Below are 113,163 nucleotides of genomic sequence, written 5' to 3'. Positions count from 1 at the left end.
GCGCCACCATGCCGACGAGCGGCTGACCGATCCGCTCGACGATCCGGAAAGCTATTACCAGGCGCTGTGGCAGCACGACGATTTGCCGGCGACGATGAAGTTCCTGCTCAAGATCAATAACACCATGGCCGGCCGTTTCTTTCTTGGCCCCTGGCTGTCCTGCATCGGCTTCTTCATCGACGATTTCAAGCAGATGATGGCCGGCGACATGGCGATCCGCAAGGCTTGGCTGCTGCATGCGATCGGCCTCGCCATCGTGGCGCCGATCGTGCAGTTCGGCTTCGGCATTCCGCTATGGCTCTATATTCTTGCGCCGGTCTGGCTCGGCCAGTCGCTGATCGCGATCCGCACCTTTGCCGAGCATCAGTGGTCCGAGCATCCGGAAGGCCGCACGGTGATCATCGAGCGCTCGCCGTTGTCGTTCCTGTTCCTCAACAACAATCTGCACTTCGTTCATCACAAGACGCCGACTGTGGCCTGGTACAGGCTGCCGAAACTGTTTCGCGAACGTCGTGACGAGTGGCTGCGGATGAACAATGGCTATGCCTATCCGAACTATTTCGCGCTGATCAAAGCCTATGCTTTCAAGGCGAAGGAGCCGATCGTGCATCCGGTGCTGCGACGTGCGCCTGAGCACGGCCGGGCGTTCAAGCCACGCATCCGGGCGCGCAACATCAATGGGCTCGGCACCGCGCCGGTGCCAGCCGAGCCGCCCAAGGAATAATTCGGGGCATCCCTCGGGTTCCGTGTCGGCCAGTTCTGATTGGACGCCGCGTTTTTGCGATACTTCTTCCAGACGTGATGATTTGATATCGGCATGAGCGAACTGATTGCGGCATTGCCCATGTATGACTGGCCCGAAGTGCGCGGCGAGGTTGACGCGCAATGGGTACGGTTGCGGGACGCCTTCGGGCAAAAGGGCATCGACGCGCCGCAGACCATGGTGCGCCGCAATGGCGACCTGCCGCCGGTGCCGGGCGGCATCCACGACGCCGGGGGAGCCTTGATCGCGCCGGATCCGGCGACGTTGCCGCCGGATGAACTCGATTATCACCGGCTCTGGCTGCACCCGGCGCTGCTGTTCGCGCAGACCTGCTGGGGACCGATGGAACTCGGCCTTGCGAGCCATGTGCAAGTGGTCGGTCAGCCAAGCTACGACGCTTACGAAGGCGGACAGGGCGAGCTTTATTCGAGCGCGCTGGTGATGCGGACGGGCGAGGGGCCGGCGGTTCGCTCGCCGGCGGACGGCAAGGCCTTGCTGCCGCTCGACCTTATCCGTGGCAAGCGGTTCACCTTCAACAGCCTGGATTCGATGTCGGGCACGATCGGCTTGACGCGCGATCTACAGGCGGTCGGCGAAACCCTTGAGCTCTTTTCCTCGCGCAGCGAAAGCGGCGGTCATCGCGCCTCGATCGTTGCTGTTGCCGAGGGCAGGGCAGATGTCGCCGCGATAGACTGCGAAAGCTGGGCGCTGGCGCAGCGTTTCGAACCGGCGGCGGGCAAGGTCGTGATCGTCGGCTGGACGGCGCGGCGCAAGGGCCTGCCCTTCATTACCGCCAGGACGACGCCTGAAAAAACAGTCCGGGCAATGCGCGAGGCCCTTGCCAGCCTAGCCGAGCAGCCTCGCATCCAACGGGTAGGTTGAAAGCTGCTCGTTGCCGGTCTCGGTGATCAGGATCTGCTCCTCGATCTTCACGCCTTCGCGGCCGCCAAGCCTGCCGATATAGCTTTCCACGCACAGCACCATGCCGGGTTCGAGCACGCCGTCAGGCGTGTCCGGCGTCCAGTCTCCGGCATGCGGCAAAGTCGGGTATTCGTCGGCCAGGCCGACACCGTGGTAGAGCACGCCGTAGCGGGTCGGGAAGCAATCTTCCGGCGGTACGGCCGAGCGTTCGACAAGGTCGCGGAACGAGATACCGGGTCGCATCAACTGTGTGTTGTGCTCGATCTGTTCGGCGGCAACGCGGAACAGGTCGCGCTGTTCATTGGTCGGCTTGGCGTCGCCGCAAAGCCACGTGCGCGAAAGGTCGGCGCAAAAGCCGTAGGGGCCGATCAGGTCGGTATCGAAGGCGACGAGATCGCCGGCCTCGATCATGCGCGACGAGCATTCCTGGAACCAGGGATTGGTGCGGGGGCCTGACGCCAGCAGCCGCGTCTCGATCCATTCGCCGCCCCGCGCAATGTTGCCGCGATGAAGTTCAGCCCACAATTCGTTCTCGGAGATACCAGGCTTCAGGGCCTGTTCCATCTCTCCCATCGCCGCCTCGCAAGCGACGATGGCGCGGCGCATGGCGAGGATTTCCTCCGGCGATTTGATCAACCGCGCATTCTCCATAACAGCTTCGCCATTGCCGATGGAGATGCCGAGGCGCGCCAGTTCCTCGACGCCTTCCGGATTAATGTGGTCGACCGCTATGCGGCTGTTGCCGTCGCCATGTTCCCTGACCAGATCGGCAATGCCGGCGGCCCAGCGGCGGACTTTCTGCTCGGTCAGTTCACCGCCATAGAGATACATCCACGATACGGCCGGGCGCACCTCGTCGACGACGCCGGAATGATCGGACAGATGCTCGCAGGAGAAATAATCGAACAGCACAACCGGGCCTTCGGTGGCGACGAAGCAATGCCGTGTCGGGTTGTGCGCCACCCACAGCTGCATGTTGGTCGAGTCGGTGGCGTAGCGGATGTTGACGGGGTCGTAGAGCAGGGCGCCGGCATAGCCGCGCCGCTTCAGCTCGGCGCGGATGCGCTCCAGCCGGTATTTGCGCATCGCCGGAAGATCGGGGGCGGCAACGCCCGCCGCCGCCCATTCCGCTTCAGCCTGGACGCCATAGCCCAACACATGCTGGTTGAGCGAAGCCGCCTTCTGGCGGGAGGCTTCGCGCAGCGCCTCGATCGAGCCGGGCTCGAACGGCATGATCTTGCGATGGCGACCGAAGCTGCCCTTTGGCGCCGCGCTGTCCATGGCTGAACCTCAGGTCCGCATCTTCTCGCCACTCGGGTCGAAAGGCGCCTCGACATTGATGCGCGCCGGGCGACGGTGGCCGAGGATCTCGATCTCGAACAGGCCGGCACTTTCGTCTTCGGCAAGGGCTGCAGGAACGTAGCCCTGCGCCATCGACTTCTGGACGTAGTGGGCATAGCCGCCCGACGTCACCCAGCCGACCACGCGCCACTCGCCATCGACGATGCCGCGCACGGCGGACGCGCCTTCGGCGGCCTTGGAGCCGCGCACTTCCTTGCCCTTGTCGTCGAAGCGCGGCGCGCCATAACCATGCGGTTTTTCGACCGTGCCAAAATCCTTGCTGACCTTGGCCCAGATCGGCTCGTCACCCATGACGTCGGCGTCCGCCGCGTCGACGATGAAGGAGACGCGGCGCAGTTTTGGTCCTTCGGCCTGTTCCTTGGCGGCGGCCTCACGGCCGATGAAGTCGTTCTTCTCGAGCTTGATGAAGCGGTCCATCGAGCCTTCGAACGGTCCGTAGATCGGCCGCAACTCGCGAAACCAGGTCGGGAAATTCTTTTCCAGACGCATCGACAACAAAGCACGCATGCCGAAATCGACCAGGCCGAACTCCTCGCCGGCATCCTTGATCGCCTTGTACACCAGGCGCTGGTAGGCCGGCGCCATCCAGATCTCGTAGCCGAGATCGCCGGTATAGGTGATGCGGTTGACCATGCAGGGCGCGCCGCCGACCGCCATCTCGCGGAAATCCATGAAGCGGAAGGCCTTGGTCGAGATGTCGACGTCGACCAGCTTCTGCAAGAGATCACGCGACTTTGGTCCGGCGATCGACAGGCCGACCAGCGTCTGGTCGAAGCGGTGGATGCGCACCGAACCGTCTTTCGGCAGGTGCTTCTCGAACCAGCGCATGTGGTATTTCTGCGCGGCCGATGAGCCCCAGATCATGAAGCGGTCTTCACCGGCCTTGGCGATGGTGAAGTCGCCGATCAGCTTGCCGAATTCGTTGATCATCGGGGTGAGCACGATGCGGCCGGTCTTCGGCATGCGATTGGTCATCAGCCGGTTGAGGAACTCTTCCGAGCCCGGTCCCGACACTTCGTATTTGGCGAAGTTGGCGATTTCGGTGACGCCGACGCGCTCACGCGTGGCGCGCACTTCCTCGCCGATCGGGCCGAAATCGTTGGAGCGGTGGAAGGAGACGACGTCTTTCGGCTCCTTGCCCTTCGGCGCGAACCACAGCGGGGTTTCCAGACCCCAGCTATCGCCCATGACGGCGTTGTTGGCCAGCATGGTGTCGTAGAGAGGCGTCGTCTGCGCCGGGCGTGCGGCCGGCAGTTCCTCGTTGGGGAAACGGATGGAGAAGCGGCGCGAATAGTTTTCGCGCACCTTGGCGTTGGTGTAGCGCAGGCCGGCCCATTCGCCGAAGCGGGCGACATCCATGCCCCAGACGTCGAAGCCGGGATCGCCATGCACCATCCAGTTCGACAGAGCGAGGCCGACGCCGCCGCCCTGGCTGAAGCCGGCCATGACGGCGCAGGCGCACCAGAAATTGGTCAGGCCCTGCACCGGACCGACCAGCGGGTTGCCGTCGAGCGCGAAGGTGAAGGGGCCGTTGATGATCTGCTTGATGCCGGCCTTTTCGATGCCGGGGAAATGCTTGAAGCCGATTTCCAGCGACGGCGCGATGCGGTCGAGATCCGGCGGCAGCAGTTCATGGCCGAAATCCCAGGGGGTGTTGACTGGAGACCACGGCTTGCAGGCCTTTTCATAGGTGCCGAGCAGGATGCCGTTGCGCTCCTGGCGGGTGTAGATCTCGCCCTTGAAGTCGAGCACGCCGATCATCTCGCGGCCGGTCGACTTGTTGAATTCCTCGACCTCCGGCATCGGCTCGGTGAGGAGGTACATGTGCTCCATGGCCAGCACCGGCAGCTCGACGCCGACCATGCGGCCGATCTCGCGCGCCCACAGGCCGCCGCAATTGACGACATGCTCGGCGTGGACCGTGCCCTGTTCGGTGACGACGTTCCAGGTGCCGTCCGGCTGCTGCGTCAGGTCAACGACGCGGTTGCGCAGCACGATCTCGGCGCCGAGTTTCTTGGCCGCCTTGGAGTAGGCGATCGTGGTGCCGGACGGGTCGAGATGGCCTTCGACCGGATCCCACATGGCGCCGACGAAGTTCTTCTCGTCCATCAACGGGAACATCGCCTTGGCTTCGGACGGCGTGATCAGCTCGGTGTCCATGCCGAGATAGCGCCCCTTGGCGTGGGCCAGGCGCAGGAAGTCCATGCGCTCGGGCGTATCGGCCATCATCACGCCGCCGGTCAGGTGCAGCGAACAGGACTGGCCCGAGATTTCCTCGATCTCCTTGTAGAGCTGCACGGTGTAGGCCTGCAGCTTGGCGACGTTGGGGTCGCCGTTCAGCGTGTGGAAGCCGCCCGCCGCATGCCAGGACGAGCCGGAGGTCAGCTCCGAGCGCTCGATCAGCATGATGTCGGTCCAGCCGGCCTTGGCCAGGTGATAAAGCACCGAGCAGCCGACGACGCCGCCGCCGATGACAACCGCTTTTACATGGGATTTCATGAAGATAGGTCCGTTTTTGCGTAAATTGAATCAGAGGTTTCGATCGCTGGCGCCACGACGGCCGCCAAGCACGATCAAAAATCGGTCGGCGCGCCGCCTTCGGCCGTGCGCTTCTGTACGAAGTCGTTGAGCTCCTCGCGGATCGCCGGGTCCATGTAGGGGTCTTCGTAGGACGCCAGCCGTTCCTTCCAGACCTTGTTGGCCTTCTCCATCGCCGTCGGCGAGCCAGCTTCCGCCCAGGTCTCGAAATTGCGCCAGTCGGAAATGATGGGCGAATAGAAGGCGGTCTTGTAGCGGTCCTGGGTGTGCTGGGTGCCGAAGAAATGGCCGCCGGGACCGACCGACTGGATGGCGTCGAAACCGAGCGCCTCTTCCGACAGGTCGAGCGGGGTCAGGAATTCGGCCACCATCTGCAAAAGATCGATGTCGAGAATGGTCTTTTCATAGGAGCAGCGCAGGCCGCCCTCGAGCCAGCCGGCGCCGTGCATCATCAGATTGCCGCCGCCCTGGATGGCGCCCCACAGCGAGAACACGCTCTCATAGGCCGCCTGCGCGTCGACGGTGTTGGCGGCGCAGGTGTTGGAGGTGCGGTAGGGGATGTTGTAGCGGCGGGCAAGCTGGCCGCCGACCAGCTGCGCCTTCATATATTCGGGCGTGCCGAAGGCTGGTGACCCGGACTTCATGTCGACATTGGAGGTGAAGCCACCATAACCGACAGGCGCGCCCTTGCGCACCATCTGGGCGAAAGCGATGCCGGACAGCGCCTCGGCATTCTGCTGCACCAGCGCGCCGGCGATGGTGACCGGCGCCATCGCGCCGGACAGGGTGAAGGGCGTGACGACGACGACCTGGCCCTTGCTCGACATCTGGATGATGCCCTCCATCATCGGCACGTCGAGCTTGAGCGGCGAATTGGTGTTGATGATGGTGAAGACGGACGGCTCTTCCAGCAACTGCTCGTGGCTGACGCCGCGCGCGATCCTGGCGATCTCGATGCCGTCGACATTGCGCTCCTTGCCGAGCGAATAGATGTGGAACACCTTGTCGGTCAGCGTGGCGAGATCGCGGATGCATTCGAGGTGGCGGACCGACGGATGGATGTCGGTCGGTTCGACCGGATAGCCGCCGGTGCAGTTCAGGATGTTGTGCATCTGCGCCAGGCGCAGGAAGTTGCGATAGTCCGCCTGGTTGCCGGGTCGGCGGCCGCGATCGATGTCGGAGCAGTTCGGCGCCGACGCCATCATCGACAGGATGACATTGTTGCCGCCGAAGCGGACATTGTGCGCCGGATTGCGGGCATGCAGCGTGAATTCCGACGGGCAGTGCGAGATGAGTTCGAGGATCATGTCGCTGTCGAAGCGCACGCGCTCCGAGCCCTCGCGCACGTCGGCGCCATGCGCCTTCATGATGCGGCGGGCTTCGTCGTGCAGGACGTCGACGCCGATTTCCCTGAGCACGCGCAAGGAGGCGAGGTGGATCGATTCCAGCTCGTCGTCCGACACCAGCCTGGTCGGCGCCAGCGGGTTCTTCAACTGGCGGAAGGCCGGCTGCTCGAAGGCGGCCGAGCCTCCGGCGCGCTTTCCGGCGCGGCCGCCGCGGCGGGCACGGTCGGGTGCCAGAGCCGGTTCTAGGGGATGCAGGACGGCGGTCATGATGGTCCTCGTAGGATGCGAATAGCGGGCGGCATAATGGACCGGCGGCCCGCCAGCCATTGCGGAGGCGGCGACCACTAGGGCGAGGGAAGCGACATGCCGGAACGGCAGCCGCGTGGCCGCGACATTCACCTTATCACCATGCCGTTGGCGCAAGCGGATTTCCCTTGCCGGTCCTTTCTTTCCCCGGATTGAAGCAGTAGCCATTGTTGCTTGCCGGCCGCGAGGTCTGCCGGCACCTCACCTGGATGATGGAATGGTCGCGACCGGCTCGAGCGAAGGCGAAGCGGGAACGCAGTGGGCAGCGCTCGCCGGCGTCACCGCGGCACTTGCCATGTTCGGTGCGGCGCAAGGGCTGAGCTCGCCGCTGTTCACGCTTCTGATGCAGAAGCAAGGCATGTCGCCCGGACTGATCGGCCTGTCGGCGGCGATGATGCCGCTCGGGCTGATCCTGTCGGCCTCCTTCGTGCCGGCGGCGGTGCGGCTGGTCGGTGCGCGCAACCTGGCGGTCGGCTGCTCGCTGATCGGCGCGCTGTGCTTCCTCGGCATCGGTTATCTGCAGAACTGGGTGGCCTGGTACGTCATCCGCTTCATCGTCGGCGTCGTCATCAATCCGCTCTACATCCTTGGCGAGGTCTGGGCGCTGTCGCTGGCGCCGCCTTCGCGTCGCGGCCGGGTGATGGGCGTGTTCAACACGCTGATGGGCGCCGGCTATGCGGCCGGACCCTTCACCTTGACCTTTATCGGCACATCGGGCTGGGCGCCCTTCAGTGTCGGCATCGGCGGCTTCATGCTTTGCGCGGTCATTCTGCGCCTTGTCTCCTCGAAGCTTGCCGGGTTCGAGGATGACGGTCAGCCTGCCGATAACTTCATCGGCTTTGCCCGGCTGGCGCCGGCGCTGCTGCTGGCCGTGCTGGTCTCGGCCGCCGTGCAGCAAAGCACCTATGCGCTGGTCCCGGTCTTCGGCGCCGGCTATGGCCTGCCGGAAGCCGTGCTCGCCGCGCTGGTTATGGCACTGTCGCTCGGCAACATCCTGCTGCAGATCCCGCTCGGCCTGCTGGCGGAGCGGTTTGGCGGCCGTCCGATGATCGTAGCCTGCGCGATGGCGACGGCAATCTGCGCGGCGCTGCTGCCGCTGCTGATCACCACATCGGTGATCTGGGGCGTGCTGCTGGTGATGGGCGCGGTCGGCTACGGTGTCTACACGATGGCGCTGGTCGAACTCGGCAGCCGCTTCAAGGGCTCGCTGCTCGTCACCGGCAATGCGGCCTTTGCTTTGTTGTGGGGCGTTGGCGGCATTGTCGGTCCGCCGGGTGCCGGCCTGCTGATGCAAGGCATCGGCCCGCTCGGCCTGCCAGTGGTGATCGCAGGTCTCGATGCGGTTCTGGTCGTCTTCGCGCTCTATCGTTCGTCCGTGCGCCGGGTTGGCAAGACATGATCGCGGCTGGTTTTTGTCGGCGCCGGGAAAGCCCGAATCCTCTGGCCAAGTGCCGCAGCTATTGAATATCGGACGCGGCATGTCGATGTTGGATGCCGACGCATTGCCCATCGGAGATTCCATGAACAAGCCCATCACAAAGCCGGAAGCCAGCACCGAAGATCCGTTTCTCTGGCTGGAGGACAGGACCAGCAAACAGTCGCTCGACTGGGTGCATGGCCAGAACGAGATCGCGGTTGGCGAATTGCAGGGCGATCCTTCCTATCAGGCGTCGTTCCAGACGGCGCTCGACCTGATGACGGCCGAGGACAATATCGCCGTCGGCGCGGCAATCGCCGGCCATGTCTACAATTTCTGGCAGGACAAGACCAATGCGCTCGGCCTGTGGCGCCGCACGACGGTCGCTTCCTACAAGACCGAGAAGCCGGTCTGGGAAACGATCATCGACTTCGATCAGCTTGCGGCGAAGGAGGGGATAAAATGGGTGTTCAGCGGCGCCAGCCGGCTCTATCCGGATTTCAGCCGCTGCCTGCTGTCGATGTCGCCGGACGGCGGCGACGCCAGCGAAATGCGCGAATTCGACATCGAAACCAGATCGTTCATCGAGGGCGGGTTCCGTGCGCCGGCTTCCAAGTCGAGTTTCAGCTGGTTGGACAAGGACACGGTCATCGTCTCGGCGGCCTTCGAGGAAGCCGACAAGACCGAGTCCGGCTATCCGCGCGTGATCAAGCTCTGGAAGCGCGGCACGGCGCTGGAAGAGGCGAAGCCGATCTTCGAGGCACAAAAAGACGATCTCGCCGCCGGCGCGGGCGTCGAGTTCGACGGTGACAAGCGTCACGTGTTTCTGGCGCGGGCGATCAATTTCTTCGCGTCGCACAGTTTCCTGCATCTCCCGTCTGGCGAAAACCGGCGCATTCCGCTGCCCGACGACGCCACCGACACATCGCTTTTCAAGGACCAGCTGGTGTTCGGGGTGCGCACGCCATGGACGGCGCCGGACGGCACGGTGTGCCAGCCGGACGGGCTCTATTCGCTCGATTTCGCCCACTGGATCGAAACCGGCAGCTTCGGCGCCATCGAAACCTTGCTGGCGCCGGCGCATCGCGTGTCCATCGCCGGGCTCGCCAGAACGCAGGACCGGCTGTTCATCGGCCTGATGGACAATGTGCGTGGCAAGGTCCTCGTCTGCGAGCGCAGGGATGGCACCTGGTCGATGAAGCCGGTCGCACTGCCTGAGAACGGCACTGTCGGCATCAGCCATGCCGAGCACTTCGGTTCCAGCGTGTCCTTCTCCTTTACCGATTTCCTGACACCGAGCTCGATCATCTGGTCGGATGACGATGGCGAGACGCTGGAGACGGTGAAATCGCAGCCGGCGCGCTTCGATGCCTCGCTGCTGATCTCGGAGCAGTTCGAGGCACGCTCGAAGGACGGCACGATGATCCCATACTTCGTCGTCCGGCGGCGCGACCAGAAGGGGCCGGTGCCGACGCTGCTCTACGGCTATGGCGGCTTCGAAGTGCCGCTCTTGCCCGGCTATGCCGGTGTGCGCGGCAGGTTGTGGCTGGAGAAGGGCAATGCCTATGTGCAGGCCTGTATCCGTGGCGGTGGCGAGTTCGGGCCGGCCTGGCATCAGGCGGCGCTGAAAGGCAATCGCCAGAACGGTTTTGACGACTTCGCCGCGGTGGCCGAGGATGTCGTCAGGCGCGGCATCGCGACGCCAAGCTCGCTCGGCATCCAGGGCGGCTCGAATGGCGGCCTGCTGACCGGCGTTTCGCTGACGCAGCGCCCGGAGCTGTTCGGCGCCGTCATCATCGAGGTGCCGCTGCTCGACATGCTGCGCTACACCGAATTGCCGCCCGGCGCCTCATGGATGGCCGAGTATGGCGATCCGTCGAAGCCGGAAGACGCCAAGTGGCTATCCGCCTATTCGCCCTACCAGCACGTCAAGGCCAATGCTGCCTATCCGCCGGTGCTTCTGACCACCTCGACCGCCGATGACCGCGTCCATCCCGGCCATGCGCGCAAGATGGCGGCACGCCTGCAGGAGGCCGGCCACGACAGGACATTGTTCTTCGAGGAGACCGAAGGCGGGCATGGCGGACGGGGCGACCGACGGCCGCAGGCGGCGCAGACGGCGATGAAATATGTCTTCCTGCAGAGGGCACTCGGCGCCAAGGCATGAAGCGCGTCGCGCTGCGCTTCATGCCTTTGTTTTATGCATGTCGTTCTCCTAAGACCGGGACCACCTTTAGGCGACATGCATAGAAGTATTCCGTCATGGGCCAAGCAAAGGGTGGTTCACCTCGGCCAGCCTTTGCACTAAGGTGCGCTCCATGGCTCCTGCTATGACCTTTGTCTGCACGTTCGGGGTCGCGGTGACACCGTCGCCGCGCACGCTGCGCGCCGAGCTTTTGCGGCTGTGCGCCCGCATCGGTTATTCACCGCCCGCCAGCCTCTGATGCATTCGCCCCGGCGCCAGCCGGACTGAATCCAGAGGAAAGAATCAGACATGACCTATCAGAATTATTCGCTGAAGCAGCTTCAGCAGATCGACGCCGCGCATCATCTCCATCCCTTCTCCGACCACAAGGAATTGCGTGAGGCGGGTTCGCGCATCATCACCCGCGCCAATGGGCCGTTCATCTACGATTCCGAAGGGGCGGAGTTGCTCGACGGCATGGCCGGCCTGTGGTGCGTCAACATCGGCTATGGCCGCGACGAACTGGCCGAGGCCGCCTATGCGCAGATGAAGGAACTGCCTTACTACAATTCCTTCTTCAAATGCTCGACGCCGACGCCTGTGCTGTTGTCCAAGAAACTGGCCGAGATCGCGCCGAAGAACGTCAACCAGGTGTTCTACGGCTCCTCCGGCTCGGAGGCCAACGACACCGCCTTGCGTCTTGTCCGCCACTACTGGGTGATCGAGGGCAAGCCGGAGAAGAACCGCATCATCTCGCGCAAGATGGCCTATCACGGCTCGACCATCGCCGCCACGTCGCTCGGCGGCATGGATGCCATGCACAAGCAGCTCAATGGCGCCGTGCCCAACATCGTCCATGTGATGATGCCCTATGCCTATGAGCTGGCGCTGCCGGGCGAGAGCGACCATGATTTCGGCCTGCGCGCGGCCAAATCGGTCGAGGACGCCATCCTCGAGGCCGGCGCCGACAAGGTCGCGGCCTTCATCGGCGAGCCGGTGATGGGCGCGGGTGGCGTCAAGATCCCGCCGGCGAGCTACTGGCCGGAAGTGCAGCGCATCTGCCGCAAGTACGATGTGCTTTTGATGCTGGACGAGGTCATCACCGGCTATGGCCGCACCGGCGAATGGTTCGCGGCGCAGACCTTCGGCATCGAACCGGACACCATCACCACGGCCAAGGCGCTGACCTCGGGCTACCAGCCGTTGTCGGCGCTGCTGGTCGGCGACCGCATCGCCTCGACGCTGGTCGACAAGGGCGGCGAGTTCAACCACGGCTACACCTATTCCGGGCATCCGGTAGCCTGCGCCGTGGCCTTGAAGAACCTGGAGATCATCGAGCAGGAAGGGCTGGTCGAGCGCGTCAGGAACGACACCGGGCCTTATTTCGCCAAAGCCCTGCAGGAGCGCATTGCCGGGCATGATCTCGTCGGCGAGGTGCGTTCGATCGGGCTGATGGGGGCGATCGAGATCGTCAAGGACAAGGCGACCAAGGAACGCTTCCTGCCGTCGGGAAGTGCCGCGGTGACGGTGCGCGACCATGCCATCGCCAACGGCATGATGCTGCGCGCCACCGGCGACACGATGATCCTGTCACCGCCGCTGATCTGGACCCGCGACACGATCGACATGGCCTGCGAGCGGATAGGCAAGGCGCTGGATCTGGCGCAGGTCGATCTGCGCAAGCGGTAAGGCGAAGCTCGACCGGGCGTTTCCTAGAGGGAACGCCCGGCCTCGGGAAACATACTGCCTCCATAGGGAACAAACTTCGTCCTCCGCGCGTAGTGTGTGGGGCAGCGGCCATCCGGCCGCGACAAGGGGTTCATTTCCATGAGAAAAACCGGCAAGAACCGACGCGCGCAAGAAGCAGCCAGCATCGGTGCAGACCTGATGCTGGCGCCGATGGTGGCGATGATGCGCCTGCCGTTGATGGCGATGGACGCCGGCAGCAGCCAACCCTGGGGCACCGAAAGCGCGCGTGCGGTGACCGAGAAGTCCGCGGCAATCGCCGAGGGCGCGTTCGCGGCGCAAATGTCCTTCCTGCAGTCGGCATCGCGATTCTGGCCGGAGCTCCTTTCCGGTCGCACGCCGTCGCTGCTCAACGGCGTCGCGGCCGAACGGTCGATGAGCGCCGCGCTCAAGCCGGCCAGCCGCGCCGTGAAGGCGAATTTTCGCCGGCTGTCGTCAAAGCCTTGAAATCGACCCCGCGGAACTTTGATTTTGCGCATTGTCGAGATCATGGGCTAGAACCAATCGGTATACGCACCGATGGGGGACATCATGGCCGGACAACCGCTCAACCAGCCGGCTGAAATTCCAGCCGAGCTCGACCGCTGGAATTGGGGCGCCTTCTTCCTCAACTGGATCTGGGGCATCGGCAACAGCACTTTCATCGCGCTGCTGGCACTGGTTCCGGTCGTCAACCTCGTCATGATCTTCGTGCTCGGCGCACGCGGCAGCCGCTGGGCCTGGCAGAACCGGGCCTGGCGCGACGCGGAGCAGTTCCGCAAGACGCAGCGCAACTGGGCAATCGCCGGCCTTGCCGTCTGGGTGCTCAGTATCGGGGGCTGTGCGACGGCGGTCGGCAGCATTCCGTTCATGTTCAAAGGCAGTGACGCCTACCACATGACCATGGATGCGGTGCGTGCCGATACCCGGGTCAAGGCTGCCATTGGCGACGACGTGACCGACAATTTCTGGGTCGGCGGCCATCTCAATGTCAGTGCGAATGGCACGGGCGACGCCCAGTTCAGCATTCCCGTCCACGGCGCCAAGGGCAAAGCCACGGTGTTTTCCCATCTCGTCCGCAACGCCGGCACATGGAGCATCCGCCTGCTTGTGGTCAGGGTTGATGGAGTGGAGGCGCCGATCGTGCTGACCAACGAAGATCATGTGCCAATCCCGAACGCGGCGATCGGAATATAAACATCGGCCTGGAGTGGGCGTGGCTGAAATGCAAAAACCGCGCTCCATCGGGAACGCGGCTTTGCCAGATACGCATGGCGTTTCGCTACGCAGACACTTGGCGAAACTTACGGGCTCCGGTACGCGAGACCTGATCCGGAGCGCCGGGCGGATGCGATATGTCCGCCTCGCAGTCCGTTTTATAGGGACATCGTTACCGCAGAGTTATCGAGAGCTTAAGCAAATCTAAATTTGCGGTTCTTCTGCCGGGTGATCCGGAAAAAAAGCCCATCAAATCCGTTGGTTACGCTGGGTTACCCCCGGAGAAAATTAATTATGCCGGAGAAATCGACGCCGCCATGCCCCTGGGCATTGAACAAGGCGTAGAGCTGCGCCGCCTCGGCACCAAGCGGGGTCACAGCGCCCGCGCTCTGCGCTGCTTCCTGGGACAATTTCAGGTCTTTGAGCATAAGCGCAGCGGCGAAGCCCGGTCTGTAATCCCTGTTGGCGGGCGAAGTGGGCACTGGGCCCGGCACCGGGCAATAGGTGGTCAAGGACCAGCATTGGCCCGAAGAGGTCGAGGCGACGTCGAACAGCGCCTGATGCGACAGGCCGAGCTTTTCGGCCAGCACGAAGGCTTCGGCGACGCCGATCATCGAAATGCCGAGGATCATGTTGTTGCAGATCTTCGCCGCCTGGCCGGCACCGTCGCCACCGCAATGGACGATGCGGCCGGCCATCGGCTTCAGGACAGGCTCGGCGGCGGCGAAAGCGTCTTGCGAGCCGCCGGCCATGAAGGTCAGCGTGCCGGCCGCCGCTCCGCCAGTGCCGCCCGAGACGGGCGCGTCGATGGAGAGCAGGCCGTGTTTGGCGGCAATCGCATGCGCTTTGCGCGCCGACTCGACGTCGATCGTCGAGGAATCGATGAACAGCGCGCCTTTTTTGGCCCCAGGCGCGATGTCTTCATAAACAGAGAGCACGTGCTTGCCGGCAGGGAGCATGCTGATCACCACGTCGGCATCCTTCACCGCCGCCAAGGCATTCGCCATGACGACAACACCGTGCTCGCGAGCGACCGTCAAATTCTCCGGCACGAGGTCGAAGCCGTTAACCGCATGCCCAGCCTTGACCAGATTGGCGGCCATCGGATTGCCCATATTGCCAAGGCCGATGAAGGCGATTGCGGTCATTGCGACGCTCCGTGATTGGGTAAGGCAGTAGGCAGTAGGCAGTAGGCAGTAGGCAGTAGGCAGTATGGACTCTACTCGGGGGCAAGTTTGATAATGAGTTGGCGAAGCATTTTCCCAAGACCCTCGGTCGCCAGCAGCATCTGATGAGCTTGATCATGCGTGGCGAGGCCAATCCGTTCAGCGATTTGGAGGTGTGTCTCGAACTCCTTCAGTGAGCCTTGGGCTATCCTGAGAAATTGCTGATAGGAGCCTCTGTTGTCGCGGCCATAGCCCTCGGCGATGTTGGCAGGGATAGAGGTTGCAGAGCGGCGGATTTGGCTCGTCAGCCCATACAATTCTTCTTTCGGCCATGCCTTGGTCAAGGAGTAGGTGGTGACGGCCAGATCCATCGCCTGCTGCCACACGATAAGATCCTTGTACGAATTGATTTTGCTGGTCATCTCTTTGCCTACTGCCTACTGCCTACTGCCTACTGCCTACTGCCTACTGCCTACCGTCCGATCAAGGCCCGCGCGATGATGACGCGCATGATCTCGTTGGTGCCTTCGAGGATCTGGTGCACCCTGAGATCGCGCACCAGTTTCTCGATGCCGTAATCGTGCAGATAGCCGTAGCCGCCGAGCAGTTGCAGCGCATTGTTGGCGACGTTGAAGCCGGTGTCGGTGACGAAGCGCTTGGCCATGGCAGACCATTTGCCGGCGTCCGGCGCCTTGCGGTCGAGCTTGGAGGCGGCGGCATAGAGGAAGATGCGCGCGGCCTGCAGCTCGGTCTCCATGTCGGCCAGCCTGAACTGCAGCGCCTGGAACTGGTTGATCCTCGAGCCGAAGGCCTTGCGCTCGGCGGTGTAGGACAGCGCCTTGTCGAGCGCCGACTGGGCGCCGCCCAGCGAACAGGCGGCGATGTTCAGCCGGCCACCGTCGAGTCCGGCCATGGCGATGCCAAAACCGGCGCCTTCACCCGACAGAAGGTTTTCCGCCGGCACCTTGCAGTCCTCGAAGATGACCTGGCGGGTCGACTGCATGTGCCAGCCCATCTTGTGCTCGTTGGCGCCAAAGGAGAGGCCGGGCGCATCTTTCGGCACCACGATCGTGGAGATGCCCTTCGGCCCGTCGGCACCGGTGCGCACCATGACGGCATAGACGTCGCTGTCGCCGGCGCCCGAGATGAATTGCTTGGCGCCGTTGAGCACATAATCGCCGCCGCTCTTCACCGCGCGCGTCTTGAGCGCCGCCGCATCGGAGCCGGAGCCCGGCTCGGTCAGGCAATAGCTGGCCAGCCATTCCATCGAGGTGAGCTTCGGCAGGAAGCGCTGGCGCTGTTCCTCATTGCCGAAGCGGTCGATCATCGAGGCCACCATGTTGTGGATCGAGATGAAGGACGAAAAGCCCGGATCGGCATGCGACAGCGCTTCGAAGATCAGCACGGCGTCGAGGCGGCCGAGCGCGGAGCCGCCGACGTCGTCCCGGACATAGATGCCGCCGAGGCCGAGCGGCCCGGTCTCTCGGATCACATCGGCCGGGAAATGCTTCCTGCGGTCCCAGTCGAGCGCATTCGGCGCGACGCGGTCGGCGGCGAAGGCCTGCGCCATCTCCTGGATGGCGCGCTGTTCCTCGTTGAGTTCGAACTGGCTGGTGCTCGCATCGACCGCGGCGTCCATGGCGTTCTCTCCCTATATGCCAGCTAGCCCGCTGGCCTGTCGTTTTTGGCTTTGCGCGCGCCTCAATCTAGACCAATGATGCCGCCGCGCAACCCGACCCGCTGCGGAGCGGCTGTGCATCAATGCATGTCCGGAGCGAGATGTGACGACAAAATTCGACGAACTGCTTCGGCAATTCCACACCTATCTCGCTTGCGTGGACAACGTCCTGGTGCGCGACGCCGTGGCCCGCATCGGCTGGGACATGCCCGCACGCGCGCTGGAGCCGCATAGGATCAGCTGCGTGCGGCATCTCGACCGTGCCGCCGAACTGGCGCCCCCTGCCGCCAAACCGTTGGTGCAATGGCTGGCGCAGCATCGCAATGGATTGCGCTGGGGGCAGACCTACACCGAGGCGGATTTCGGCAGGGCCTTCATCGACAATTATGGCTGGCTGGAAGTGTTCGGCACGCGTGGCCATTTCGCCAATGACGAAGTGGCCGCCGGCCTGCTGATCCTGGGGCCAGACATTGTCTATCCCGACCATCATCACGTCGCCGAGGAGATCTACATTCCGCTGACGGGCGGCACGGAATGGCGCATGGGCGAGGGCGGTTTTCGCGTGCGGGAGGCGGGCGAGGTCGTCCACCACGCCTCGAATGTCAACCACGCCATGCGAACCGGCAACGAGCCGCTTCTGGCGCTCTACATCTGGCGCGGCGGGCCGCTGGCGCAGAAATCCAAGATCACGGGAACCGCGATGCAGGGCCGAAGCTGATGGCAAAGGCGATCATGCTGCAAGGCACGGGTTCGGATGTTGGCAAGACGGTGCTGGTCGCCGGCCTGTGCCGCGCCGCGAAAAAGCGTGGCCTTAACGTGCGGCCGTTCAAGCCGCAGAACATGTCGAACAACGCCGCGGTCGCCGACATTCCCGGCGACAACAACAAAAGCGGTGGCGAGATCGGCCGCGCGCAATGGCTGCAGGCGATCGCCTGCGGCGTTGCGCCATCGGTTCACATGAACCCAGTGCTGCTCAAGCCGCAGACCGATGTTGGCGCGCAGGTCATCGTGCAGGGCAAGGTGTTCGGCGAGGCGCGGGCGCGCGATTACCAGGTGCTGAAGGCCGGGCTGATGGACGCCGTGCTCGACTCCTGGGGGAAGGTCGGCGAAGGCGCCGATCTCGTCATCGTCGAGGGCGCCGGCTCGCCGGCCGAAATCAACCTGCGCAGCCGCGACATCGCCAATATGGGCTTTGCCACGCGCGCCGATGTGCCGGTTGTGCTGGTCGGCGACATCGATCGGGGCGGTGTGATCGCCTCGGTCGCCGGTACGCATCTGATCCTGCCGGAGGAGGACCGGCGCATGATCGTCGGCTACCTCATCAACAAGTTCCGCGGCGACGTCTCGCTGTTCGATGACGGCATCAAGGCGATCGAGAAATTCACCGGCTGGCGCTGCTTTGGCGTCGTGCCGTGGCTGAAGGCGGCGGCGCGGCTGCCTTCGGAGGATTCGGTGGTGCTGGAGCGGCTGGCATCCGGCGAGGCGCGGGCGCTTAAGGTGGCAGTGCCGATGCTTGGCCGCATCGCCAATTTCGACGACCTCGACCCGCTCAAGGCAGAACCGCAGGTCGAGGTGGTGTTCGTGCCGCCCGGAAAGTCGCTGCCGGCCGATGCCGGGCTAGTGGTCATTCCCGGCTCCAAATCGACGATCGGCGATCTCCTGAAATTCCGCGAGAATGGCTGGGACCGGGATCTTGCCGCGCACCGCAAGCGCGGCGGCCATGTCGTCGGCATTTGCGGCGGCTATCAGATGCTTGGCCGAATGGTGCGCGATCCCGACGGCATCGAGGGCAGCGTCACCGAGGCCGAAGGGCTTGGCCTGCTCGATATCGAAACGGTGATGGAGCCGGAGAAGACGGTGCGCAATGTCAGCGCGCGCTCGGTGCCGTTCGACCTGCCGCTCGAAGGCTACGAAATCCATCTCGGCCGCACCACCGGCCCGGACACGATGCGGCCGACGGCGATCATCGACGGCGTTGCGGACGGTGCGATCTCGACCGACGGCAAGGTGTCAGGCACCTATATGCATGGCCTGTTCGGCGCTGACGCTTTTCGCGGAAAATTCCTGGAAAGCCTCGGCATCAAGGGCGCCGGCATCGACTACCGCGCCGAAGTCGAACGGGCGCTGGACGACGTCGCGGCGGAGCTGGAGAGCCACCTCGACTGCGACGCGATTTTCGGCCTGGCCCGGTAGGGGTCCGTTCGCGAACCACCTTGGCAATTAGCGATAAACGCCCCCGCGTCGTCATCCTCGGGCGGAGCGAGGAACGTAGCGACGCGGCGCAGACCCGAGGGTCCATTCCGTGAGGTTAACGCGTTGCGACGGTTCGGAATTCTGCTCCGCTGCGTCCTTCGATAGAGGTCACGGAATGGATCCCAGGGTCTTCGCGACGGAGCTTCGCTCCTGCTTCGCCCTGGGATGACGAAGTTCGGATGCTTTCGCCAACCTGCAGCGTCGGCGACGGTAGCTCAGCCCATATCTCCTGCCTTCGGCCAATAGGTGCCAAACGACCAGACGCTGCCTTCCGGATCGCGGCAGATGAATTCGCGGCTGCCATAGTCGCGGTCGGTCAGTTCCTGGACGATCGTGGCGCCGGCTTTTCTGGCCCTGGCATAGGCGGCATCGGCATCATCGACGGCGACATAGATCGATTTGCCACCGCCGGTGCCGGGTTCGCCGACCATCTTGCCGTAATCGTCATCGCGCGCGCTGCCCAGCATGATCATTGAGGAGCCGAAGACCAGTTCGGCATGGTGTACGACATCGCCTTCACCATAGCGGGCGCGGACGCTGAAGCCGAAGGCTTCACACAGCCAGTCGATCATTTTCGCCGCGTTCTCGTAGCGCAGGGCAGGGTAGAGGCGAGGGGCTTCAGTGATGGTGGGCATGGGAACCTCCTTGATCTGGATTGGTCGATAACCCACTCTGTTCGAAGGCCGGCTCAGCGTCTTGAAGAAATGTTACCTGACAGAGAGCGCCGCCGGCGTCTCGCCGGCAAGGTCGCGGAATTCGCGCACCAGGTGCGCCTGGTCGGCATAGCCGCAATCGGCGGCGATGCCAGCCCAATCGGCTGTCTGCTGCCGCGACAGGCCGAGCGCCCGGTTGAAGCGGACGATGCGCGACAATGTCTTCGGACCGATGCCGATCGTATTGGAAAAGCTACCGGCGAGATGCTTTCGGCTCCAGCCCAGTTTCTCGGCGATGGAGGAAATGCGAGTTCGGCCGCCGGATGCGATGATGCGTTCATAGGCCCAGGCGATTTCGAGCGGCGTTTCGGCGGCGTGCTCAAGCCGGGCGGTGACGAAGGCTTCGGCAAGGTCGAAACGCGACGCCCAGTCCGGCGCGTTGCCGAGCTGTTCGCGCAGCGCCATGCCCTCGGAGCCCAGCACGTCGTCGAGGACGACCATGCTGTCGGTCAGTTCGCTCATCGGCAAGCGGAAGAAACGGCGCGCTCCAAGCGGTGTGAAGTTGACCTGGACGCAGCAGGCGGCGCCGAAGGATTCGATCATCACCGGTCCGGCAAAAAGCCCGGCGGCGAAACTGGCGAAGCGGTCATTGTCGCCGGGCGCTTTGCCAAGGCCGATGGCGAAGGGCTCGGCGAAACTGATCACCAGCGGCACGGTCAGCGAGGCATATTCGACACTGCGGAAGTGGCCTGGCGCTGTTTCCCGATAGCCACAGATGTCGGTGACGATGCCCTCAAGCGCAGGATCGGGAAGGCGCCGGCGCATCTCGAAGCGGCCCGCGACGGAGCGATCCTGTTCCTTCCGGCGCTGCATCTCGATCGGCATCGGCCATCCTTCCGCCGGGACAAATCTATCAGCCGTGGGCTGGAATCAAAAGCGCCCGGCTTTTGGCCGGGCGCTCTCTGTCCCCACTTCAAGGGAAACTTGTCAGGCGCCGCGCATCAGGCAGCCTGCGGCGAGCACGATGTAGGCAATGAGAACGATCCACACCGATGCGAGCGGGATGAACGCAAGTACGCCAAGCGCGGCGAGAATGCCGATGATGGCGATGACCAGGGAAATGATGAAAACGATCTGGGTAGGCGCGCTGAGATTCATGCGTGGCTCCTCCAACATGATTCGAACAGCGCCATAGTAACAGGCGCGTGATCACACACCAATCATGACACGCAGAGGGTTGGCGGGGTCGGCCAGAAGCTTCACCGCCAGCGCGAGGCAGACGATCACCAGCAGCGGCTTGATCAGCCTGGCGCCGATGCGCATGGCGAGGCTCGCACCGACGCGGGCGCCGAGGAACTGGGCAATGCCCATCATCAGGCCGATCTTCCAGGAGATGACGCCGACAGCGGCGAAGACGATGAAGCCGCCGATGTTGGAGGCGAAGTTGAGCAGCTTGGTGTGCGCCGTCGCCTTGAGCACGCCGTAGCCGGCAAGGGCGACGAAGGCCAGCATGTAGAAGGAGCCGGCACCGGGGCCGAACAGGCCGTCATAGAAGCCGATTGCCGGCACCAGGGTCAACCCGAACAGGAAGGGCGACAGGCGCTCGGCCCGGTCGACATCGTTCATGTTGGGCTTGAGCGCGAAGTAAAGTGCGATGGCGATCAGTACCAGGGGCAGCAGGGCGCGCAGGAGATCGCCCGGAACGATGGTGGCCAGCAAGGCGCCAACGACACCGCCGGCAGCCGCCAGCAGCGCCGACGGCAATTGACGGCGCAGGTCGACATGTCCCTTCGAGGCGTAGTGGATGGTCGCCGAGCCGGAGCCGAACATGCCTTGCAGCTTGTTGGTCCCAAGCGCCTCGACCGGCGAGAAACCGGCAAGCAGCAGCGCCGGAATGGTGATCAGCCCACCGCCCCCGGCGATCGAATCGACAAAGCCCGCCGCAAAGGCGGCGACGGCGAGCATAGCGATTGTCTGTGTGGTGAGATCGATCATCTGATATGAGAGACGTCCGGGCGGCGGGATAACGGCGTTCGACCACGACAGCCCTGTTTGCGCAAGGCCGATTCCGCGCTACCTCTATCCAAGCGCAATGCGCTTGGATTTGGTTAACCCGGAAAGAGACCCTGATGGCATTCGCATTGCTGGACCAGATACGCTCCATCTTCGACGGCGACCCGGGCGTGCGCAAGGTTGCCGACGATCCTGTCCTGTCGGCTGAACTTCTGATGCTGTTCCGCATGATCCTGGCCGACGGGACGGTCAGCGAGAGCGAGATGGTTGCCTTCCGGCGCATCTGCAAGGACGCCTTCGGCATTCAGGAAACCAGCATCGACGCCGTCATCGAGTATCTCAACGAGTTCGGCTACGAGACCAACGGCTCGCAGGCGATCGCGCTGTTTCGCGATCTCGACGTCGAACGGCGCAAGCAATTGGCCCAGCATATGGCGGAGATCGCCAAGGCGGATTCGCAGCTGGCCGAAAGCGAGGTGCGCCTCTTGCGCCGCACGCTCGACCTGCTCGACATCAGCCCGGTCGATGTGGTGAAGCCGGAAGAGTAGGTTTTTTCACCCCGCTCACCCTTGCTCCTGCATCCGCCGAGCGATTGCCCGGTGCAGGTCCGGCGCCGCAGCCACCAACGCCTTGGCAGCCTCGGACTGCGGATGGTCGAGCACCTCGTTCGTCTTGCCGCGCTCGACGATCTTGCCGTCATGCATGACCAGCACCTGGTCGGTGATGGCCCGCGCAACGGTCAGGTCGTGGGTGATGAAGAGATAGGCGATGCCGAGTTTCTGGTTGAGCTCGGCGAACAGATCGAGGATTTGCGCTCGGATCGAGACATCGAGCGCCGAGACCGGCTCGTCGGCGACGACCAGCTTGGGTCGGGTGATGATGGCGCGGGCGATCGACAGGCGCTGGCGCTGGCCGCCGGAAAATTCGTGCGGGTATTTGTCCATGTCGCGCTGATCGAGGCCGACCTCGTGCAGTGCGTGCGCCACCATCTCGCGGCGCTCGGCTCGCGTCGGCTTCTTGTCCAGCACATGCAACGGCTCGGCGACCAGTTTTTCGACCTTCTGGCGCGGATCGAAGGAGCCGTACGGGTCCTGGAATACAACCTGCATGTCGCGCCTGGCGGGTTTCAATTCGGCTTCGCTCTTGCCGGTGGTGGTCTCGCCGCGAAACCGGATCGCGCCCGAACTCGGCTTGTCCAGCGCCAGGATCATGCGGGCGAGCGTTGACTTGCCGCAGCCGGAGCGGCCGACCAACGCCACCGACTGACCCGGCTGCATCGACAGCGAGACATCGTCGACCGCGCGGATAGGGACTGCCCGCTTGAACAGGGACGTGCGCCGTCCGGGATAGTCGCGGGTCACGCCTTCGACCTGAAGCAGGGGCTTGCCCTGACTTGTATCGTGCGGCCTGGCGCGCGCCGGCACATGCGTCGAGGCCTGCGCCAGCTGGCGCGTGTAGGGGTGGAGCTGTTCGGACAGCGTGCGGGCCGTGTCGCCGGCTTCCATCACCTCGCCGCGGCGCAGGATCGTGATGCGGTCGGCCATTTCGGTCACCACGGCGAGGTCGTGCGAGATCAGCAGCAGGCCCATGCGACTCTCCGCGACGAGGTCGCGCAAGAGGTCGAGGATCTGCGCCTGCAGCACGACGTCGAGCGCCGTCGTCGGCTCGTCGGCGATCAGCAGCTTCGGCTTCAGCGCGCAGGCGATGGCGATGACGACGCGCTGGCGCTGGCCGCCCGACAGTTCGTGCGGATAGCGCGACAGTGGGAATTTCGCTTGCGGCAGGCCGACGCGGTCGAGCATTCTTCGCGCCCGCTCTTCAGCCCCGGCGCGCGTGGCCTTGGTGTGCCAGCGTATGCCTTCGGCGACCTGCTCGCCGATGGTCTTCACCGGATTGAGGGCTGTCATCGGCTCCTGGAACACCATGCCGACGTCGTCGCCGCGCAGCGCGCACATCTGGTCCTCGGTTGCTGCCAGGATGTCGATGCCGTCGAAGGAGACTCGCCCGCTGGCGCGCGCGGCATACGGCAGAAGCCGCATCACTGTCAGCGCCGTCATCGATTTGCCGGAGCCGGATTCGCCGACCAACCCCATCACCTCACCGGGGGCGACGGAGAGTTCCATGCCTTTCAGGATCTGTGTGTCGCCAATGGTCAGCGACAGGTTCTCGATCTCCAGCAGGCTCATCGCTGCCGCCGCGATTTCGGGTCGAGAATGTCGGCGATGCCGTCGCCCAGGAGATTCAGGCCGAGCACGGTGATGACGATCGCCATGCCGGGAAAGATCGCCATCCATGGCGCCACCACCATGCGCGTCTGCGCGTCGAACAGCATGCGGCCCCAACTCGGCATGGGCGGCTGCGCGCCGAGGCCGAGATAGGAAAGCCCGGCCTCTGCGAGGATGCCCAGCGCGAACTGGATGGTGCCTTGCACAAGGAGCAGCGTGGCGATGTTGGGCAGCACATGTTCGATCGATATCTGCGTTCTGCTTTTTCCCGCGGCGCGCGCGGCCAGAATGAACTCGCGCGGCCAGATCGCCAGCGCTCCGGCGCGGGCGACGCGGGCAAAGACCGGGATGTTGAAGATGCCGATGGCGATGATGGCGTTGACGGCGCCCGGCCCGAAGATGGCCGTGATCATGATCGCCGACAGCAGCGCGGGGAAGGCGAAGACGAGATCGTTGACGCGCATCAGCGCCTCGTCGATGAGGCCGCCGCGCGCCGCGGCAAAGGCGCCGAGCGGCACGCCGACGCCCATGCCGATACCGACCGCGACCAGCGCAACGGCGATCGAATTGCGGGCGCCGACCATGATCATCGACAGGATGTCGCGGCCGAAATGGTCGGTGCCGAACCAGTGTGCCAGCGAGGGGCCCTGCGTCTTGTCGGCTATGACCAGCTTCGTCACATCGTAGGGTGTCCAGACATAGGACACGAGAGCCATCGCCAGGATCAGCACGGTGATGACGAAGCCGGTGACGAAAGCGGTGTTCCGGAAGGCCTTGGCCAGAATGCCACTCATTGTCTCTTCAGGGATGTCGATGTGCAGGGTCATTGCCGGCTTCTCAGGCGCGGATCGACGACCGCGTAGGAAAGGTCGACGACGAGGTTGACGGCTATGACGGCGGCGACCAGCAGCATGACGACGCTTTCGACAACGATCAGGTCGCGTTGCGTGATCGCCTGGAACACCAGCCGGCCGAGGCCGGGCAAATAGAAGACGTTCTCGATGATGATGGTGCCGGCGAGCAGGAACGCGAATTGCAGGCCAAGAATGGTCAGCACCGGGATCATGGCGTTGCGCAGCGCATGCCGCCACAGCACGGCGCGGTAGGGCAGGCCCTTGGCGCGGGCAGTGCGGATATAGTCCTCGTTCAGCACCTCGATCAGTGCCGAGCGGGTGACGCGCGCCAGGATCGCCGCCTGCGGCAAGGCAAGCGCCACCGCCGGCAGCAGCAGCGATTTCAGCGCCGGCCATATGCCGGCGCTCCAGCCGGGGAAACCGCCGGCCGGCACCAGCCGCAGCCAGACGGCGAAGACATAGATCAGCATCAGCGCGAACCAGAAATTGGGCACCGCGACGCCAAGCTGTGCCGCGCCCATGGAAATCGTGTCGCCGGCCCGGCCGCGTCGGCTGGCGGAAAACAGGCCGACCGGAATGGCGATGACGGTGGAAAGCGCGAGCGCGATCAGCGCCAGCGGCAGCGAGACGGCAAGCCGTTCGCGCACCAGATCGATGACCGGCACCGAATAGGTGTAGGAGCGGCCAAAATCGAGGCTGAGCAGGCCGCCGGCCCAGTGCAAATAGCGCAAGAGGAGGGGAGCGTTCAGGCCCATCTGGTTGCGCAAGAGTTCGACCTGGTCGGCGCTGGCGTTCATGCCTAGCATCAGCCGCGCCGGGTCGCCCGGCAGGATTTCCAGCACGGCGAACACCACGATGGAGGCCAGCACCAGCGTGGCAAGCGAGATTGCGAGGCGCTTGAGGAGGTAGGCGGTCATGGACACTTGGTAGCGTCGTCATCCTGGGGCGAAGCAGGAGCGAAGCTCCGTCGCGGAGACCCCAGGATCCATGCCGTGACGGAAATCGAAAAGCGCGACGGTCCAAAGCCAGCGTCGCCTCTTTCTGTCTTCACCGCAACGTCTCCCAGATTGTGCACCGCGGGCGCGCTCGTAAGTCACGGAATGGATCCTAGGGTCAGAGCAGTCGCTGCGCGCCTGCTCTGCCCTACGAAACGAACCTCACTCGCTCCACTTAACCTTGGTCAGGTCGTTGGCAGGTACCGGCGCGCTTTCCCACAATCCTTGCAGCTTGGCGTCCCAGACCCCGACCTTGGGCAATTCGTAGAGGAAGCCGACCACGGCATCGTCGGCCAGGATCTTTTGCGCCTGGGCGTACAGGTCCTTGCGCTTGGCCTCGTCGGACGTCAGCTCCAGATCGGCGATCACCTTGTTGAAGGCAGGGTTGGCGTAATTGAAATAGTAGTCCTTGCGTGAATAGATATCGATGTCGTTCGGCTCGGTATGGGAGACGATGGTCAGGTCGTAGTCCTTCTTGGTGAACACCTGGTCCAGCCACTGCGCCCACTCGACGGGGATGATTTCGAGGTTGATGTCGACGTCGCGGAGTTGCGAGGCGATGATCTCGCCGCCGAGCCGGGCATAGGACGGCGGCGGCAGCTTCAACGTGGCCTTGAAGCCGTTCTCCAGTCCCGCTTCCTTGAGCAGTTCCTTGGCCTTGGCCACGTCGTGCGGATAGCGGCCGGTGAGATCGACATAGTATTTGTTGGCCGGCGACATATGCGAGCCGATCGGCAGGCCGAGCCCGGCCGAGGCGCCGTCGATGATCGCCTTGCGGTCGAGCGCATAGGAGATCGCCTGTCTCACCTGCAGCTTGTCGAAGGGCGGCTGCTTGTTGTTGATGGACAGGATGGTTTCGCCTTCGGTCGCGCCGACCACCACCTTGAAGCGCGGATCATCCTTGACCTGGGACACGCTGTCGGGATCGAAGAAGGGGAAGGCCTGGATGTCGCCGGAAAGCAGCGCCGGCACTGCCGCGGCGGCATCGGGAACGATGCGGAACTCGACCTTTTCAAGGAAGACAGGAGCGCCCCAGTAGTGAGCTGATTTCAGCAGGGTGATCGACGAGCCCTTGGCCCAGCTCTCGAACTTGAACGGGCCGGTGCCAACAGGCTTTTCCTTGTTGGTGTCGGCGGATTTCGGCGACACGATCACCGCGTCGCCCCAGCCCATATTGTAGAGGAACGAGCCTTGCGGGTGGGTGAGCGTCACCTTCACCGTGGCGGGGTCGACCACGTCGACCTTATCGATGGCGGCAAAAAGCTGCTTTTGCGCGTTGACGGAGTTTTCCGCGCGGGCGCGGTCGAGCGAGAACTTCACGTCGTCGGCGCTGAAATCGGCGCCGTCGTGGAATTTCACGCCGGTGTGCAGCTTGAAGGTGTAGACCTTGCCGTCATCGGAAATGGTCCAGCTTTCGGCGAGATCCGGCAAGACTTCGCCATTGGGGCCGATCCGGGTCAGGCCCTCGAACACATTGGCGTAGGTGACCTCCCTGATTGCCGCGGCCGCTCCCGCAGTCGGGTCGAGATGCGGGGGTTCAAGCGGAATGCCGATGACGAGATCGGTCCGGGCGGCAAACGCCGACGTGGCGGTTGCGACCGCCAGCACGGCAGCGGCCAGAAGGGTCTTCCACATTTTCATCGCTGAACTCCCCATGTGCTCAAATGCTCAAGCCTGGGGATAGAAGCGTGATTTCGCGCGGGAGTAAATTGCGTTTCGTGCTGTCGCGCCGCGCCAGGAGAAATGTTTTTGCGCCGCGGGCCGGTCATCCGGTCGTGCCGCGCAGCAGCACGTTGAGACCGATCGCCATCACCTTGGCCGATTCCACCATATCCTCTATGCCGACCCATTCGTCCGGCCGGTGGGCGAGGTCGAGGATGCCGGGCCCATAGGCGATGCAGTCGTAGATATGGCCGATGCGGGCAATGTGCTTCTGGTCGTAGGTGCCCGGCGAAATGACGTAGTCGGGCTCGCGGTCGAAGATCGCATGGATGCCTTGCGCCACCGCCTTGACCACCGGCGCGTCGCGCTCGGTCATCAGCGGCAGCACTTCCATCAGGTCGCGTATCTCGTAGTCGAACTTTTTGCGCTCGCGCTTCAGCCGCTCGAGAATGCCGGTCACTTCGGCTTTGACCGTGGCGAGGTCTTCCTCGAGCAGGAAGCGGCGGTCGATGGTCAGCCTGCAGGAATCGGGCACGTTGGGCGAGGGCAGGCCTGGCCGGAAATCCTCGGTCTGGCCGCCATGGATGGAATTGATGTTCATGGTCGAGCGTCTGGCGCCTTCGGGCACGACCGGCATGCGCGTCATCTTGCGGTCGAGCGCCGGGAACAGTTCGTCCTCGAAAGCCTGCAGAACGGCGCCCATATGGCGCACCGCATTGTCGCCGAGAAACGGCATCGAGCCATGCGCGATCTCGCCCTTGGTTTCGATCTCGGCCCACCAGACGCCGCGATGGCCAAGGCAGATGCGGTCCTTGTTCAATGGCTCGGGAATGATGACGTGGTCGACCCTGGGTTTCGAGAAATAGCCGAGGCCGGCCAGATGGGCGACACCGCCAAAGCCGCCGGACTCCTCGTCGACGGTGCCCGATATTTCGATGGCGCCGGGAAAGTCGGGATAGATCTCCATGAAGGCTTCGGCGGCGATGATCGACGCGGCCAACCCGCCCTTCATGTCGCAGGCGCCGCGCCCATAGACCCTGCCGTCCCTGACGATGCCGGCAAAGGGATCGACGGTCCAGCCGTCGCCGGCCTCGACCACGTCGATATGCGAGTTGAAGTGGACACAGGCGCCGGGAGACCGGCCGTCGAAACGGGCCACGACATTGACGCGCGGGTAGCGGTCGGTGTCGCCCGGCGTGCCTTCGGCGCGGATGAACTCGGTTTCAAAACCACGCTTCCTCAGCCGCGCGCCGACAAATTCCGCACATGGCCGATAGGCTTCGCCAGGCGGATTGATGGTCGGGAAACGGATCAGCTCGGCGGTCAGTGCGACGACGTCGTCGCGCCTGTCATCGATTGCTTGGAGGAGTCGCTCGTTCATCGGGGGAGTTGAGCAACGAACGGCGTTGCATTGCAAGCCCGCCGGCAATCAAGCCGGTGCGGCGTGTCGTTGCGGCAACTATCGCGGGAAATCGTTCAAATTCGCTGCTTTGGATTGGCGAATTGATCAAGGAGTGTGTGCTATTTGTTCACTGCCATTAAAAAGGTGAAAAACAACGTGATGGCAAGCATGCAAGGGGCAATCAAAGGGGTTTGATCGCATGAAGAAGTTCTTTCTCGTAGCAGCGACGATGTTGGCAACCGCGCTGTTTGGTACGCCGTCCGCAAGTTACGCGGCGATGTTGGAAGCAAATATCGACGTGTCGTCACAGACAATGACGGTGCGGTACGGGTCGGAGGTTTATCGCTGGGTCGTTTCGACTGCCCGTCCGGGTTATTTCACACCGCGTGGCACGTATCGGCCACAGCGGACCGCACGGATGTGGTATTCGCGCAAATACGATATGTCGCCGATGCCTTATTCCGTGTTCTTCCATGGCGGCTATGCCATCCATGGGACGGGCGCGGTCAGGCAACTCGGCCGTCCAGCCTCGCATGGCTGCGTGCGGCTGCACACGGCCAATGCCGCGACCTTCTATTCCATGGTGCGGGAAGTGGGCTTCGGCAACACGCGCATTGTCGTGACGAACTAGCAGCACGCGCGAATTCTCGTTGCCGGGCGGAGCCCGGCGCGAGACTTTCTACTGACGGCAACAACAATCGGCCAAGGTTTACCCTGTTCCGAGGTGGACGGCTATTGCCGGGGGCCAAGGTGTGTGCTTTCCATGCCAATGTCCGACTGAGGACAATCGGCAGTATCGGGCATTTTGAACCATTAGGAATAGCTTAAATATTGCCGGCTGATCAATCGGTTCGCCGGGAAGCTTGCCATAGCGTGCCGTTTGCTGGAATTGACAGATGCATCCCCAGCCACAGATGGACGATCGACTTCCCAGTCGACCCGCCGGGGTGGTCATTCTTGGCGGGGCGCACGGGACGCTGGCGCTGGCCAGAAGCTTCGGTGCCCAGAAAGTGCCTGTCTGGCTGGTGAGCAACGACACCCCGTTGCCCAGCTTTTCGCGATACGCCCAGCGGACAATGACGTGGCCCGGCCCCGACGGCAGTGGCGCCATCGCTTTCCTGCTCGATCTGGCCAGGGTTCACGGGTTGGGGGGCTTTCTATTGATCGCCGGCGGCGATCCTGAAGTTCGCTTCGTATCGCAATCGATTGACCAGCTGTCCGCCGTATTCGACGTGGTGCTGCCGCCTTGGGAGCAACTGAAATGGGTCTGTGAAAAGCCGCTGCTGTATCGCCGGGCAGGCGAATTGGGGCTTGCCGTTCCGCTGACCTATGGGATCACCTCGCTCGAGCAGGCAAAGGCAGCAGAACTTCGCTTTCCCGTGATCCTGAAGCCGAATATGGGCGGGCGCAGCCGTTTTGCGCGCGCCAAGGCGGTTCTCGCCAATGACCAGCCATCGTTTTTGACAGCCTACACCTGGGCTGCTGAAGAGATCGGCAGCGAGAATGTCGTCGTCCAGGAGATGATACCGGGTGGAGGCGAGGGCCAGTTCTCCTACGCGGCGCTCTGGAATGAGGGCGCGCCGGTGGCGGAGTTCACCGCCCGCCGTGCGCGGCAATATCCGGTCGATTTCGGCTACACCAGCACCTTCGTCGAGGTGGTCGACGAACCGCGATTGATCGACGCCGCGCGCCGGCTGCTTGGATCGATCGCGCATCACGGACTGGTGGAGGTCGAATTCAAGCGCGATGCGCGCGATGGCTCGATGAAGGTGCTCGACGTCAATCCACGGCCCTGGACATGGTTTGGGCTGGGCGCTGCCGCCGGCGTCGACCTCGGCGCCATGCTTTGGGCGATCAGATCGGGCCAGACGGTAAAGGCAGCGTCAGCGCGCCCAAACACGTCCTGGATGTACCTGGTCCGGGACATTGTGGCGGCCGGCCGGCTGATCTCGAGCGGCCGGTTGGCAAAAGGCGCATATTTCGGCTCATTCGCAGAAGTACGGGCATGGGCGACATTCCAGGCGAATGACCCGATGCCGGGCCTGATCGACGTGCCGTTGACGGCCTGGAGAGTGCTGACGCGACGGATATTTTCCGCAATCTTAACCGGGAAATGTTTAGGACGGCGGCGTGACGGAGTGAGTTCCACGGCTGCAGAACCAGACAGGCGAGACCGCTGACATGACCGTTTTCACGCCCAGGACTGACAGCGAGGTGGCCGTCATCGGTGCCGGTCCATTCGGGCTGGCCGTCGCTTCCGCCCTCAAGGGATCAGGTGTCGATACGCTCACCCTCGGCGGCGCGATGTCGTTCTGGCGTGACCATATGCCGAGAGGCATGAGGCTGCGCTCGCCCTGGCACGCGACCTATATCGGCCACACCAAAGGTCCGCTCTCGCTCGATTCCTATGCAAAGGTCCTTGGAATCTCGCCCCGAGAACCACTGCTGCTCGAAAACTTCGTCGACTATGGATTGTGGATCCAGGCCCAGGCGGTTCCGGATCTGGATACGCGCAAGGTGGACCGCGTCGAGAAGGCGAATGGCGGATTTCGTCTGGCACTGGCCGATGGCGATGCCGTGAAGGCGCGTCGCGTCGTCGTTGCCACCGGCCTGATGAACCAGCAGCTGATCCCCGCCGTGTTCGATGGAATCCCTCGCGAACTGGTCAGCCATGCCAGCGAGCATACTGGCTATGAGGCCTTCCGCGGCAAGCGCGTCGCCGTCATCGGGCGTGGGCAAAGCGCCTGCGAATCCGCCGTGCTGCTCAAACGCAGCGGGGCCGAAGTCGAGCTCATCTGCCATGGCGACATCCATTGGCTGGGCTATCGGGCGCTGTCGGGAAAGCAGAGCTGGAGCTTGCGCGACTTCCTGTCGGAGCGGCTGGCATCGCCGTCCAGGGTCGGGCCGTTCCCGATTTCCTGGCTGGTCGAAGTCCCAGGCTTCGTGCACCGGTTCCCGGAGCCGGCCCGGGCCGGGCTCAACAGGCGCAGCCTCGGCGCCGGTGCGACGGGCTGGCTGAAGCCGGATTTCGACGGGATAGAGATCAGGGCGGGCAGCAGGATCATCAGCGCATCCGCGAAGGGCAATGGCATCGAACTGCGGTTCGAGAAGGACGCCGCCACCTTCGATCACGTCCTGCTGGGCACGGGTTACCGGATCGATATCGCCAGGCTCGGTCTGTTCGCGCCCGCCATGCTTGCCGCGATTGTCCGCCGGGAGGGGTTGCCGCTGCTTTCCGCCGGGTTCGAATCCAGCATTCCCGGCCTGCATTTCGTCGGCGCAAGCGCGGTGGGCAGTTTCGGCCCGCTGATGCGGTTCACCGCCGGCACGCCGTTTGCAGCGCGCACTGTCGCCCGCTTCATTCAAAGAGCCAGAGACGGACGTTATGCCGCGGCGTGAACCTGGAAGACCGCATAGTCGATGGTGCGGACCGCATCGAGGAAGCCGGGCATGACCGGCACGGTCAATTCCTGGAAAATACCAGTCTCGCGAATGGCGGGCCTTGCCCAATCGATCGCGCGGTGGCTCGAACTGCCATAGACGATGAAGCAATCCCGCGGGCACCGTTCGAGCGACGACACGAGGTTCTTCAGGACGATATCGAAGACGGCTTTCGAGAAGGGATTGTAGAAATAGACAACCAGGGGCATTTCGGGAAAATCGTAGGCCGCCGCATCGGCCTCGACGACGCTGAGCGCCCGGCATTTCCGCGACGGATCCCGGAAACGCCCGATGTTGCTCCGGGCGATGTCCACCAGTTCGCGTGCGAACTCCACGCCGATGATCTCGGCGAATGGATATTGCGAGGCCAGCAGCAGTGTTCGCGACTTCCCGGAGCCGATGTCGATGAACGTATGGTTTTGGAGATCGCGGGGCAGCGACTTCATGATGAAGTCGAAGGTTCTGGGCGACGTGCAGACGGCTTCATTGCCCATGGCACGGTGCGGGCCGACGACATCGAGGCCGCTGAGCTGGATCGAACCGGCCGTATCGACGCCGTGCCGGCGATCCCATTTCCGGGCGAGACGGTCGGCGAGCATATGCCTGATGTTGCGCCGGACGAAGCCAAGGCTTGCGCCGAGGCCATGCCGACGGACGAGCCTTATCGGCTCCAGCAGGCCATGCCGACGGAGATGGGACCATGCCCGGCCAAGACGGCCGAAGGATCGGTCTTCGAGGCGATCCCGATCCGGCATTTCGATATTCGTCATGCCACGGGGCTCCATCCCAGTCGATGAACATCTCCCGGGGTATGTGCTCCTTGGTCGTTTAAGATTCCCTGACCAGCAAGGTTACGAATGTCTGGATCGCAGGCCTATCGGCACCGGAAATGGCTGGCGCCAAACACTTCAGGGAGATGGTCAGCTGTTCGTGGCCGGAGCCTTTGCCTTCGGCTGCTTTTTGCGCCGCCAGTTGCTGATCTCCCACCTTTTGTGGAACCACATCCACTGGCCGGGATCCTCACGCACCCAGCGCTCGACCACGTCGTTCAGCATCTGGGTGGTGGCGTGGACGTCGACGCTCCCGTCGGCGGTGCGCGGCAGGACCAGCCTGTCCTCGATCTCGAGACGGAAGCGGTTTCCGGGCAATCTGATGCAACGCGCCGGGTAGACGTCGCAATCATAGTGACGGGCAAGCGTGCCGAGCACACGGTTGCTCTGGCAGGGGCGGCCGAAGAAGGTCGTGTCGAGGCCGTTGGAGAATTTCTGGTCGACGAGAACGCCGATATTGCCGCCGTTTTCCAGCACTCCGGCCAATGCGAATGAGGCGCCGGCCATCGACGGCAGCAGCGCCCCCATGGTCGAGCGCCGCGTCGAAAGGATGTAATCGGCAAGGTAGGGGTTGTTGGGCGGGCGAAACAGCGCCGTGATGTTCATGCCGAAGGTCGCCGCCGCCACCGGCAGCAGCTCGAAATTGCCGAGATGGCCGGTGAAGACGATGTGCGGCTGCTTCTCTGCGGCGATCTCGACGAAATGCTCTATTCCCTTGACCTCGACGCGGCCGGGCTTGCTGGCGGCGGGGTCATAATCGAACAGGGCGTCGAGGAAGATGTATTCGGCGGCAAGGCGGGCCATGTTGCCCCACATATCGGAGGCGATGGCCTGGATTTCGCCCTCGGTCTTTTCCGGATAGGCCTTGCGCAGATTGTCGATGGCGACCTGGTGGCGTCCGACCTTCGGACCAATGAAGCGCGCGACGCGGTCGGCGAAATTCAGCGCGCTGTCAACCGGCAGCAGGCGCAGCAGCGAGATGATGATCATCGCGGCGCGGGCAACCAGCCAGTAGTTCAGCTGGCGCAGCTGCCTGCCATAGCGAAACCTGAGATCGCGGCGAAACTTCTTGAGCACCGAAGTCAAGGCCTCAGGCGACGCGCAGGATGATCTTGCCGAAGACGTCGCGGCCTTCCATGCGCTTCAGTGCTGCGTCGATATCGTCGAAGCCGACTTCGGTGTCGATGACCGGCGCGACCTGTCCCGCCGCCATTTTCTGCATGGCGTTGGCCATGTTCTCCATGCGGCAGCCGAAGGAGCCGAGCAGCTTCAATTGCTGCTGGAAGAGCTGCATCAGATTGATCTGCGTCGAGACGCCTGATGTCGAGCCGCAGGTCACCAGGCGGCCGCCGCGCTTCAGGCACAGCATCGAACCGGCAAAGGTATCGGCGCCGACATGTTCGAAGACGACATCGACGCCCTTCTTCTTGGTCAGCTTGCGCACGACGCCTTCGAAGCGGTCTTCGCGGTAGTTGATGACATGGTCGGCGCCGAGCGCCTTGGCCTTGTCGATCTTGTCGTTGGAACCGACCGTGGTGATGATGGTGCAGCCCATCCGCTTGGCCAACTGGATCGCCGCCGAACCGATGCCGGAGCCGCCGGCATGGACGAGGATGGTTTCGCCGGGCTGCAATCTCGCATTGTCGAACAGCATGTGCTCGACCGTGCCGAAGGTGACGGGCGCGACAGCAGCGCCGACATCGGTCACGCCGGGTGGGGCGGGGACCAGCAGGCGCGCCGGCAGGTTGATCTTCTCCTGCGCGAAACCGTCGAGATGGAAGCCGTGGACCCCGGAGACATGTTCACAGAGATTGTCGCGACCTTCGCGACAGGCCCGGCAAAGGCCGCAGGTGCGGGCGCCGTAGATCGACACCAATTGTCCGGGCAGCAGGCCGGACACGCCGGGACCGACGGCCTCGACCTCACCGGAAGCTTCGGCGCCGACGACCAGCGGCAGCTTGCGCTTGGCGAAGGCCATGCCGCGCCAGCCCCAGACGTCGATGTGGTTCAGCGCCACCGCCTTGATGCGCAGCGTGACTTCGCCGAGTGCGGGTGGCGGGGGCGGCGGCAGGTCCACCGTCTCAAGACGGCGGTCCTCGATAAGTTGCAATGCGCGCATTGGGCCTGTCGGTTTTGTTCGAGCGGAAAGGGCTCGCTTAGACCGGTTCCCGCGCCATGACAAGGCAAGTGTTCTGGCCGCCGAAGCCGAAGGAGTTCGACAGAACGCTGCGAACCTCGGCATTGCGCTTCTTGTTCGGCACCACGTCGAGCACGATCGCCGGGTCGGGATTGTCGTAGTTGATGGTCGGCGGAATGACGCTTTCGCGCATGGTCATCAGCGAGAACGCCGCCTCGACAGCGCCTGCCGCCGATAGCGTGTGGCCGATCATCGACTTGTTGGACGAGACCGGCATCGAGCCGATCCGCTCGCCGAACACCGTCGACAGCGACAGATGCTCCATCTTGTCGTTTTCCGGCGTCGAGGTGCCATGGGCGTTGACGTAGTCGATCTCGTCCTTGCTCAGACCCGCATCGGCGAGGGCGGCGCGAACCGCCGCGATTGCCGGCGAACCGTCGGGCTTTGAGCGGGTGCGGTGGAAATCATCGGCTTTTTCGCCGCAGCCGCGCAGAATGCCGAGCACCGTGGCGCCACGCGCCAGGGCTGCCTCCAGCGATTCCAGCACCAGCGCGCCCGAACCTTCGGCCAGCACGAAGCCGTCACGATCCTTGGAAAACGGCTTTGATGCCTTTTCCGGGATGTCGTTGTGGGTCGAAAGCGCCGACAGCAGCGAGAAACGGATCAGCGCCTCGGCGGTCGCCGAACCGTCGGCGCCGATCGACAGCGCCCGGTCGCATTCGCCGCGGCGGATCGCCTCGACGCCGAGCTGGATGGCGGTGGCGCCAGACGCACAGGCGGTCGACAGCGTGATCGGCAGGCCGCGCGTGCCGAAACGGTCGGCGAGCCGGTCGGCGATCGAGCCGAACTGGGTGGTCTCGAAGATGTCTAGTTCCTTCAGCGCGCGGGCCACGCGAAGCAACCGTTCGGCGCCAGCATCTTGGCTGTCGGAATTGTAGAGTGAGAAGCGTTCGTGCCAGTCGAGTTCGACCGGCGGAGAGGCGAGGAAGAGAGGCCCGCCGAAATCGCTGGAATCGAGGCCGGATTCGGCCACGGCTTCATGCGCTGCGGTTTCGGCCAGCTCGTAGGTGAGGGGGCTGGCGCCCTTCGAGCTTGAGTCCAGGAAGTCGACCATGCCGGAAATACGGGTGTTGAGATGATCGACCGGAAAGCGGGTGATCGGGTGGATGCCCGACTTGCCCGAGGTCAGCGCCGCCCAATTGTCAGCCTTGCCGACGCCAAGCGAAGTCACCACGCCGATACCGGTCACGGCGACGATGGGCCTGCCCATGTGATCTCTGAAATTGGTCATCGGGAACCCCTCGAGCGGTTCATCTCTGCAACATGGCGGGCGCCGTCTTACGCCGACTTGACCAGCGCCATGCCCTCGAATTGGTGATAGCCGATCGCCGTTGCAAGGACGCTTGCGGGAATGCCTTCGAATGGCTTCTCGGCTGCGGCATCAAAGACGGGGTAGGCGGCCTTGCGGTCGACGGCGAGCGCGGCCAGCGCCACGGCAAAGGGAAACTGCGCTTCCTTCATGTGCCCGGTCAGCGTCGAGAAGCCGCGCGCGGCGATTGCCGGATTGGCATCCAGCGCTGTCTTCTCGGCTGATGTTGCCGCATGCGCGCCCGATGCCCCCGACATGGCGAGCAGCTTGCCGTTCGGCAGCGCCGCGCGGATGAGCAATCCGGCGATTTCGGCGTCGAGTTCTCCGCGCGATCGCCTGGCCCGGCCGGAGACGACCGGTCCGAGTTCGGCATAGATCCTGCGTCCACGGCTCACCGCGTGTTCGCGCTGTTCCAGCACGAGGAAGGCCCCGCCGGAGCCCGAGACCACGCCGCCACCCGCGGCGCCCTGTCTTTGCCAGACAGGCTTCCAAGGGCCGCGATGCAGATAGCCGGCGAGTTCGTAGCCGAGCAGCATGTCGGAATGTTCGGTCTGGAAGGCGCCGCCGACCAGCACGTGCGTCGACTGGCCCGAGCGGATGCGGGCAGCAGCCGTCTCGACGGCGGAAACGCCGGCCCCTTCCTCGCCCATGAAGGTGCGCGAGGAGCCCGTCACCTTGTGGACGATGGAGATGTTGCCGGCGAGCAGGTTGGAAAGCTGGGCCAGGAACAAGGTCGGCCGCAATTCCGTGGTCAGCTTCTCGTTGAGCAACACGTCGCGATCGTTGCGGCTTTCCGAAGCGGCGAGGATGGCGGCGTCGACCGCCTCGTCGCGCTCGCCGCCACCGGCGGCCACCACCATGTCCATGGTCGTGCAGAGCTCGTCATTGCCCTTGATGCCTGCATCGTCCAGCGCAAGGCCGGCGGCGTAGGTGCCGAGCCGCTGCCAGGTCTCCATCTGCCGCTGGTCGCCACGCTTGGCGATCTGCAGGTTCCAGTCGATCTCCGGCAGCGGATGAACGGTATAGGGCGCGAAGCGCGCGGTTTCGAGCACCGGCTGCAGGCCCGGTTGCGCGAGCTTCTGCCAGTGGGCGTCAGGGCCTTCTCCCAGCGAGGAGACAAGGCCGATACCAGTGATGACGACGTCGCGGGGGCTACTCATGAGCGGCTTTGTGGGTCAGGCGGCAAAGCGCGTCAAGATCGCGCGCTCAACTGACGTCAGGCGGTCTTGGCGGCGACCAGCGCGTCGATCTTGGCGCACAGGTTCTTCATGACGAAGTAGTCGTCGGTCGAAGCCTTGCCGTCATTGACTTCCTGGGTCCACTTTTCCAACGGCACCTTGATGCCGAATTCCTTGTCGATGGCAAAGACGATGTCGAGGAAATCGAGGCTGTCGATGCCGAGATCGTCGATCGTGTGGCTCTCGGGCGTGATGGTGTCGATATCGATCTCGCTGGTGTCGGCAATGATCTTGGCGACTTTGTCGAACGTGGTGGACAAGGGCTTTTCCTTCTTTGCGGGCGGAATCTGTCCGCATCCTGTTGGGCGCTGTCTAATCGGTTTTTCCCGGCAGGAAAAGGCCTGATAGTCCGGGCGCAGATGGGAAGCGTGCCCAAGAAACGCAAGAAGGGCCGCCGGTCAACCCGGCGGCCCTTCCCATTACGTCAGGTCAGTCATTGTTTCGATGCATGTCGTTTTCCCAAAACCGGGAACGACTTTTGGGCGATATGCATCAGCTCTCACGGAGCTTGACCAGGTCGTTCAGCAGTCCGCCCGTTCCGTTGTGGACGGTCAGCCGCTCGACCTTGCCGGCGATGGTTTCCAAAGCCTCGAGCTCCTTGAGCCGCAGCATCACCGGGTTCTCCGCCATCACCTTGGCCGTGTTGAGCAGGGAACGCGTGGCGTTCGTCTCCTCGCGGCGGCGGATGACGTTGGCCTCGGCCTGCTTTTCGGCCGAAACCACCTGGTTGAGGATCTCGCGCATCTCGCCCGGCAGGATGACATCCTTAAGGGAGATATCGCTGACCTCGACGCCGATCTCGGCCATGTCGACACGGACCTTGGCCGCCGCTTCCTCGTCGACCGTCACCTTCTTTTCAAGGATCTGGTCGAGCGTCAGCGCGCCCAGCGTCTTGCGGAAGGCGTATTGCAGGGCGCGATAAAGGGCCTCGGAGAAGTCCTTCACGGCGCTCACCGCCTTGACCGGGTCGACGACCCGGTATTCGGCTGCGATGTTGGCGCGGATCGTCACGCGATCCTTGGTCAGCACTTCCTGCCCGGCGACGTCGAGCGACTGGCGCTTGAGGTCGACGACCTTCACCTGCACCATGCGTCCGACATTCCAGAAGCCGTGCACACCCGCGGCAAGCGTCCGCACCAGGACACCGTCGACGAACAGCAGTCCGGCCTGACCATCGACGATCGGATGGACGGACATCAATTCCGCCTTCCGGGCCTGGCCGAGCCGGCGCGTGACCGCCGGATCGATGGCCAGATCCGCCGAGGTGTCGACCAGCGTCACCGTCCACGGGCCGGCATCCGTCCACAGCACAAGCTTGCGGTCCGGCGCCAGAACGGCATGCAGGTTGCCGTCACGCTCGATGATGGCGACATCCGTGCGCCCGGTGCGAACGACGGTGAAATGACGCGCGGCCATATCCGGGAGCTTGTCGAACAACGCCTTCTCGTATGCCGAAACGAATTCCGGGTTCTTCAGATCGTGCCGTGACACTTCCAGGCTCCCGCGCCGGTTGGCGAGCCAATGCTCGCCCGGCATCAGGACGGCCTTGATCTCACCCTTGTAGAGGGTGAGGGCACGTTCGTTTTCCCTTACGAGGACGCGCTCGCGTCCAAGAACCTTGTCGAGAACAGTCATTGTCTTACTCCTGTCGGGCATGGCCCCATGCGAGGCGTCAACTCATGCGTCGATCTTCCCTTCGTTTCTCGTTTCACGTCGTCATGGTCCGGGCACGAATGATCCGGGGACCGGTGGCATCGATCCGTGGCGGGCCTTCGGGAGCGGATCGCGGGGCAGCGAAGCGGGCGCGGCAAGCCTTGGCCTGCCTTGCCGGCGACGCTGCGCCTTGACCATCACCGCGGACCTGGCCGCGATCCGATGGCGTCGGACCTTTCGACACGGCCCTGGCCCGAAGGCTTCGGCCGTCCGTCAGGTCTTCAGCATTCCGGTTCCCGGACCGTTTTCAGATAACACCACCCAAAGGTGTCGGCTTATCAGGCCGTTGGAGAAGGAATCGAACCTTCGACAGTCAGATTATGAGTCTGATGCTCTTCCAGCTGAGCTATCCGTGGTGCAGACAGCAGGATTCGAACCTGCGACCTCCGGATCCAAATCCGGCGCTCTCCCAGACTGAGCTACATCCGCGATCCCAATCCCCAAAGCGGCGCCGTATACAGGGCGGCAATGCCGCCTGCACGGGCGGAGACGAAAGCTCCAACCGTTGTGCTCACTTCGGTTCTCGTGACCGGGAGCGCGGCTATAGAGCCTGCGACGGGTTGTCGCAAGCGGCATTGTCGCGGCGAATTCGTGGCTTCTTTCAGCTGTGGCGTTTCGGCAACACAGTGGTCGATGCGGTTGATTGTACCAATGTACCATGGTAGATGGACGGCATGAACATCGAGCGTGTACAGACTGGCGTGCGCCTGGAAAAGCGGCTGGTGAAGGTGCTTAAGGCCTTGGCCGAGCATCGCGACATGAGCCTGGGCGATCTCATCGAAGGCATCGTGCTGCATGCTTTCGAGGGGCAAACGCCGTTTTCCCCGGAGACGCTCGAGACAATCAGCCAGTTGAAACGCATCTACGGGCTGGAGCTTGGCGCGGCGGACAGCCACCGTCTGGCTGAGGCGCCATCCTCGGACCGAGCGGAAAGGGAAGGCGGATGACGAGCCATCTTGAACGCAGCCACAGCATCGTCCTTTCCGGTCCGGTCGACCGCGTCTTCCCGTTGTTCACGCCGATCGGCGAGACCTTGTGGGTGGATGGCTGGGAACCGGAATTCCTGCATCCGCAAGGTGGAGAAACGCGGCAAGGCATGGTCTTCCGAACCGTCCACGGCGACGAGACGACGCTCTGGGCGTGCGCCGACTGGGATCCGACCGCGCATCGTGTCCGCTATGTCAGGGTCACGCCGGACTCGCGTTTCGGATTTGTCGACGTGGCCTGCCGTTCGGCTGCCGATGGCAGCACCGAAGCGTCGATTGCCTATACGTTCACGGCACTGAACAGGGCGGGAGAATCCTATCTGTCGACGCTGACGGAGGACGCCTTCGCGCAGATGATCGAGACGTGGAAAGTCCGCATCGATGCGTGGCTGCTCACCGAGACGTCAGCTGGCGCCAGTCATCGTTAGAAGGTGACGCGGCCGAGTACGCGCAGACCATCGCCCTGCGGCTCGACCACCACGGCCTCGCCCTCGCGCGGCGACACGCCGGTCAGCGCCACGATGTCTTCCAGATGGGTGACCATGACCAGATTGTCGGAGCCGGAATAGGCACGGATTTCCTTCATGATGGCGGCGATCTGTGCTGTCTTCTGCGCATCGTCGCCCCTCAGGAGATCGAGTGGCGCAAAAAGCTCCGGCTCGGCCTCGAAGGCGATACGCGCTGTGTCGAGACAGCGGCAGTAACGGCTGGACAATACGCGCTCGATGGGGGCGGCGCGGGCGGCAAACAAGGCGCCGATCTTGCTCGCCTGCTGCTTGCCGCGCGCCGACAGATTCATCTGGGTGGCGCAGCTGTCGATGTCGAAATTGGCGGGGTCGGTGGTGCCGGTGACCATGGCATGGCGCAGCAGCACGACATGGCCGCCGTCGCGCAGCAGCGCCCAGCCGGCATCCGTGGCATGGGCCGCGACGGGAATGACGAGCATGAACAAGGCCAAGGCAAATCGGATCATTGCGGTCCTTCCAGGAGCCTGACATCGGGCTCCGGTCATTTCGCATATAGGGATCGGAAGGCCGGCACAAAGACAAGCGGGCGTTGCTGACGTCCCAGCCTCACTTTTTGGCGATTTGCTTTTTCACCAGATCGATCTTCTGGTCGGTAAGCGGGATGGGAATGGTGTAGCCGGCTTCGGTGAAGCCCTGCTTGGCGTTCTCGAAGAACTCGATAGCCCTGAGATACTCGGCCTTGCCGCCGCCATAGGTGGCGCGGTTCCAGTGGATGTCGCCGAGATTGTTCTGTTCGAAGGCCCATTGCATGGGCTGGCTTTCCCTGGTGAAAACCTTCAGCGTCGCCGTGAAGGCCGCCTCGGCCTCGTCGAGATATTTGCCGGTCCGTTCGATATTGCCGAGATTGAGCAGGCTCATGCCGATGCCGTTCTGGGCGTTGGCCCAGTCGATGGGTGCGGTCTCGATGGTCAGCACTTCGAGTGCTGCCCGCCGGGCGGCGATCGAATCCCGCAGGGTTTTGGGATCGGCATTACTCATGCTCAGCCAGTGCAGCGCCGAACCGAGACCAGCCTGGACCAGCGCCCATTGCCGCGGGTTGGTCTCGCGCTTGTACTCACGCAACGCATTGCCGTAGGCGTCCACCGCCTCGCTGTAGTGCTCGGGCTTGTCCGTCACGCCACCAAGCAGCTGCAGCGTGTTGCCGAGATTGTAATAGCTCATGGCCCAATCCTGCGGGAATTTCCGCCTGACATAGACCTGCCGGGCTGCCTGGAACGCTGCCACCGACTGTTCGAGCCTGGCCGCGTCGCGGGTCCGCTGGCCGAGCGTCTGGTAGATCGAGCCGAGATTGTTCTGGGCGGACGCCCAGTCCATCGGGAAGCGCTGCCGGGTAAACACCGTCAGTGCATCGTCATAGGCCGCGGCGGCCTCTTCGAGCGTGTCCGTGCCCATGTCGAAGCGGGCGACGCCGCTCAGCGCGTTGCCGAGATTGAGCCGGCTGGTCGCCCAGGAGACCGGGAACGTCTCGCGGGTTCGCACCTTCAGCGCGGCGCGGAACGCATCGGCCGCCTCGTTGATCTTGGCCTTGTCGTTGAGCTGGATGCCAAGCGTCACCAGCGTGTTGCCGAGATTGTTCTCGACCATCGCCCATTCCACGGGGGCCTTCTCGCGCGTGTATTCTTCAAGCGCCAGCCGGTAGGCGGCTTCCGCGTCCTTCAGGTGCTCGCCGGCGGGTTCCCGCTGGGAAAGCGCATAGAGCGCGAGCCCGAGATTGTTTTGCGAAGCGGCCCAGTCGAGCGGCAGCTTGTCGCGCGGGCGCTTTCCCAACGCGGCACGCATCGCCGCCACGGCCTCATTGAGGCGCTTCGGATCGCTCTCGCGTTCGCCGATCTTCAGGAGCACATTGGCGAGATTGTTCTGCGCGGCCGCCCAGTTGGGGTCGTCCTTCTCGCGCTCGAAGACGACCAGCGAATCGCGGAAGATCTGCGCGGCTTCTTCGAGATGCGTGGTCTCGGTCTCGCGTTCGCCGATCGTTTGCAGCACCACCGCCATGTTGTTGCGGGTGATGGCCCAGTCGCGATTCTGCTCGCCATTGGGGATGAAGTTCAGGATGACATGGTAGGCTTCGATCGCGTGCCGCAATGCATCGAGATCGCCGGTGGCGTAGCCGTAAGAGTTGAGTGCCTCGGCTTCCTGGTTCTTGTAGTTCCAGCGCAGCTTGTCGTCCCATTTCTCGACCAGCGAGAAGGCCTTGGCATAGTCGTTGGCGGCGGATTTGTAGTCGAAGACCAGCGCGGCGGCGTCGGCACGTTTGGCATAGATTGCGGCGTCGGCGATGCGTTTTTGCCTGACCAGTTGCTCCACGTCATCAACGGCGCCGCTGTTCTGCTCGACCCTGCCGACCGCGTCATCGAGGAATTTGCGCGCCGTCACCATGGCGCCCTGGCCGATTGCCTTGTCGGCGGACGCGACCAGGCGTTTGATCTCCGGATCGTCGGTGCGCAGTGCCGCGCGTTCCGACAACATCTTCTTCAGGCGGTCGGCCTGGGCGTCGAGCACCTTCTGCAGGTCGGTCGGATCCTCGGGGATCTTGTCCGTGCCCAGCGCCCTCAGCACGCCATAGAGCGCGTCGAGCGGCACGCCATCCTGCAGCGAGGCCAGTTCCACTTGCGCCCGCTTCGGATCGGGCAGGTCGGAGATGGTCAAGAGCAGCTGCCGTCGCTCACCGGTGATCAGCCCGTCATCACCGGTCGGCTCAGGCGGTGCGACGCCGAAATAGAGCAGGCGGCGCAGGCTTTCATTGACCCAGGGGCGCTGCTTGGCCTTGGTGTCGAGATAGACTTCCTCGGTCACCATGCGCATGACGGAGCCGAACTCCGTGCCTTTCATCGCCGCGAGGTGGCGCAGCAGGGCTGCGGCATAGGGACTGTTTTCGCCGGCCGCGCCATCGAGCGCCGGGCGCCCCGGTTCGGCGGCGAAGCCGACCACGGTGCCGAGGCTCGCATCCTGCGCCGACACATTGGCAAGCGCCTTGGCGCCACGCACCGGTTCTAACCCGCCGGCGCCGATCGGCTCGGCGGAAGCGGTCGGCGCCCGGCGCACCACGGCGTCCGCTGGAAACGGATTGGTGCGGCAGGCATCGAGCAGCAAGATCGTCACCGGCACGGTCTTCCTCAGTTCGTCCATGACGGCTGAAATCGGCACCAGGGCCTGGCCTGCATCCTTGAGCGACGAGACGTCGGCATCGACCGGAACCAGATAGTTCTCGCCGCCGGCCTCGATGCCATGGCCGGAGTAATAGATGAAGGCGACGTCGGCGCCCCCGGCATCCTCGACGAAGCGTTCGAGGTCGCGCTTCAGCTTGGCGGCATCGCGATCGGTGACGTTGCGGGCGTCGAAGCCGAGGTCGGTCAGCATCTTGGCCATGTCGCGGGCGTCATTGGCCGGGTTGGGGAGGGCGGCGATGTGCTGGTAATTCGACTGGCCGATGATCAGAGCCACGCCCTTGAGGCTTTTCGTCTCGGCAAGTGCAAGCGCCGTCGCGGCAAGACAAAACAGGGTGGCGACGAAAGCCGCCAGCCACATCCGCGCGAGAAGATTGCGTCCTGAGGTTTCGACAAAGGTCATTTGTCGTTCGTGTCCGCCCTGATACTCCAAACCCTCTATAACGTTGCCAGCATAGCATGATCAAATTCGGGCGCGATTGCGCCGCGCGCGTGGCTCGCCTATCCCTGAAAAATGTCGCCGCTTACAGAAACCGTGCTTTTCGTCTTCAGCCTCGTGGCGCTCGGCTATCTCGCCGGGTTGACCGGCTATCTCAGACCGGCGAGCGGCGAGGGGATATCGGATTTCGCGGTCTCGGTGGCGATGCCGCTGCTTCTGTTCCAGACCATGGTGAACGCCGATTTCCACGGCGTCGCGCCGTGGCCGCTGTGGGGAGCCTATTTCACGGCGGTGGCAATCACCTGGGCCGCCGGTCATCTCGTCACCACGCGGATCTTCGGGCGCGAGGCGCGCGCCGGCGTCGTCGGGGGTGTGTCGTCGGCCTATTCCAATGTCGTGCTGCTCGGCGCTCCCTTCATCCTCGGCATCTTCGGCCCGAGCGGCTTCGAAGTTCTGTCTTTGCTGGTCTCCGTGCATCTGCCGGTCATGATGATGGCGTCGATCGTGCTGTTCGAGATGTTCGGACGGGGCGGTGGCGAACATGTGCATCCGCTGCGGGTGCTGCGTAGCTTCCTGCGGCGGCTGTTCATCAACCCGCTGATCATCGGCATCCTGCTCGGCCTGGCATGGCGGCTGAGCGGCGTGCCGCTACCGGGCCTCGCCATGCGGCTGGTCGATGCGCTCGCCGGCACGGCAGGACCGGTGGCGCTGTTTGCCATGGGGCTCAGCCTGCGCCGCTTCGGCATTTCCGGCAATATCCGGCCGGCGCTGGCGCTTTCGGTGCTGAAACTGTTCCTGATGCCGGCACTGGTTCTCGCCTTCGTCTGGCTGCTCGGCCTGCCGCCCCTGACCGCCAAGGTGGCGGTCGTGGTGGCGGCGCTGCCATCCGGCATCAACTCCTACCTGATCGCCGTGCAGTTCAACACCGGCCAGGCGCTGGCATCGAACCAGATGACCATCGCCACGGCCTGTGCGGCCGTCACCACGGCTTTCTGGCTGACGGTTGTCCTGCATGTCTTTGGATAGAGGCCATGCGCAAATCCAGGCGAAGCGATACAGCCTGATCTCGTCTCGGGCTGGCCCAACCCCTATATGCCATCTTGCGATTGCTTGCGGGCCTTGCCCTAGGTAAAGAGCAGTGGCTCCGGCGTGCCGGCTTCAAATCATGGCGCACGCTCACCGAAGATTTCACAGACCGGCCCGTCAGTGCGCCGAACGGAGGATAGACCATGCTTCAGAAAACCAGCCATTTCATGCGGCAGGCCAATCTCATCAACGGCGAATGGGTGCAGGCCGATAGCGGCCTCACGGTCGACGTCAACAACCCGGCCACCGGCCTCAAGATCGGCACCGTGCCGAAGTCGGGCAAGGCCGAGACCCGCCGCGCCATCGAGGCCGCGGACGCCGCGTTCAAGACCTGGCGCAAGACGACCGCGCTCGAGCGCTCGAAGCTGCTGCGCAAGCTGCATGACGCGATGATGGACAATCAGGACGTACTGGCCGAGCTCTTGACGATAGAGCAAGGCAAGTCGCTGTTCGAATCGAAGGGCGAGATCGGGTCGGCCGCGGCCTATATACTGTGGTTTGCCGAAGAAGGCCGCCGCACCTATGGCGACGTCGTGCCTTCGCCATGGGCGGATCGCCGCATCCTGGTGACCAAGGAGCCGGTCGGCGTCATCGCCGCCATCACGCCGTGGAATTTCCCGTCCTCGATGCTGGCCCGCAAGCTCGGCCCGGCTCTCGCTGCCGGCTGCACGGCCGTCGTCAAGCCCGCCTCGCAGACGCCTTACTCTGGTCTCGCCTGGGGCGCGCTGGCCGAGGAAGTCGGCTTCCCCAAGGGTGTCGTCAACATCCTGACCGGGTCGGCCAGCGAGATCGGTGACGAGATTTGCGCCAATCCGCTGGTGTCGAAGATCACTTTCACCGGATCGACCGAGGTGGGCAAGCTTCTCATCCAGAAGTCGTCGGTCACCGTGAAGAAGGTGTCGATGGAACTTGGCGGCAACGCGCCGTTCATCGTCTTCGACGACGCGGACATCGAGCGCGCGGTGGCCGGCGCGATCACCGCCAAATACCGCAATTCCGGCCAGACCTGCGTCTGCACCAACCGCTTCCTCGTTCAGGCCGGCGTCTATGACAAGTTCGTGGAGAAGCTGGCAGCCGCCAGCAACGGGCTGAAGGTCGGTTCCGGCCTCGAAGAAGGCGTGCAGCAGGGACCGCTGATCGACGAGAAGGCGGTCGAGAAGGTGGAAGAGCTGATCGCCGACGCTACCTCGAAGGGCGGCAAGATCGTCGCCGGCGGCAAGCGCCATGCGCTCGGCGGCTCGTTCTTCCAGCCAACGGTCATCGCCAATGCGACGCCCAAAATGCGCTTCATGAAGGAAGAGATCTTCGGCCCGGTCGCCCCGGTGTTCAAGTTCGAGACGGAAGCGGAAGCCATCGCGCTCGCCAACGACACTGAATTCGGCCTCGCCTGCTATTTCTACACCGGCGATCTCGGCCGCGCCTTCCGCGTCATGGAAGGACTGAAATACGGCATGGTCGGCGTCAATGAAGGCCTGATCACCACGCCGGAAGCGCCGTTCGGCGGCGTCAAGGAATCGGGCCTCGGCAAGGAAGGCGGACATCAGGGCATCGAGGATTATCTCGATACCAAATATGTCTGTATCGGCGGCCTCGGCCTCTGATACCTTGTCCCTGAGGTCGGCGGGCCTTGCCCGCCGCCTTGGGTCGAGAAACCTGCCGGAATCCTTTGGATTAACTGACGTTTGCGGGCATGACGATGAAGGACGGCGAGGTTTTCGGCACGACGCGGGCAGGCGAGCCGGTGCGCCGCTTCACCATCAGGGGCGGCGGCCTCACCGCCAATATCATCGGGCTCGGCGCCATCATCCAGGATTTGCGCCTGACCGGCCATGATGCGCCGCTGGTGCTCGGCTACAACACTCTGGAAGCCTATGAGGCCGACAACGCCTTCTTCGGCGCGGTGGTCGGCCGCTATGCCAACAGGATCCGCGACGGCCGTTTCACCCTTAACGGCAATCGCTACCAGACCGAGCAAAATTTTCTCGGCAGGCATACGCTGCATGGCGGCTCGCAGGGCTATTCGCATCGGCCGTGGGCGGTTTCGCTGCATGGCCGGGACTTCGTCACGCTGACGCTGCACGATCCCGATGGCGCGATGGGCTTTCCCGGAGCGCTCGACGTAACCTGCACCTACAGGCTGAAGATCCCCGGCACGCTCAGCGTCGAGCTGACGGCGACCTGCGAGGAGCCGACGCCGTGCAATCTCACCCAGCATTCCTATTTCAACCTGGATGATGGCGGCGCCAGCGATATTCTCGACCACAGGATGATGCTGAACGCCGGCGCCTATCTGCCAGTCGACAGCGACATGATCCCGACCGGCGTGGTCAAGCCGGTCGACGGCACGCCCTTCGATTTCCGCCAGGCGCGGCCGCTGCGCATGGAGACCGAGGGTGAGCAACTGCCCTACGACCAGAATTTCTGTCTTGCCTCGGCGCGCGGGCCGCTGCGGCAAGCGGCATGGACGCAAGGGGCAAGCTCCGGCGTCGAGATGGAGGTCTGGACGACGGAGCCCGGTGTCCAGCTCTATACCGGCCAGTATGTGACGCCGCGCAAGGGGCTGGAGGGACGGGACTACAAGGCATTTTCCGCCTTCTGCCTGGAGCCGCAAATCTGGCCGGATGCGCCGAACCGGCCGTATTTCCCGCAGGCGACGCTGTGGCCTGGTGCGATCTATCACCACGTGACGGAATACCGTTTCCGCCTGCCATAGGTCTTCGGCCGGCTAGTTTTCGAACGCAGCCCGTAGCGTCTCGAATGGCGCCAGGGCGCCGCGGACCTGGACCACGGCCGCGGCAACGCGATGTGCCCGGCTTGCCGCTTCGCGCGGGCCATGGCCGGCAAGACGCGCCGCGAGGTAGCCACCATTGAAGGAATCGCCGGCGCCGGTGGTGTCGACGGGGGCCGCGACATGGATCGCCGGCACGTCGTGCAATGTTCCGCTCTCGGCGATCAGCGCCGGCTGTTCGCCGTTCTTGACGACGACCTCGCCAACCCATTGTCCAAGCCGCTCGGCGGTCACCTGCGGTGTCCCGTCACCAAACAGCATCTGTTCGTCGGGGAAGGTCGGCAGTGCGATGTCGGTGACGCCGAGTGCTTCGACGATGGCTGCCTGCGCGCTTTCGCGGTTGCGCCAAAGCCGTGGGCGATAGTTGGGGTCGAAGGCGATCAGCGAGCCAGCGGCACGCGCCTCGGCCACGGCGGCCAGCAGTGTTTTGCACGCCGCATCGTCCAGAATTGCCAAAGTGATTCCGGAAAAGTACACAAGCGCCTGATTTTCAAGGTTTTTCGACAGTGCGGTGGGATCCGAAGCAAGCTGTCGGGCGGCAGCGTCGCCGCGCCAGTAGGTGAAGGAGCGTTCGGCGCCGGTCAGCGTGATTGCGTAGAGGCCGGGCCGAGCGCCCGGTATTACCGGGCTGGAGCCGATGCCGATGCCGTTTTCGGCGAAGAAGCCGATCTGGCCTTGCGAAAAGGGGTCGTCGCCGAAGGCCGAGACATAGGTTGCCGGCCGGTCTCCGCTCAGCGCATGCAGCGCCCACAGAGTGTTGAACGTGTCGCCGGCAAAACCCATGCGCCAGTTCGGGCCCGTCTGGCCCGAAAGTTCGAGCATGCATTCGCCGATCGAGGCGACGCCGTTTCCCGCCATCTGCAATCCTCCAGTGCTTTCGGTGCTGTAGCTTTTTGCGGGCGGCAGCGCCATGCTTGGCAAGCAGGCTTTTTTGCGCCACAGCGTTTTCCCACAGGCTGGCGGGACGCGATCTGCCCGGCCGAGCGTTATCCGCGGAAGAGGAACCGGTTTGGCATCGATATGGCGTTATCTTTTGGCGGGTCTGGGTCTGGCTGCTCTGCTGGTCGGCGTTCTCGCGGTCGTCTATCTGACCGCGCCGCAATCGGCGCAGCTTGCCGGCCCGGATGTCTCGCGGACGAAGAAAACCGACAATGGGCTGTACATGGCGAGCTTCGTACCGGAGCGGGGCGTGGTGCGGCAGGGCGAACTGGAATCCTGGCTGCTGACGCTGAAAACAAAGACAGGGGCTTCGGTGGAGCGAGCCGCGATCGCCATCTCCGGCGGCATGCCGCAACACAATCACGGCCTGCCGACCAGCCCGCAGGTGACCGACTATCTCGGCGAGGGCCGTTACCGCATCGAGGGGCTGAAATTCACCATGAGCGGCTGGTGGCAACTTCGTTTCGCCATCTCGTCCGGCGCCGGCTCGGATACGGTGCTGTTCAACGTGGTGCTGTGAGCGACCGATGAAGCGCCTTTTCTGCTTTCTGGCGCTAATAGCCGCCATCATCCTCGTCGGCTGCGGCAAGCCAGATTTTTCCGACGCCGAGAAGAAGACCGTCGCCTCGCTGGCGCTGAACACGCTGCCGTCGTTGAAGCCCGACACCACCAACCGCTTCGCCGACGTGCCGGCTGCTGCTGCCCTTGGCTCGACCCTGTTCTTCGATCTGGGCATGAGCCGCGATGGTACGGTCTCCTGCTCGACCTGCCACAAGATCGACCGCCAGTTCCAGGATGACCTGCCGCAAGCTGTCGGCGTCGGCCGCACCAATCGGCGTACCATGCCGCTAGCCGGTGTGGCACGCGACCCCTGGTTCTTCTGGGACGGCCGCCGTGACAGCCTGTGGGCGCAAGCCCTGACGCCGCTGGAAAACCCGCTGGAACAGGCAGGAAACCGTGCTGCCTATGCGCACTACATCAAGGCACGCTTCGGCGAGCGCTATGAGCACATTTTCGGGCCGCTGCCCGATTTTGCCGGCATTCCGTTGAATGCCAGCCCGCTTGGAAACGATGCCGAGAGGGCTGCCTGGAACGCGATGAGCGATGCGCAGCGCGACGCCATCAACCGCGTCTTTGCCAATATCGGCAAGGCGATCGCGGCCTTCGAACGCTCGATCGAGCCGGCGCAGACGCGCTTCGACCGTTTCGCGCTGGACCTTGCCACCGGTGCCGAACCCAAGGGCGATGCCGTCTTTACGCCGGAAGAAATCCTCGGGTTGAAGCTGTTCATCGGCAAGGCTAGTTGCGTGACCTGCCACAATGGTCCGCGCTTCACCGACAACGGTTTTCACAACACCGGCGTGCCGCCCGTCGCGAACCTGCCGCCGGATCGCGGGCGCATAGAAGCGGTGGCACAAGTCGAAGCCGACCCGTTCAACTGCTTCGGCGCCTATCGCGACGGCGACGTCAGCGCCTGCGGCGAGCTGCGCTTCATGGTCAAGGATGCGCCGGAACTCGTTCGCGCTTACAAGACACCGTCGCTGCGCGGTGCCGCGACGCGTCCGCCCTATATGCATGCCGGGCAGTTTTCGTCGCTCGACGAGGTGGTGGCGCACTACGCCAAGGCGGCACCCAGTGTGGAGGGGACAACCGAGATCCATCCGCTGCAACTGTCGGACCGTGAGCGCGCTGCGCTGGTGGCGTTTTTGAAGACGCTGTCGGAGTAGGCTCTTGTTTGACCATGATCTTGTCCGAAAACCGGCATCCACTTTTCGGGATCATGGTCAGCGATCTTTCACCGTCTCCATAGCCACGAAGGTCGAGGTCTGGGCGACATGGGGGAGCGCCGAGATGCGTTCGCCCAATACGCGGCGGTAGGCAGCGATGTCCCGGGTGCGGACCTTCAGCAAATAGTCGAAGCTCGACGCCATCATGTGGCACTGTTCAATCTCCGGCACGGCCTGCACCGACCGGTTGAAAGCGTCGAGCGCGGCGGATCGGGTGTCGGACAGTTTCACCTGGACGAAGGCGACATGGCCTTCGCCCATGCGCTCGCGGTCGATGATCGCCTGGTAGCCCCTGATATAGCCGTCCTTCTCCAGCCGCTTGACGCGCGCCTGTACCGGCGTCTTGGACAGGCCGACCTTTGCCGCGAGTTCCGACATGGAAAGCCGGCCATTGCTTGCCAGCGCCGACAGGATGTTCCGGTCGATGCGGTCCAATTGGTCTTCTGTCATCAAAATCACAGTCCAAAATCTGAAAAATTGGCAGAATGATAGATCGATTGGACTGTCTTGTCGATTTCTTTGGACCGACTGAAGTCCGCGCCTGTGCTAGCTTGCGCCATTCGGTCCGGTGACCGCCGGCCCGCTCCCTGATGCTCGCTCCACGGGACCCGCCATGCCGCTCGACACCATCCGCCAGCAGATCCGTGCCAACTATTTGCCCGACGAGGACGAGGCCGTGAAGCGGCTGGCCGAGGCGACAGGGCTTTCGGCTGCGGATCGCGATGCGATCTCGGCGCGAGCCACCGATCTGGTGCGGGCAGTGCGCGGCTCGTCCGATCCCCGGCTGATGGAAGTTTTTCTCTCCGCCTACGGCCTTTCCACCAAGGAGGGCGTGGCGCTGATGTGCCTGGCCGAGGCGCTGCTGCGCGTGCCCGACACCGAGACGATGGACGATCTGATCGCCGACAAGATCGCGCCGCATGACTGGTCCGCGCACTCGGGGGGCTCAAGCTCGATCTTCGTCAATGCCTCGACCTGGGCGCTGATGCTGACCGGCCGCGTGCTGGACGAGGGCGAGGGCGGTATAGAAGGCACGCTGCGCTCGATGGTGCGCAGGCTGGGTGAGCCGGTCATCCGCAAGGCGGTGGCCGCCGCCATGCGCGAGATGGGCGAACAGTTCGTGCTCGGCCGCACCATCGCGGAAGCCGTCAAGCGCGGCCGGCCGATGACACAGAAGGGCTATCTCTATTCCTTCGACATGCTGGGCGAGGCGGCCCGCACCGAGGCCGACGCGCTGCGTTATCACAAGGCCTATGCCGACGCGATTTCGTCGCTCGATGCCGGCTCCAACGGCCCCGACATCAGGCAGAACCACGGCATCTCGGTGAAGCTTTCGGCGCTGCATCCGCGCTACGAGGTGGCGCAGAAGGAGGAGATGCTGCCCGTCATGGCCGAGCGGCTGCTGTCGCTGGCGCTTGCGGCCAGGCATTCGCGCATGGGCCTCAACATCGATGCCGAGGAGGCGGACCGCTTGGATCTGTCGCTCGACGTCATCGAGCGGGTACTGGCCGAGCCGGAACTCGCCGGCTGGAACGGCTTTGGCGTGGTGGTGCAAGCGTATGGACCACGCGCGGCCTTCGTCATCGACTGGCTCTACGCGCTGGCCAAGAAATACGGCCGCACCATCATGGTGCGGCTGGTCAAGGGCGCCTATTGGGACACCGAGATCAAGCGGGCGCAGACGCTCGGACTGGCCGGCTATCCCGTCTTCACCCGCAAGGCCAACACCGACGTCTCCTACATGGCTTGCGCGAAGAAACTGCTTGGCATGACCGACCGCATCTATCCGCAATTCGCCACCCACAACGCCCACACCGTCGCCGCCATCCTGTCGATGGCTGACAATCGCGACACCTTCGAGTTTCAGCGCCTGCATGGCATGGGCGAGGCGCTGCACGAAACGGTGCGAAGGTCCGAAGGCACGCGCTGCCGCATCTATGCGCCGGTCGGCGCGCATTCGGACCTGCTGGCCTATCTGGTCCGCCGGCTGCTGGAGAACGGCGCCAACTCCTCCTTCGTGCACCAGCTGACCGACGAGGATGTCGAGCCGGAAGACATCGCGCGCGATCCGCTCGAAACAGTCGAAAGCCAGGGTCCCGCCGCCAATCCGGCGATCGCCAGGCCGTCGCAGATTTTTGGCGCCGGCCGCCGCAACTCCAGGGGATTCGACATCACCGACACGGTGACGCTAGCGGCCATCGACAAGGCCAGGGCGGCGTTCGCCGGGCCGGACCGCTGGCATGCCAAGCCGATCACGCGGGCTGCCGGTTATGGCAAGCCACGCCCCGTCGTCAATCCGGCCAAGCCCGACGAAGTGGTCGGCACGGTTCACGAGGCCGCCGCCAAGCAGGTCGCGATCGCCGTGCGCATCGCGGTGGAGGCGCAGCCGGCCTGGGCAAAGCGCCCCGTTGCCGAACGCGCCGCCATCCTCAACCGCGCCGCCGACCTCTATGAGGCCAATGCGGTCGAGTTCTTCGCGCTCGCCACCCGCGAGGCCGGCAAATCGCTGGCTGATGGCGTGGCGGAAGTGCGCGAGGCGGTCGACTTCCTGCGCTACTACGCCGCCGAGGCGGTCAACGCCGAAACGGGTACTCAGGCGCGCGGCGCCATCGTTTGCATTTCGCCGTGGAATTTTCCGCTGGCGATCTTCACCGGCCAGATCGCGGCAGCGCTCGTTACCGGCAACTCGGTGATCGCCAAGCCGGCCGAACAGACGCCGCTGATCGCCTTCCGCGCGGTCGAATTGCTGCGCGAGGCCGGCGTGCCGGAAGACATCATTCAGCTGCTGCCCGGCGACGGCCCATCGGTCGGCGCGCCGCTGACCGCTGACCCCCGCATCGCCGGCGTCTGCTTCACCGGCTCGACCGAGGTCGCCAAGCTCATCGAGAAACAGCTGGCCGAAACCGCTGCGCCCGACGCCATGCTGATCGCCGAGACCGGCGGCCTGAACGCCATGATCGTCGATTCCACCGCGCTGCCCGAGCAGGCGGTGCGCGATATCCTGGCCTCTGCCTTCCAGAGTGCCGGCCAGCGCTGCTCGGCGCTGCGGGTGCTCTATGTCCAGAAGGACGTCGAGAAGAAGATGCTGGAGATGCTGAAGGGCGCAATGGAGGCGCTCAACATCGGGGATCCCTGGCGGATTTCGACCGATGTCGGTCCGGTCATCGATGATGAGGCGCAGGCTTCGATCCGCGACTATTGCACCAAGAAAGGCCTCGAGGGCCGGCTGATCGCCAAGCTCGAGGCGCCGAAGGACGGCCGCTTCGTCGCCCCGCATGTCTTCAGGGTCAAGGGCATCGAGGAGATGGACCGCGAGGTGTTCGGGCCGGTGCTGCATGTCGCCAGCTTCGACGCCGAAGAGATCGACGCGGTGATCGCTGCCATCAACCGCAAGGGCTATGGCCTGACCTTCGGCCTGCACACCCGTATCGAAGGCCGCGTCCAGCATTTTGTCGACGGCATCCACGCCGGCAACATCTATGTCAACCGCAACCAGATCGGCGCCGTCGTCGGTTCGCAGCCCTTTGGCGGCGAGGGGCTGTCCGGCACCGGGCCGAAGGCCGGCGGCCCGCATTATCTGCGCCGCTTCCGCAAGGGGCCGGAAGCCGGCACGGAGGTTGGCGAGGGCCACAAGGTGACGGCGACCGAAATGGCCGACAATCTGCCCGATCCCACGCTCGGCGGCTGGTCGACGCGGCCGGACCGGATCGCCATCCTGAGGAAGCATCTGCGCGGCAAGGGCGCGGCCGCCATCGGCGCCGCCGCTGGCATCGATTTCGGCCAGGTCGATCTGCCTGGGCCAACCGGCGAGGCCAACACGCTGTCGCTGTCGCCGCGCGGCCGCGTGCTTTGCCTGGGGCCGGATGCCGACACGCTGCTTGCCCAGACCATCCAGGCGCTCGCCGCCGGCAACGCGGTGCTGGCCGTAGCGCCTGGGGCGCCGGCGGCACTCTCGGCGCTGACCGGCAAGGGCTTGCCGCTCGCCGCTATCGATGGCCGGCCTGATCCGGTCGAGGCGCGCGCGCTGCGCGTCGATGTCGTCGCTTTTTCGGGCACGCCGGAGGCGGCGCGCATCGTGCGCAAGGTCATCGCCGACAGGACTGGCCCGATCGTGCCGCTGGTCAGCGAGGTGCTCAACCCGGCCGCCTATGCGCATGAGCGCGCGGTCTGCGTCGACACGACGGCCGCGGGCGGCAATGCCAGCCTGCTGGCTGCGGCCTAGGAACTGGCGGGTATTCGCAAAGAGAGAAGCCGGCAAACGTGAAGTGTTGCCGACTTGCTGAATTCGGACACAAGACCCGAAATTCGTTTCCACTGTAGCCTGCGGAACTGCCGATCGTCTCGGTGCCGCCGTCGGATGGTCCGACACCAACGGGGGTTTCTGGCCGCGGCGCACAGCATGTGGCGCGGCGACAAACATGCGGTGAACGTCGTGTTTTACCGCGCTTATGACGACGGCGCCGGAACGAGGTTCATCGTCGACCAGGCCGCGGTGCTGACGGATTGGATTCCGATCAGTCCCAATCCACCGAGCGCGGAGAAAAGCGCTCTCGACTACGCCGCGCTGCGCACGACGGCAAATTCAGATGCCGGCAAGTTCGTGCTCAGCCAGGATGGCAGTTTCACCGCCGTCAGCATGATGGGGAAGTACATGTACAAGCAGGATTCGACCAAGCTGGCGCAGGTTGGCGGCACCTATCTGGCCGCGCCAACTGAATTTGGAACGGGGGCCAGTGGCGGGGCATGGTTCGCGCCTGACAACAGCATCGTCAGCGTGGTGTCCGCGCAGATCATGCAAGGCAAGACGTTGGCGATGACTGGCACCGCGCTTTCCCGGGAAAACCGCGTACACTTTTCCTTGAATTGCTCTATGGGCTGGGTTAGCCGCAGTTCCGTCCTGGGCGGACCTTGCTTTGTCTTCACAGCTCTTCGGGGGCGTCCATCTCCGGTCCGACGACACCGAAGCCGAGTTCGTCGCGATAGAAATCACCGGTCGCCATAATGTCGGGCGAAGGCAGGATCGGGATGCTGCGCGCGGGATCGTCCGCAGGCGCCGTCATCGTCAGGCGCCCTCGACGACGGAAAAGCCCTCGAATTGCGGGTGGCCGAGATAGTGGACCTTCGTCGTGCCGACGTTCCTGTGCGCGGCGCGAAAATTCTCCGACCTGGTCCAGGCGACGAAATCGTCCTGGCTCGCCCATACCGTGTGCGACGCGAACAGCGTGTAGCCTTCGGCCTCGTTGACCGGGCCGCGCAGCAGATGGAATTCCCGAAAACCCTTCATCTCGGCAAGACTGGAATCGCGGTTCTTCCACACGGCCTCGAAGTCGGCCTCCGAGCCGTTCTGCACCTTGAAGCGGTTCATGGCGATGTACATGGCGTTCCTTTCGGCTATTCGCGAGCGTTGATGTTGGGATGGTTACTCGAGCGGTCAAGGCTCGAAGGGGCCGATTGGCGCTTTGAACCGCCAACTCATCAGTTTGGTCTCGGCAGGGATGGGAGGGAACGGCGCCTGTTTTCGCACCAAGTCCAGAGCGAATTGATCGAGTTCGGGCGAGCCTGAGCTTTTGGCGAGCTGCAGGTCGACAATGTTCCCATTGGCCAGCACGACAAATGCCACCAACGCATTGTTGCGGGCTGTCGTTTGTGCGGATTTCGATACGCGGCGATTGGCGCGAGCCAACTTGCTGGCCACTTCACCGCTATAGCGTGACGCCGCGGCGTTCCCTGTATCGCCTTGCTTTCGGCCCTTGCTCGCAATTGCCGCCTTGATTTCCTTGCCGTCCGCTGTGCCGCGGTCCTCATAGGCTTCGCTCGCCGTCGCGGGGGCGGCCGCCGGAGTTGGCCTGGCGCTGGGGATCGGCGGTTGGTCCGGAACGGCGACAGGCATCTCGGCGCTGTCGGCCTGGACGCTCGGCTGTGCCGCTGTTTCGGTCCTGGCAGCCACGCTCTGGTCGTCAGGGCGCGGGGTCGCCGCCACCAGTATATCCGGCGTTGCCGCTGGCTGTTTGACAGCTTCCGGCAAAGGCTTGGGCAGCGGCTTGGCTGCTTCCCGGGCGGGTTCGGGAGCCTGCTTCACGGCTTCCCGCTCAGGCTGCGCGGGTTTTGCCGGCGGCACTGGTCTGGCTGCCGGCTCCGGTTTGGTCGGCTGCGGTCTCGGCTCCAGCGTGACATTGATCACCGCCGAATCCTTGTCCAGAGCGCTGCCGGCCACCTTGTCGCCTGCGTGATCGCTGCCTTCCGGTTGTTCCGCATTCCGGAAATCGGATGTCCCGGCGGGCGAGATCAGAAAGAATGCCGCCGCGGCGGCGTGAAGCAGGCCGGAAACGACTATGGCAACGGGCCATCGTACCGCCGGCCGCGCGACTGCAAGCGGATCGGCCGGCGCTATCGCCAGCTCGCTGCCAGCGTCGGGGAGGGGAGTGATTTCCTGCATGTCGCGGGCCGGAAACTGCAGCGGCCGGCGGGCAAAAGTCAAATCAAGATCGTTTGCCCCTGGCATCAGTGATCCGCGGCCGGCCAGCGGCCATGCCATGGTGTCTCGAGTGAATGCGGGATGCAGTCCCAACGCCGGTCTCAGACGCCGAAAGCGATGCCGGTCTTGGTGTCCGTCTTGAGCTTGCGCATGCAGGCGGCCGGTTCGACACCAGAACCCGCGCATTCGGTCGCGCTGTTGATCAGCACGCGGCTGACCTTGGTGCAGTCGGTGCCGGCGAGATCAAAGCGGGCCACCTTGGTCTTGCCTGCCGCAAGGTCCTTGAAATCGAGCACGGTCAGCCGGTCGACGACGCCGGCCTCGTTGAACAGGGCGATCTCGAACGCCGCCTTGGAGAGGTCGGCGCCGAGATTGTTGTTGACCAGGAAGGTCAGCCGGCAGCCTTTGTCGGAAGGGAGCGCGGAATTGAGCTCCAGGGTCAGCGCGGGGACCGGCGCGGACCCTTCAGCCCGCGCCGGAACCATCGCAAGCGACATCGCCAGCGTCGAGGTCAGCAGACGAAGGGATGTCGTCGAGCCCGTCATGCCATCAGCCTCCAAATCGCATGGTTGCCGCCAGTTTCAGCGTGATGCCCGGCTCGTAGACCGCGACTGTCGTGCCGCCGTTCAATGGGTTGGCGTATTTGACGTCGAACAGATTGTCGGCGCGGAAATCGACCTTCAGATCGTCGGTCGCCTGATAGCTGGCGAAGGCATTGACCAGCGTATAGTCCTCGGCCACCGCGTTGCCCTTTGGCTTGCCGTTGTATTGCACTTCGCCGCCGACGGTCAGTCTGTCCTCGAGGAAGCGCAGTCCGAGTTGAGCGGTGACCTGCGAGGAAGGGATGGTGGCGAGATCGGCTTCCACACCCTTGTAGGAAATGGTGTGGCCATTGGTGATCGAGGCCGAAAGCCCGGCATAGCCCCATCCGGCGTCGTAGACACCTTCCAGTTCCAAGCCGTCGATCTTGGCCTGGGCGAAATTCTGATACTGGAAACAGATCGGAATGCCGGGCCCGAACGGGCAGCCGCTGCCTGGAGCGAACGGCGACAGGGTCACGCCGTCGATATAATCGTCGACATTGTTGTGGAAGTAGGCCGCCTTGACGCGAAGCGCGTCGCCGGATTCGAAGATGTCGTTCTGCTTGTAGTTGACGCCGAATTCCGTCGTCTTGCCGGTCTCTGGCCGCAGATTGGGATTGGGCAGGAACGGGAAGGTGACGCCCGCCGGATGGTTGCCGCTGATCAGCGTTTCCGTCAGCGACGGCGACCGATAACCCTCGGCGTAGGTGCCGTAGAATTGCAGGCCCGCAAGGCCGGCGCTCTCGAACGGCGAGACGCCGACGGTGATGCGCGGCGACAGCCGGTCGCCCGAGGTCTCGCGTGTGCTGTCCTTCAGGCTGTAATTGTCGTAGCGCAGCCCGGCGATGACCTCGAGCCAGTCCCAGGTGAGCTTGTCCTGGACATAGGCGCCGGAGACGTTGCGCTTGCCCGAAGGCGTGTAGAAACTGTCGCCGCCGGCCGTACCGCCCGTCTTCACATCGTCGCCGACCCAGTCGCCGCCATAGGTCAGTTCGTGGGCGACGCCACCGGTCTCGAATCGTGAGGTGTTCCAGATGTCGATTGCGGCGGTGCCGACGTCGAAAGTCGACGTTGAGCCTGCCGGCAGCACCACCGGAAGACCAGTGATCGGATCAAACCGTTTTTGCGGAACAAGGCTGGTCAGGTCGAGATTGGTCTTGTTGTAGGAGGTGTTGATGTGGAGATCGAGCCAGCTCTTGTCTTCGTCCGTGATGTTGTAACGGGCCGTGAAAGTGTTCGACTTCAGGTCGACATCGTTGACCGGCACGCCGCCGCTGGTTTCGTTCCAGCCATCGCTCGAGACGACCCAGCCCAGTTTCAACTCGCTGTTCTCGGACGGACGGATGGCGGTCTTGATGAGGCCGCTGAGCACGTCGAAGCCGGTGCCTTTGACGGTGTCGCCGCCGCCATCCTTGTAGTTGTCGTAGTTGCGGTAGACGATGTTGCCGAGCGCGTCCCAGTTCTCGTTGAAACGATAGGCGCCGGTGGCGCTGGTGGTCCAGCCCTTGCCGTTGCTCTCATAGCGTCCGGTTACCGAAGCGCCCCATGTCTCCTCCGGCTTGAGGAAGTCCGCGGCATCCTTGGTGTCGAAGAAGACGACGCCGCCGATGGCGCCCGAACCATAGGTGTTGGCGACCGGACCACGGATCACATCGACGGATTTGACGAGTTCGGGGTCGATGTAGAAGGTCGACTGGGTACCATGGTCTGAACGCTGGAAATCCTGGCGTGCGCCGTCCACGATGACCGCGACACGGCCGAAATCCTGCAGACCGCGTATGTTGATGCTGGTGCTGACGCGCCTTGCGTCGGCCTGTGTCGCGACACCGGGCACACCCAGCAGCATCTCGTTCGGCGTCGTCGCCATGCGGCGGGCGAGTTGCTCCTGGTCGACATGGCTGGCCGAGGCCAGTGATTCGATCGCGGTTTCGCCGGTGCGGCTGATGACGAGAATCTTGTCGAGCAGCGTCGCGCCCGCGGGGGCGGCTTTTTCCTGGTCAGCCTTCTTCGCCTGATCCGTCTGCTCGCCCGCCGGCTGCGTTGCCTGTTGGGCATGCGCCGATGGCGCGGACAAGGCGATCGCCGCCACGCCCGCCAACAAGGCCGCCACACCGTTCGCCGCCGACCGGCCGCGCAATTCCCCGTTCAAAAATTCCATGCCCCAACTCCAGATTCCAGGTTTCATGCTGGCTGGCCCGGGGCTTGCTGGCATTTTTCATCGTGTCCGGCGTCTTAAATATTGACTCGTTTACTCCGGTATTGCACTGACTAGTAAACATGATTATTCGAGTCAAGAAATGAATCGGCAATTTCGCAACGCCTAGCCAGATGCCCGGCCCAGGAAAGGGATCGACCCAGATGAACACGCACAATCCCAATGATTTTCGTTATCGCGTCCGCCGTTCCGATGATGCCTCCACCCGCTTCGATCGGATCCCGCTGGCCGTGCGAACGCTCTCCAGCAACACGCTGTTCCAGGGCGAGCACGAGATCGGCATCGAGCATCATGGCGCGCTCTACCGGCTGAAGATCACCCGGCAGGGCAAGCTCATTCTCAACAAGTAAGGCAAGGCAGTAGGGACGAGACATGGACCAGCGCGTAAAACCCGCCCCGCATGAAATCCGGCGGGCACGGACAGAAAATCCGAAGACGCGCGAGCGTGACCTCGCCGCCCAGCTCGGCATTTCGGAAGCCGAGTTGGTCGCCGCGCATTGCGGCGACGGCGTCGTTCGCATCGAGCCGCGCGTCAACGACCTCCTGACCGGTCTCGAGGCGGTCGGCGAGGTGATGGCACTGACCCGCAACGAAAGCGCCGTGCACGAAAAGATCGGCGTCTATGACAAGGTCGTCACCGGCAACCACAACGCCATGGTGCTTGGCGAGAATATCGACCTGCGCATCTTCCCGAAGGTCTGGGCGCACGGCTTTGCGGTGGAGAAGCGCGACGGCGACGAGATCCGCCGCAGCCTGCAGTTCTTCGATGCGGCGGGCGAGGCGGTGCACAAGGTGCATCTGCGTCCGGCCTCCAGCCTCTATGCCTACCAGAAGCTGGTCGCCTCGCTGGAATCGTCCAACCAGGAACCGACGGTCGCTATTTCAGGGCCAATCTCCGACGATCAGGGCGAGGCCGGGGCAACCATCGCCAACCCTGACGATCTGCGCGACCGCTGGAGCCGGCTGACCGATGTGCACCAGTTCTTCGGCATGCTGAAGACGCTCAAGCTCAGCCGCCGTCAGGCGGTCCGCATGGTCGGAACGGACTATGCCTGGCCGCTCGACAATGACGCGGTCCGCGCCATGTTCCATCATGCCGCCGAAGGCGAGATGCCGATCATGTGTTTCGTCGGCAACCGCGGCTGCATCCAGATCCATTCCGGCCCGATCAAGTCGATCAAGCCGATGGGGCCGTGGATCAATGTGCTCGACGAGACCTTCCACCTGCATCTGCGTGCCGACCACATCCAAGAAGTCTGGGCGGTGCGCAAGCCGACCAAGGATGGCCACGTCACGTCGCTCGAGGTCTATCGCGCCGACGGCGAGATGATCATCCAGTTCTTCGGCAAGCGCCACGAAGGCGAGAGCGAGCGCGACGACTGGCGGTTCCTGGCCGAGAACCTGCCGCGCATTCCAAGCCCGACGGCAGCGTGAGGAACGGTGTGATGCGGTTTTTCCCGAACCTGCCGGCCGTGCGCCGATCGATGCTTGCGCCGATCGTCGGTCTTTCTCTTGCTCTTGCCGCGCTGCAGCCGGCCGCCGCCGCCGAGGGCGTCTCGGTCTTCTCCGATCCGTCGAAGATCGCCGCCATTGGCGGTTCGATCACCGAAATCGTCTATGCGCTTGGCGAGGAAAAACATCTGGTGGCGCGCGATTCCACCAGCAATTATCCGAATGCGGCGCTTGCCTTGCCTGATGTCGGCTATATGCGCGCGCTGTCGCCGGAAGGCGTTCTGTCGGTCAATCCGACCGGCATCCTGGCACTGCACGGCAGCGGCCCCAAGGAAGCCGTCGATGTGCTGAAGAAGACCAGCATTCCCTTCATCGAAGTGCCAGAGCATTATAGCCACGAGGGCATCCTCGAGAAGGTCCGCATCGTCGGCAAGGCGCTTGGCATCGATGCCAAGGCCGAGGTGCTGGCCAAGGAACTCGATGCCAAGCTGACATCAGCCGAAAAGCTGACGGCCTCGATCAAGGAGCGCAAGCGCATCCTGTTCGTGCTGTCGATACAGGGCGGCAAGATCCTGGCGGCCGGCGCCGAGACCGCGGCCGACGGCATGGTCAAGCTGGCCGGCGGGGTCAACGCCGTCGAAGGTTTCTCCGGCTACAAGCAGATGTCCGACGAGGCAATCATCACCGCCAGGCCTGACGTGATCCTGATGATGAGCAATGCCGGGCCGCCGGTGTCGGATGACGAATTGTTCGGCAACCCGTCGATCGCCTCGACGCCGGCCGGAACCGCGCGCAAGCTGATCCGCATCGACGGCGGCTATCTGCTCGGCTTCGGACCGCGCACCGCCGACGCCATTCACGACCTCGCCGTCTCGCTCTATGGCGCTGAAGTCACGGACTGAGCGGGCATATCATGGTCGATCAATCGATCGCCGGCCTGGTAAAGGCGATGGCGAATGCATCCGAAGGGGACCGCTCGGGCCGCGCCCGCATCGTCATCCTGCTGCTGTGCTTTGGGCTCGCGGCCGCCATGCTTTTGTCGCTGATGTCAGGGGCATCGGATGCTTCGGCCGTCAGCGTCCTCAAGGACTGGCTGCTCGGGGCCGCTCCGAGCGATGCGGCGCTGAGCGCCCGTGACAGCCTGATCATTTACGACATCCGTTTGCCGCGCATCATCCTCGGCATGCTGGTCGGCGCGGCGCTCGCGGTCTCGGGAGCCGTCATGCAGGGGCTGTTCCGCAATCCGCTGGCCGATCCCGGCCTGATCGGCGTTTCCGCCGGCTCGAGCCTCGGTGCGGTAATCATCTTCGTGCTTGGCGCCACGGTGCTGGCGCCGGTGACGACCTTGCTCGGCACGCTTGCGCTGCCGCTGGCGGCTTTCTTCGGAGGCCTTGCCTCGACACTGGTGCTCTATCAGGTCGCGACGCGACGTGGGCAAACCTCGGTCGCCACCATGCTGCTTGCTGGCATCGCGCTGGCGGCCCTTGCCATGGCGCTGACCGGTATCCTCATCTTCATGGCGGATGATCGCCAACTGCGTGACCTGACGTTCTGGTCACTCGGATCGTTGGGTGGCGCGACATGGGCGAAGATCGGTTCCGTCGGGCCGATCATCATAACGGCGCTGGCGGCGATGCCGTTCCTGGCGCGCGGCCTCAACGCGCTGGCGCTTGGCGAAGCGACCGCCGGTCATCTCGGCATACCGGTGCAGCGGCTGAAATACACGGCAATCATCGGTGTTTCGGCGGCCGTCGGAGCCGCCGTCGCGGTCAGCGGCGGCATCGGCTTCGTCGGCATCGTCGTGCCGCATCTGCTGCGCCTGCTGATCGGTCCGGACAATCGCTATCTGCTGCCGGCTTCGGCGCTGCTCGGCGCCTCGCTGCTGCTGCTCGCCGATGCCGTCGCGCGCACCATCGTGGCGCCGGCCGAATTGCCGATCGGCATCGTCACCGCGATCGCGGGCGCGCCGTTCTTCCTGTGGATACTGCTGCGCAAGCGCGGCGTGGTCGATCTCTGAGACCTGGAGGCTTTGATGATCGAGGTGAGGGATGTTTCCATTGATATCGCCGGCAAGCGCATCGTCGGTGGTATCGATTTCGACGCGCGGCCCGGCGAGGTCGCGGCCATCGTCGGTCCCAACGGTTCGGGCAAGACGACCTTCCTGAAGGCTTTGTCGGGCGAGCTCGCCTATGCCGGGCGCGTCGCCCTCAACGGCCGTGACCTTTCGTCGATGAAGCCGGCCGAGAGCGCGGTGCATCGTGCGGTGCTGCCGCAGGCGACGACCCTGTCCTTCCCGTTCACCGTGCGCGAGGTGGTCAAGCTCGGCCTTGTCGGCGGGCGCTCGGGCGCCTTGCCGGGCGAGGATGCGCGACTGCCGGAGCGGGCGCTGGCGCGTGTCGACCTCGACGGTTTTGCCGGACGCTTCTATCAGGAGCTTTCGGGCGGCGAGCAGCAGCGCGTCCAGCTAGCGCGCGTGCTGTGCCAGGTCTGGGCGCCGGTGCTCAACGGCAAGCCGCGCTACCTGTTTCTCGACGAGCCGGTTTCCAGCCTCGATATCAAACACCAGCTGATCATCATGAACATCGCCCGTGATTTCACCAGAAGGGGCGGCGGCGTGGTCGCCATTCTGCACGACCTCAATCTGACGGCCATGTATGCCGACCGGATCTTCGTCATGCATCGTGGTCGGCTCGCGGCCACCGGTTCGCCACAGGATGTACTGAGCGATGATCTGATCGAAAAAGTGTTCGACTGCCGGCTCAGGGTCGGCGTGCTGCCGGCCGGCAACGTGCCGTTCGTGCTGCCGCAATCGTCGGTCAGCTGATATTCAGGTGAGGCCGGTCTGCAAATGGCGGCTTCCTGCGCTTCCGGTACTCACGTACCCAAACGTACGCTCCGTTCCGGTTCTCGGAACCCGCCATTCTCGACTCGGCCTGACCTGAATCTCAACAGACCTACCCAGACGCGGGGAGACTTGCTCACGCCGCCGGGGCGCGGCGCTCCAGCATGTCGATGCCGAGCAGGTTGCGCACGTTCGGCCTTGCCGCCACCATATCGGCGATCGTGTAGCGGGCGAGCACGGCGAAGAAGGCGTTGAGGGCCTCGCGCAGCGCCGAATTCAGCGCGCAGCTGTCGACCAGCGGGCATTCGGCGGCATCGTTCTCGAAGCATTCGGCCATGGCGAAGCTTTCCTCGGTAACGCGTACGACGTCGAAGAGGTTGATCGCCTCGGCGGCGCGGCCAAGCCGGACGCCGCCATTCCTGCCGCGCACCGTCTCGACCAGTCCGTTCTCGACCAGCGGTTGCAGGATCTTGAACAGGAACAGTTCCGACACCGAATAGGCGGTCGCGATTTCGGGGATACGGCTCAACCGATCATTGTTGGCGGCACAATACATCAGGATGCGCATGGCATAATTGGTCTGGCGTGTAAGCCGCATTTTGTCCTCACTAGGCGCCGGCGCGATTCAACCGCGCCTGGTTCCTGAACTTCGCCGCCCGCGGCCCTGATCCCGGAGTTTCGGATTCGCTGCGCTGGCCTTGATCCGAATATGGCCTATACCTTGGAACAATTCCAGACTGGCCGGGCATCATAGATGAATATTCTCGTCAACTTTATGTGCGCAGCCCGGCAAAACACGGGGAAAACCGGCCACTACGGGCATTCCTGCGGTCGAACCACTAGATAGGCCGAGATCGAACCCGCAATCGACCAGAGATCGACGAGGAGCAGTTCATCCATGTCCCAATCGGCTCCGTCCCTGGCGCCAGTCCGTTTCGATGCTGATGCGGCCGCCAAGCTCTCGGCGTTGCGCCGCACCAAATTCATTGCCACGGCCGCACTGGCGTTTTGCGTTCTGGTGTTCATTGTGGCCAAGTCGTTCGAGAACTCCCATCCATGGCTGGGATTCGTCGCTGCCTTCGCCGAGGCGGCGACCATTGGCGGCCTTGCCGACTGGTACGCGGTGGTGGCGCTGTTCAGGCGGCCGCTCGGATTGCCGATCCCGCACACAGCCATCATCCCGGAAAACCAGAACCGCATCGCCGACAATCTCGGCCGCTTCATCGAAGCCAACTTCCTGGCGCCGGAGCCGGTGCGGGAAAAGCTCGCCGAGGTCGATTTTGCGGTGCTCGTCGCCGATTGGCTGACCGATGCTCAACGCGCCGCCGGCCTGTCGCGCTTCGTCGTGCGGCTGGTGCCGCAGACACTTGCCGCCGTCGAGCAGTCGGGCCTGCGCGGCTTCGTCACCAGCCGCATGCTCGAGCAGATCGAAAAGGTGCCGCTGGCGCCGCTGGCGGCAGAACTGCTGTCGGCGTTGACCGACGACCGCCGTCATCAAAAACTGTTCGACGAGTTTATCAAGGTGATCGGCCGCTTCCTCAACGACGAACATGCCCTGGCGACGATGCGCGAGAAGATTCGTGAGGAATTGCCGTCGCTCTTTAACCTGTTCCGTGCCGACGCCTATCTCCTGAAGAAGATAGTCGCCTCGGCGGGCTCCTTGCTTGACGAGGTGCGCGCCGATCCCGACCACCCGATGCGCGCCGAGTTTGATCGTTTCGCGCAAGGTTTCGTCGAGCGGCTGCGGACGTCCAAGCAATATGCAAAGCGTGCCGAGAAGATGAAGCACGATTTCCTCGCCCGACCCGAAGTCAGGGCGCTGGCCGGCGACATGTGGGAGAGCCTCAGCCTGTTCATCGAGCAGGATGCCAAGGCGCCGAATTCGGTGATCCGCGCGCATCTCGCCAACATGTTCGTCGAGGTCGGCCGCCATCTCGCCGGCGATGCGCAGATCCGGGCCGACATGAACCAGGGCTTCGTCGTGGCGTTGGCCTCCTTCGTCGAGAGCCAGAAGAGCGGCGTGTCGAAATTCATCGCCGACCAGGTCAAGCGCTGGGACCTGGCACAACTGACGCGGCTGATCGAGATGAATATCGGCCGGGACCTGCAATATATCCGCTTCAACGGCATGATCATCGGCGGGCTGGCGGGCATCGTGCTCTATACGATCGAGCTGCTGCTCCCGGTCAATTGATGCGCATCGATCGTAAGGCCTGTCTTCGAAATGGACACACGCCAGCCGAGTGCTATGCTCCCGGCGAGGGCACCCGCATTCGCGGCAAAGGGGAGACGTCATGGCAAAACAACCGGAATCCGATTCCTTCATGGACATGTTCGGCAGGTTCGGCCGCGACCTGAAGGTACCCAATGTCGATGTCGAGGCGATCCTTGCCCATCACCGCAAGAACCTCGAAGCCTTGGAGAAATCGGCGCGAGCCGGCGCCGCCGGCGCGACCTCGCTGTTGTCGAGGCAACGCGAAATGCTGCAGGACACGCTGCGCGAGATTGCCGACATGGCGCAGAGCTACCGGGCGCCGGGCAATCCGCAGGAACTGATGGCCAAGCAGACGGAGTTCGCCAGGAAATCGTTCGAGGCCGCGCTCAAGAATGCCGGTGAAGTGGCTGAACTGGCTCGCAAATCCGGTACCGAATCGATCGAAATCCTGCGTGCTCGCATCAAGGATGCGATGGAGGAAATCCGCGCCGGCTACGGGCAGAAATAGGCTTTCGCGGCCTGTCGTTTCGTCTTCGGCAAGACAGGCCGGTTTGCAATTTCGCAACCTTGCGCATAGTTGCATCCGCGCCACGTCATAAGCGCCGGCGCCCCTGGAAGGTGCGAAAATCCGAATTCGGCCTGCCATTGCGCGGCAAGGCATGGCACGATTCAGCCGGAATTCGACGGAACCGATTCACAAGGGGTGAATTGACAGGGGCCATCCGTTCGTGGTCCGGAGGCACGGCAAGCGATCGGGAAAGCAGGAATGAACGAAGTACGGCCTAAAACGCCGCCGACCTACGAGCAGTTGAGAACGATGTCTGGGCAGGAGCTCGGCGTCTCGGAATGGACCACGGTCGACCAGGACCGTATCAACCAGTTCGCCGAATGCACCGGCGACCACCAATGGATCCATGTCGACCCTGAGCGCGCGCGGCGGCAAAGCCCGTTCCGCACGACGATCGCGCATGGCTACCTGACGCTGTCGATCATCGGCGCGTTGGCGCTCGGCATGGGCATCGTGCCGGAAAACACCCAGGCCGCCTTCAACTATGGCTTCGACAAGGTGCGTTTTCTCGCGCCGGTCAGGGCCGGCGCCCGCATCAGGCTGCGCACCGTCCTGCTTTCCATGGAGGACAGGGGGCCTGGCCAGTATCTGATGAAGGCAGCCAACACCGTCGAGATCGAAGGCGAGGAAAAGCCGGCGCTGACGGCGGAAACGCTGGTCATGCTCTATGAGCGCCGCAAACGGGCAGGGGCCTGAGCGTTCGCCCGAGCCCCTGCGATGTCAGGCATTTCGCATTGAATGTCCCAATTGTGCCTGTTTGATCGCGTTGCGAAATGACAACAGCGCGAGCAGCAGCGCTGCCAGCGCCAGGGCCGTTGCGGTCTCAAAGGTGACCTGCATGCCCCGGGCGGCCGCAGCGGAACTCAGAAAGTTCTGTCCCGTTCCTTGGCGAGCACTGTCCGATGCGACCGCGAAGATGGCGCCCATCAGGGATGCGCCGGTGACGAGGCCGAGATTGCGCGACAAATTGAGCAGGCCTGAAATGACGCCGCGCTCGCCGGCGCCGACACCGCTCATGACGGCCGCATTGTTGGAGGTCTGGAACAGCGCGTAGCCGAAGCAGGTGACGGTGATGGGAACGACATAGCTGGCAATGCCGAGTTTCGTCATCGCGAGCGAGAGCAGGAATGTGCCCGTGGCCAGGCCGGTCAGCCCGGCGACCATCATCCGGTGGGCTCCGAAGCGATCGGAGAGCCGTCCAGCCAGCAGCGCTGACAGGGCCGACACAAGCGGTCCGGTCGAAAGCACCACGCCGACCATCGCGGCATCGAGTCCCAACCCTCGCGACAGATAGAACGGCGCGACCACGAGGGTCGCCATCATCACCGTGGCGACGATGAGGCTCATGGCCAGGCTGGCGCTGAGCCGCGGATCCCGGAAACCGGCGAGTTGGACCAGCGGGTTCTTCACCCTCTGCTGGGCGAGGGCGAATAGACCGATGCCGAGGGCGGCCGCAACCAGCAGGCCGATGTTGAGCGCACCGAAATGGCCCCGGCCGAGCGTCATGGCCAAGGCATAGGCGGCCAGCGTCAGGGCCAGCAGGACAGTGCCCATCGCGTCGAACTTGCCTTGAGTGGCCTGCGCTGTCTTGTTGCGGACGGGCAGGGCGCGCCAGGCGAGCGCGAAGGTCAGGAGGCCCAATGGGACATTGACCAGGAAGATCGCGCGCCAACCGAGGCCGGCAATCAGCAGGCCGCCGAGCGAGGGGCCGAGTGTCGTGCCGATCGCCGACATGGCGCCGAGCAGGCCCATGGCGCTGCCGGTCCGTTCCTTGCTTACCGTCTCCGCGACAAAGGCCAGTGTCAGCGCCATCATCAGCGCCGCGCCCAGCCCCTGCACGGTACGCGCAGCGATCAGCAGCCAGAGCGTCGGCGCCAGGCCGCAGAGCACCGATGCGGAGGTGAACAGCGCGATGCCGCCAAGCAGCAGCGGCCGGCGCCCGAACATGTCGGCCAGCCGCCCGGCACTGACGATCAACGTGGTGATGGCGAGAAGATAGGCCAGAACCACCCATTGCACGGCCTGGAACGACGCCCCGAAGGTCTGCATCAGCGCGGGCAGCCCGACGCTGGCAATGCTGGTTCCGAGCGACGACAGCAGCGTGGCGAGCGACAGGCTTGCCAGTGCCCAGCCGACCGATTGGTTCTGTTGCGGGGCTGATATCAGCCCATCCCGATCTTGCGCGGCGACTGTCATGGCGATCTCCTATTCGTTCGCCCCGGAACAGGAGCTATCGGAGATCTAGTCTTGCGGCTGATATGGCGGAAGGCGCAGCATTTGCATCATATCAGTGCATGAGACGCCACATCATGCTATGAGCCGGCGATGACATCGCCTGACCTCAATCTGCTGTTCGCTCTCGACGTTCTGCTGGCGGAAGGCAGCGTGGCCCGCGCCGCGCGCCGTCTGCGCCTCAGCCCGTCGGCGATGAGCCGGACGCTGGCGCGGCTGCGCGAGGAAACGGGCGATCCCCTGCTGGTCCGGGCCGGCCGCGGCCTGGTGGCAACGCCGCGCGCGGAGGAATTGCGCCGTCAGGTCGGTCCTGTCGTCCAGGACGCGGAGGCGCTGCTGCGCCCCGCCGCGTTGCTTGACCTCTCAAAGTTGGACAAGGTCTTCACGCTGCGCACCAATGAAGGCTTCGTCGAGGAATTCGGGCCTCGTCTGGTCGCCCGCATCGGGGCCGATGCGCCTGGCGTGCGGCTGCGTTTCGCGCCGAAGTCCGACAAGGATGTGATGTCGTTGCGCGAGGCGGCGATCGACCTGGAAATCGGCGTTGCCGGCGAAACCGGGCCAGAAGTGCGCATCCAGGCGCTGTTTCGCGACCGTTTCATTGGCGCTGTTCGATCGGGCCATCCCCTGAGCAAGGGCGCGGTGACGCCCGAGCGCTACGCCGCTGGCCGGCACATCAGTGTTTCGCGGCGTGGCCGCGAGAAGGGGCCGATCGACGAGGCCCTGGGCGCGCTTGGCTTGCAGCGGACGGTAGTCTGCATGGTCTCGGGTTTCTCAGCCGCGCTCGCCATGGCGCGTGCCTCGGAGCTGATCGCCAGCGTGCCGGAGCGGCACTCGGCCGGCGCGCGCGCCGGCATGCACAGTTTTCCGCTGCCGGTCACGACGCTGGAAGTCACCATTTCGATGCTCTGGCATCCGCGCCTCGATGCCGACCCGGCGCAACGCTGGTTGCGCGACTGTGTGCGGGAGGTCTGTGCAGGTCGCTGAGATCAGCGCGTCATCGCCGCCTCGAGCACCTTGAAGATCCGCTGGTCTTCGCATTGGGCGACGTTGAAGCGCAGGAAACGGCTGGCCGTTCCAGACAGGCTGAACGCATTGCCGGGCGCCAGCACGACATTATCGGCAAGCGCCCGGCGTGCGACTTCGGCCGCGTCAATGCCATCGGGCAGGCCGCACCACAGGAACAGACCGGCCGGCTGGTCGATCCAGGGCGTGATGCCGATCGCCTTCAGCCGGGCCCCGGTCTCGGCCATGGCGCGCGCGAGCCTCGCGCGCAGCAGATCCATATGCTTGCGGTAGCTGCCGTCCTTGAGCAGCGTCAGCACCAGTTCGGCCGCCAGCCGCCCGCCGCCGAAGGTGGTGGCGATCTTGAGGTCGGTCAGGCCCTCGATCCAGTCGCGCGGCGCAGCGATGAAACCGCAACGCACCGACGCCGACAGCGTCTTGGAGAAACTGCCGATCTGGACGACGCGGTTCAGGCCATCGAAGGCGGCGAGCCTGGGGGCAGGGGCATGTTCGAAGTCGGCGAAAATGTCGTCCTCGACGATGGTCAGGTCCGACTGGTCGGCGAGCTTCAGCAAGCGGTGAGCGGTGACCGGCGACAGGATCGCACCGGTCGGGTTGTGGATGGCGGAATTGGTGATGTAGAGGCGCGGCCGGTGCTCGGCGAGCGCCTGCGCGAACAGTTCGATATCAGGCCCAGAGGGCGTGTAGGGAACGCTGACGACCTTGGCGCGGTGGGCGCGCAGCAAAGCGTGGAAATTGAAATAGCAGGGGTCGTCGACCAGCACCGTGTCGCCGGGTTCGATTAGGAACCGGCACAGAAGATCGATGGCCTGCGTGCCCGATTCCGTCAGCATGATCTGTTCAGGCGAGACTTCGATGCCATGCCCTGCCATGCGCCGCGCCAGCAACTGCCGCAACGGCGGCAGCCCAAGCGGCGTGCCATAATCGGCAAGCGCGGCATCGTCGGCGCGTGCTGCCGTGCGGAGTGCGCGCCGCAGCCCGGCCTGCGGCATCCAGGAGGCCGGCAGCCAGCCACAGCCGGGTTTCAACACCTCGTCGCCGGCGTCCAGCGACTGGCGCGAGACCCAGAGCGGATCGACGGCGCGGTCGAGCCGGGGACCGATCTCGGCCAAGGACAGCGGCGCCAGCGAGCCAGCGGTATAGAAACCCGAGCCCGGCCTGGAGCGGATCGTGCCTTCGGCGGCGAGCCGCTCATAGGCTTCGACCACGGTGGATTTGGACACCTGCATGGATTGGGCGAAGGCACGGATCGACGGCAGCCGCGCTCCCGGTGTCAGGCTGCGCGCGGCGATCCGCTGGCGAATCGTCGCCATGACGCTTTCGACCAGAGTGGGGGCGCCTAGGGTTCGCGCGCTGTCGGTTTCCAAGGCGAGCTCCATCATCTGTACTGCTCAATAGGCCATTACAGTTTCGCTGAATTGTACCCCATTGTCTCTGGCTGCGCCATGGTATCTGCCCGATAGAGGCCAAAAGCATGGAGCCTGGAATGGACAAGACCGCAAGCGGCTGGGTGAACGGATTTATCGGCGTGCTGATTTTCAGCGGCTCGCTGCCGGCGACGCGTGTGGCCGTCATGGATTTCGACCCGACCTTCGTGACATCGGCCCGCGCCGCGATTGCCGGACTGCTAGGCCTAGCAATGCTGCTGCTGTTCCGGGAGAAACGTCCGCTGCGCGGCGATCTGCTTTCGCTGGTGATCGTGGCGCTGGGCGTGGTCGTCGGCTTTCCGCTGCTGACCGCCTTGGCGCTCAAGCACATCACCTCTGCCCATTCGATCATCTTCATCGGCCTGCTGCCGCTGGCGACCGCGATCTTCGGCGTGCTGCGCGGCGGCGACCGCCCCCGTCCAGCGTTCTGGCTGTTCTCGTGCATCGGCAGCGCACTCGTCGCGGGCTTTGCGCTGATGCAGGGTGTGACCGCCTCGCCGGTCGGCGACGGCCTGATGCTCGCCGCCGTCGTCGTCTGCGGTCTGGGCTATGCCGAGGGCGCCGCGCTGTCGCGCAGGCTCGGCGGCTGGCAAGTGATCTGCTGGGCGCTGACGCTGTCGCTGCCGATCATGCTGGTGCTGACGTTTGCGACGCTGCCGCCGTCCTTTGCCGCCGTCGGCTCTCATGCCTGGATTGGGCTCGCTTATGTCTCGCTGTTCAGCATGCTGATCGGCTTCGTCTTCTGGTACCGCGGCCTGGCGCAAGGCGGTATTGCCGCGGTGGGGCAACTGCAATTGCTGCAGCCCTTCTTCGGCCTGGCGCTAGCGGCGAGCCTGCTGCACGAGCAGGTCAGCCCGCTGATGGTGGTGGTTACGCTCGGCGTGGTGGCGTGTGTGTTTGGCGCGAAGAAGTTCGCGCGGTAGTTCGGGAAGCGACGCCCGCGCCTAAAACTTTGTCACCACTCCAATGCCGATGCCCTCGAAACCGCCCATCGCCATCAAGGCTGCAGGCGCCTCGTCGAGGCTGATCTTCTTGCCGACCAGCAGTTCGGGCTTCAGCTTGCCGTTGCGGATCATGTCCATCATCGCCTGGTAGCGGTAGGCCTGCATGCCGTGGCTGCCGAGGATTTCGAGCTCGAAGGCGATGATCTTGTCCATCGGCACTTGCGGGCGGGCGTGCTCGCCCAGCATCAGGCCGACCTGCACATGGCGGCCGCGCCGGCGCAGGTTGGCGATCGAGTTGAACGAGGTGGTGGGGTGGCCAAGCGCGTCCATCGACATGTGCGCGCCGCCATTGGTGATCTGCTTGACCGCCTTGACCACATTCGGCGTCGTGGACGCATTGATGGTCGCCACGGCGCCGATCTTTCTGGCAAACTCCAGTTTCTCCTCGGTGAGGTCGATGGCGATCACATTGGCGCCCATCGAACTGGCGATCATGATTGCCGACAGGCCGACGCCGCCGCAGCCATGCACCGCCACCCATTCGCCGGGCTTGACTCGCCCCTGGTCGACGATGGCGCGGAACGAGGTGACGAAACGGCAGCCAAGGCTGGCGGCGGTGGCGTATTCCATCTCCTCGGGCAGGCGCACGAGGTTGGTGTCGGCATGTTCGATGCCGACATATTCGGCGAACGAGCCCCAGCCGGTGAAGCCGGGCTGCGTCTGGTGCTCGCAGACCTGGTGGTTGCCCGAGGTGCATTCGAAGCAGCGGCCGCAGCCGACGGCAAACGGCACCGTCACGCGGTCGCCGGCCTTCCAGCGGCTGACCCGCTTGCCGGCGGCGACGACGACGCCCGCCAACTCATGTCCCGGGACATGCGGCAGCGTGATGCCGTCATCATGGCCCATCCAGCCATGCCAGTCGCTGCGGCAGAGCCCCGTCGCCTCGACCTTGATGACGACACCATCGGCCGCCGGCTTCGGATCGGGGACGGTCTGGATCGTCGGCGCTTCGCCGAATTTCTCGAAGACGACGGCTTTCATCGGTCACTCCACCCTGTGCATTGTCTGGCGAAACGATAGCCGATTCCCCGGCCGGTCAAGCGGAAATCGATTCCGCCAGGCCGAACCGGACAGGGCGATCAGCTGTTTTCCTGGTCGCGGAAATCGGCGAGCCTTGTGTCCCCGGGATAAAGCAGCCGACCGTCTTCGGCATGTACCTCCAGGCGCTTGATCGGCCGGCCGCTCTCGATGTCGACCATGAAGGTGTAGGGCTCGCCCGGCCCGGAGAAATAGGTCTCGCCCCATTGCCGCAAGGCGACCAGGACATAGAACAGGCCGCGCCCTTTTTGCGTCAGCACATATTCATGGTGCGCGCTGCCGTCGGGCGCTGGAACCGTTTCCAATATGCCATGCGCGACGAGATTGCGCAGCCGCGCCGACAGGATGTTCTTGGCGACGCCGAGGCTCTTCTGGAACTCGCCGAAGCGGCGCAAGCCGTCGAAGGCGTCGCGCACGATGAGCAGCGACCACCAGTCGCCGATCGCGTCCAGCGGCCGCGCGATCAGGCAATCCGCTTCGTGGTGGCTCGTTCGTTTCACCATGGCAATCGTTGGTCCAGCATTGTCATTTCGGTTGCAAGATAAAACTGTTCTGTCTATCCAGCAAGTGGTTTCAAGTTGAAACCTTCGTGGAGAGCGACATGAATGTGCAGGTGGTGAACAGCGCAACGGCAAGCGCGGAGCGGTTCGGTGAGCCGCCGCAGGTCATGCCGGCATCACCACCGGGCCTGTCGGGAATGACCGCGCTGGTCTTCGCCATTGCCTGTGGCTTGAGCGTCGCAAATGTCTATTTCGCCCATCCGCTGCTCGACGCCATGGCGCATGATTTCGCCATCGCGCCGGCCTCGGTCGGCATTGTGGTGACGGTCACGCAGATCGGCTATGCGCTCGGCCTGTTCTTCATCGTGCCGCTTGGCGACCTATTCGACCGCCGCGAGCTGATCGCCGGGCAGGCGGTGCTTTCCGCCGTGGCGCTCATCGCGGTCGGGGTTGCGCCCAACGCCGCGATGCTGCTGGCCAGCCTCGCAATTGTCGGGCTGCTTGCCGTCGTGGTGCAGGTGCTGGTGGCTTATGCCGCCGATCTCGCCGTGCCGGCCGAGCGGGGGCGGGCAGTCGGCACCGTCACCAGCGGAGTCATCCTTGGCATCCTGCTTGCCCGCTTCGTCGCCGGTGTCGTCGCCGACTTCGCCGGCTGGCGCTGGGTCTATCTGGTCTCGGCGGCGCTGACGCTCATCATGGCGGCGGTTCTCTATCTCATCCTGCCGCGCCACGAGGCGGAGCGGCCGCGCACATCCTATCCGCGCCTGCTCGGCTCGGTGGTACTGCTGTTCGTACAGGAGCCGCTACTGCGCGTGCGCGCGGTGCTCGCCATGCTGATCTTCGCCAGCTTCAACGTGCTGTGGGCGCCGCTGGTGCTGCCGCTGAGCACCGCGCCATTTTCACTCTCGCACACCGAGATCGGCCTATTCGGCCTCGCTGGCGTCGCCGGCGCACTGGGCGCACGCTGGACAGGCGGCCTCGTCGATCGCGGGCGCGGGCAACTGGTCACCGGCCTCAGCCTGCTTTTGATGATTGCGGCCTGGCTGCCGATCGCCTTCATGGACCAATCGCTGTGGCTGCTTGTCGCCGGCATCCTCATGCTGGATCTGGCGATCCAGGCAGTGCATGTCACCAATCAGAGCCTGATCTTCGCCCGCCGGCCGGATGCGCGCAGCCGCCTGGTCGGCGGCTACATGATCTTCTATTCGCTCGGCAGCGCGCTCGGCTCCATCGCCTCGACCATGATTTATGGTGCCATGGGCTGGAGCGGCGTCTGTATGCTGGGCGCCGGCATCGGCCTGCTGGCATTGCTGGTCTGGGCGCTGACGCTGCGCGTGGGCCAGTAGAGGCTCACTCTGCGTCGATCTGGTTCTGCGGCGCGGCTTTCTGGAAGGCCGGCAGCGCCATGCAGGCGGCGTTGATGCGGGTGATCGTCGGGTAGGGCGCCAGGTCGACGCCGAAGCGGGCGTTGCTGGTGACCTGCGCCGCCAGGCAGATATCGGCGAGCCCCGGCGCCTCGCCATGGCAGAATGTTCCGGTCTGAGGCGAGGAAGCCAGAATCTTTTCAAGCGGCTGAAAGCCTTCGTTCACCCAGTGGCGGAACCAGTTGGTGATGTCCTGGTCGCCGGCGCCGAACAAAGTGCGCAGCGAGGTCAGCACGCGCAGATTGTTCACCGGGTGGATGTCGCAGGCGATCATCTGCGCCAGCATTCTCACGCGCGCCCGGCCAAGCGCATCCTTCGGCAGCAGCGGCGGCGCGGGCTGGATCTCGTCGAGATATTCGATGATCGCCAGCGACTGCGTCAAAAGCGTGCCGTCGTCGAGCACCAGCGCCGGCACCAGCCCCTGCGGATTGACCGCGAGATAGGCCGGTTCCAGATGTTCGCCATGGCGCAGATGGTGCGGGACATAGTCATAGCTAAGCCCCTTCATCTCCAGCGCGATCCGCACCCGGTAGGAGGTGGAGGAACGGAAGTAATTGTGCAGGACGATGTCGCTCATGGCTTTGCCGTTCACGACCGCGGTTGACCGACGGTCACTTCGATCGTGCCGATGCCGTCGACGCCACCGGTCATCGTCTCGCCGGGCTTGACCGCGCCGACGCCGGCCGGCGTTCCGGTGAAGATCAGGTCGCCGGCCTGCAATTCGACGCCCTCGCTGCAGATCGATACAATGTCTGCTATCGGCCAGATCAGTTCGGCGAGGTCGGCGTCCTGCCGGACCTTACCGTCGACGGCAAGCCAGATGCGCCCTTTCGTCGGGTGGCCGGTCTTTTGTGCGGGAACCAGCGTGCCGCAAGGGGCGGAACGGTCGAAGGCCTTCGACCAGTCCCAGGGCCGTGCCGCCTTCTTGGCCTCGTCCTGGAGATCGCGGCGGGTGAGGTCGATGCCGACGGCATAACCCCAGACATGGTCCAGCGCCCTGTCGCGGGGAATGCGGAAGCCTGGTTTGCCGATCGCGGCGACCAGTTCGATTTCATGGTGCAGATTGGCCGTCAGCGGCGGGTAGGGGATCTCGGTGCCGGAATCGACCACCGCGTCGGCCGGCTTGGTGAAGAAGAAGGGCGGATCGCGCTCATCATTGCCGAATTCGCGCGCATGCGCGGCATAGTTGCGGCCGACGCAGAAAATGCGCCGCACGGCAAAGCGCTCGGCCGACCCGCTGATGGCGACGGAAGGCATTGGCGGCACGGGAAGGACGAAGGCGGTCATGGCAGTCTCTGCGTTGGATATCAGGATGATGGCGGCACCTTCGGCCGATTTCGGCGACCGGGCAAGGCGTCGCTTTTCATAAAGCACGGGCTTTGCCGGGGCCGTATTAGGAATTCAGGGTTCCCATCACCTTTGCAGCGGCCTATCAACTCGCGATAGACTATTTGCTAATAATCCGGCCATGGTCGCGGGGCTATGGTGTGGCAGGTAAACCGGAACGAGCCACATGACAGTACCCAACGATCGCGCCCGGTTCCTGATCATCGATGACCATCCGCTGTTTCGCGAGGCGCTGCACAGCGCCGTGCAGATGGCCTATCCGGAGGTCGACACGGTCGAGGCGCGCTCGATCGCCGAAGCGCTTGATCTGCTGGCCGACGCCAAGCCTTTCGACCTCGCACTGCTCGATCTCTCAATGCCCGACGTGCACGGCTTCGAAGGGCTGCTGCAGCTCAGGACCCGCTATCCGCGCCTGCCGGTGGTGATCGTGTCGGGATACGAGGAGCCGCGGATCATTTCCGAGGCGCTGTCTTACGGTGCCGCCGGCTTCATCCCGAAATCGGCGCGTAAAAGCGATCTCGCCGCCGCCATCCGCTCGGTGATGGACGGCGCGATCTATGTGCCGGAAACCTATGAAGGCCAGCCGGCGGACGCGGACAGCATCGACCGCGCCGATATGGTCCAGCGCCTGTCCAAGCTGACGCCGCAGCAGCTGCGCGTGCTGCAGATGCTGCGCCAGGGCCTCCTTAACAAGCAGATCGCCTATGAACTACAGGTCGGCGAGACAACGGTGAAGGCGCATGTCTCGGAGATTTTGCGCAAGCTCAACGTCTACAGTCGCACGCAAGCGGTGATCGAGGTGTCGAAGCTGGACAATGCGGAGCTGTTTCGCGATCAGGCAGGGTTTTGATCTTTTACCCTCCCACTGTGGGGTATGGTGCTAAGCCAGTAAATGCGCCAGCAGCGCACGCAGTTGCGCCGGCTTCAGCGGCTTGCGCATCAGTTCGATGCCACCGGCGCGGGCGGCCTTGGCGACGGCTTCGGAACTGTCGGCGGTGACGATCAGCGCCGGGACGGCGCGGCCAAGATAGTCGCGGACTTCCGTTATGGTGGCGGTGCCGAGGTCGCCGCCGTCGAGATGCTGGTCGGCAATGACGATGTCGGGCACCCAGTCGGTGTCGCCGAGCAGGTCCAGCGCGTCGTCGGTCGAGGTTGCGGACCGCACAAGGCACTGCCAGCGCTCGAGCAGGAAGGTCATGGCCTCCAGCACCTCGGCGTCGTTCTCGACCAGAAGCACCTTGGTGCCGAACAGGCCGTAGCCGCGCGACCGTTCCAGGCTGGTGGCGCTGGCGATGGTGTCGGCGGGGGCGCCGATGCCGACGGGAACATCGATGTGGAAGATCGTGCCGCGCCCGACCCTGGATGAAAAGGTCACGGGGTGGCCGAGCGCACCGGCCATGCGGCGAACGATGGCAAGCCCGAGCCCAAGGCCGCCGCCGTCGAGCCCGGCATTGGCGGGCAAGGTGCCGCGATGGAACTCCTCGAACACCGCCTCGCGCTGGTCCTCAGGGATGCCGCAGCCGGTGTCGGCGACATCGATGCGGATCGTGTCGCCGCGATGCCTGGTGCCGACCAGGACGCCACCCGAGCGGGTATAGCCCAGCGCGTTGGAGAGAATGTTCTGCAGGATGCGGCGCAGCAGCGTCCGGTCAGAGCGGACCAGGGCGTTGACCGGACGGAATTTCAGCGACAGGCCCTTCATTTCCGCGACCGGCTGGAAATCCGAGCGCAGCGACGAGAACAGCGCCTCCAGGCTGACGTCGCCGATGTCGGGGTGCACCACGCCGGCGTCGAGCTTGGAAATGTCCAGCAAAGTGTGCAGCAGGTCCTCCATCGTCTCCAGCGAGCGCTCGACCTGCCGCACCAGCTTCCTGCCTTCGTCGCTGGTCTGCACCTCGGCAAGCGCCGAGACGGACAGGTGAGCCGCGTTCAGCGGCTGCAGCACGTCGTGGCTGGCGGCGGCGAGGAACCTCGTCTTGGACAGGTTCGCGAATTCGGCATTCTCCTTGGCGGCGCTGAGGTCGATGTTGGATTGTTCCAGCCGCCGCAGGGTCGAGTGCAGCTCTTCGGTGCGCGTGCGCACGCGGTTCTCGAGCGAGATGGCGGTCTGGAACAGCGAGAAGGCATTGCCTTGCTGGTCCATCGAACGCTCGACGCGGCTGACCAGGGCGGCGTTGATCTTCTTCAGTTTTTCGAGGTCGTTTATATCCTTGAGCGGCATCTTATTGTTCTGCGGCCCCTATTCCGCCGCTTGCCGTTCGCCGAAGGCAATGCCGGTGAAGGTCTGGTTCAAATGCATCGACCGGTACTGTTCGCCATAGGTGCCGAAGCCGACGACATTGTTGACCCGGTAGAGTTCCGAAATATCACGAAAGACCTGCCGGTTGCGCGCATCGAGGCGGCGCAGTACGCAGTCGAAGCCGAGGATCAGGTCGATGCCGCCCAGCCTCTCCTCGACCTCACGCAGGGCCGCGCGGGTCGATTCCACCATGTCCTTTGGCTGGGCGATCGACAGCACGACGCCGTCGTCTATGGCGCAGAAGAACGACAGCGAGCCGTCGGCATGCATCCTCTGGATCGAGCGGCAATAATATTCACCGCCCACCTTCACCACCACCGGATGCGAGGCGAAGCTCAGCGGCGTCAGGGTCTGCGGGACGATGCCGACGGAAGCGGCATATTCTTCCGCCGCGTTGGTGGCGTTGAACTCGCGCACGATGCGGTGATCGGCATCGGACGCGGTGACCACCAGCTTTTCGTCGGTCGGAACGAAATTGTCGGTCTTGAAGACGTGGAACGGAATTTCCGTGGCGATCAGCACGATGATGGCGCTGTCCGAGGTGACCCTGCCATTCGAGATCAGGCGCGTCGTCTCGAATTTCAGATCGTCGCCGGCCGAGCCGCCGAGCAGCGGTATGTCGTCAAGACCCCAATGGATGGCCGAGCTGACCGCTTCCTCGGCATAGGACAGCCCGTCGATGAAGCAGAGCGCGAAGGTGTTCCTGGTCCGCTCGCCGCCCATCCGGACGCGCAGCGCGCGCCGCAAGGCCTCGACCTCGCCGGTGATCCTGTCCATGCCCGATGAGGATAGATTGTCCACCATGGCGCTGACGGCGGTGAACGCCGCCGAGGGAAGCAGCATCGCCAGCATGTGGCCTTCCTCGAGCCCCTGCGGCGTGATCTCGCCGGCGGTGGAGCAGCCGGCATGATGGAGGCCTGGCGCATGCGCCGAAAGCGCCCGCGACAGGGCGCCGGCCTCGACAAGGCTCTGGGAAAAGAACACGAGGGCAAAGCCGGCGCCGATTGCCGCGGCCTCGCTGGCCACCGCGCGAGCGAAAGCATCCAGGTCGGGCTCGTCCGTGGTCAGCGCCGACAAGCCGCAGGCGTAGCGCGTCCGTGAACTGGTCAGCGGCGTTCTCCCGCATTTCCTTCGACGCTCTTTTATACGCGGCTGTTTTTACAGGCTTCTGGCGCGCAGGCGTCGAAGGATATTGTTGCTTCCAATCGGCGGTTTGGCAATGGGGCGAGGGGAATGCACCTTGGTGCCTTGGCCATGACCGAAAGTACAATGATCCACCTTTTCCGTCGCGCTGTTTTTTGTGCGTTGTGCGGTGTACGAATAGCGCATGGCCGAAGTGCCAACGGCGCGTCGGCAGCGTGATGACCAAGGTTGATACCCAGGGAGGATTCATGTCGGACGTTTCGTTGATGGTGAACGGCAAGCGGGTCAGCGGGGCCGCCGAGGATCGAACGCTGCTGGTTCACTTCCTGCGCGAGAATCTCGGCCTGACCGGCACGCATGTCGGCTGCGATACCTCGCAATGCGGGGCCTGCGTCGTCCATGTCGACGGCAAGGCGGTGAAATCCTGCACCATGCTCGCGGTACAGGCGTCCGGCTCGAGCGTTGTCACGATCGAAGGTCTCGCCAACGGTGCCGACCTGCATCCCGTGCAGGCCGCCTTCAAGGAACATCACGGCCTGCAATGCGGCTTCTGCACGCCTGGCATGATCATGACGGCAACCGACATGATCAACCGCCATCCCGAAGGCCTCGACGAGGCGACGGTGCGGGCAGAACTGGAAGGCAACATCTGCCGCTGCACCGGCTACCACAACATCGTCAAGGCGATCCTCGCCGCATCGAAGACGATGGCGAAGGGGACCAAAGGCAAAGCGAAACAAGCTGCGTGAGAGGGGAATGAGTGAGTAGCGAATAGGAAGTAGCGAGTAGTCGGTCTGAGCAAGCTCGCAACCTTCCACTTTCGCCGCCCACTACTCCCTATTCGCTACTCACTATTCGCTATTCTGGGAGGAATTTCTGATGGGTATTGAAGGTGTTGGCGCTCGGGTCGCGCGCAAGGAAGACAAAAGGTTCATCACCGGCGCCGGCCGCTATGTCGACGACATGGTGGTTCCCGGCATGAAGCACGCGGCCTTCGTGCGCAGTCCGCACGCGCATGCGCAGATCAAGAAGATCGACGTGAAGAAGGCGCAAGCCATGCCCGGCGTCATCGGCGTGCTGACCGGCAAGGAGCTCAAGGCCGACGGCATCGGCAATCTGATCTGCGGCTGGATGATCCATTCCAAGGACGGCTCGCCGATGAAGATGGGCGCCTGGTCGCCGCTGGCCGTCGACAAGGTGCGCTATGTCGGCGACGCCGTCGTCGTCGTCGTGGCCGAGACCAAGGGCCAGGCCCGCGATGCGGCCGAGGCGGTCGAGATCACCTACAAGGAGCTGAAGGCCGTCGTCGAAGCCACCAAGGCGCTGGAAAAGGGCGCGCCGCAGATCCATGCCGAGGCCGAGAACAATCTGATTTTCGACTGGGAGATCGGCGATGCCAAGGCGACCGACGCGGCGATCAAGGCGGCGGCGCACGTCACCCGCATGAAGATCGTCAACAACCGGCTGGTGCCGAACGCCATGGAGCCGCGCGCGGCTCTTGGCCATTACGACAAGGCCGAGGACCATTACACCTGCTGGACGACCTCGCAGAACCCGCATGTCGCGCGGCTGGTGATGAGCGCCTTCTACAATGTCGCGCCGGAAAACAAGCTGCGCGTCATCGCGCCGGACGTCGGCGGCGGCTTCGGCTCCAAGATCTACATCTACCCCGAAGAGATCGTCTGCCTGTGGGCGTCGAAGAAAACCGGCGTGCCGGTCAAGTGGGTCGCCGACCGTACCGAAAGCTTTCTGTCCGACGCGCATGGCCGCGACCATGTCTCGACGGTGGAAATGGCTTTCGACAAGAACAACAGGATCACCGGGCTGAAGGTCGACACGATCGCCAATCTCGGCGCCTACATGTCGCTGTTCTCGTCCTGCGTGCCGACTTATCTTTACGCGACGCTCTTGTCGGGCCAGTACGACATCCCCGCCATCCACGCTAATGTGCGCACGGTCTACACCAACACGGCTCCTGTCGATGCCTATCGTGGGGCAGGGCGGCCGGAAGCCACCTATCTCCTGGAACGCACGATGGAAGCGGCGGCGCGCGAGCTTGGCGTGTCGCCTGCCGAATTGCGGCGCAAGAACTTCATCACTTCCTTCCCGCACCAGACACCGGTGATCATGAACTATGACGCCGGCGACTATGGCGCCTCGCTCGATGCGGCCATGAAAGCTTCGGACTATGCCGGCTTTGCCAAGCGCAAGGCGGCGGCCGCCAAGAAGGGCCTGCTGCGCGGCATTGGCATGAGCTGTTACATCGAGGCCTGCGGCATCGCGCCGTCGGCGGCGGTCGGCTCGCTCGGCGCCGGCGTCGGCCTTTGGGAATCGGCCGAAGTGCGGGTCAATGCCGTCGGCACGATCGAGGTTCTGACCGGCTCGCACAGCCATGGCCAGGGCCACGAGACGACCTTCGCGCAACTGGTCAACCAGCGTTTTGGCGTGCCGATCGATTCGGTTTCGATCGTCCATGGCGACACCGACAAGGTGCAGATGGGCATGGGCACTTACGGTTCGCGCTCGGGCGCGGTCGGCATGTCGGCGATATCAAAGGCACTCGACAAGGTCGAGGCCAAGGCCAAGAAGATCGCCGCCCACCTGCTCGAAGCCGACGAGGGCGACATCGTCATCGAGAACGGCGCGCTGAAGGTCGCCGGTACCGACAAGAACGTGCCGTGGTTCCAGGTGGCGCTGGCCGCCTATACCGCCCACAATCTGCCGGCAGGGATGGAGCCCGGATTGAAGGAAACGGCTTTCTACGATCCGTCGAACTTCACCTTCCCGGCGGGCTGCTACATCTGCGAGGTCGAGATCGAACCGGAGACCGGAACGACAGAGATCGTCCAGTTCGTGGCCGCCGACGATTTCGGCAACATCATCAATCCGATGATCGTCGAGGGCCAGGTGCATGGCGGCATCGCGCAAGGGATCGGCCAGGCGCTGCTGGAAGGCGCCCATTACGACGCCAGCGGACAGCTGCTGACCGCGAGCTACATGGACTATACGATGCCGCGCGCGGGCGACCTGCCGTCGTTCAAGGTCTCGACCTCGAACACGCCATGCCCGGGCAATCCGTTGGGGATCAAGGGCTGCGGCGAGGCCGGCGCCATCGGCTCGCCGCCGGCGGTGATCAACGCCATCACCGATGCCATCGGCATCGCCGATATCGCCATGCCGGCCTCGCCACCCACCGTGTGGGCCGCGATCCGCGCCGCGAAGCACTGAGGAGGAACAACCATGTATTCGGTCAACTACCATCGTGCCGCCTCGGTCGCGGATGCCGCCAAGCTCGTGAAGAACGGCGACGCCAAACTGCTGTCCGGCGGCATGACGCTGATCCCCGCCATGAAGACGCGGCTGGCGGCCCCTTCCGATCTCGTCGATTTGTCGCGCATCAAGGAGATGCAGGGCATCAAGGTGTCGGGAAAGACGGTCACCATCGGCGCGGCCACCACGCATTTCGACGTCTCCAACGACGAGAAGCTGAAGAAGGCTTGCCCGGCGCTTGCCCATCTGGCGTCGCTGATCGGTGACCCGGCGGTGCGCTACAAGGGCACGATCGGCGGTTCGATCGCCAACAACGATCCGGCGGCCGACTATCCAGCCGCTCTTCTGGCATTGGGCGCCACCATCGTCACCAACAAGCGCGAGATATCGGCCGACAAGTTCTTCAAGGGCCTGTTCGAAACGGCCTTGAAGGATGGCGAGATCATCACGGCGGTCTCCTTCACCGCGCCGGCCAAGGCGGCTTATGAAAAGTTCCGCAACCCGGCTTCTCGCTATGCAATCGTCGGCGTGTTCGTGGCCAAAGGCAAGGACGGCGTCAGCGTTGCGGTGACCGGCGCCGGTGACGACGGCGTGTTCCGCTCGAAGGAGATCGAGGCAGCCCTTGCGAAGAACTTCGATGCCGCGTCGCTCGCCGGCGTGAAAGTGCCGGCGAAGAACCTGATGAGCGACATCCACGCTTCCGCCGACTACCGCGCCAACCTGATCGCGGTCATGGCCAAGCGCGCGGTGGCTGCAGCCAACGCCTGACAGCGTCGCTTGCCGACATGAAAGGGGCCATCCTGGCCCCTTTTTCGCATGCGATGGTGTGCAGCCGTGCGGCTCGTGAAGGAATGGCGAGCGCTCCCTTGCTCGAAGCATTTCCGGCAGCCTGCTGGCCAGGGAATTGCATCCCCGCCGATCTCGCACTTGCACAAACTTATATTGCACTGCAGTATGGGTCGGGGCGGGAATGCGAGCCGGGTTCGGATATGTTCCGCCGTGCCCTTTCGCATGCCAATGCGAAGGATCGGCATGTCCGAAATTACCGCGACCCAGATGGTTCCGTCCCGATCCGTCGTCGACAGATCGGCCAGAACAAGATTGGCCTATCTCGACGGCTGGCGCGGCCTGTCGATCGCCCTGGTGCTGATCGGGCATTTTTTCCCGGTGCCGGGGATCAATCTGGGCGTGCTGGGCGTCGAATTCTTCTTCGTGCTCAGCGGCCGGCTGATGGCCGAGATCCTGTTCATCGAACGCTACCCGCTGAAGAAGTTCTTCAAACGCCGCTTCTCGCGCATCTACCCGGCGCTTCTGGTCTTCGTCATCATTGCCATCATCGCTCTCTCCGGCACGTTCATCGCCTTTAAATGGAAAGCGGCACTGACGGCGCTGACATTCACCTACAATTACGCTGGAATTCTCGTCACCCGCGCCGGGGCGCTGGACCATATCTGGTCGCTTTGCGTCGAGGAGCACGCCTACATCATCCTGGCGCTGATCAGCGCGCTCGTCTCCAGCCGCAACCGCGTCATCCCCTTGCTGCTAACGCTGGCCTTGTTCGCCATGGCCAATGGCGCGGTGTCGTACTGGGTGTTCAAGCTGGATTACGAGGCTACCTACTGGCGCACCGATGTCCACATCGCCTCGATCCTGTTGTCGGCTTCGATCTGCCTGCTCAAGGCCGAAGGCCGGCTGCCGGCGCTGTTGAAAGGGCCTTATGTCGCCCTGGCAGCGGCGGCGGCGGCGGTTCTGCTGTTCATGGACCCGGTGCCGACGCCGATCCACTATCTCCTGGCGGTGCCGCTGTTGGCCCTGGCCGTCAACGCGCTCGATTTCAGCACGCCAATCTTTTCCAGTTTGCTCTCGTCATGGCCCATGGCGACGTTGGGCCTGTGGTCATACTCGCTCTATCTGTGGCAGCAGCCCTTCTACAAATTCGTCTATGACCAAGGCATCAGCCCATGGCCGATGCTGGCCGGGGTCTTTGCCTGCGCGCTCTGCAGCTATTACCTCATCGAGCGGCCGGCGCGTGAATGGTTGAACCGCAATTGGTGATTCAGGCCTTGTCGCGCCGAGGCACTGTTGTTGCGAGCCTGAGGTAGCGCCGCAGGCCGGCTTCGCCGCGCGGCGTCGTCCAGCGATGGTTCCAGGCGAAGGCTGGCCGCAGCAGCGGCGCCAGGAATTTGAGAATCGGCCTCTCGACCGTGACCTGCCAGGTCAGTTGGACATGGGTGCCGCTGCCCGACGGCGACAGTTCGGCCCGCCACAGCCCGTCGAAATCGCCGAAGGTTTTCACGACGACCAGCCGGCCAGGCTCGAGTTCGGCGGCCTCGATGATGAAGTTCAGCTCATAGGGCAGGGCGCCGCGCGCCCGCGCCCTTGCCCGCGAGCCGACGGACGCCTTGCCCTTGGCGTCGAGGGGAACCACTTCCTTGTAGACCTCGCCCCACCACAGCGGCAGCAATTCGGCGTCGGAGAGCACATCCCACACTTGCTGAGGCGTGCCTTCAGGAATGTCCCAGCTTTCGTCGAAGCGGAAGACGTTGCTTGGCATCGCGGTTCCTCCATTTGGTGGAACGCGTATATTAGGGGAAGCTTCTTTATTCGGCCAGCAATCAGGTGACGATCTGCTTGACGTAATAACGCACCGCTTTCTTGCCGCCATGGATCACCGCGTCGCCGACTTCGACGAAGCCCAGCGCGGCGTGGAAGGCATCCGAGGCGGGGTTGGGCGGATCGGCATTGACCTCGCAGGTGAGCAGCGTGTGGCCGGCGCGTTCGGCATGGTCGAACAGGTCCTGATAGAGCCGGCGCGCATGGCCGCGGCCCCGTGCATGCGCCGCCACGACGACACGGTCGACATAGATGAAGCGTTCGTAGCGTTCGCAAAACCAGAGGAAATTCGGGCTGTCGTAGTTGGCTTCCTGGTCGAAGGTCATGATGAAGGCTTCGAGATCGCCGATGCGCCGCGCGTAAAATGCCTCGCCGAGCAGGAAGGACAGCCGCTCGGCTTCGAGCCAGGACAGTTCGGCGGCATGCTCGTTGTTGAGCGCCAGTATGTCGGCTTCGTCGCCTTGCGCTATGCGTTCGATCGGTGAGGTCATGCCTTGGCCGCCGCGATCGTCGCCGCCACCAGCGATGTGTCGGTTACCGTGTTGCGGTACTCCCGGTCGAGATCGGAGCCGCCCATGCCGACCTTGGGATTGCGGTAGCGCATGGCGCTCGGCAAATCCTTCAGCGCGGCAAAATGCATTTCGGCCAGCCCGGTCCTTTGGCGCACCTCGGCGATGTTTGCGAGATCAAGCCCGCCGCAACCGAGGATGACGATACGGTCGCCGGCCTGCCGCACCAGGTCCGCCAGCAAGGACAGACCTTCGATCGCGGTGTCGCGCTGGCCGCTGGTCAGAACGCGGCCGACCTTGCAGCGGATCAGCGCTTCCAGCGCTTCCGTGGGATCGCGTGTCATGTCGAAGGCGCGGTGGCAGGTGACGTTCAGGGGGCCGGCGGCCTCCGTCAATTCGCTCATGCGCTTCTCGTCGATGGTGCCGTCGGCGGTCAGGCAGCCGAACACCACGCCCGGCACGCCGAGATCGCGCAGCGCCGCGACGTCGGCGAGCATCGAGCGGTATTCGGTCTCGCTGTAGAGAAAGTCGCCGCCGCGCGGCCGCACCATGACGTGAAACGGCACGGTCGCCTGGTCGAGAGCCGCGCGCACCGTGCCAAGGCTCGGCGTGATGCCGCCCTCGACCAGGCTGGCGCACAGTTCGACCCGATCAGCACCGGCAGCCTGCGCGGCGAGCAGGCCATCGATGCCTTCGACACAGATTTCGATCAGCGGTGGGCGAGTTTCTGCGGTCAAGGGGCGATCCAGTCCATGATGTTGCGCAAAGCCCTAGCACCCGGGCGGCCGGCGCGAAAGCGTGAACGGCGCACCGCCATTTGGACCAGTCGACATTTCCCGGCTTGACAGTCTTATAACTGTGTAGTTATGAATAACCCATAGCCGCCTGGTTATTGATTGACCGGTGGCTGCGCGGCGCCAGCCGAAGTTCCATCAGCTGAAATCCCGGAAGCACTGCTTCCGGGCTCGACAAAACACGTCCTGACGAAACGCTTCAAAGGAGAAGACCATGCAAGCCAGGCTCAAGAATCCCGTGATGCTCATCCCAGGCGCCCTGCAGGCGCTGCTGGCGCTGGACAAGTCGACCGAGGCAGCCGAAATACCCTATGTGACGCGCAAGCTCATTCATCTGCGGGCGAGCCAGATCAATGCCTGCAGCCTCTGCGTCGACATGCACGCGCGCGAACTGAAGAAGGCCGGCGAGAAGGACGAGCGCATCTTTGCTCTGGCGGCATGGCGCGAGACGCCCTACTTCACCGACGCCGAACGGGCGGCCCTGGCGCTGGCCGAGGCCGGCACGCGGCTCGCCGACCGGCCCGACGCCGTGCCGGACGATGTCTGGGATGAAGCCGCCCGCCACTATGACGAAAAGGCGCTGGCCGCCTTGGTTGTCCAGATCGCCCTGATCAACGCCTTCAACCGGCTGAACGCGACGACACGACAGATGGTCGGCACCTGGGGCTGAGTGCTGGTCCCGCGCTGGAGGCAGGATGGTTATCCGCTACGGAGCGGGGAGGCGGGCGGCGGGTTGCCTCCCGCCTTTCGGCGCATGAGCGTGGCACTTGGCGGCTACTGGCGCAATTCCGTGTTCTTGGCGCCTTCCTCGACCTGGTCGATGACCAGGAGCTTGACCGGGCCATCGCCGATATTTGTCGCCTGATGCCACTGCCCGATCATTTCGATGATGAAATCGCCTGTCTTGTAGGTGTTGCTGTTGCCGGTCTCGACATTGGTGACCTTCAGCGTTCCGGCCTCGACATAGGCGTAGCGCGGAAAGGGGTGCCGGTGCACCGGCAAGGTCGCGCCCACCGCGATGTCAAAGGTCGACACCAGCACCTGCACGTTCTTCTGCGGCAGCGTGATCGGCTGGCCGGAAGCGGTGGTGGTGCGTGATACGAGCGGGGTGACGACGACAGGCGTGCCGCTGCTGTCGAGTGCAAGGGCGCAATTCGCGTAAAGCGCAGCCGCGGCCAGCAGAACCGAAACCAGGATTTTGCGCATGAGTCCTCCCTGAACCGACGCATCTATCGCGCGGCGGACAGCCGCGCGCAAGCGGGAGCGGCGCGCGACATTGCGATGAATGGCTCGATCGACCCACCAGCCGAAGTTCTCCTTCATGCTCCACCTGCCGGCTTTCGACGTTGGCAAAATTTGACGCAGAACAATGTGCCACCGGATCGCCGGCCCTACAGAATTACCCTCAGTCGTAGGAGTTCGGACATGATGTTTGATGCAATGACCAGACGCACGGTGGTAGGCACGACGGTCTCCTTTGCGCCCATAGGAGCCGCTGCGGCGGAAAAGATTTTTGCCGCAAACTCGAACGAAAGTCCCATCCTGGCGGGTTTCCGGCGCTGGGAGGCGCTGGTGAATTCGATCTCCCTGGACATTTCCGATCGTGATCTGAAACGCGTCTATCAAGACATGTCGGAGATCGTGAAGGCCATGCTTGCCATCCCGGCCGCAAATACACACGAGTTCGCGGCGCAGTTCCTGGTTGTTTGCAGCGGCGACGCGATCGAACACCGCCGGGCCGCCAAACAACTGCATGACCATGCGCAAAGCATTGTCCGTATAGCGTGAGGGGCATCGCGGGGATGGCTCCGCAGGCTTCGACAACTTCAACGCAAGGATTGATCTCGCCGTCAGGTCCCACGTAATCCATCGCAGGCTCCTCAGAAAGCAATGGTGAAACGTTGATTTCTATGACGCTCGCCTCGGCCGCTCTCTCGTCTCCGCCGGCTCTGATTTCATGTAGCAAATCGACTTCGGGTCTCGTAGTCAGGAATGAAGCCGACATTCGAAGTGAGGCTCGCCGCCATTTCTTCTGTTTGCGCGCCGTCGTCGGCGGAAACGCGCTGGCGGAGCTCTGCTCGTACACCTTTTTGCGCGCAATCAAGGATCGCTCCGCTTCATTCAATTGATGGATGAAGCCTTATATGCGCAAGAGCTAATGTATGTAGGCACGCAACTTATGTCTCATGTTTTGCAGAGGCTCGCTGGCTTGGGTGGCCCAATATGAGCAAGACGACACTCATTGCTATCGCTGTCCTTGCCATGAGCATCGGCTATGCCGAGGCCAAGGACAAGGACCGGCCGGTTTGCACCGCGTCGAGCCCACTCTTCAAAGTTCTCGGTAGCAAATGTTTTCTCGTCAAGGGTTCGATGATCTATGGCGACATTGCCGAGCTCTCCCGGATAGTCCGTTTGGGCTGGTAGGCAGGGCAGCGGCGTGTCATGCCATCCTCCTTGCCCTTAAGGTCGAGCATCGCTTGACCACAAACGCAAGCCGGCTCCGTTTCGGAAGTGCTTGACGATTTGAGGTGATGGCGCCGGCGAACTCGCCTTCGAGGAAAAGTCCGATTGCCAGTTTGATCTGATCTGGCGCTGCCTCTTTGCGCGTCATTCGCGAGCTTGCCAATGCGAGCATAGTTTTCCACCGTTAACTCTTTGGATCGAGTTTTCTTGCTGGCGCTTCGGTGACTCGTTTATTAGAGACCTCTTATGGAACGACGGCACGCAATCCGACGGGTCAGTGATGGTCTCTGGGAGGTCTACGACATAGACAACAACAAGGTTGTGCGCGTGGGTGGAGTGCCATTGACAAACTTGTTGGATGAAGACGCGCTCGACGCGTTGGACCTGATTAGGGATGGCTTCCTGAACCCGGGCCAGCCCAGGAGGACAAAGGCGTAAGCAAGGTGCCAGTTCATGGCGACCAGTCGGGCGGCGGAAGTTGCAATCCCAGATGCAAACGCTGATTCACAGCGAAAGCGACGGCATCGGACTCACGTTCGAAGGCTCTATAATAGGTGTGGCCGTCCGTTGTTACGATCGCAACAACCCACTCGCCCAAGGATTGGCTGATTTCTACCGTTGAGAGCGACGGTTTGGTGTCGGCCATGCTCCTGCTTTAAAAACTGACGGTTTCGGAATGTTTCACGAAGTCCGTCGTCCCCCCTATTAGCGCCCATGAATATAGTGCCATAGATGGCCGTGATTCTCCTAGCCATTAGCTTCCAACCAGCCCGTTTCGGGACGGTGCATCTTCGCCACTCCTGCCTCAACCCTTGAAGGCATGACAGTGAAGCTCCGGCCTGCGGACAGGTTGGGCCTCGAAACTCTTGCCGACCAAAGTGCGTTTGTCTCCATTCCGGCGGACATCCGTCGCTTGGCGGGTCCCGATGCGCAGTGGCAGCGCCGAGGGAAATCAGCGGCGTAGACCCCAGGGGGAACTTTCCCGCAAATGAGGAAAAGTAGCGATTTCGTCTAAGTTTTTGGAAATGTTTGGCTCCCCGGGCCGGATTCGAACCAGCGACCAACCGGTTAACAGACGTATAGGCGCGGATTTCGCACCGTCTCTTACCGTTTCGCCGCCTCTCATAAACCATAGTGATTTCAGATGGATGGTCGCGCATCGGCATTCATTGTGTTGCATCTGGCAACATGGTATTGCATCGAAAATGTTGCCACGATGTTGCCATGGGAGCCCAGGGCATGGAAAATCGATCCTACAGCACCGACCGCGAGTTGAAGGCGTTGCGGCCTGCTGACAATTGGTATGACGTGAAGGACGAGAAGACGCGCAATCTAATGGTTCGCGTTGGACCGAAAAACGAAAAAGGCGAGTTTCGCCGGACCTTCGTAATGGTAACTCGCTTTCCGGGATCGAAGCATCCAACGCGCCATGCATTTGGCGAATATCGCGAGAGCGGAAAAGGCGATCTCACACTTGAGGAAGCCCGCGAACGTACCGACGAATGGCGAAAACTTATCAAACAAAACGTTGATCCGCGCGAGGCTCAGCGGAAAGCCAAGGAAGATGCTGAGCGCAAGCGTGATTTGCGGTTCGGAATTGTCGTTGAGGATTTCATTTCCGAGAAACTCAAAAAACAACGACGCGGCAAGGTTGTCGAGTATGAGTTGAGGAAGGAAGTTCTTCCTCTCTGGAAAGACAGGCCGATTACCGATGTCACCGACGATGACGTTAAGGCGCTGATCAAAGGGCTTACGAAGCAAGGCAAGCTAGCTCACGCGCACAACGTGCTGACCGATATCCGCTCGTTTTTCAATTGGGCGATCAATCAGCCCTACGGCCTCAAAGCGTCGCCATGCGACCGCCTGAAGCCAAAGGCCCTAATTGGGGAAAAGAAACCCCGCCAGCGCGTTCTAGCCGACGTTGAGCTTGCGGCGCTCTGGCGGGCGACGGCGCGTCTCGGCTATCCCTACGGCCCGCTCTTCCGGCTCCTGGCGGTAACCGGGCAGCGCAAGAGCGAAGTCGGGGAGGGCCAATGGAGCGAATTCCATCCCGACTTGGTTCGGCTGCTCCGTTCGCGCCAGCCGGGCGATGCGCCGATAGATTGGGGCAAGCTCGAAAAAAGTACGAAGGTCTGGACGATTCCGCCCGAGCGTTTTAAGTCGGATGCTTCCCACATGGTGCCGCTGACTGACGACGCGCTTTCGATCATCGAAACGCTTCCGCATTGGATCGGCAAACACACCGGCGATTATTTGTTTTCGACAACAGCTGGCGTTCTGCCCGTCAATGGCTTTAGCAAGGCTAAAGAGCGGCTTGATGCGCGGATTCTCCGCACGTTGAAAGCAATAGCTCGGAAACGCGGTGACGATCCTAAAAAGGTCACTCTTCCTGATTTCGTTTTGCACGACATTCGCCGCACTGTCCGCACTCGGCTTTCGTCACTGCGCATTCCCACAGAGATCGCCGAGATGGTCATCGGACATGCAAGGAAAGGAATTGCCCGCGTCTACGACCAACATCAATTCGCGGATGAAATGCGCGAAGCTCATGAATTGTGGGCAGGGAAATTGCGCTCGATTGTTAATCCGCCGCCCGCCAATGTCATCAGTCTGCGGAGTTCACGGAATGGCTGATGATGAGAGATTCGACCGTGAATTGCGGAAGTTATTCGATTGGGTCACTAGCGAAGGTCGCGACATCTTCAACGATGGCTTCGAACGAAGTTTGCGGAATAGTTTCGTTGGTTCTTTCGATGCGCATCTGACGCTTGAACACCCGAAAAGCGAGAATAATGAGTTTCTAACAAAATTGGCGGATCAAGCGCGCGCACTGTCGCGCTCAATTGAGTCCTTGACCAAGCATGATAGTCGCTATCCAAGGCTTGCCTACACGCATATGAATTTTATGGGAGCCGCTTGGGGATTAAATAGGATAGTCCCCGAGCAAACCGCCTTGCTCGATGCACTGGCGAACATTGAGAAAAGCGCTCAGCGGTGCATGCTCGACAATACCAATGGGGCATCTCGCAAAACGGGTAAGCGGCGCATAGTCGAAGGGGCTTTCGACTTCTTTTTGGAGTTTGGAACGGTGAAGCCTACCGAAACTCCCGATGGAACTTTTAGCGTCTTCTGTCGCGAATTCTATCATCGAGCCACTGGCATCGATCTTGACGACAGACAGAACGACAACGAGCCCGGCCTAGGCCGACAAATTAAAGACGTGATCAAAAGCAATCGTGCCGCCATTGACGCTAAGTGGCCGTAGATTGGAAATGCCTCATTGCGCGGATTCGATCGCAGAGGGGGCGGCCTTATCAAAGTCGCCATTTTTAGCGCGCTCAGCCAATCTTTTCGCAAGCGCATCCGTCATCGGATTGCCCGTATTTAGATTCGAAAGCCCTTCCGAAATGACTAAGCGTTTCGCGTAAATCTCGCCTTTTTGCCAGACGAGAATTCGCAACAGCGTTTTGCAATAACTCGACATTCCTCCATCTTGGCGGACGGGAGACAAATCAATATGACGAGCGCAGTCGCGAACAACCGGTTCAACAACTGTTCCAAGATCGCCCGTGTAGGCAGCGATGCCCACAGTAGCGGCGACTGCGGCAATTCCAGTGAGAACGAGGCTGTTCATCTGATTTTGACCCGGCAAAAGGAAACGTTCTGCCTATTCTCGGCCAAAATCCTTAATGACCTGCCCGGTGGGAATTCCAGGTAACTATAGCGGATGAAAGCCGTCCCTAACCGCCTTCGTCGCCTGCCTTCGTTTCGTAATCTCTTCTACGCGATGTCGAGGGAAAATCGCGTCAACGGCTGACAGCGCTTCATCTACCGTTCGCAGATTGGTAGAGATGCACTCCTCCAAGACTTTTTTGCGGGCGATCAGGTCGCCAGCCATTTTCTCGCCTTGTCTATTGCGTAGCATCGTGCGCTGATCATCCGAAAAGCCACTTAGAAATGACGGCCCGATTAGAACGGCGGCCATGGTTTCCTTGTCGCCGGCATCAATGGCCTTCAACGCAACCGTAAGACGGTCATTTTCCTTCAGCCCGAGAAGATGACGGCGAATTTCGTTTGAACGGGGACCGTCCTCAATTTCAAGCTTTGCGCGGATATCATTGTCGATACCCTCAATCGTTCGCTTCGCTTGCGTGCTAGCATCCGTGGCGAGTTTCGCAATGCTGTCGAGCCAGCCATCTGCGCGCTTTTTCAGGTCCATAAAGTTGGCTTCCGGCGTCATTGTCGGGTCTTGGGATCGCAGTGCCGCTTTCATTGCCGTGAAACCGTTCCGCAAACTGTCGTGAGCCCCTTTCATCTGACTGACAACGGCATCGGTCGTTACGGCCTCCGCGAGATTTGGCTTCAGATATCGCTCGCCTAGCAGATGATCGCCGCCAGCTTCGTCAACGACGCGAAGGTCGATCAGCGGGTCATGGGTATTGGTAGTGAGGTGCGGCGCGCGCTGGTTCTGCGGGAGTGCCATGGAAATACCTTTCGTACGTTAATTGAGGGGAAGGCCGGTATCAGTGAGAATTCGGCGTAGTGTGTTTGTCGCGACGTTGAACGCGTCAATGTCGATGTCTTCGCCGTTGACCAATTTCGCTTCGGTCGTCTCGCACCAAAGCGCCAGGAAAGCGGCGCGGCGAAGCAACAATTCCTGTTGTGTCGTCATGCGGCGCTTGGCCTTGGAAAGCTCCAATTGCAATTCGCCGTTAAGTCTGAAGAGAAGTTCGCGATAGCGGCGCGCGCCGGCAGTGCGACCGTCGATCCCTTCAAGCAAAGCAGAACCGTTGCCGGTTCGTGTACTAGCGGTCGGTCTTGCGTAGGCTATGGCAGGTCTTTTCATCGGCTACATGGGTCATTTTGATGCCGAATGTTGCCATGGTGTTGCCAAATGTGTCAATCGTCCCAGAAGTCTATATAATATGTAGATTTTTCAATATGTTAGCATACTCGGGCAAACGGTTGCATACCGGTTGGTGAAAATTCGATGACGTTTAGGTTGATCTTGCGCGCCAGGGCCAAGGGGCCTTGATTTTGGGCCGCAGACGAGTCGCAAAGGGACGTGTTTTCGCCTTCGGGGGAGGTTTGAGCCGCCATGGCCCGAAGGGCGCCTAATAGGCTCCCTGAGCGCGGAAAAAGGCGAGGGATTTTTGTCCCGTGCCCGCAGGTTATCGAAGCGACGGACTTCGACCCGACATCCGATGGGCAATTGCCAAAGTGCCGTTGGGACCGAGGCGCTTCTGAAGAACGTCTTTCGGTACAAGTGACAACTCATAAGTGAGGCCACGACGCCGCAACTCACGACGAATATCCGTGCTAACTCCTGGTAACGATGCCGCCGCTAGCATCAATGTTCCGTTCGCGCGAATTGAGGTGGCGTCGTCTGCCGCGTTCAAAACGCGCAAATACGCCAGTCGCAAAATGGTTAGATAGTCAGGAAAATAGACGTTGGGGTGAGCCGCCAATTGCTTAGCGCATTTTCTGTCGTTTCGCATAAAGGAAGTTCGGCTCTTTCCCGACGCGAAATGCTCTAAGAAAAGTTCCGCACCAATGATCTCGTCAACTTCCAAATAGGAAGTCCCGTTCTTTATGACCGAACTGCATTCGGCGATATATGCGAGCGTAAGATACTCATCGGTCTCAGTCGGTTTGCAACGTGCCGTTTGAACGAGATGTTCGGCGGCATTGTCCAGCACGCTTGCGATAATCTCGTGCGCTTTGTTATCAAATGATCTCAGCTTCATTTGGACAGTCCTTTCGGTTTGATCCTTCCGATGAGATTTGTCACCGATGTCCCTCGCGCGCGCGACGTAGAAAGGCGCTTATATAAAAGGAAGAGGGGGCTTTTTTCTATCCATGCGCGCAAGGGACAATGGTGACAAAAATCTGCACTCATTTTTTGCGACTGGGAATCGATTTTTGAAGAAATGCAGGTATCTCGGGGCGCTCAGGCAACGGATGCCGATCGCCTGGGCTATCCTTCAATCCGAGTGCATAGCGAAGCGATAAGACCGCGTGGGCAGCATAGTTGGTCAGTTCCTCACAGCTGAAGACCTGTTCCTTTGTGATCTGGCGCTGCTTCGATCGATTGTGAAGAATTTGCCCTGAGCTACCTTCAGCCATGATCCCGTGGATTGTGTCGTTTCGAACGATCTGCAATCCCTTCATAATGTCCACCAATTCGCTAAGGGCCTTCTCGGCTTCCGTATTAAGTGTCTTCGTTTTGGCAAGTTGAGAGAGGCGTTGCAGCCTCTGTTCGGTCGACAGCGAGAACACCATCACCACGGCATCTTCCATTGAAAGGTCGAGTAGTGCTTTGAGACAATTACCAATCATGTGCTCGATATGAGACCATCTCATTGCCAGTTGTCCGAGTTTCTGAAAATCTTCTGGTGTGAGTTCCGGCTCAAATCGAAAAGGTGTGGATAACATCGGTGAATTCCTTGCAGTAGAAAAACCGGACGACAGTGCGACGACGATGCTAGCAGAAATCACAAGTTGAGGGCGGCTAATGTTGGTGCGAGGTTCTGACTTGCTTTTATCGGGGCGCCACCGCCTCCGCTATGATCTGACGCGCTTGATCTCGGCGCTCACGCTCACGGTTTCCGCGATCAGCAAAAAGCCGATGACATTCGGGATTAACGGCCCATCTCTCTCGCGGGCCAGGAATTGGGAGCAGCCAGCCAAGCGCCTCTAGCTTTTGAAGCACCTTGCGCGCCTCAAAGTGATCTAGCGCGCGCATTTGTCTATCGCCACGCGAAACGTCGCGAAAAGTTATCTCGGTCTTCTCGGGGCGGGAAAGGATGTAGCCGGCAGTAGATTTAAGCACGTCTTGATCGTCGGAGACGCCGAGAATTCCCACAAAGAATGAAATCGCGTGAGGAAGAAGATATTCGTGCAGGAAAGTGGCGACATGGTAGGCGGTTTGACCGCTAATTGCCGTCGGCACGTTGCCGAACGAATATGCGTGTTCGACGCAATGCCAGATAACGCAAAGCCTAGCGAAAAGGCCGTCGTACTTACCAATGTGGGCAGCGAGTTTCGGGTTAATTGCCTCGATTGCAGTTAGATAGAGATGACGCTTTTCCAGTTGGTCGCGAATTGCTTGTGCATCGTTGGCGAAAGACAGGCGCATTGGAAGAAGCCGGTGAAGCTGATCAATTAGCGTCCCATACTGGCTAGCAATGTCTGGGGAAGGCTCGTCGGTGCCGTTAGTTGCCGGCTGTAGCACGATTGCGAAAAGTCGTTGCAGTAGGCCGTCATCATGTGTGTCGGCGGCAAGCTTGCGAATTGCTTCGGGTTGAATGCCGCCCAACATGGAAATTGACAAGTTGTCGATCAAGCCCACGCCACGGCTGATGCGATTTAAGGCGTACTGCCCACCGTTGAACGATTGCAGCCAAAAACCGCGATCCTTGGCCGCGCCGCGAGCCCCGGAGTATTTGTCCATACTCCCGAACCAACCGGATAGCTCATCCTGGTAGCATAGAACACCGTTGGGGCTGTCCTTGAGGACATCTTGCGCGGCTTCAATCGTGGTGTCTTCCAATCGCAGCCGCATCTGACGCGGCGCGACCTTGCGCTCGCTTTTATCGAGAGCGTCGTACTCGGCTTTCGCCGTCGCGTAGGCACGGAAAAGCTCCGCGTCGATCTTGAATAGCGGTCGCGCGGCCTCTCTCATTATCGGGCTTTTCTTCGTTGACGGCATCCCTACCAACGCTACCCACAGGCGAGCGCTTTCGGTCCAACTCAAATCGTGGCGCTTAACTTGAACCTGAATTCCGTCGCTGATCGCCGCCGCGCAAATTGCGAGCGTTGATGTGGCGATACCGCCAGGGTCCGCACCCATTTGAAGGCCGCGAATTCGTGCGAATTGTTCAATGAGCGGCGGCAACAATCCAGAAGGAAGTGACGGCGGATCGAAATTTGCCCATAGATCGACAGGTATAACGGTTTCGTTGGCGGACACGTTCGGCGGCTGAATGCCCGGGTTAAACGAATTGACTACGCCCTCAATATTCCAGCCGGGAAGTTCATTCCATTGTGGGAGGCGGTCGCTAATCGCCTTCCCAATCATGTCTGTAATGTATGCGTCGCGGTCAGCTTTCGCGCGCTTGCCTAACGCGCTGTCGCGGAAAATTCGTATGATTTGCGGGGTAAGTTGCGTATAATACGCAATGATATTTATCAGAGCGAAATCAGCCTCAGATTGTGACGAATAATAAGCTTGCCAGTTGCCGTTATATAGAGCCGTAAATTTGTCGCCGTTCTTCGCATTCTGTGCGTAATCGATTATCGTTGCGTCGTCATCCTTCTGAACAAGGACGGGAGCGTAGCCGTTAGCTGGCGCCGATTTCGCCGAAGCCATCTTTTCCCAAAGCCTATTGACGATCTCGCCGGCATCAATGATCGGATCATGTCGATAAACGTTGCCCGTCATCGTAAAAAAGCGGAGGTCGGAATAGACTTCGACGGCATCGCGGCGGCGACCGTGCGGCACTGTTGCCTTGGTGATAATGTGCAATCCGCGCCCGCTAGGGGACCATTCCGCGTAGCCTGGAACGTTGTCGAAGATTTCTTTCTGAATTTTTGCAATTTCGGCTTGCTTCTCGGGCGCAAACTTGGGCGAGCCGTCCGGCTTCAACGCGTAAATGTCATCTAGATCAAGACCACAATAGCCATCGCGCTTTGTGAAGACGAAGCCAATCCCGCTATAGCTGTTGACAGCCGCCACCGCTTGTTCGAACGAACACCACGTTTGCGGATCATTCGTCGCCATCTTCGCGCCTGTTACGGGATTGTATGGAATTTTCGTCGGCGAAGTTTCGCCAACTGGCGTTTCATGCCGCCAGCAACACCAGCGAATGAGCGCCTTTAGCTCAGCCGGCAGATTTTCATAAGACATTGGCGGGCTCGGTTTCGCGTCGGCTCAGACCGATAAGGTCCTGTGATGTGAAGTGGGATTTGGCTCTTATGCCGCCGCTGCTTTTCTCGCCGCCGCATCGCGCTCGGCTATTTTCCGTGCGATGTAAACGTCCACTTCACTCTCAACCCACAGGTTGCGACCGCCGCTAGCACCCAATTTGATCGGGGCAGGGAAATCTTTCGCTTTCACAAGCCGCCAAATGTGGGGACGGCTGTAATCAATTCCTTTGGCCTTTAGGCCGTCATAGGGGATGAGTTGCATTATGATACGCCTCGCGATCCGCTGTTATTGGATGCGACGTTAGGCAACGCCCTGGTGGGGAGCTACGACGGAAGTCCAGATTTTTGGAGGGAGTTCTGTCGAACCGATAGCCAACTTTCAAAAAAGGGCCTTGCACAGATATGAGCGAGCGTGCCTATTTTTCATTCAAGTAGAATGCCGCCTTGCAGAGAGTCGCTATGCCCCAGTTATTGCGCCGTCACCAAATCGAGTTTGGTAAAACAGACGCCAAAAGCTCCTTCATAACTCGCGACCAGTCCGCGAAGAAGCTCTTCATAGATGCGTTCGCATCGCCAGAGCAGCACGAAATCGATGCCATCCGCAGCGGCGACCGCTTCATATTTTACGGAACGAAGGGCTCAGGTAAAACCGCGCTACTTCGATATATGTTAGAGATGGAAAAGAATGCGGGTAATGTAACGAAGGCAATTGTGTTTTCCGAAGATATCAGCGCACAGGAGCGGGATAAGATCGCGCAAAATTTAGAATTCGACAACGAAGTTAAACCAGACATTGGCGATGACGTAGATACGAGAGATATGTGGCGCGTATACCTGGCGCAGAAAATTGCTGAACTATTGTCTAGCGATAACCGAATGTTCGATGCCAGCAAAGATGCGAGTAGACTTCATGCACTTATTAGTAAGGTATTTGATGACAACAAGGTGAAAGGATTGCAAAGGATACTGGCCGGTATTAAAGCTGGGCAGCTCACCCTAAAGGGAAAGGCTGGCGATTTTGCAGAAATGGAAGCCATACTTAATTGGGAGAAGCCAGAGGATGGTAGTATAAATTATAACAGATTTGCCGATCTTGTTATCGAAAAAATATGCAAATTTCACTACCCCATTGATGTTAAGTTTATTATCTACTTGGATGAGCTTAATCTGTCTATGATCGGGCAAAAGCAACATAAGCGAGACAGTATACTTATTAGAGATATTATAATTACGGTTGGTCAGCTAAACAGGAGGTTTATAGAGGCCGGAATACCTGTTTATCTTTACACGGCTGTTAGGGTGGAAATAGCAAAAGCAGCCAGCATTTCTCGAAACGAGATAGACAAATATTTGGTCGATCACGGATTTCACCTTGATTGGCACAAGGGAAACGATGTTACAAAATATCCTATATTCGATATAATTGAAAAACGGATATCGGCTATCGAAATGAAGCATTTTGGAAAATGTAATACGAATCAGGAGATATGGGCATCGTATTTCTCTCGTGACATTTTTGGGGTTTCACCTAAGCAGTTTATTAGTGAGATTACATGGTGCAACCCGCGTGATATTGTTAATTTATTTAATGCTGCGACCAATGTTACTCCGGGCGCTGCCCAATACAACACCAGCGTATTTGCGGATGTCTTAGTTGAATATTCTGATATCGCATGGACTGAGCGCGCCGAGGAATTGAACGCTGCGCACAACATGTCGGTGGTCAATGTCATGAGGCGAATCCTCGCAGGTTGGGAGCGCCATTTCACTGTGGACCAATTCACTAGGCGCGCTGAGTCAATTGCTGCGCGGGACCAGCTAGTCATGCAGGTAGTCAAGACGCTTGGGGCGGAGGGGATATGCCGCGACCTATATCATGTCGGCGTTTTGGGGCAGTCGGTAAGGGCGGGAAAGACATATACGAACAACGACGGACGCGTGGTGTATCCGACGCATCAGACCTGGTTTTATCGTGACAACCGCGAATTTGATCGTTCAGAGACCCTGTCTGTTCATCGCGGGCTTTTTTCATGCCTGAAGCTCGGGCGGCTAAAGGTGGACGATTTTGGTAACGACCCGCGCTTCTGGCAGCACACACAATAACTTTTGACGAGGCTCGTTGGCTCGACTCTAAGGCTGCCTTCTCGGATTCGGTTATAGATTGTGTTGCCAAAACGTTGCCACAACCGTGCAGCCCGCCACACGGATGGAAAGCCAGAGCCACATAAGTCTTTGAAAAGATTTGGCTCCCCGGGCCGGATTCGAACCAGCGACCAACCGGTTAACAGAGGGTTTCTAGTGCGACTTTCTGGACCAGCGTGCGACAGCCTGAATTTCTAAAAATTCTATGGATAACAACTAATTAGCGTTTCATCCCGTCGCGACCTGTCGCAGCCAGTATCGACAAAGCTCATGGTTTTCTGTAGATTATTCTGTAGATCACTCACGGAACCCGGGCAAACCGGTTGTAGCAAGATTGGTCGCTGGACAGATGCCGAAACTCGAACTCACCGACAAATTCTGCCAGGCCGCCAAGGCCGGCTCCGGCCGAAAAGCCGACTATTTCGATACGACCGTAAAAGGTCTTGTGCTGCGCGTCTCGGCGGGTGGGCAAAAGACCTGGTTCGTGGTTTACGGGCCGCCCGACAAGCGGCAATGGTTGAAGCTCGGCACCTATCCCGAGACACCGCTCGGCACCGACAAGGGTGCTCGCCAGAAGGCCAAGGACACTCGTGCAAGCGTGCAAGAGGGCGGCGACCCTGTGGCCGCCAAGAAGGCGCACGCCGCCTCGATGACCGTCTCTGATTTGGTTGAGAGCTATCTCACCCGCCGGGCATCATCGCGGCGGTCGGTCGATGAGATTGCGCGCCGGCTGCGCAAGAATGTGTCCGGCTATGACGCTGACGGAAAGAAGGTCGAGAAGGCATCATCTGGCTGCATCGGCGAGGTGAAGCTCGCGGACCTGCATCGTCGCGACATCACCAAGGCGATCGACGCGGTGAAGGACCGGGGCGCGGCCGTCGAGGCGAACCGGGTGTTCGAGGACATTCGCGCCATGATCCGATGGGGGCGCGGTCGTGGCGATCTGGACAGCAACTTGACCGAAGGTATGGCGAGGCCGACTGAAACGGTCGAGCGCAACCGCGTGCTGACGGCCGACGAGATCAAGACGATGTGGGCAGCCTTGCCCGAAGCCGACATGCGGGAAAGCACCCGCCGAATTCTGCGCCTGTGCCTGGTTTCCGGACAGCGTGTTGGCGAGATCGCCGGCATGGAGCACGGCGAACTGGACTTGACACGCGGCCTGTGGACGATACCAGCCAGGCGCGCGAAGAACGGCCGCGACCATGTTGTGCCACTGTGCGAAATGGCAATCCGGATCATCGGCGATCAGATCGCAGACGTGAAGACGCTGTCGGAGCGCAAGGGCAGGGCGGTACCGCCTTTCGTTTTTCCTGGACCGGGCGCCCGTGCAGCCGTCACCGGCGCATCTGTCCCGAAGGCAGTGAAGCGAGAAGAGATCAGCAAGCGCGGCGTGGCAATGATCATGGGCATTGCACCGTGGACGCCGCATGACCTACGGCGATCTGCTGCGACGGGCATGGAAGAAATCGGCATTTCGCCGTTCATCGTCGGGCAAGTGTTGAACCACGTTTCGGTGACCAAGAGTACGGTCACGTCGCGGGTATATGCGCGCTACGACTATATGAGCGAGAAACGGGACGCCTTGGAGCTTTGGGCCGATCGGCTTGCCGGCATTATTGCAGGCAAGGGCAACATCGAACCTCTGCGAGCGAAGGCAGTTGCATGAACCGGTCTGCCCAGTCGTCGTTCGACCCGAATCCTTCCTGCTGCTCGCGAAGTCTTCGCGGTTGATCTTGATCCCTCTGACTGCCGCCGCAATCGAAAGATTGTCGGCTAATGGACGCGCTTTGCCTTGCCTACCGGGAGCTACTTCACCGATCCTACGTCCTTTCGGAACGCCGTGACAGACGCACACCGACACCACCGCCATTTTCAGGGATGAACTCGATGCCGGCATTCTCAAGCGTTTTTTGGAGGAGGTATCGCGTTCCAGTTTGTGGAACAGAACGGTCATTTTCGAAATTGCGAATGGTAACAGCACTCGCGCCGGAGCGGGCGGCGAGATCCTCTTGCGTCCATTTCAACAGCGCTCGTGCGGCGCGACATTGAGAAGAATCCATTCCGCAAACTGGTGATAACTCCCGAAAATCGCAAGCCTTTTCGGAAAACGTTGACATCTGCTTTCTAAAAACCAATAATCCTTTCGTTTTTAGAAAGCGGCCGCACCGAATGCGCGAACACTCGATGCGGCCTCACCACAACCCAGCTGTTAGGAGCTCGGATCATGGCTGATTCCGACAATAGCATGAGTGCGTTTTTCGTCACCCGGCGGCGCTTGCTGGCGGGCACGGCCACGGTCGCGGCGGCATGGCCCTTCCATGGAAAGTCTCGGGCCGCCGAACTGACGGACGGCAGCAGCGCGGTCGATCCTGCTCTTCGTCTGTGTGGGAACTGGCAAAAGATCCACGATGAGACACTGGCGTTGTGCCGCGAACAGCAGCGGTTGGAGACACACCTCGCCAGGAAGATCGGCTTTCCCTGCGCCAGGGTGCGGCTTGCCGATGGTAGGGACGTGACGCTCCATTCCATCGAGAGCCTGAACGATGCCTACTCTCCTGAAAACGAGGTCGAATGGGGCAGGGCGCTTGCGGATTTCACGGCGCACCAGGCGCGCTGGGACGCTGCTGATGATGAGATCGGCTATTCGAGAACAGACGAACTGATCCGGCAATCGGAAACAGCCGAAAGCGCACTTCTGGATGATCTACCGGAGACAGCGGCCACGCCCATCGAAGGCATTTTGGCCAAGCTCAAGGTCATCTTGCGTGACGGTGAGCACTGGGAACATCCAGACGATTTCCCCTGGCCGCATATCCGATCTGTGCTGGGTGACCTCTCGCGCCACCATGAATATCGATCCGGCAACGCCATGACCGCTGCGTTTTGATAAAGGCCAGCCTTTCGCGCAGGGCGGATCACCTCATCACAACTTGTCGCCATGGTCTTGCGGCCGCCACGAAGCGGGATTGGCGATCCAGCGGCTGATGGCGGATTCATGCCATCCGGCACCGTGGATACTGATCTGGATCTGGGGTGGGAACGTACCTTCGGCGATCTTGCGGTAGATGGTGGACCGGGACAGACCGGTCCGGGAAAGGACGGTTTTCAGGCGAATGATACGGTCTGGTTCGGGCATGGTCGTGCTGCCTCCTACTGGCTGTTTCTGGCTGCTCCTGATCCAGAAAGGAGAGACAGTTACGGGCGCGCAAGAGGGCTTTGCGCATCGTCGTAGCCCGACGTAGGGACGGCGGCAAATAGGACGGGTCTAAAGTCCGATGCCGCGGCCTCGGCTAAGGTCGTGATTGAAGGCGAGTTCCAGGCCGAAACGAAGGCCTGACACTGAAGAAACCCTGCCAGGAGACGGCCCATGTGCGCCAGAGTCCAGTTTGCCTGGGGTTCCTGGAAGCTTTTCGAACTTTCTGGGTCGCGCCTCAGCCCGATTTGCGGGTGGCCATGGACAAGGTTGGACACCAGATTCGGTTTTCGAATAATTTTGGAGCCACCGAGCCTTTTGCACGCGTGCCTTCCTGAAGGCGCGTGTCAGCATGCTCCCAAATGTGGACATCAGCTTTGCGCCTCTTGCACTAACCCGCTTCGCGGGAGGGGCGCCTCGTTCTGAGATGGCGTGACAGGTATTGGTCTTGAGCGTGTAGAAGCTGCGATCTGACCATGGAGTTCCTTCAACGAGAGGAACTTGCCATGGATACCCTGTCGACCGATGCACCGATCACGCCGCTTCGCCAGCGCATGCAACAAGACATGCTCATGCGAGGCCTGGGCTCCCATACCCAGCAGGACTACGTTCGTCACGTCCGGCGCTTCGCAGCCTTCCTCCGACGCTCTCCCGATACTGCGACGCCCGAGGACATCCGCCGCTTCCAGTTGTATCAGCATGAGAGCGGCATCGGGCCTGCGACCATCAACGGCGCGGTCTCGGCGTTGCGGTTCCTGTTTCTGGTGACGCTGAAGCGACGGGATCTGGCACGTGTGCTCGTGATCATGCGCCATCCACGCAAGCTGCCGGACGTGCTGAGCGTGGAGGAAGCGGCGCGGCTGCTCGAAGCAGCACCTGGCATCAAGTACAAGGCCGCGCTTGGTGTCGCCTATGGCGCGGGCCTGCGCGTATCGGAGGTCGCGCACCTCAAGGTCGATGACATCGACTCCACACGCATGCTGATCCGCGTCGAACAGGGCAAGGGACGCAAGGATCGCAACGCCATGCTCTCGCCGCAACTCTTGGAACTGCTGCGGCTGTGGTGGCGCGAAGGCAGGCGTCGCGGGGTGATGCTCCCCCATGGCTGGCTGTTCCCAGGGCGCAGTTGCACCGATCCGATCTCGTCGCGGCAACTACATCGCGCGGTTCAGGAAGCCGCCGAAGTCGCCGGCATCCGCAAGCGCGTCAGCCCGCATACGCTGCGGCACAGCTTTGCCACCCACCTGCTCGAGCAGGATGTCGACATCCGCGTCATCCAGGTGCTGCTCGGGCACAGCAAGCTCGAAACGACAGCGCTCTACACCAAGGTCTCGACCCGGACGATCCACGCGGTCGCAGGGCCGCTCGACCGGCTGATGGCGCTGATGGAGGATAAGTCGCCTCCCGGCTGAACCGGTGCGCTCGGACCTGGAGGTTGCCGACATCTTCCGTGCTGCTGGGCCCGCCTACCGGGCCACCCATGCAGGGCACCTGAGCCAGCAGCATCTCAAGGTGATGTCGGCGATCGAGAACTGCCGCACCGCAGCCCTTGGCGGTCACGTCGAGGCCTGCGAGGACTGCGGCCAGTGGCGCATCGCCTACAACTCCTGCCGCAACCGGCACTGTCCCAGGTGCCAGGGCGCGGCGGCGCGGACATGGCTCGCCGAGCGCGAAGCCGACCTGTTGCCGGTCGGCTACTTCCATGTCGTCTTCACGCTGCCCGCCGAGGTCGCCGACATCGCCTTCCAGAACAAGGCGCTGGTCTACGACCTGCTGTTCCGCGCGGCATCGGAGACGATGATGACGATAGCGGCCGATCCGAAGCATCTCGGCGCGCGCATCGGCATCACCGCTGTGCTCCACACATGGGGCTCGGCAATGACGCACCATCCGCACGTGCACATGATCGTGCCGGGCGGCGGCATCGCGCTCGACGGGAAGCGCTGGGTCTCCTCGCGCCCGGCCTTCCTTCTTCCGGTGAAGGTGCTCGGCAAGCTCTTCCGCCGCCTGTTCCTCACCCGGCTGCTCACGCTGCACGACGCCGGTCGGCTCGCCTTCTTCGGCGCCCTTGCTCATCTCATTGAGCGGCGGGCCTTCCTGCGCCACCTCGCTCCCGTCAGGAAGAAGCGCTGGGTGGTCTACGCCAAGCCGCCCTTCGCCGGGCCTGAGGCAGTGCTCGCCTATCTGTCGCGCTATACCCACCGGGTCGCCATCTCGAACCGGCGCCTCATCCGTTTCGACGAGGACGGCGTCACCTTCCGCTACAAGGACTATCGTCGCCCTGGCGCCGACCGGCAGCAGGTCATGACGCTCGTCACGGACGAGTTCATTCGCCGCTTCCTGCTCCATGTCCTGCCGCGCGGCTTTCATCGCATCCGCCACTACGGCCTGCTCGCGGGCGGCTCTCGCAAGGACTGCCTCGCGCTCGCCCGCGAACTGCTGGCGGCCGCGCCTCCGGCCACGAACGATCCATCGCCGGAACCGGACGACTTCCGCCCGCCGTGCCCATGTTGCGGCGGGCGTATGATCGTCATCGAGGTGTTCGAACGGTGCAGGCAGCCGCGCGGACCGCCCGGCGCACGGACGACGAACCGGGAGACCGCCCCATGACCCGGCATGGCCCGCTTCCTCGCACGACCGCGCCACGCCGGCGCGGGTCAACGGGAAGGTATGCGCGCCTCGCTATGGCGCCGGCCTTTAGGCACGTGAAGCCCGCGGTATCACCGCAAGAAGCTCGCCGACCTGGCCCACAAGCCGCATGCACGACCAGCCACCAGCGCCCCATGTGGACGTCCGCGACAGACGCTGGCACACCCCAAAACACAAATCCCCATAGCTCACCGCGCACGGACCGCGCGTTCCTGCATGAGAGGCTTTAGTACGCCTGACGGCACCCGAAACCCTTCAGCATGTCAGACAGGGGGGTAAAGTCGTCAATTCCTAATAGCGGACATCGATGAATCTCGGGCTGTTCGCCTCTGCCGTAGGAACGCCTAGCATTGCATTACATGACCGCGCAGGCGTCGGGATTTGACTCGCGGACAGCGCGGGGTAAATATATTAGCATCTTCAAATATTGGCCGGTGGGGCGATGTCAGGAGGAAGAAGCGGCAAAACTCCATCGTCTAGCGGCGCCGTCGTTGACTACGACCTGATTATTGTCGGCGGTGGTCTGGCGGGCTCTTCACTCGCCATCGCCCTTGCGGGCCACGGCCTCAGGATTCTCATCGTCGAGCACCAAGAAAAGTTCAGGGACCGAATCCGCGGCGAGGTGCTCATGCCCTGGGGAAGTCTCGAGGCGAAGCGCTTGGGTATCTATGATCTGCTTCTTGAGAGGTGCGCCATTGAGGCAGCATACTTTTCAAGTTTCACAAATGGCTCAGCCCCCGTAGTGCGTGATCTGCTTGCGACGACTCCGGCTGCCACCTGCTGCGTGACATTTCCACATGCCGAGATGCAAGCTGCCCTCCTGAAACGTGCCGAAACGCTCGGGACCGAGGTAAGGCGCGGGAACGCGGTCTCGGGAGTGACATTTGGAGATCTGCCACGGCTTCGTATCGGAGGCGACGCCAGAGAGTTCTCTGCACGCCTCATCGTTCTAGCGGACGGACGGGATTCACGGCTGCGGTCGCATCTCGGCTTCCAGGTATTGCACGACCCTGAGCAACTGGTCACGGCGGGCATGGTTCTGGAGGGTAACATTAATTGCTCGGAGTTCCTCGCCCGCGAGGCGAGGCCGACGGCGAACACTGTCAATCTTTTCTACGATCCCGCGGGCGGGCGAATGGTAATCGCCATGCGCATCGCGCCCAGACGCAACCGAATTTATCTCATCTATCACAAAGATGTCCTGCCGAAGCGGCTGTCCGGCCGCCATTCGGTCGATGAGATGATACGGCAGCTGAGGGCGGTCGGCGCTCCCGGCCATTGGTTCGATAGGGCACGACAAGTTGGTCCGTTCGCCAGCTTCGACGGATCGCACCGTTGGGTCGAGGACCCATACCGAGATGGCGTTGTTCTGGTTGGCGACTCAGCGGCCGCCACTGACCCTGCCTGGGGCAGGGGCTTGTCGAGGACACTTCGGGATGTGCGACTGCTGAGGGACCGATTGCTGGAGAGCTCCGATTGGAGATCGGCAGCGGAGACCTATGCCACGGACCATGACGACTTCTACGGGCGGATGCGGCGACTGGAGGCGATGCAGACGGCCTTGCTGTTCGATCGTGGAGATGCTGCTGACAAGCGACGTAACCACGCATTTGCGCTTTTTGCCCGCGATCCGACGCGCGTTCCGGACGCGCTGGGGCTGGGGCCGGAGGCGCCGTCGGACGACCAGGCGCGTGCTCGCTACTTCGGGGAGATATGAAATCGTCGGCGGAGACGTCAGATAGGCAGCGACCTATCGCTGGCGCCGCGTTCTCTCACACAAACCAATGGAGGGCGACGTGAGGCAGTTCGACTTCTTTTACTTCTTCGGCAGCGGCTATGCCTACCTTTCGGTGATGCGCATTGGAGCGATGGCCAGGCAGGCGGGTATTGCCGTGCGGTGGCGGCCTTTCAATGTCCGGACCGTCATGGCCGAAAACAACATAGCGCTGCGTACCCAGGTTGCGAAGGTCTCCTACATGTGGCGCGACGTGGCGCGGCGGGCGGCTACCCATGAGGTGCCCTTCGTCAAGGCACCGATCTGGCCGACGGATCCCGATCTTCTCGCCAACCGTGTTGCTATGGTGGCGGCGGAGGGCGGCTGGTGCGAAGCCTACACACTGGCGAGCTTCAGGGCCTGGTATCTGGAAGGAATGGCGCTGGGCGATCGCGCCCATCTCGAGCATGTGTTGCCGCCGCTCGAAAAGGACGTGGACGCTGTGTTCGCCGCGGCCAACGCGCCTTCCGCTCATGAGCGACTCAAGGCCGAGACCGATGCGGCGCGCGGCTACGGCATCTTCGGCTCTCCGGCCTTCGTTGTGGAGGGCGAGACCTTCTGGGGTGACGACAGGCTTGAGGAGGCCTTTGCCTGGGCCGAGGGCCGACATAGTCTGCAGCAGGCGGAGTGACACGGATGTCCACTCGATGTTGGCTCGCCGCGATTTCATTCGCGGAGTGTGATGCTACTCAGATTTGGGGGCGGTCATGGACCGGAAGCTCGCTGCCATTCTTGCTCCGGACGTCGTCGGCTACTCCAAAGGCAGGTCTACCGGCGCTGGCTGGTGTCGAGCCGCTGGCAGACGCTGCCGTTACATGTTCATCGGTACGAAGAAGCATCGAACATCCCGTTTGGGACCGTGGCCATGCAAGCCGCCAGGGTTGAAGCAGGCCCAGTACTGACTATCGTAACTCGGCATGGCGCGACCCCTTGGCACGAAGAATTTGCGGTCGACGACGTAACCTTCCTTAGTTTCCACAACGCGTGTCTCGTCGAGTGGGGAGCAGTCATGTTCGTTGCAACACCACGCGCCCGAGTAGGGATCACGGAACTTGTGACGGGATATCCAGCTGTCGTGCCCCGAGGCTGCAGTGGGACATACTAGAATGGCTGAGAACATGACCCCCAGCAGTCGGCTGCGCATTTGTCGAAGCGAAGCCGGTCTGCTATCAACCCGCGAGCAGTTAACGAGGCCCTTGCCAGCATAGCGCTCCTCAAAATGAACCGCCCACACTTTCATCGCCAAGCGAAGGGAGGATGGTGGTAACGGCAGCATTGTTTGCTCTCAAGATGTGGACTACGCCAGAGCCTACGGGAGCCACCGTTAGGCGAGCGTTTGTTGGTTCCATTGGCCTAGCGCCGGGATTATCCCCGTAAGTTTTCGCGTGAATGAAGGGGGCCAATCGTGTACTCGTGGCTCCACGACATTGCAGGCTTAGTGGAGCAAATGGGCCGGGAACCGCGCACCTTGCATCTTGAAACCCTTGGTGGTTTCCGACTGCGAGACGCGGCATCTGGCAATGAGGTCACGGTCGTCGGTCGAAAGGCCCAGGCCCTTCTGACTTTTCTTGCACTCCATAATGGTCAACGCCTACCACGCGAACGCATTGCCGCCCTTCTTTGGGGTGACATGGACGACGCACATGCCCGCGGCAATCTTCGACTGTGTTTGCATGGCTTGCGCCGAAACCTTGGCGATTTCGCCGACATTTTGCACGCCGATCGGAACGAACTGAGGCTGGATGCAACCAGAATAAGTGTCGATGTCGTCGCCATTCGCCGGGGGCAGGAAGGCCACAACCCCGCCGACTGGGACCAATCGCTTTCCCGCTATCGAGGGCCGTTTCTTGATGGTCTGACTACGCATAGCAGCGAGTTCGATGACTGGGTTAGGGAAACGCGGGAGCACTTTCTTGGCGCCGCAATCGATCTCCATAATCGTCTGCTACGTCTAGAAACAGGAGAGGCCCGCATCCGAAGGGCACGGCAGCTTCTCGATCTGGACCGCCTGCGCGAAAACTCCCACGCGGCCCTTATCCAGGCTCTCGCTGCGCACGGTGAGCGGGAAGCCGCCCTCCGCCAATACCAGCTGTGTCGCGATTTGTTGAAGTCTGAATTGGACGTTGAACCCTCGGAAGATCTCAATCGGCTGATAGATTCCATTGGTGACAATGGAAACTTGCCAGCGTGCTGGCTCGTCGGTCGATCTTTGCTTGAGATGTCAGCGAACTTCCCAGCGACGGAATGGAATATCAATCCAGACACAGCCATCGCGGTGATGCCGTTCGAAAGTTTTGCTAAAGAGGACGCGACTGCGATCTTTGCGAACGTCCTCGCTGATCAGCTGATTTCCGCGCTGTCACGCTGCCGGGAACTGTATGTCGTCGCCCGCGTTCTGAGCGCTGCATATATTGGCGGCTCCACACGAAATGATACGATCGCTCGTGAGCTGGGCGTGCGCTACCTCCTGACCGGCAGCGTCCACGCGAATGCTCACACGTTCCTGATAATTGCGCAATTAGTCGACACGGTCTCGCGGACGTGCATCTGGTCAGAAAAGTTTTCTTGCTATCAAGCCGGAACAATTGCGCCATATAACGAGACCGTCCGAAGCATCACGACGTGCGTCGATACGCAGATCAAACTGGCGGCTTGGCGCGGTAAAAGATCGGACAAGCAAGAGCATATCGAGCCGACCGAACTCGCCAGGCGAGCAGTTGGACGTTTGTACGATATGACTTCACAAGGAAATGCGGACGCGGAGAAACTCGTCGAGCGCGCCCTGTTCGAAGATCCTGACTGCGCCATGGCTCACAGGGTTCGCGGCACTGTCTTCGTTTCGCGTCTCGCCGCAAACGAAATTCCCCATGACGCGATCTCGGTCGAAAAGGCATTGAATCTTTGCCGATACGCAATTGAGCTTGCGCCATATGACGAGTGCGCTCACTGGACAATGGCGTTTGCGTTGGCGGAGGCCGGTCGGCTGGAGGAGGCCCTGTACGCGTGCGATGCTGGAATGTCGCTTAACCCCAACAATTCACTGCTCTTGGGCGACAAAGGGGACTATCTCGGTGCGCTCGGGCGAACGAAGGAGGCTATCGAGACATGCAGTCTCGCCCTTCAGCTCGACCCGCGCTACCCGGTCAGCTATTGGTGGGAGAACAGCATCGCAAGCGCCCGATTCCTCAGAGGAGAGCATGCGGAAGCACTAAGCGTTGCCAAAGCTGTAGCATTGAAGAAGCCAACTCACGTGCGTGCGGGCATCGTCTGGGCTGCATCCGCAGCAGCTTCCCGAAATGCGAAGGAAGCCAAGCAGGCTGTTCAACATCTAGCTGCGGTCGCACCCGATCTGAGTCTGAGCAATGTGATGCCTGACTACGCGCTCGCGCTTTGTGAACCCAAGGACGCCCACAAACTAATGGACTGCCTAGCGCTTGCCGGACTGAAGGCATGACCGATGACGGCCCAACCCAGAATTGTCACTCGATCTGCTTCAGGTTCCATACTGTCATGGTGAGGCGATTCGAACGCCCGACGCCAACCTTGGCAAGAACGGTACGCCCAGGCTGCTGCGCGAAAGAGCAAGTGAAGATGGTTGCACTGCCCAGCAATCATTTCAACTTGCGATGCCAAATCGCGCAGATCAGCCGCCCAACCAAGCGGTCTTTTCTGCGTCCGCAAGTTCTGATGGTTGCGTCCTCCCGCAACCGGTCGCTGCCCGTCTCCGCCTGGTCGCGCAATTTCGTCGACGTGGTCGTGAAACCCATTTTACACTGGTCGTCAGGCGACTTTGCCGACCGAAATTGATAACTCGAAGCCGATTTATCTCCCGCTGGGCGAACGACAGCTTTGCGCCGGTGGGTTCAATAGGTCGCCGCAACACTCTTAATCTGAGAGGATGAGGAGGTGTTGCA

Annotated in this window: 106 protein-coding genes and 2 tRNA genes (1 of these 108 only partly in view); 53 read left to right on the top strand and 55 right to left on the bottom strand. The window is 62.4% G+C overall.

The genetic code is table 11. The features are described from left to right. Window positions 1–724, top strand: partial view of a fatty acid desaturase gene (locus QQK95_RS14610; protein WP_284273619.1) — the 3' portion only. It extends 287 nt beyond the left edge of the window; the window shows 724 of its 1,011 coding nt (coding positions 288–1,011); its start codon lies off the left edge, out of view; the stop codon is at window positions 722–724. A gap of 93 nt (window positions 725–817) precedes the next feature. Beyond that, window positions 818–1,645, top strand: coding sequence for a phosphate/phosphite/phosphonate ABC transporter substrate-binding protein (locus QQK95_RS14605; RefSeq protein WP_284273617.1), 828 nt, complete (start codon window positions 818–820; stop codon window positions 1,643–1,645). Here QQK95_RS14605 and QQK95_RS14600 read toward each other — a convergent pair. The 3 genes from QQK95_RS14600 to QQK95_RS14590 all read right to left on the bottom strand — a co-directional run bounded on the left by QQK95_RS14600 (window position 1,610) and on the right by QQK95_RS14590 (window position 7,197). Next, the gene (locus QQK95_RS14600) at window positions 1,610–2,965 is read right to left on the bottom strand and encodes a M24 family metallopeptidase (protein ID WP_284273615.1); all 1,356 of its coding nucleotides are present in this window, start codon (window positions 2,963–2,965) and stop codon (window positions 1,610–1,612) included. The genes QQK95_RS14605 and QQK95_RS14600 overlap by 36 nt on opposite strands. Before the next feature lie 9 nt (window positions 2,966–2,974). After that, window positions 2,975–5,545 carry a GcvT family protein gene (locus QQK95_RS14595; protein WP_284273612.1) on the bottom strand — a complete coding sequence of 857 codons (2,571 nt, stop codon included), beginning with the start codon at window positions 5,543–5,545 and terminating at the stop codon, window positions 2,975–2,977. A 74-nt stretch (window positions 5,546–5,619) separates the two neighbouring features. Continuing rightward, window positions 5,620–7,197: a trimethylamine methyltransferase family protein gene (locus QQK95_RS14590; protein ID WP_284273610.1), complete on the bottom strand. Its 1,578-nt coding sequence runs from the start codon at window positions 7,195–7,197 to the stop codon at window positions 5,620–5,622. Between the two features lie 256 nt (window positions 7,198–7,453). Here QQK95_RS14590 and QQK95_RS14585 point away from each other — a divergent pair, with 256 nt between their 5' ends. From QQK95_RS14585 to QQK95_RS14560, 6 genes are all read left to right on the top strand, one after another. After that, window positions 7,454–8,635, top strand: coding sequence for an MFS transporter (locus QQK95_RS14585; RefSeq protein ID WP_284273607.1), 1,182 nt, complete (start codon window positions 7,454–7,456; stop codon window positions 8,633–8,635). Window positions 8,636–8,756: 121 nt separating this feature from the next. Continuing rightward, the gene (locus QQK95_RS14580) at window positions 8,757–10,820 is read left to right on the top strand and encodes a prolyl oligopeptidase family serine peptidase (protein WP_284273605.1); all 2,064 of its coding nucleotides are present in this window, start codon (window positions 8,757–8,759) and stop codon (window positions 10,818–10,820) included. 151 nt (window positions 10,821–10,971) lie between these two features. Continuing rightward, complete coding sequence (locus QQK95_RS14575; RefSeq protein ID WP_081293941.1) at window positions 10,972–11,097, top strand: capsid protein; 126 nt, start codon at window positions 10,972–10,974, stop codon at window positions 11,095–11,097. A 50-nt stretch (window positions 11,098–11,147) separates the two neighbouring features. Beyond that, the gene (locus QQK95_RS14570) at window positions 11,148–12,527 is read left to right on the top strand and encodes an aspartate aminotransferase family protein (RefSeq protein ID WP_284273602.1); all 1,380 of its coding nucleotides are present in this window, start codon (window positions 11,148–11,150) and stop codon (window positions 12,525–12,527) included. A 138-nt stretch (window positions 12,528–12,665) separates the two neighbouring features. Further along, on the top strand, window positions 12,666–13,031 hold the full coding sequence (locus QQK95_RS14565) for a hypothetical protein (RefSeq protein WP_284273600.1): 366 nt from the start codon (window positions 12,666–12,668) through the stop codon (window positions 13,029–13,031). Between the two features lie 84 nt (window positions 13,032–13,115). Continuing rightward, window positions 13,116–13,760 (top strand): cytochrome c oxidase assembly factor Coa1 family protein, encoded by a 645-nt coding sequence (locus tag QQK95_RS14560; protein ID WP_284273598.1) that lies wholly within the window; start codon window positions 13,116–13,118, stop codon window positions 13,758–13,760. Window positions 13,761–14,053: 293 nt separating this feature from the next. Here the strand turns inward: QQK95_RS14560 and mmsB are convergent, their stop codons facing one another. From mmsB to QQK95_RS14545, 3 genes are all read right to left on the bottom strand, one after another. Further along, on the bottom strand, window positions 14,054–14,929 hold the full coding sequence (gene mmsB / locus QQK95_RS14555) for a 3-hydroxyisobutyrate dehydrogenase (protein ID WP_284273596.1): 876 nt from the start codon (window positions 14,927–14,929) through the stop codon (window positions 14,054–14,056). A 71-nt stretch (window positions 14,930–15,000) separates the two neighbouring features. Then, window positions 15,001–15,369 (bottom strand): four helix bundle protein, encoded by a 369-nt coding sequence (locus tag QQK95_RS14550; protein ID WP_284273594.1) that lies wholly within the window; start codon window positions 15,367–15,369, stop codon window positions 15,001–15,003. 50 nt (window positions 15,370–15,419) lie between these two features. Beyond that, window positions 15,420–16,586, bottom strand: coding sequence for an isobutyryl-CoA dehydrogenase (locus QQK95_RS14545; RefSeq protein ID WP_284273592.1), 1,167 nt, complete (start codon window positions 16,584–16,586; stop codon window positions 15,420–15,422). 142 nt (window positions 16,587–16,728) lie between these two features. Between QQK95_RS14545 and QQK95_RS14540 the strand changes: the two genes are divergently transcribed. Next, a complete protein-coding gene (locus QQK95_RS14540; protein WP_284273590.1) occupies window positions 16,729–17,343 on the top strand; it encodes a dimethylsulfonioproprionate lyase family protein in 615 nt (204 codons plus the stop codon). Next, window positions 17,343–18,818, top strand: coding sequence for a cobyric acid synthase (locus QQK95_RS14535; RefSeq protein ID WP_284273588.1), 1,476 nt, complete (start codon window positions 17,343–17,345; stop codon window positions 18,816–18,818). The genes QQK95_RS14540 and QQK95_RS14535 overlap by 1 nt, the downstream gene beginning before the upstream one ends. Before the next feature lie 275 nt (window positions 18,819–19,093). On the opposite strand, the gene QQK95_RS14530 is transcribed toward QQK95_RS14535, so the two are convergent. The 4 genes from QQK95_RS14530 to QQK95_RS14515 form a co-directional block, all read right to left on the bottom strand. Further along, entirely contained in the window at window positions 19,094–19,513 is a 420-nt protein-coding gene (locus QQK95_RS14530) for a VOC family protein (RefSeq protein WP_284273586.1), read from the bottom strand. A 72-nt stretch (window positions 19,514–19,585) separates the two neighbouring features. After that, window positions 19,586–20,416 (bottom strand): helix-turn-helix domain-containing protein, encoded by an 831-nt coding sequence (locus QQK95_RS14525; protein ID WP_284273584.1) that lies wholly within the window; start codon window positions 20,414–20,416, stop codon window positions 19,586–19,588. Between the two features lie 102 nt (window positions 20,417–20,518). Continuing rightward, on the bottom strand, window positions 20,519–20,689 hold the full coding sequence (locus QQK95_RS14520) for a hypothetical protein (RefSeq protein ID WP_080511798.1): 171 nt from the start codon (window positions 20,687–20,689) through the stop codon (window positions 20,519–20,521). A gap of 51 nt (window positions 20,690–20,740) precedes the next feature. Continuing rightward, window positions 20,741–21,526: a TSUP family transporter gene (locus tag QQK95_RS14515; RefSeq protein WP_284273578.1), complete on the bottom strand. Its 786-nt coding sequence runs from the start codon at window positions 21,524–21,526 to the stop codon at window positions 20,741–20,743. A gap of 134 nt (window positions 21,527–21,660) precedes the next feature. Between QQK95_RS14515 and QQK95_RS14510 the strand changes: the two genes are divergently transcribed. Beyond that, window positions 21,661–22,092 (top strand): TerB family tellurite resistance protein, encoded by a 432-nt coding sequence (locus tag QQK95_RS14510; protein ID WP_027046940.1) that lies wholly within the window; start codon window positions 21,661–21,663, stop codon window positions 22,090–22,092. A 15-nt stretch (window positions 22,093–22,107) separates the two neighbouring features. Here the strand turns inward: QQK95_RS14510 and QQK95_RS14505 are convergent, their stop codons facing one another. The 5 genes from QQK95_RS14505 to QQK95_RS14485 form a co-directional block, all read right to left on the bottom strand. Continuing rightward, window positions 22,108–23,730: an ABC transporter ATP-binding protein gene (locus tag QQK95_RS14505; protein ID WP_284273575.1), complete on the bottom strand. Its 1,623-nt coding sequence runs from the start codon at window positions 23,728–23,730 to the stop codon at window positions 22,108–22,110. Further along, the gene (locus tag QQK95_RS14500; protein WP_284273573.1) at window positions 23,727–24,596 is read right to left on the bottom strand and encodes an ABC transporter permease; all 870 of its coding nucleotides are present in this window, start codon (window positions 24,594–24,596) and stop codon (window positions 23,727–23,729) included. The genes QQK95_RS14505 and QQK95_RS14500 overlap by 4 nt, the downstream gene beginning before the upstream one ends. Next, window positions 24,593–25,540, bottom strand: a complete 948-nt coding sequence (locus QQK95_RS14495) for an ABC transporter permease (protein ID WP_284273571.1) — start codon at window positions 25,538–25,540, stop codon at window positions 24,593–24,595. Before QQK95_RS14495 ends, QQK95_RS14500 begins: the two co-directional genes overlap by 4 nt. Before the next feature lie 240 nt (window positions 25,541–25,780). Continuing rightward, on the bottom strand, window positions 25,781–27,259 hold the full coding sequence (locus QQK95_RS14490; RefSeq protein WP_284273569.1) for an ABC transporter substrate-binding protein: 1,479 nt from the start codon (window positions 27,257–27,259) through the stop codon (window positions 25,781–25,783). Between the two features lie 124 nt (window positions 27,260–27,383). Next, complete coding sequence (locus QQK95_RS14485) at window positions 27,384–28,661, bottom strand: acetylornithine deacetylase/succinyl-diaminopimelate desuccinylase family protein (protein WP_284273567.1); 1,278 nt, start codon at window positions 28,659–28,661, stop codon at window positions 27,384–27,386. A gap of 220 nt (window positions 28,662–28,881) precedes the next feature. Between QQK95_RS14485 and QQK95_RS14480 the strand changes: the two genes are divergently transcribed. The 3 genes from QQK95_RS14480 (at window position 28,882) to QQK95_RS14470 (ending at window position 32,081) form a co-directional block, all read left to right on the top strand. Next, a complete protein-coding gene (locus QQK95_RS14480) occupies window positions 28,882–29,313 on the top strand; it encodes a L,D-transpeptidase (RefSeq protein WP_284273565.1) in 432 nt (143 codons plus the stop codon). A gap of 529 nt (window positions 29,314–29,842) precedes the next feature. Beyond that, window positions 29,843–30,862 carry a carboxylate--amine ligase gene (locus QQK95_RS14475; protein ID WP_284273563.1) on the top strand — a complete coding sequence of 340 codons (1,020 nt, stop codon included), beginning with the start codon at window positions 29,843–29,845 and terminating at the stop codon, window positions 30,860–30,862. A 1-nt stretch (window position 30,863) separates the two neighbouring features. Beyond that, the gene (locus QQK95_RS14470; RefSeq protein ID WP_284273560.1) at window positions 30,864–32,081 is read left to right on the top strand and encodes an NAD(P)-binding domain-containing protein; all 1,218 of its coding nucleotides are present in this window, start codon (window positions 30,864–30,866) and stop codon (window positions 32,079–32,081) included. On the opposite strand, the gene QQK95_RS14465 is transcribed toward QQK95_RS14470, so the two are convergent. The 9 genes from QQK95_RS14465 to QQK95_RS14425 all read right to left on the bottom strand — a co-directional run bounded on the left by QQK95_RS14465 (window position 32,066) and on the right by QQK95_RS14425 (window position 39,839). Next, window positions 32,066–32,893, bottom strand: coding sequence for an SAM-dependent methyltransferase (locus QQK95_RS14465; protein ID WP_284273557.1), 828 nt, complete (start codon window positions 32,891–32,893; stop codon window positions 32,066–32,068). The two genes, QQK95_RS14470 and QQK95_RS14465, sit on opposite strands and share 16 nt — an antisense overlap. A 150-nt stretch (window positions 32,894–33,043) precedes the next feature. Beyond that, window positions 33,044–34,030 (bottom strand): lipid A biosynthesis lauroyl acyltransferase, encoded by a 987-nt coding sequence (locus QQK95_RS14460; protein WP_284273555.1) that lies wholly within the window; start codon window positions 34,028–34,030, stop codon window positions 33,044–33,046. Window positions 34,031–34,043: 13 nt separating this feature from the next. Continuing rightward, window positions 34,044–35,072, bottom strand: coding sequence for a zinc-binding dehydrogenase (locus QQK95_RS14455; RefSeq protein WP_284273553.1), 1,029 nt, complete (start codon window positions 35,070–35,072; stop codon window positions 34,044–34,046). 37 nt (window positions 35,073–35,109) lie between these two features. Further along, a complete protein-coding gene (locus QQK95_RS14450) occupies window positions 35,110–36,381 on the bottom strand; it encodes a beta-ketoacyl-ACP synthase (protein ID WP_284273551.1) in 1,272 nt (423 codons plus the stop codon). Between the two features lie 47 nt (window positions 36,382–36,428). Continuing rightward, window positions 36,429–37,619, bottom strand: a complete 1,191-nt coding sequence (locus QQK95_RS14445) for a beta-ketoacyl-ACP synthase (protein WP_284273550.1) — start codon at window positions 37,617–37,619, stop codon at window positions 36,429–36,431. A gap of 56 nt (window positions 37,620–37,675) precedes the next feature. After that, entirely contained in the window at window positions 37,676–37,957 is a 282-nt protein-coding gene (locus tag QQK95_RS14440) for an acyl carrier protein (protein ID WP_010909964.1), read from the bottom strand. A gap of 232 nt (window positions 37,958–38,189) precedes the next feature. Further along, window positions 38,190–39,332 carry a slipin family protein gene (locus tag QQK95_RS14435; RefSeq protein ID WP_284273477.1) on the bottom strand — a complete coding sequence of 381 codons (1,143 nt, stop codon included), beginning with the start codon at window positions 39,330–39,332 and terminating at the stop codon, window positions 38,190–38,192. 364 nt (window positions 39,333–39,696) lie between these two features. After that, a tRNA-Met gene (locus tag QQK95_RS14430) sits at window positions 39,697–39,763 on the bottom strand. Next, a tRNA-OTHER gene (locus tag QQK95_RS14425) sits at window positions 39,764–39,839 on the bottom strand. A 236-nt stretch (window positions 39,840–40,075) separates the two neighbouring features. Between QQK95_RS14425 and QQK95_RS14420 the strand changes: the two genes are divergently transcribed. Then, window positions 40,076–40,357 (top strand): hypothetical protein, encoded by a 282-nt coding sequence (locus QQK95_RS14420; RefSeq protein WP_284273475.1) that lies wholly within the window; start codon window positions 40,076–40,078, stop codon window positions 40,355–40,357. Then, window positions 40,354–40,824: a hypothetical protein gene (locus QQK95_RS14415; protein ID WP_284273473.1), complete on the top strand. Its 471-nt coding sequence runs from the start codon at window positions 40,354–40,356 to the stop codon at window positions 40,822–40,824. The genes QQK95_RS14420 and QQK95_RS14415 overlap by 4 nt, the downstream gene beginning before the upstream one ends. Here the strand turns inward: QQK95_RS14415 and QQK95_RS14410 are convergent. Both QQK95_RS14410 and QQK95_RS14405 read right to left on the bottom strand, forming a co-directional pair. Then, window positions 40,821–41,369 carry a histidine phosphatase family protein gene (locus QQK95_RS14410; RefSeq protein WP_284273471.1) on the bottom strand — a complete coding sequence of 183 codons (549 nt, stop codon included), beginning with the start codon at window positions 41,367–41,369 and terminating at the stop codon, window positions 40,821–40,823. The genes QQK95_RS14415 and QQK95_RS14410 overlap by 4 nt on opposite strands. A gap of 100 nt (window positions 41,370–41,469) precedes the next feature. Next, window positions 41,470–44,490, bottom strand: coding sequence for a caspase family protein (locus QQK95_RS14405; protein WP_284273469.1), 3,021 nt, complete (start codon window positions 44,488–44,490; stop codon window positions 41,470–41,472). A gap of 111 nt (window positions 44,491–44,601) precedes the next feature. Here QQK95_RS14405 and QQK95_RS14400 point away from each other — a divergent pair, with 111 nt between their 5' ends. From QQK95_RS14400 to QQK95_RS14390, 3 genes are all read left to right on the top strand, one after another. Then, entirely contained in the window at window positions 44,602–45,552 is a 951-nt protein-coding gene (locus QQK95_RS14400; protein WP_284273467.1) for an AEC family transporter, read from the top strand. Window positions 45,553–45,755: 203 nt separating this feature from the next. Then, on the top strand, window positions 45,756–47,213 hold the full coding sequence (locus tag QQK95_RS14395) for an NAD-dependent succinate-semialdehyde dehydrogenase (RefSeq protein ID WP_284273465.1): 1,458 nt from the start codon (window positions 45,756–45,758) through the stop codon (window positions 47,211–47,213). Between the two features lie 89 nt (window positions 47,214–47,302). After that, on the top strand, window positions 47,303–48,325 hold the full coding sequence (locus QQK95_RS14390; protein ID WP_284273462.1) for an aldose epimerase family protein: 1,023 nt from the start codon (window positions 47,303–47,305) through the stop codon (window positions 48,323–48,325). A 12-nt stretch (window positions 48,326–48,337) separates the two neighbouring features. On the opposite strand, the gene QQK95_RS14385 is transcribed toward QQK95_RS14390, so the two are convergent. Beyond that, entirely contained in the window at window positions 48,338–49,258 is a 921-nt protein-coding gene (locus QQK95_RS14385) for a sugar kinase (protein ID WP_284273460.1), read from the bottom strand. Window positions 49,259–49,409: 151 nt separating this feature from the next. On the opposite strand from QQK95_RS14385, the gene QQK95_RS14380 reads away from it, so the two are divergent. Beyond that, the gene (locus tag QQK95_RS14380; RefSeq protein ID WP_095200265.1) at window positions 49,410–49,859 is read left to right on the top strand and encodes a FixH family protein; all 450 of its coding nucleotides are present in this window, start codon (window positions 49,410–49,412) and stop codon (window positions 49,857–49,859) included. Between the two features lie 7 nt (window positions 49,860–49,866). Further along, a complete protein-coding gene (locus QQK95_RS14375; protein WP_284273454.1) occupies window positions 49,867–51,066 on the top strand; it encodes a cytochrome-c peroxidase in 1,200 nt (399 codons plus the stop codon). A gap of 57 nt (window positions 51,067–51,123) precedes the next feature. Here QQK95_RS14375 and QQK95_RS14370 read toward each other — a convergent pair whose 3' ends face one another. Next, a complete protein-coding gene (locus QQK95_RS14370) occupies window positions 51,124–51,576 on the bottom strand; it encodes an Lrp/AsnC family transcriptional regulator (protein WP_064988817.1) in 453 nt (150 codons plus the stop codon). Between the two features lie 163 nt (window positions 51,577–51,739). On the opposite strand from QQK95_RS14370, the gene putA reads away from it, so the two are divergent. Both putA and QQK95_RS14360 read left to right on the top strand, forming a co-directional pair. Further along, entirely contained in the window at window positions 51,740–55,348 is a 3,609-nt protein-coding gene (putA, locus tag QQK95_RS14365; protein ID WP_284273447.1) for a bifunctional proline dehydrogenase/L-glutamate gamma-semialdehyde dehydrogenase PutA, read from the top strand. Between the two features lie 177 nt (window positions 55,349–55,525). Then, window positions 55,526–56,128, top strand: a complete 603-nt coding sequence (locus QQK95_RS14360) for a hypothetical protein (protein ID WP_284273445.1) — start codon at window positions 55,526–55,528, stop codon at window positions 56,126–56,128. 60 nt (window positions 56,129–56,188) lie between these two features. On the opposite strand, the gene QQK95_RS14355 is transcribed toward QQK95_RS14360, so the two are convergent. The 4 genes from QQK95_RS14355 to QQK95_RS14340 form a co-directional block, all read right to left on the bottom strand. After that, on the bottom strand, window positions 56,189–56,503 hold the full coding sequence (locus QQK95_RS14355) for an antibiotic biosynthesis monooxygenase family protein (RefSeq protein ID WP_056572477.1): 315 nt from the start codon (window positions 56,501–56,503) through the stop codon (window positions 56,189–56,191). A 54-nt stretch (window positions 56,504–56,557) separates the two neighbouring features. Beyond that, on the bottom strand, window positions 56,558–57,628 hold the full coding sequence (locus QQK95_RS14350; protein WP_322791216.1) for a TonB family protein: 1,071 nt from the start codon (window positions 57,626–57,628) through the stop codon (window positions 56,558–56,560). 74 nt (window positions 57,629–57,702) lie between these two features. Further along, the gene (locus QQK95_RS14345) at window positions 57,703–58,146 is read right to left on the bottom strand and encodes a hypothetical protein (protein ID WP_284273440.1); all 444 of its coding nucleotides are present in this window, start codon (window positions 58,144–58,146) and stop codon (window positions 57,703–57,705) included. 4 nt (window positions 58,147–58,150) lie between these two features. After that, window positions 58,151–60,340 carry a TonB-dependent hemoglobin/transferrin/lactoferrin family receptor gene (locus QQK95_RS14340; protein WP_284273437.1) on the bottom strand — a complete coding sequence of 730 codons (2,190 nt, stop codon included), beginning with the start codon at window positions 60,338–60,340 and terminating at the stop codon, window positions 58,151–58,153. Window positions 60,341–60,540: 200 nt separating this feature from the next. Here QQK95_RS14340 and hemP point away from each other — a divergent pair, with 200 nt between their 5' ends. The 5 genes from hemP to QQK95_RS14315 are packed head-to-tail and all read left to right on the top strand — an operon-like array spanning window position 60,541 to window position 64,673. Then, complete coding sequence (hemP, locus tag QQK95_RS14335) at window positions 60,541–60,747, top strand: hemin uptake protein HemP (protein ID WP_010909946.1); 207 nt, start codon at window positions 60,541–60,543, stop codon at window positions 60,745–60,747. Window positions 60,748–60,769: 22 nt separating this feature from the next. Next, window positions 60,770–61,831, top strand: a complete 1,062-nt coding sequence (locus QQK95_RS14330; RefSeq protein WP_284273431.1) for a hemin-degrading factor — start codon at window positions 60,770–60,772, stop codon at window positions 61,829–61,831. Window positions 61,832–61,842: 11 nt separating this feature from the next. Beyond that, window positions 61,843–62,751 (top strand): heme/hemin ABC transporter substrate-binding protein, encoded by a 909-nt coding sequence (locus tag QQK95_RS14325; protein ID WP_284273429.1) that lies wholly within the window; start codon window positions 61,843–61,845, stop codon window positions 62,749–62,751. A gap of 11 nt (window positions 62,752–62,762) precedes the next feature. Then, entirely contained in the window at window positions 62,763–63,866 is a 1,104-nt protein-coding gene (locus QQK95_RS14320; RefSeq protein WP_284273427.1) for a FecCD family ABC transporter permease, read from the top strand. 15 nt (window positions 63,867–63,881) lie between these two features. Beyond that, complete coding sequence (locus QQK95_RS14315) at window positions 63,882–64,673, top strand: heme ABC transporter ATP-binding protein (RefSeq protein ID WP_284273425.1); 792 nt, start codon at window positions 63,882–63,884, stop codon at window positions 64,671–64,673. Between the two features lie 154 nt (window positions 64,674–64,827). Here QQK95_RS14315 and rirA read toward each other — a convergent pair whose 3' ends face one another. Further along, on the bottom strand, window positions 64,828–65,289 hold the full coding sequence (rirA, locus tag QQK95_RS14310; protein ID WP_199649022.1) for an iron-responsive transcriptional regulator RirA: 462 nt from the start codon (window positions 65,287–65,289) through the stop codon (window positions 64,828–64,830). 300 nt (window positions 65,290–65,589) lie between these two features. Between rirA and QQK95_RS14305 the strand changes: the two genes are divergently transcribed. The 3 genes from QQK95_RS14305 (at window position 65,590) to QQK95_RS14295 (ending at window position 68,170) form a co-directional block, all read left to right on the top strand. Beyond that, window positions 65,590–66,885: a DUF445 domain-containing protein gene (locus QQK95_RS14305; RefSeq protein WP_284273418.1), complete on the top strand. Its 1,296-nt coding sequence runs from the start codon at window positions 65,590–65,592 to the stop codon at window positions 66,883–66,885. Window positions 66,886–66,985: 100 nt separating this feature from the next. Beyond that, on the top strand, window positions 66,986–67,414 hold the full coding sequence (locus QQK95_RS14300; RefSeq protein WP_284273416.1) for a phasin family protein: 429 nt from the start codon (window positions 66,986–66,988) through the stop codon (window positions 67,412–67,414). A gap of 258 nt (window positions 67,415–67,672) precedes the next feature. Beyond that, window positions 67,673–68,170, top strand: coding sequence for a MaoC family dehydratase (locus tag QQK95_RS14295; RefSeq protein ID WP_032930590.1), 498 nt, complete (start codon window positions 67,673–67,675; stop codon window positions 68,168–68,170). Window positions 68,171–68,194: 24 nt separating this feature from the next. Here QQK95_RS14295 and QQK95_RS14290 read toward each other — a convergent pair whose 3' ends face one another. Next, window positions 68,195–69,670 (bottom strand): MFS transporter, encoded by a 1,476-nt coding sequence (locus QQK95_RS14290; protein WP_284273411.1) that lies wholly within the window; start codon window positions 69,668–69,670, stop codon window positions 68,195–68,197. A gap of 129 nt (window positions 69,671–69,799) precedes the next feature. On the opposite strand from QQK95_RS14290, the gene QQK95_RS14285 reads away from it, so the two are divergent. Further along, entirely contained in the window at window positions 69,800–70,690 is an 891-nt protein-coding gene (locus QQK95_RS14285) for a LysR family transcriptional regulator (RefSeq protein ID WP_284273409.1), read from the top strand. Window positions 70,691–70,692: 2 nt separating this feature from the next. Here QQK95_RS14285 and QQK95_RS14280 read toward each other — a convergent pair whose 3' ends face one another. Then, window positions 70,693–72,111 carry an aminotransferase-like domain-containing protein gene (locus QQK95_RS14280; protein WP_284273407.1) on the bottom strand — a complete coding sequence of 473 codons (1,419 nt, stop codon included), beginning with the start codon at window positions 72,109–72,111 and terminating at the stop codon, window positions 70,693–70,695. Between the two features lie 104 nt (window positions 72,112–72,215). Here QQK95_RS14280 and QQK95_RS14275 point away from each other — a divergent pair, with 104 nt between their 5' ends. Continuing rightward, entirely contained in the window at window positions 72,216–73,079 is an 864-nt protein-coding gene (locus tag QQK95_RS14275; protein WP_284273405.1) for a DMT family transporter, read from the top strand. Window positions 73,080–73,100: 21 nt separating this feature from the next. On the opposite strand, the gene QQK95_RS14270 is transcribed toward QQK95_RS14275, so the two are convergent. Both QQK95_RS14270 and QQK95_RS14265 read right to left on the bottom strand, forming a co-directional pair. Next, window positions 73,101–74,141, bottom strand: coding sequence for a zinc-dependent alcohol dehydrogenase family protein (locus QQK95_RS14270; RefSeq protein ID WP_284273403.1), 1,041 nt, complete (start codon window positions 74,139–74,141; stop codon window positions 73,101–73,103). 98 nt (window positions 74,142–74,239) lie between these two features. Next, window positions 74,240–74,701 carry a winged helix-turn-helix transcriptional regulator gene (locus QQK95_RS14265; RefSeq protein WP_284273401.1) on the bottom strand — a complete coding sequence of 154 codons (462 nt, stop codon included), beginning with the start codon at window positions 74,699–74,701 and terminating at the stop codon, window positions 74,240–74,242. A 98-nt stretch (window positions 74,702–74,799) separates the two neighbouring features. Between QQK95_RS14265 and QQK95_RS14260 the strand changes: the two genes are divergently transcribed. Further along, complete coding sequence (locus QQK95_RS14260) at window positions 74,800–76,044, top strand: MFS transporter (protein WP_284273399.1); 1,245 nt, start codon at window positions 74,800–74,802, stop codon at window positions 76,042–76,044. 4 nt (window positions 76,045–76,048) lie between these two features. Here the strand turns inward: QQK95_RS14260 and maiA are convergent, their stop codons facing one another. Then, complete coding sequence (gene maiA / locus QQK95_RS14255) at window positions 76,049–76,699, bottom strand: maleylacetoacetate isomerase (protein ID WP_284273397.1); 651 nt, start codon at window positions 76,697–76,699, stop codon at window positions 76,049–76,051. Window positions 76,700–76,710: 11 nt separating this feature from the next. Continuing rightward, a complete protein-coding gene (locus QQK95_RS14250; protein WP_284273395.1) occupies window positions 76,711–77,409 on the bottom strand; it encodes a fumarylacetoacetate hydrolase family protein in 699 nt (232 codons plus the stop codon). Between the two features lie 226 nt (window positions 77,410–77,635). On the opposite strand from QQK95_RS14250, the gene QQK95_RS14245 reads away from it, so the two are divergent. Further along, a complete protein-coding gene (locus QQK95_RS14245; protein ID WP_284273393.1) occupies window positions 77,636–78,319 on the top strand; it encodes a response regulator in 684 nt (227 codons plus the stop codon). A gap of 30 nt (window positions 78,320–78,349) precedes the next feature. Here the strand turns inward: QQK95_RS14245 and QQK95_RS14240 are convergent, their stop codons facing one another. Next, a complete protein-coding gene (locus QQK95_RS14240) occupies window positions 78,350–79,690 on the bottom strand; it encodes a hybrid sensor histidine kinase/response regulator (RefSeq protein ID WP_284273392.1) in 1,341 nt (446 codons plus the stop codon). 18 nt (window positions 79,691–79,708) lie between these two features. Beyond that, window positions 79,709–80,845 carry an FIST signal transduction protein gene (locus QQK95_RS14235; RefSeq protein ID WP_284273391.1) on the bottom strand — a complete coding sequence of 379 codons (1,137 nt, stop codon included), beginning with the start codon at window positions 80,843–80,845 and terminating at the stop codon, window positions 79,709–79,711. 314 nt (window positions 80,846–81,159) lie between these two features. On the opposite strand from QQK95_RS14235, the gene QQK95_RS14230 reads away from it, so the two are divergent. The 4 genes from QQK95_RS14230 to QQK95_RS14215 all read left to right on the top strand — a co-directional run bounded on the left by QQK95_RS14230 (window position 81,160) and on the right by QQK95_RS14215 (window position 86,236). Beyond that, entirely contained in the window at window positions 81,160–81,660 is a 501-nt protein-coding gene (locus tag QQK95_RS14230; protein ID WP_284273389.1) for a (2Fe-2S)-binding protein, read from the top strand. Between the two features lie 130 nt (window positions 81,661–81,790). Beyond that, the gene (locus QQK95_RS14225) at window positions 81,791–84,139 is read left to right on the top strand and encodes a xanthine dehydrogenase family protein molybdopterin-binding subunit (protein WP_284273386.1); all 2,349 of its coding nucleotides are present in this window, start codon (window positions 81,791–81,793) and stop codon (window positions 84,137–84,139) included. 12 nt (window positions 84,140–84,151) lie between these two features. Then, the gene (locus QQK95_RS14220; protein ID WP_284273384.1) at window positions 84,152–84,949 is read left to right on the top strand and encodes an FAD binding domain-containing protein; all 798 of its coding nucleotides are present in this window, start codon (window positions 84,152–84,154) and stop codon (window positions 84,947–84,949) included. 264 nt (window positions 84,950–85,213) lie between these two features. Next, complete coding sequence (locus QQK95_RS14215) at window positions 85,214–86,236, top strand: acyltransferase family protein (RefSeq protein WP_284273382.1); 1,023 nt, start codon at window positions 85,214–85,216, stop codon at window positions 86,234–86,236. Between the two features lies 1 nt (window position 86,237). Here the strand turns inward: QQK95_RS14215 and QQK95_RS14210 are convergent, their stop codons facing one another. The 3 genes from QQK95_RS14210 to QQK95_RS14200 all read right to left on the bottom strand — a co-directional run bounded on the left by QQK95_RS14210 (window position 86,238) and on the right by QQK95_RS14200 (window position 88,040). Continuing rightward, window positions 86,238–86,735, bottom strand: coding sequence for an SRPBCC family protein (locus tag QQK95_RS14210; protein WP_284273380.1), 498 nt, complete (start codon window positions 86,733–86,735; stop codon window positions 86,238–86,240). Between the two features lie 61 nt (window positions 86,736–86,796). Beyond that, window positions 86,797–87,285 (bottom strand): GNAT family N-acetyltransferase, encoded by a 489-nt coding sequence (locus tag QQK95_RS14205; protein ID WP_284273378.1) that lies wholly within the window; start codon window positions 87,283–87,285, stop codon window positions 86,797–86,799. Then, window positions 87,282–88,040, bottom strand: coding sequence for a copper homeostasis protein CutC (locus tag QQK95_RS14200; protein ID WP_284273376.1), 759 nt, complete (start codon window positions 88,038–88,040; stop codon window positions 87,282–87,284). Before QQK95_RS14200 ends, QQK95_RS14205 begins: the two co-directional genes overlap by 4 nt. Before the next feature lie 271 nt (window positions 88,041–88,311). Here QQK95_RS14200 and QQK95_RS14195 point away from each other — a divergent pair, with 271 nt between their 5' ends. Continuing rightward, window positions 88,312–88,767, top strand: coding sequence for a carboxymuconolactone decarboxylase family protein (locus QQK95_RS14195; protein WP_284273374.1), 456 nt, complete (start codon window positions 88,312–88,314; stop codon window positions 88,765–88,767). Between the two features lie 104 nt (window positions 88,768–88,871). On the opposite strand, the gene QQK95_RS14190 is transcribed toward QQK95_RS14195, so the two are convergent. Then, on the bottom strand, window positions 88,872–89,303 hold the full coding sequence (locus QQK95_RS14190; protein ID WP_284273372.1) for a cupin domain-containing protein: 432 nt from the start codon (window positions 89,301–89,303) through the stop codon (window positions 88,872–88,874). Between the two features lie 219 nt (window positions 89,304–89,522). Between QQK95_RS14190 and QQK95_RS14185 the strand changes: the two genes are divergently transcribed. Continuing rightward, the gene (locus QQK95_RS14185; RefSeq protein WP_284273370.1) at window positions 89,523–89,885 is read left to right on the top strand and encodes a hypothetical protein; all 363 of its coding nucleotides are present in this window, start codon (window positions 89,523–89,525) and stop codon (window positions 89,883–89,885) included. A 435-nt stretch (window positions 89,886–90,320) separates the two neighbouring features. After that, window positions 90,321–90,521 carry a hypothetical protein gene (locus QQK95_RS14180; protein ID WP_284273368.1) on the top strand — a complete coding sequence of 67 codons (201 nt, stop codon included), beginning with the start codon at window positions 90,321–90,323 and terminating at the stop codon, window positions 90,519–90,521. Window positions 90,522–91,011: 490 nt separating this feature from the next. Here QQK95_RS14180 and QQK95_RS14175 read toward each other — a convergent pair whose 3' ends face one another. Beyond that, window positions 91,012–91,206 carry a hypothetical protein gene (locus tag QQK95_RS14175; RefSeq protein WP_284273366.1) on the bottom strand — a complete coding sequence of 65 codons (195 nt, stop codon included), beginning with the start codon at window positions 91,204–91,206 and terminating at the stop codon, window positions 91,012–91,014. A gap of 593 nt (window positions 91,207–91,799) precedes the next feature. Between QQK95_RS14175 and QQK95_RS14170 the strand changes: the two genes are divergently transcribed. Next, window positions 91,800–93,194 (top strand): tyrosine-type recombinase/integrase, encoded by a 1,395-nt coding sequence (locus QQK95_RS14170; RefSeq protein ID WP_284273364.1) that lies wholly within the window; start codon window positions 91,800–91,802, stop codon window positions 93,192–93,194. Continuing rightward, the gene (locus QQK95_RS14165; protein WP_284273362.1) at window positions 93,187–93,825 is read left to right on the top strand and encodes a hypothetical protein; all 639 of its coding nucleotides are present in this window, start codon (window positions 93,187–93,189) and stop codon (window positions 93,823–93,825) included. Before QQK95_RS14170 ends, QQK95_RS14165 begins: the two co-directional genes overlap by 8 nt. A gap of 12 nt (window positions 93,826–93,837) precedes the next feature. Here QQK95_RS14165 and QQK95_RS14160 read toward each other — a convergent pair whose 3' ends face one another. The 7 genes from QQK95_RS14160 to QQK95_RS14130 form a co-directional block, all read right to left on the bottom strand. Continuing rightward, window positions 93,838–94,194: a hypothetical protein gene (locus QQK95_RS14160; RefSeq protein WP_284273360.1), complete on the bottom strand. Its 357-nt coding sequence runs from the start codon at window positions 94,192–94,194 to the stop codon at window positions 93,838–93,840. Between the two features lie 84 nt (window positions 94,195–94,278). Then, window positions 94,279–95,043: a hypothetical protein gene (locus QQK95_RS14155; protein WP_284273358.1), complete on the bottom strand. Its 765-nt coding sequence runs from the start codon at window positions 95,041–95,043 to the stop codon at window positions 94,279–94,281. A gap of 18 nt (window positions 95,044–95,061) precedes the next feature. Next, a complete protein-coding gene (locus QQK95_RS14150) occupies window positions 95,062–95,406 on the bottom strand; it encodes a hypothetical protein (protein WP_284273356.1) in 345 nt (114 codons plus the stop codon). A gap of 325 nt (window positions 95,407–95,731) precedes the next feature. Further along, window positions 95,732–96,307 (bottom strand): hypothetical protein, encoded by a 576-nt coding sequence (locus QQK95_RS14145; protein WP_284273354.1) that lies wholly within the window; start codon window positions 96,305–96,307, stop codon window positions 95,732–95,734. 148 nt (window positions 96,308–96,455) lie between these two features. Next, a complete protein-coding gene (locus QQK95_RS14140; RefSeq protein ID WP_284273352.1) occupies window positions 96,456–96,995 on the bottom strand; it encodes a hypothetical protein in 540 nt (179 codons plus the stop codon). A 106-nt stretch (window positions 96,996–97,101) separates the two neighbouring features. Continuing rightward, window positions 97,102–99,468, bottom strand: a complete 2,367-nt coding sequence (locus QQK95_RS14135; RefSeq protein ID WP_284273350.1) for a phage NrS-1 polymerase family protein — start codon at window positions 99,466–99,468, stop codon at window positions 97,102–97,104. A 66-nt stretch (window positions 99,469–99,534) separates the two neighbouring features. Beyond that, window positions 99,535–99,750, bottom strand: coding sequence for a helix-turn-helix transcriptional regulator (locus QQK95_RS14130; RefSeq protein WP_284273348.1), 216 nt, complete (start codon window positions 99,748–99,750; stop codon window positions 99,535–99,537). A 197-nt stretch (window positions 99,751–99,947) separates the two neighbouring features. Here QQK95_RS14130 and QQK95_RS14125 point away from each other — a divergent pair, with 197 nt between their 5' ends. After that, window positions 99,948–101,591 (top strand): P-loop ATPase, Sll1717 family, encoded by a 1,644-nt coding sequence (locus tag QQK95_RS14125; RefSeq protein ID WP_284273346.1) that lies wholly within the window; start codon window positions 99,948–99,950, stop codon window positions 101,589–101,591. A gap of 388 nt (window positions 101,592–101,979) precedes the next feature. After that, entirely contained in the window at window positions 101,980–103,299 is a 1,320-nt protein-coding gene (locus QQK95_RS14120) for a tyrosine-type recombinase/integrase (RefSeq protein ID WP_240565323.1), read from the top strand. Between the two features lie 154 nt (window positions 103,300–103,453). On the opposite strand, the gene QQK95_RS14115 is transcribed toward QQK95_RS14120, so the two are convergent. After that, entirely contained in the window at window positions 103,454–103,750 is a 297-nt protein-coding gene (locus QQK95_RS14115; RefSeq protein ID WP_245492367.1) for a helix-turn-helix domain-containing protein, read from the bottom strand. A gap of 107 nt (window positions 103,751–103,857) precedes the next feature. On the opposite strand from QQK95_RS14115, the gene QQK95_RS14110 reads away from it, so the two are divergent. Next, window positions 103,858–104,520 carry a hypothetical protein gene (locus tag QQK95_RS14110; protein WP_284273340.1) on the top strand — a complete coding sequence of 221 codons (663 nt, stop codon included), beginning with the start codon at window positions 103,858–103,860 and terminating at the stop codon, window positions 104,518–104,520. 36 nt (window positions 104,521–104,556) lie between these two features. Here QQK95_RS14110 and QQK95_RS14105 read toward each other — a convergent pair whose 3' ends face one another. After that, window positions 104,557–104,769: a helix-turn-helix transcriptional regulator gene (locus QQK95_RS14105; RefSeq protein ID WP_240565522.1), complete on the bottom strand. Its 213-nt coding sequence runs from the start codon at window positions 104,767–104,769 to the stop codon at window positions 104,557–104,559. A gap of 563 nt (window positions 104,770–105,332) precedes the next feature. On the opposite strand from QQK95_RS14105, the gene QQK95_RS14100 reads away from it, so the two are divergent. The 6 genes from QQK95_RS14100 to QQK95_RS14075 all read left to right on the top strand — a co-directional run bounded on the left by QQK95_RS14100 (window position 105,333) and on the right by QQK95_RS14075 (window position 113,056). Further along, window positions 105,333–106,238, top strand: a complete 906-nt coding sequence (locus QQK95_RS14100) for a tyrosine-type recombinase/integrase (protein ID WP_240565405.1) — start codon at window positions 105,333–105,335, stop codon at window positions 106,236–106,238. A gap of 4 nt (window positions 106,239–106,242) precedes the next feature. Further along, on the top strand, window positions 106,243–107,436 hold the full coding sequence (locus tag QQK95_RS14095) for an IS91 family transposase (protein WP_409371687.1): 1,194 nt from the start codon (window positions 106,243–106,245) through the stop codon (window positions 107,434–107,436). Window positions 107,437–107,917: 481 nt separating this feature from the next. After that, window positions 107,918–109,192, top strand: a complete 1,275-nt coding sequence (locus QQK95_RS14090; protein WP_284273337.1) for an FAD-dependent oxidoreductase — start codon at window positions 107,918–107,920, stop codon at window positions 109,190–109,192. A 79-nt stretch (window positions 109,193–109,271) separates the two neighbouring features. Next, window positions 109,272–109,880 carry a 2-hydroxychromene-2-carboxylate isomerase gene (locus QQK95_RS14085; RefSeq protein WP_284273335.1) on the top strand — a complete coding sequence of 203 codons (609 nt, stop codon included), beginning with the start codon at window positions 109,272–109,274 and terminating at the stop codon, window positions 109,878–109,880. A 774-nt stretch (window positions 109,881–110,654) separates the two neighbouring features. Further along, window positions 110,655–112,703 carry a BTAD domain-containing putative transcriptional regulator gene (locus QQK95_RS14080; protein ID WP_284273333.1) on the top strand — a complete coding sequence of 683 codons (2,049 nt, stop codon included), beginning with the start codon at window positions 110,655–110,657 and terminating at the stop codon, window positions 112,701–112,703. After that, entirely contained in the window at window positions 112,700–113,056 is a 357-nt protein-coding gene (locus tag QQK95_RS14075; protein WP_284273331.1) for a hypothetical protein, read from the top strand. The genes QQK95_RS14080 and QQK95_RS14075 overlap by 4 nt, the downstream gene beginning before the upstream one ends. The last annotated feature ends 107 nt before the right edge of the window (window positions 113,057–113,163 follow it).

It is taken from the genome of Mesorhizobium huakuii, assembly GCF_030160235.1.
In the GTDB taxonomy this organism is placed as follows: domain Bacteria; phylum Pseudomonadota; class Alphaproteobacteria; order Rhizobiales; family Rhizobiaceae; genus Mesorhizobium; species Mesorhizobium huakuii.
The sequence above is the reverse complement of the archived record's forward strand: the minus strand, read 5'-3'. Positions and strand labels throughout refer to the sequence as shown.

Coding starts and splice junctions, on each gene's coding strand:
- QQK95_RS14605 (WP_284273617.1), top strand. CDS start 818: ATGAGCGAACTGATTGCGGCATTGCCCATGTATGACTGGCCCGAAGTG.
- QQK95_RS14600 (WP_284273615.1), bottom strand. CDS start 2,965: ATGGACAGCGCGGCGCCAAAGGGCAGCTTCGGTCGCCATCGCAAGATC.
- QQK95_RS14595 (WP_284273612.1), bottom strand. CDS start 5,545: ATGAAATCCCATGTAAAAGCGGTTGTCATCGGCGGCGGCGTCGTCGGC.
- QQK95_RS14590 (WP_284273610.1), bottom strand. CDS start 7,197: ATGACCGCCGTCCTGCATCCCCTAGAACCGGCTCTGGCACCCGACCGT.
- QQK95_RS14585 (WP_284273607.1), top strand. CDS start 7,454: ATGGTCGCGACCGGCTCGAGCGAAGGCGAAGCGGGAACGCAGTGGGCA.
- QQK95_RS14580 (WP_284273605.1), top strand. CDS start 8,757: ATGAACAAGCCCATCACAAAGCCGGAAGCCAGCACCGAAGATCCGTTT.
- QQK95_RS14575 (WP_081293941.1), top strand. CDS start 10,972: ATGGCTCCTGCTATGACCTTTGTCTGCACGTTCGGGGTCGCGGTGACA.
- QQK95_RS14570 (WP_284273602.1), top strand. CDS start 11,148: ATGACCTATCAGAATTATTCGCTGAAGCAGCTTCAGCAGATCGACGCC.
- QQK95_RS14565 (WP_284273600.1), top strand. CDS start 12,666: ATGAGAAAAACCGGCAAGAACCGACGCGCGCAAGAAGCAGCCAGCATC.
- QQK95_RS14560 (WP_284273598.1), top strand. CDS start 13,116: ATGGCCGGACAACCGCTCAACCAGCCGGCTGAAATTCCAGCCGAGCTC.
- mmsB (WP_284273596.1), bottom strand. CDS start 14,929: ATGACCGCAATCGCCTTCATCGGCCTTGGCAATATGGGCAATCCGATG.
- QQK95_RS14550 (WP_284273594.1), bottom strand. CDS start 15,369: ATGACCAGCAAAATCAATTCGTACAAGGATCTTATCGTGTGGCAGCAG.
- QQK95_RS14545 (WP_284273592.1), bottom strand. CDS start 16,586: ATGGACGCCGCGGTCGATGCGAGCACCAGCCAGTTCGAACTCAACGAG.
- QQK95_RS14535 (WP_284273588.1), top strand. CDS start 17,343: ATGGCAAAGGCGATCATGCTGCAAGGCACGGGTTCGGATGTTGGCAAG.
- QQK95_RS14530 (WP_284273586.1), bottom strand. CDS start 19,513: ATGCCCACCATCACTGAAGCCCCTCGCCTCTACCCTGCCCTGCGCTAC.
- QQK95_RS14525 (WP_284273584.1), bottom strand. CDS start 20,416: ATGCCGATCGAGATGCAGCGCCGGAAGGAACAGGATCGCTCCGTCGCG.
- QQK95_RS14520 (WP_080511798.1), bottom strand. CDS start 20,689: ATGAATCTCAGCGCGCCTACCCAGATCGTTTTCATCATTTCCCTGGTC.
- QQK95_RS14515 (WP_284273578.1), bottom strand. CDS start 21,526: ATGATCGATCTCACCACACAGACAATCGCTATGCTCGCCGTCGCCGCC.
- QQK95_RS14510 (WP_027046940.1), top strand. CDS start 21,661: ATGGCATTCGCATTGCTGGACCAGATACGCTCCATCTTCGACGGCGAC.
- QQK95_RS14505 (WP_284273575.1), bottom strand. CDS start 23,730: ATGAGCCTGCTGGAGATCGAGAACCTGTCGCTGACCATTGGCGACACA.
- QQK95_RS14500 (WP_284273573.1), bottom strand. CDS start 24,596: ATGACCCTGCACATCGACATCCCTGAAGAGACAATGAGTGGCATTCTG.
- QQK95_RS14495 (WP_284273571.1), bottom strand. CDS start 25,540: ATGACCGCCTACCTCCTCAAGCGCCTCGCAATCTCGCTTGCCACGCTG.
- QQK95_RS14490 (WP_284273569.1), bottom strand. CDS start 27,259: ATGAAAATGTGGAAGACCCTTCTGGCCGCTGCCGTGCTGGCGGTCGCA.
- QQK95_RS14485 (WP_284273567.1), bottom strand. CDS start 28,661: ATGAACGAGCGACTCCTCCAAGCAATCGATGACAGGCGCGACGACGTC.
- QQK95_RS14480 (WP_284273565.1), top strand. CDS start 28,882: ATGAAGAAGTTCTTTCTCGTAGCAGCGACGATGTTGGCAACCGCGCTG.
- QQK95_RS14470 (WP_284273560.1), top strand. CDS start 30,864: ATGACCGTTTTCACGCCCAGGACTGACAGCGAGGTGGCCGTCATCGGT.
- QQK95_RS14465 (WP_284273557.1), bottom strand. CDS start 32,893: ATGACGAATATCGAAATGCCGGATCGGGATCGCCTCGAAGACCGATCC.
- QQK95_RS14455 (WP_284273553.1), bottom strand. CDS start 35,072: ATGCGCGCATTGCAACTTATCGAGGACCGCCGTCTTGAGACGGTGGAC.
- QQK95_RS14450 (WP_284273551.1), bottom strand. CDS start 36,381: ATGACCAATTTCAGAGATCACATGGGCAGGCCCATCGTCGCCGTGACC.
- QQK95_RS14445 (WP_284273550.1), bottom strand. CDS start 37,619: ATGAGTAGCCCCCGCGACGTCGTCATCACTGGTATCGGCCTTGTCTCC.
- QQK95_RS14435 (WP_284273477.1), bottom strand. CDS start 39,332: ATGACTGTTCTCGACAAGGTTCTTGGACGCGAGCGCGTCCTCGTAAGG.
- QQK95_RS14420 (WP_284273475.1), top strand. CDS start 40,076: ATGGACGGCATGAACATCGAGCGTGTACAGACTGGCGTGCGCCTGGAA.
- QQK95_RS14415 (WP_284273473.1), top strand. CDS start 40,354: ATGACGAGCCATCTTGAACGCAGCCACAGCATCGTCCTTTCCGGTCCG.
- QQK95_RS14410 (WP_284273471.1), bottom strand. CDS start 41,369: ATGATCCGATTTGCCTTGGCCTTGTTCATGCTCGTCATTCCCGTCGCG.
- QQK95_RS14405 (WP_284273469.1), bottom strand. CDS start 44,490: ATGACCTTTGTCGAAACCTCAGGACGCAATCTTCTCGCGCGGATGTGG.
- QQK95_RS14400 (WP_284273467.1), top strand. CDS start 44,602: ATGTCGCCGCTTACAGAAACCGTGCTTTTCGTCTTCAGCCTCGTGGCG.
- QQK95_RS14395 (WP_284273465.1), top strand. CDS start 45,756: ATGCTTCAGAAAACCAGCCATTTCATGCGGCAGGCCAATCTCATCAAC.
- QQK95_RS14390 (WP_284273462.1), top strand. CDS start 47,303: ATGACGATGAAGGACGGCGAGGTTTTCGGCACGACGCGGGCAGGCGAG.
- QQK95_RS14385 (WP_284273460.1), bottom strand. CDS start 49,258: ATGGCGGGAAACGGCGTCGCCTCGATCGGCGAATGCATGCTCGAACTT.
- QQK95_RS14375 (WP_284273454.1), top strand. CDS start 49,867: ATGAAGCGCCTTTTCTGCTTTCTGGCGCTAATAGCCGCCATCATCCTC.
- QQK95_RS14370 (WP_064988817.1), bottom strand. CDS start 51,576: ATGACAGAAGACCAATTGGACCGCATCGACCGGAACATCCTGTCGGCG.
- putA (WP_284273447.1), top strand. CDS start 51,740: ATGCCGCTCGACACCATCCGCCAGCAGATCCGTGCCAACTATTTGCCC.
- QQK95_RS14360 (WP_284273445.1), top strand. CDS start 55,526: ATGTGGCGCGGCGACAAACATGCGGTGAACGTCGTGTTTTACCGCGCT.
- QQK95_RS14355 (WP_056572477.1), bottom strand. CDS start 56,503: ATGTACATCGCCATGAACCGCTTCAAGGTGCAGAACGGCTCGGAGGCC.
- QQK95_RS14350 (WP_322791216.1), bottom strand. CDS start 57,628: ATGCCAGGGGCAAACGATCTTGATTTGACTTTTGCCCGCCGGCCGCTG.
- QQK95_RS14345 (WP_284273440.1), bottom strand. CDS start 58,146: ATGACGGGCTCGACGACATCCCTTCGTCTGCTGACCTCGACGCTGGCG.
- QQK95_RS14340 (WP_284273437.1), bottom strand. CDS start 60,340: ATGGAATTTTTGAACGGGGAATTGCGCGGCCGGTCGGCGGCGAACGGT.
- hemP (WP_010909946.1), top strand. CDS start 60,541: ATGAACACGCACAATCCCAATGATTTTCGTTATCGCGTCCGCCGTTCC.
- QQK95_RS14330 (WP_284273431.1), top strand. CDS start 60,770: ATGGACCAGCGCGTAAAACCCGCCCCGCATGAAATCCGGCGGGCACGG.
- QQK95_RS14325 (WP_284273429.1), top strand. CDS start 61,843: ATGCGGTTTTTCCCGAACCTGCCGGCCGTGCGCCGATCGATGCTTGCG.
- QQK95_RS14320 (WP_284273427.1), top strand. CDS start 62,763: ATGGTCGATCAATCGATCGCCGGCCTGGTAAAGGCGATGGCGAATGCA.
- QQK95_RS14315 (WP_284273425.1), top strand. CDS start 63,882: ATGATCGAGGTGAGGGATGTTTCCATTGATATCGCCGGCAAGCGCATC.
- rirA (WP_199649022.1), bottom strand. CDS start 65,289: ATGCGGCTTACACGCCAGACCAATTATGCCATGCGCATCCTGATGTAT.
- QQK95_RS14305 (WP_284273418.1), top strand. CDS start 65,590: ATGTCCCAATCGGCTCCGTCCCTGGCGCCAGTCCGTTTCGATGCTGAT.
- QQK95_RS14300 (WP_284273416.1), top strand. CDS start 66,986: ATGGCAAAACAACCGGAATCCGATTCCTTCATGGACATGTTCGGCAGG.
- QQK95_RS14295 (WP_032930590.1), top strand. CDS start 67,673: ATGAACGAAGTACGGCCTAAAACGCCGCCGACCTACGAGCAGTTGAGA.
- QQK95_RS14290 (WP_284273411.1), bottom strand. CDS start 69,670: ATGACAGTCGCCGCGCAAGATCGGGATGGGCTGATATCAGCCCCGCAA.
- QQK95_RS14285 (WP_284273409.1), top strand. CDS start 69,800: ATGACATCGCCTGACCTCAATCTGCTGTTCGCTCTCGACGTTCTGCTG.
- QQK95_RS14280 (WP_284273407.1), bottom strand. CDS start 72,111: ATGATGGAGCTCGCCTTGGAAACCGACAGCGCGCGAACCCTAGGCGCC.
- QQK95_RS14275 (WP_284273405.1), top strand. CDS start 72,216: ATGGACAAGACCGCAAGCGGCTGGGTGAACGGATTTATCGGCGTGCTG.
- QQK95_RS14270 (WP_284273403.1), bottom strand. CDS start 74,141: ATGAAAGCCGTCGTCTTCGAGAAATTCGGCGAAGCGCCGACGATCCAG.
- QQK95_RS14265 (WP_284273401.1), bottom strand. CDS start 74,701: ATGGTGAAACGAACGAGCCACCACGAAGCGGATTGCCTGATCGCGCGG.
- QQK95_RS14260 (WP_284273399.1), top strand. CDS start 74,800: ATGAATGTGCAGGTGGTGAACAGCGCAACGGCAAGCGCGGAGCGGTTC.
- maiA (WP_284273397.1), bottom strand. CDS start 76,699: ATGAGCGACATCGTCCTGCACAATTACTTCCGTTCCTCCACCTCCTAC.
- QQK95_RS14250 (WP_284273395.1), bottom strand. CDS start 77,409: ATGACCGCCTTCGTCCTTCCCGTGCCGCCAATGCCTTCCGTCGCCATC.
- QQK95_RS14245 (WP_284273393.1), top strand. CDS start 77,636: ATGACAGTACCCAACGATCGCGCCCGGTTCCTGATCATCGATGACCAT.
- QQK95_RS14240 (WP_284273392.1), bottom strand. CDS start 79,690: ATGCCGCTCAAGGATATAAACGACCTCGAAAAACTGAAGAAGATCAAC.
- QQK95_RS14230 (WP_284273389.1), top strand. CDS start 81,160: ATGTCGGACGTTTCGTTGATGGTGAACGGCAAGCGGGTCAGCGGGGCC.
- QQK95_RS14225 (WP_284273386.1), top strand. CDS start 81,791: ATGGGTATTGAAGGTGTTGGCGCTCGGGTCGCGCGCAAGGAAGACAAA.
- QQK95_RS14220 (WP_284273384.1), top strand. CDS start 84,152: ATGTATTCGGTCAACTACCATCGTGCCGCCTCGGTCGCGGATGCCGCC.
- QQK95_RS14215 (WP_284273382.1), top strand. CDS start 85,214: ATGTCCGAAATTACCGCGACCCAGATGGTTCCGTCCCGATCCGTCGTC.
- QQK95_RS14210 (WP_284273380.1), bottom strand. CDS start 86,735: ATGCCAAGCAACGTCTTCCGCTTCGACGAAAGCTGGGACATTCCTGAA.
- QQK95_RS14205 (WP_284273378.1), bottom strand. CDS start 87,285: ATGACCTCACCGATCGAACGCATAGCGCAAGGCGACGAAGCCGACATA.
- QQK95_RS14195 (WP_284273374.1), top strand. CDS start 88,312: ATGCAAGCCAGGCTCAAGAATCCCGTGATGCTCATCCCAGGCGCCCTG.
- QQK95_RS14190 (WP_284273372.1), bottom strand. CDS start 89,303: ATGCGCAAAATCCTGGTTTCGGTTCTGCTGGCCGCGGCTGCGCTTTAC.
- QQK95_RS14185 (WP_284273370.1), top strand. CDS start 89,523: ATGATGTTTGATGCAATGACCAGACGCACGGTGGTAGGCACGACGGTC.
- QQK95_RS14180 (WP_284273368.1), top strand. CDS start 90,321: ATGAGCAAGACGACACTCATTGCTATCGCTGTCCTTGCCATGAGCATC.
- QQK95_RS14175 (WP_284273366.1), bottom strand. CDS start 91,206: ATGGCCGACACCAAACCGTCGCTCTCAACGGTAGAAATCAGCCAATCC.
- QQK95_RS14170 (WP_284273364.1), top strand. CDS start 91,800: ATGGAAAATCGATCCTACAGCACCGACCGCGAGTTGAAGGCGTTGCGG.
- QQK95_RS14165 (WP_284273362.1), top strand. CDS start 93,187: ATGGCTGATGATGAGAGATTCGACCGTGAATTGCGGAAGTTATTCGAT.
- QQK95_RS14160 (WP_284273360.1), bottom strand. CDS start 94,194: ATGAACAGCCTCGTTCTCACTGGAATTGCCGCAGTCGCCGCTACTGTG.
- QQK95_RS14155 (WP_284273358.1), bottom strand. CDS start 95,043: ATGGCACTCCCGCAGAACCAGCGCGCGCCGCACCTCACTACCAATACC.
- QQK95_RS14150 (WP_284273356.1), bottom strand. CDS start 95,406: ATGAAAAGACCTGCCATAGCCTACGCAAGACCGACCGCTAGTACACGA.
- QQK95_RS14145 (WP_284273354.1), bottom strand. CDS start 96,307: ATGAAGCTGAGATCATTTGATAACAAAGCGCACGAGATTATCGCAAGC.
- QQK95_RS14140 (WP_284273352.1), bottom strand. CDS start 96,995: ATGTTATCCACACCTTTTCGATTTGAGCCGGAACTCACACCAGAAGAT.
- QQK95_RS14135 (WP_284273350.1), bottom strand. CDS start 99,468: ATGTCTTATGAAAATCTGCCGGCTGAGCTAAAGGCGCTCATTCGCTGG.
- QQK95_RS14130 (WP_284273348.1), bottom strand. CDS start 99,750: ATGCAACTCATCCCCTATGACGGCCTAAAGGCCAAAGGAATTGATTAC.
- QQK95_RS14125 (WP_284273346.1), top strand. CDS start 99,948: ATGCCCCAGTTATTGCGCCGTCACCAAATCGAGTTTGGTAAAACAGAC.
- QQK95_RS14120 (WP_240565323.1), top strand. CDS start 101,980: ATGCCGAAACTCGAACTCACCGACAAATTCTGCCAGGCCGCCAAGGCC.
- QQK95_RS14115 (WP_245492367.1), bottom strand. CDS start 103,750: ATGTCAACGTTTTCCGAAAAGGCTTGCGATTTTCGGGAGTTATCACCA.
- QQK95_RS14110 (WP_284273340.1), top strand. CDS start 103,858: ATGGCTGATTCCGACAATAGCATGAGTGCGTTTTTCGTCACCCGGCGG.
- QQK95_RS14105 (WP_240565522.1), bottom strand. CDS start 104,769: ATGCCCGAACCAGACCGTATCATTCGCCTGAAAACCGTCCTTTCCCGG.
- QQK95_RS14100 (WP_240565405.1), top strand. CDS start 105,333: ATGGATACCCTGTCGACCGATGCACCGATCACGCCGCTTCGCCAGCGC.
- QQK95_RS14090 (WP_284273337.1), top strand. CDS start 107,918: ATGTCAGGAGGAAGAAGCGGCAAAACTCCATCGTCTAGCGGCGCCGTC.
- QQK95_RS14075 (WP_284273331.1), top strand. CDS start 112,700: ATGACCGATGACGGCCCAACCCAGAATTGTCACTCGATCTGCTTCAGG.